At 44.7% G+C, this 115,343-nt stretch carries 99 protein-coding genes and 1 riboswitch (1 of these 100 running past the window's edge); of the genes, 51 read left to right on the top strand and 48 right to left on the bottom strand.

The genetic code is table 11. The features are described from left to right. From LZG73_RS18630 to LZG73_RS18620, 3 genes are all read right to left on the bottom strand, one after another. Nucleotides 1-675: the 5' portion of a Gfo/Idh/MocA family protein gene (locus tag LZG73_RS18630; protein ID WP_233853385.1), read on the bottom strand. Its footprint begins 633 nt before the window's first position; the window shows 675 of its 1,308 coding nt (coding positions 1-675); its start codon is at nucleotides 673-675; its stop codon lies off the left edge, out of view. A gap of 127 nt (nucleotides 676-802) precedes the next feature. Beyond that, nucleotides 803-2,125, bottom strand: a complete 1,323-nt coding sequence (locus LZG73_RS18625) for an Nramp family divalent metal transporter (protein ID WP_233853384.1) — start codon at nucleotides 2,123-2,125, stop codon at nucleotides 803-805. Between the two features lie 77 nt (nucleotides 2,126-2,202). Next, nucleotides 2,203-3,663 (bottom strand): TonB-dependent receptor, encoded by a 1,461-nt coding sequence (locus LZG73_RS18620; protein ID WP_233853382.1) that lies wholly within the window; start codon nucleotides 3,661-3,663, stop codon nucleotides 2,203-2,205. Between the two features lie 93 nt (nucleotides 3,664-3,756). Between LZG73_RS18620 and LZG73_RS18615 the strand changes: the two genes are divergently transcribed. Next, the gene (locus LZG73_RS18615; protein ID WP_233853381.1) at nucleotides 3,757-4,152 is read left to right on the top strand and encodes a gamma-glutamylcyclotransferase; all 396 of its coding nucleotides are present in this window, start codon (nucleotides 3,757-3,759) and stop codon (nucleotides 4,150-4,152) included. Here the strand turns inward: LZG73_RS18615 and LZG73_RS18610 are convergent. After that, nucleotides 4,149-4,916, bottom strand: a complete 768-nt coding sequence (locus tag LZG73_RS18610; RefSeq protein ID WP_233853380.1) for a type III pantothenate kinase — start codon at nucleotides 4,914-4,916, stop codon at nucleotides 4,149-4,151. The genes LZG73_RS18615 and LZG73_RS18610 overlap by 4 nt on opposite strands. Nucleotides 4,917-5,088: 172 nt before the next feature. On the opposite strand from LZG73_RS18610, the gene LZG73_RS18605 reads away from it, so the two are divergent. Next, on the top strand, nucleotides 5,089-8,286 hold the full coding sequence (locus LZG73_RS18605; RefSeq protein ID WP_233853379.1) for a glycoside hydrolase family 2 TIM barrel-domain containing protein: 3,198 nt from the start codon (nucleotides 5,089-5,091) through the stop codon (nucleotides 8,284-8,286). Nucleotides 8,287-8,335: 49 nt separating this feature from the next. On the opposite strand, the gene LZG73_RS18600 is transcribed toward LZG73_RS18605, so the two are convergent. From LZG73_RS18600 to LZG73_RS18580, 5 genes are read right to left on the bottom strand one after another with little or no spacing between them, the layout of a single operon-like run. Then, a complete protein-coding gene (locus LZG73_RS18600; protein WP_233853377.1) occupies nucleotides 8,336-8,896 on the bottom strand; it encodes a YceI family protein in 561 nt (186 codons plus the stop codon). Nucleotides 8,897-8,907: 11 nt separating this feature from the next. Further along, on the bottom strand, nucleotides 8,908-9,795 hold the full coding sequence (locus LZG73_RS18595) for a DUF5777 family beta-barrel protein (RefSeq protein ID WP_233853376.1): 888 nt from the start codon (nucleotides 9,793-9,795) through the stop codon (nucleotides 8,908-8,910). Between the two features lie 15 nt (nucleotides 9,796-9,810). Next, nucleotides 9,811-10,314: a ubiquinol-cytochrome c reductase iron-sulfur subunit gene (locus tag LZG73_RS18590; protein WP_233853375.1), complete on the bottom strand. Its 504-nt coding sequence runs from the start codon at nucleotides 10,312-10,314 to the stop codon at nucleotides 9,811-9,813. A gap of 39 nt (nucleotides 10,315-10,353) precedes the next feature. Continuing rightward, a complete protein-coding gene (locus tag LZG73_RS18585) occupies nucleotides 10,354-11,772 on the bottom strand; it encodes a hypothetical protein (RefSeq protein WP_233853374.1) in 1,419 nt (472 codons plus the stop codon). Next, a complete protein-coding gene (locus LZG73_RS18580; protein ID WP_233853373.1) occupies nucleotides 11,753-12,322 on the bottom strand; it encodes an RNA polymerase sigma factor in 570 nt (189 codons plus the stop codon). Before LZG73_RS18580 ends, LZG73_RS18585 begins: the two co-directional genes overlap by 20 nt. Before the next feature lie 226 nt (nucleotides 12,323-12,548). On the opposite strand from LZG73_RS18580, the gene LZG73_RS18575 reads away from it, so the two are divergent. The 7 genes from LZG73_RS18575 (at nucleotide 12,549) to LZG73_RS18545 (ending at nucleotide 23,605) form a co-directional block, all read left to right on the top strand. After that, nucleotides 12,549-13,631 carry an acyltransferase gene (locus tag LZG73_RS18575; RefSeq protein WP_233853372.1) on the top strand — a complete coding sequence of 361 codons (1,083 nt, stop codon included), beginning with the start codon at nucleotides 12,549-12,551 and terminating at the stop codon, nucleotides 13,629-13,631. Between the two features lie 93 nt (nucleotides 13,632-13,724). Further along, complete coding sequence (locus LZG73_RS18570; protein ID WP_233853370.1) at nucleotides 13,725-15,536, top strand: ABC transporter ATP-binding protein; 1,812 nt, start codon at nucleotides 13,725-13,727, stop codon at nucleotides 15,534-15,536. Then, nucleotides 15,536-17,344 carry a MutS-related protein gene (locus tag LZG73_RS18565; RefSeq protein ID WP_233853368.1) on the top strand — a complete coding sequence of 603 codons (1,809 nt, stop codon included), beginning with the start codon at nucleotides 15,536-15,538 and terminating at the stop codon, nucleotides 17,342-17,344. The genes LZG73_RS18570 and LZG73_RS18565 overlap by 1 nt, the downstream gene beginning before the upstream one ends. Nucleotides 17,345-17,472: 128 nt before the next feature. Next, nucleotides 17,473-18,789: an RIP metalloprotease RseP gene (rseP, locus tag LZG73_RS18560; protein WP_233853366.1), complete on the top strand. Its 1,317-nt coding sequence runs from the start codon at nucleotides 17,473-17,475 to the stop codon at nucleotides 18,787-18,789. Between the two features lie 7 nt (nucleotides 18,790-18,796). Beyond that, nucleotides 18,797-19,309, top strand: coding sequence for a DUF6702 family protein (locus LZG73_RS18555; protein WP_233853363.1), 513 nt, complete (start codon nucleotides 18,797-18,799; stop codon nucleotides 19,307-19,309). A 170-nt stretch (nucleotides 19,310-19,479) separates the two neighbouring features. Next, on the top strand, nucleotides 19,480-21,957 hold the full coding sequence (lon, locus tag LZG73_RS18550) for an endopeptidase La (protein ID WP_233853361.1): 2,478 nt from the start codon (nucleotides 19,480-19,482) through the stop codon (nucleotides 21,955-21,957). Between the two features lie 118 nt (nucleotides 21,958-22,075). Beyond that, nucleotides 22,076-23,605 (top strand): tagaturonate reductase, encoded by a 1,530-nt coding sequence (locus LZG73_RS18545; RefSeq protein WP_233853360.1) that lies wholly within the window; start codon nucleotides 22,076-22,078, stop codon nucleotides 23,603-23,605. On the opposite strand, the gene LZG73_RS18540 is transcribed toward LZG73_RS18545, so the two are convergent. Beyond that, nucleotides 23,598-24,317 carry a DUF3784 domain-containing protein gene (locus LZG73_RS18540; protein ID WP_233853359.1) on the bottom strand — a complete coding sequence of 240 codons (720 nt, stop codon included), beginning with the start codon at nucleotides 24,315-24,317 and terminating at the stop codon, nucleotides 23,598-23,600. The two genes, LZG73_RS18545 and LZG73_RS18540, sit on opposite strands and share 8 nt — an antisense overlap. A gap of 117 nt (nucleotides 24,318-24,434) precedes the next feature. On the opposite strand from LZG73_RS18540, the gene LZG73_RS18535 reads away from it, so the two are divergent. After that, nucleotides 24,435-25,586 (top strand): DUF748 domain-containing protein, encoded by a 1,152-nt coding sequence (locus LZG73_RS18535; RefSeq protein ID WP_233853358.1) that lies wholly within the window; start codon nucleotides 24,435-24,437, stop codon nucleotides 25,584-25,586. A 32-nt stretch (nucleotides 25,587-25,618) separates the two neighbouring features. Here LZG73_RS18535 and LZG73_RS18530 read toward each other — a convergent pair whose 3' ends face one another. Genes LZG73_RS18530 through LZG73_RS18510 form a run of 5 tightly spaced genes read right to left on the bottom strand, consistent with a single transcriptional unit; the run spans nucleotide 25,619 to nucleotide 30,591 of the window. Beyond that, nucleotides 25,619-26,284, bottom strand: a complete 666-nt coding sequence (locus LZG73_RS18530; RefSeq protein WP_233853357.1) for a bifunctional 4-hydroxy-2-oxoglutarate aldolase/2-dehydro-3-deoxy-phosphogluconate aldolase — start codon at nucleotides 26,282-26,284, stop codon at nucleotides 25,619-25,621. A 52-nt stretch (nucleotides 26,285-26,336) separates the two neighbouring features. Next, a complete protein-coding gene (locus LZG73_RS18525) occupies nucleotides 26,337-27,332 on the bottom strand; it encodes a sugar kinase (protein ID WP_233853355.1) in 996 nt (331 codons plus the stop codon). Nucleotides 27,333-27,346: 14 nt separating this feature from the next. Continuing rightward, complete coding sequence (gene uxaC / locus LZG73_RS18520; RefSeq protein ID WP_233853353.1) at nucleotides 27,347-28,771, bottom strand: glucuronate isomerase; 1,425 nt, start codon at nucleotides 28,769-28,771, stop codon at nucleotides 27,347-27,349. Then, nucleotides 28,768-29,970 (bottom strand): mannonate dehydratase, encoded by a 1,203-nt coding sequence (gene uxuA / locus LZG73_RS18515; protein ID WP_233853352.1) that lies wholly within the window; start codon nucleotides 29,968-29,970, stop codon nucleotides 28,768-28,770. Before uxuA ends, uxaC begins: the two co-directional genes overlap by 4 nt. Nucleotides 29,971-29,979: 9 nt before the next feature. Further along, the gene (locus LZG73_RS18510; RefSeq protein ID WP_233853349.1) at nucleotides 29,980-30,591 is read right to left on the bottom strand and encodes an RNA polymerase sigma-70 factor; all 612 of its coding nucleotides are present in this window, start codon (nucleotides 30,589-30,591) and stop codon (nucleotides 29,980-29,982) included. A gap of 277 nt (nucleotides 30,592-30,868) precedes the next feature. Here LZG73_RS18510 and LZG73_RS18505 point away from each other — a divergent pair, with 277 nt between their 5' ends. Further along, nucleotides 30,869-31,897, top strand: coding sequence for a LacI family DNA-binding transcriptional regulator (locus tag LZG73_RS18505; RefSeq protein ID WP_233853348.1), 1,029 nt, complete (start codon nucleotides 30,869-30,871; stop codon nucleotides 31,895-31,897). A 17-nt stretch (nucleotides 31,898-31,914) separates the two neighbouring features. On the opposite strand, the gene LZG73_RS18500 is transcribed toward LZG73_RS18505, so the two are convergent. Then, nucleotides 31,915-33,195 (bottom strand): DUF349 domain-containing protein, encoded by a 1,281-nt coding sequence (locus tag LZG73_RS18500; RefSeq protein ID WP_233853346.1) that lies wholly within the window; start codon nucleotides 33,193-33,195, stop codon nucleotides 31,915-31,917. A gap of 69 nt (nucleotides 33,196-33,264) precedes the next feature. Between LZG73_RS18500 and ettA the strand changes: the two genes are divergently transcribed. The 5 genes from ettA to LZG73_RS18475 are packed head-to-tail and all read left to right on the top strand — an operon-like array spanning nucleotide 33,265 to nucleotide 39,788. Further along, nucleotides 33,265-34,932, top strand: a complete 1,668-nt coding sequence (gene ettA, locus LZG73_RS18495; RefSeq protein ID WP_233853345.1) for an energy-dependent translational throttle protein EttA — start codon at nucleotides 33,265-33,267, stop codon at nucleotides 34,930-34,932. 23 nt (nucleotides 34,933-34,955) lie between these two features. Continuing rightward, nucleotides 34,956-36,338, top strand: coding sequence for a UDP-N-acetylmuramate--L-alanine ligase (gene murC / locus LZG73_RS18490; RefSeq protein WP_233853343.1), 1,383 nt, complete (start codon nucleotides 34,956-34,958; stop codon nucleotides 36,336-36,338). Nucleotides 36,339-36,379: 41 nt separating this feature from the next. Then, nucleotides 36,380-36,976: a TIGR00730 family Rossman fold protein gene (locus LZG73_RS18485; protein WP_233853342.1), complete on the top strand. Its 597-nt coding sequence runs from the start codon at nucleotides 36,380-36,382 to the stop codon at nucleotides 36,974-36,976. A gap of 18 nt (nucleotides 36,977-36,994) precedes the next feature. After that, a complete protein-coding gene (locus LZG73_RS18480; RefSeq protein WP_233853341.1) occupies nucleotides 36,995-38,566 on the top strand; it encodes an OmpA family protein in 1,572 nt (523 codons plus the stop codon). Nucleotides 38,567-38,576: 10 nt separating this feature from the next. Continuing rightward, nucleotides 38,577-39,788, top strand: a complete 1,212-nt coding sequence (locus tag LZG73_RS18475) for a TCR/Tet family MFS transporter (protein WP_233853340.1) — start codon at nucleotides 38,577-38,579, stop codon at nucleotides 39,786-39,788. A gap of 3 nt (nucleotides 39,789-39,791) precedes the next feature. Here LZG73_RS18475 and LZG73_RS18470 read toward each other — a convergent pair whose 3' ends face one another. The 3 genes from LZG73_RS18470 to LZG73_RS18460 form a co-directional block, all read right to left on the bottom strand. After that, entirely contained in the window at nucleotides 39,792-40,403 is a 612-nt protein-coding gene (locus tag LZG73_RS18470; RefSeq protein ID WP_233853339.1) for a heme-copper oxidase subunit III, read from the bottom strand. Between the two features lie 82 nt (nucleotides 40,404-40,485). Further along, complete coding sequence (ispE, locus tag LZG73_RS18465; protein WP_233853337.1) at nucleotides 40,486-41,295, bottom strand: 4-(cytidine 5'-diphospho)-2-C-methyl-D-erythritol kinase; 810 nt, start codon at nucleotides 41,293-41,295, stop codon at nucleotides 40,486-40,488. A 9-nt stretch (nucleotides 41,296-41,304) separates the two neighbouring features. Continuing rightward, a complete protein-coding gene (locus LZG73_RS18460) occupies nucleotides 41,305-42,768 on the bottom strand; it encodes a M20/M25/M40 family metallo-hydrolase (RefSeq protein ID WP_233853336.1) in 1,464 nt (487 codons plus the stop codon). Between the two features lie 313 nt (nucleotides 42,769-43,081). Between LZG73_RS18460 and LZG73_RS18455 the strand changes: the two genes are divergently transcribed. Next, nucleotides 43,082-44,566, top strand: a complete 1,485-nt coding sequence (locus LZG73_RS18455; protein WP_233853335.1) for a xylulokinase — start codon at nucleotides 43,082-43,084, stop codon at nucleotides 44,564-44,566. 63 nt (nucleotides 44,567-44,629) lie between these two features. Here the strand turns inward: LZG73_RS18455 and LZG73_RS18450 are convergent, their stop codons facing one another. Further along, nucleotides 44,630-44,965, bottom strand: coding sequence for a single-stranded DNA-binding protein (locus LZG73_RS18450; protein ID WP_233853334.1), 336 nt, complete (start codon nucleotides 44,963-44,965; stop codon nucleotides 44,630-44,632). A gap of 247 nt (nucleotides 44,966-45,212) precedes the next feature. Here LZG73_RS18450 and LZG73_RS18445 point away from each other — a divergent pair, with 247 nt between their 5' ends. After that, the gene (locus tag LZG73_RS18445) at nucleotides 45,213-45,569 is read left to right on the top strand and encodes a hypothetical protein (protein ID WP_233853333.1); all 357 of its coding nucleotides are present in this window, start codon (nucleotides 45,213-45,215) and stop codon (nucleotides 45,567-45,569) included. 32 nt (nucleotides 45,570-45,601) lie between these two features. Then, nucleotides 45,602-46,477 (top strand): aldo/keto reductase family oxidoreductase, encoded by an 876-nt coding sequence (locus tag LZG73_RS18440; RefSeq protein ID WP_233853331.1) that lies wholly within the window; start codon nucleotides 45,602-45,604, stop codon nucleotides 46,475-46,477. Between the two features lie 17 nt (nucleotides 46,478-46,494). On the opposite strand, the gene LZG73_RS18435 is transcribed toward LZG73_RS18440, so the two are convergent. After that, nucleotides 46,495-47,424 carry an S-adenosyl-l-methionine hydroxide adenosyltransferase family protein gene (locus LZG73_RS18435; protein ID WP_233853330.1) on the bottom strand — a complete coding sequence of 310 codons (930 nt, stop codon included), beginning with the start codon at nucleotides 47,422-47,424 and terminating at the stop codon, nucleotides 46,495-46,497. Nucleotides 47,425-47,537: 113 nt separating this feature from the next. Between LZG73_RS18435 and LZG73_RS18430 the strand changes: the two genes are divergently transcribed. Beyond that, nucleotides 47,538-49,058, top strand: a complete 1,521-nt coding sequence (locus LZG73_RS18430) for a GH3 auxin-responsive promoter family protein (protein WP_233853329.1) — start codon at nucleotides 47,538-47,540, stop codon at nucleotides 49,056-49,058. Here the strand turns inward: LZG73_RS18430 and LZG73_RS18425 are convergent. Beyond that, a complete protein-coding gene (locus LZG73_RS18425; RefSeq protein ID WP_233853328.1) occupies nucleotides 49,053-49,652 on the bottom strand; it encodes a hypothetical protein in 600 nt (199 codons plus the stop codon). The genes LZG73_RS18430 and LZG73_RS18425 overlap by 6 nt on opposite strands. A 56-nt stretch (nucleotides 49,653-49,708) precedes the next feature. Next, on the bottom strand, nucleotides 49,709-50,290 hold the full coding sequence (locus LZG73_RS18420; RefSeq protein ID WP_233853327.1) for a hypothetical protein: 582 nt from the start codon (nucleotides 50,288-50,290) through the stop codon (nucleotides 49,709-49,711). 138 nt (nucleotides 50,291-50,428) lie between these two features. Here LZG73_RS18420 and prfA point away from each other — a divergent pair, with 138 nt between their 5' ends. Then, nucleotides 50,429-51,502, top strand: coding sequence for a peptide chain release factor 1 (gene prfA / locus LZG73_RS18415; RefSeq protein ID WP_233853325.1), 1,074 nt, complete (start codon nucleotides 50,429-50,431; stop codon nucleotides 51,500-51,502). A gap of 5 nt (nucleotides 51,503-51,507) precedes the next feature. On the opposite strand, the gene LZG73_RS18410 is transcribed toward prfA, so the two are convergent. Both LZG73_RS18410 and LZG73_RS18405 read right to left on the bottom strand, forming a co-directional pair. After that, nucleotides 51,508-52,065 carry a DUF255 domain-containing protein gene (locus LZG73_RS18410; RefSeq protein ID WP_233853324.1) on the bottom strand — a complete coding sequence of 186 codons (558 nt, stop codon included), beginning with the start codon at nucleotides 52,063-52,065 and terminating at the stop codon, nucleotides 51,508-51,510. Nucleotides 52,066-52,166: 101 nt separating this feature from the next. Further along, nucleotides 52,167-53,096: a DMT family transporter gene (locus LZG73_RS18405; protein WP_233853323.1), complete on the bottom strand. Its 930-nt coding sequence runs from the start codon at nucleotides 53,094-53,096 to the stop codon at nucleotides 52,167-52,169. Between the two features lie 71 nt (nucleotides 53,097-53,167). Further along, nucleotides 53,168-53,367: riboswitch (cobalamin riboswitch) on the top strand. Nucleotides 53,368-53,418: 51 nt separating this feature from the next. Here LZG73_RS18405 and LZG73_RS18400 point away from each other — a divergent pair. The 3 genes from LZG73_RS18400 (at nucleotide 53,419) to LZG73_RS18390 (ending at nucleotide 59,680) form a co-directional block, all read left to right on the top strand. Next, nucleotides 53,419-55,335: a TonB-dependent receptor domain-containing protein gene (locus LZG73_RS18400; RefSeq protein ID WP_233853322.1), complete on the top strand. Its 1,917-nt coding sequence runs from the start codon at nucleotides 53,419-53,421 to the stop codon at nucleotides 55,333-55,335. 64 nt (nucleotides 55,336-55,399) lie between these two features. Further along, nucleotides 55,400-56,482, top strand: coding sequence for a DUF5074 domain-containing protein (locus tag LZG73_RS18395; protein ID WP_233853321.1), 1,083 nt, complete (start codon nucleotides 55,400-55,402; stop codon nucleotides 56,480-56,482). Nucleotides 56,483-56,695: 213 nt separating this feature from the next. Next, nucleotides 56,696-59,680: a C25 family cysteine peptidase gene (locus LZG73_RS18390; RefSeq protein ID WP_233853320.1), complete on the top strand. Its 2,985-nt coding sequence runs from the start codon at nucleotides 56,696-56,698 to the stop codon at nucleotides 59,678-59,680. An 85-nt stretch (nucleotides 59,681-59,765) separates the two neighbouring features. Here the strand turns inward: LZG73_RS18390 and LZG73_RS18385 are convergent, their stop codons facing one another. The 4 genes from LZG73_RS18385 to LZG73_RS18370 all read right to left on the bottom strand — a co-directional run bounded on the left by LZG73_RS18385 (nucleotide 59,766) and on the right by LZG73_RS18370 (nucleotide 66,498). Further along, entirely contained in the window at nucleotides 59,766-60,506 is a 741-nt protein-coding gene (locus LZG73_RS18385) for a M48 family metallopeptidase (RefSeq protein ID WP_233853319.1), read from the bottom strand. Between the two features lie 68 nt (nucleotides 60,507-60,574). After that, nucleotides 60,575-61,912 carry a DEAD/DEAH box helicase gene (locus LZG73_RS18380; RefSeq protein ID WP_233853318.1) on the bottom strand — a complete coding sequence of 446 codons (1,338 nt, stop codon included), beginning with the start codon at nucleotides 61,910-61,912 and terminating at the stop codon, nucleotides 60,575-60,577. Between the two features lie 24 nt (nucleotides 61,913-61,936). Continuing rightward, nucleotides 61,937-64,588 (bottom strand): valine--tRNA ligase, encoded by a 2,652-nt coding sequence (locus tag LZG73_RS18375; protein WP_233853317.1) that lies wholly within the window; start codon nucleotides 64,586-64,588, stop codon nucleotides 61,937-61,939. Nucleotides 64,589-64,665: 77 nt separating this feature from the next. After that, entirely contained in the window at nucleotides 64,666-66,498 is a 1,833-nt protein-coding gene (locus LZG73_RS18370; RefSeq protein WP_233853315.1) for a sensor histidine kinase KdpD, read from the bottom strand. Between the two features lie 172 nt (nucleotides 66,499-66,670). Between LZG73_RS18370 and LZG73_RS18365 the strand changes: the two genes are divergently transcribed. From LZG73_RS18365 to LZG73_RS18290, 16 genes are all read left to right on the top strand, one after another. Further along, nucleotides 66,671-67,477 carry a T9SS C-terminal target domain-containing protein gene (locus tag LZG73_RS18365; RefSeq protein ID WP_233853314.1) on the top strand — a complete coding sequence of 269 codons (807 nt, stop codon included), beginning with the start codon at nucleotides 66,671-66,673 and terminating at the stop codon, nucleotides 67,475-67,477. Between the two features lie 155 nt (nucleotides 67,478-67,632). Beyond that, nucleotides 67,633-68,211 (top strand): adenylate kinase, encoded by a 579-nt coding sequence (locus tag LZG73_RS18360; protein ID WP_233853312.1) that lies wholly within the window; start codon nucleotides 67,633-67,635, stop codon nucleotides 68,209-68,211. 22 nt (nucleotides 68,212-68,233) lie between these two features. Next, on the top strand, nucleotides 68,234-69,241 hold the full coding sequence (gene obgE / locus LZG73_RS18355; RefSeq protein ID WP_233853311.1) for a GTPase ObgE: 1,008 nt from the start codon (nucleotides 68,234-68,236) through the stop codon (nucleotides 69,239-69,241). 73 nt (nucleotides 69,242-69,314) lie between these two features. Continuing rightward, nucleotides 69,315-72,476, top strand: coding sequence for a sialate O-acetylesterase (locus LZG73_RS18350; protein WP_233853308.1), 3,162 nt, complete (start codon nucleotides 69,315-69,317; stop codon nucleotides 72,474-72,476). Between the two features lie 154 nt (nucleotides 72,477-72,630). Next, nucleotides 72,631-74,775, top strand: a complete 2,145-nt coding sequence (locus LZG73_RS18345) for a sialate O-acetylesterase (protein WP_233853305.1) — start codon at nucleotides 72,631-72,633, stop codon at nucleotides 74,773-74,775. A gap of 197 nt (nucleotides 74,776-74,972) precedes the next feature. Then, nucleotides 74,973-75,347, top strand: a complete 375-nt coding sequence (locus LZG73_RS18340; protein WP_233853302.1) for an NADH-quinone oxidoreductase subunit A — start codon at nucleotides 74,973-74,975, stop codon at nucleotides 75,345-75,347. Nucleotides 75,348-75,375: 28 nt separating this feature from the next. Further along, nucleotides 75,376-75,918 carry an NADH-quinone oxidoreductase subunit B gene (locus LZG73_RS18335; protein WP_233853301.1) on the top strand — a complete coding sequence of 181 codons (543 nt, stop codon included), beginning with the start codon at nucleotides 75,376-75,378 and terminating at the stop codon, nucleotides 75,916-75,918. Nucleotides 75,919-75,924: 6 nt separating this feature from the next. Continuing rightward, the gene (locus LZG73_RS18330; RefSeq protein ID WP_233853300.1) at nucleotides 75,925-76,425 is read left to right on the top strand and encodes an NADH-quinone oxidoreductase subunit C; all 501 of its coding nucleotides are present in this window, start codon (nucleotides 75,925-75,927) and stop codon (nucleotides 76,423-76,425) included. Nucleotides 76,426-76,443: 18 nt separating this feature from the next. Continuing rightward, nucleotides 76,444-77,670: an NADH dehydrogenase (quinone) subunit D gene (gene nuoD, locus LZG73_RS18325; RefSeq protein ID WP_233853299.1), complete on the top strand. Its 1,227-nt coding sequence runs from the start codon at nucleotides 76,444-76,446 to the stop codon at nucleotides 77,668-77,670. A gap of 15 nt (nucleotides 77,671-77,685) precedes the next feature. Further along, on the top strand, nucleotides 77,686-78,183 hold the full coding sequence (gene nuoE, locus LZG73_RS18320; RefSeq protein ID WP_233853298.1) for an NADH-quinone oxidoreductase subunit NuoE: 498 nt from the start codon (nucleotides 77,686-77,688) through the stop codon (nucleotides 78,181-78,183). A 23-nt stretch (nucleotides 78,184-78,206) separates the two neighbouring features. Then, the gene (gene nuoF / locus LZG73_RS18315; RefSeq protein WP_233853296.1) at nucleotides 78,207-79,547 is read left to right on the top strand and encodes an NADH-quinone oxidoreductase subunit NuoF; all 1,341 of its coding nucleotides are present in this window, start codon (nucleotides 78,207-78,209) and stop codon (nucleotides 79,545-79,547) included. Then, nucleotides 79,547-81,064, top strand: a complete 1,518-nt coding sequence (locus LZG73_RS18310) for a glycosyltransferase family 39 protein (protein WP_233853295.1) — start codon at nucleotides 79,547-79,549, stop codon at nucleotides 81,062-81,064. The genes nuoF and LZG73_RS18310 overlap by 1 nt, the downstream gene beginning before the upstream one ends. A gap of 21 nt (nucleotides 81,065-81,085) precedes the next feature. After that, nucleotides 81,086-82,201, top strand: a complete 1,116-nt coding sequence (locus LZG73_RS18305) for a 2Fe-2S iron-sulfur cluster-binding protein (RefSeq protein ID WP_233853294.1) — start codon at nucleotides 81,086-81,088, stop codon at nucleotides 82,199-82,201. 43 nt (nucleotides 82,202-82,244) lie between these two features. Beyond that, nucleotides 82,245-83,324, top strand: coding sequence for an NADH-quinone oxidoreductase subunit NuoH (gene nuoH / locus LZG73_RS18300; protein WP_233853293.1), 1,080 nt, complete (start codon nucleotides 82,245-82,247; stop codon nucleotides 83,322-83,324). Nucleotides 83,325-83,337: 13 nt separating this feature from the next. Further along, the gene (locus LZG73_RS18295; RefSeq protein ID WP_233853292.1) at nucleotides 83,338-83,931 is read left to right on the top strand and encodes an NADH-quinone oxidoreductase subunit I; all 594 of its coding nucleotides are present in this window, start codon (nucleotides 83,338-83,340) and stop codon (nucleotides 83,929-83,931) included. A gap of 30 nt (nucleotides 83,932-83,961) precedes the next feature. Further along, the gene (locus tag LZG73_RS18290) at nucleotides 83,962-84,480 is read left to right on the top strand and encodes an NADH-quinone oxidoreductase subunit J (RefSeq protein WP_233853291.1); all 519 of its coding nucleotides are present in this window, start codon (nucleotides 83,962-83,964) and stop codon (nucleotides 84,478-84,480) included. Nucleotides 84,481-84,701: 221 nt separating this feature from the next. Here LZG73_RS18290 and gcvP read toward each other — a convergent pair whose 3' ends face one another. The 3 genes from gcvP to LZG73_RS18275 form a co-directional block, all read right to left on the bottom strand. Beyond that, nucleotides 84,702-87,596, bottom strand: coding sequence for an aminomethyl-transferring glycine dehydrogenase (gene gcvP, locus LZG73_RS18285; RefSeq protein WP_233853290.1), 2,895 nt, complete (start codon nucleotides 87,594-87,596; stop codon nucleotides 84,702-84,704). Nucleotides 87,597-87,726: 130 nt separating this feature from the next. Further along, on the bottom strand, nucleotides 87,727-87,933 hold the full coding sequence (locus tag LZG73_RS18280; protein WP_233853288.1) for a hypothetical protein: 207 nt from the start codon (nucleotides 87,931-87,933) through the stop codon (nucleotides 87,727-87,729). Nucleotides 87,934-88,025: 92 nt separating this feature from the next. Then, a complete protein-coding gene (locus LZG73_RS18275) occupies nucleotides 88,026-89,282 on the bottom strand; it encodes a metallophosphoesterase (RefSeq protein WP_233853287.1) in 1,257 nt (418 codons plus the stop codon). A 98-nt stretch (nucleotides 89,283-89,380) separates the two neighbouring features. On the opposite strand from LZG73_RS18275, the gene LZG73_RS18270 reads away from it, so the two are divergent. Next, nucleotides 89,381-89,602, top strand: coding sequence for a hypothetical protein (locus LZG73_RS18270; RefSeq protein WP_233853285.1), 222 nt, complete (start codon nucleotides 89,381-89,383; stop codon nucleotides 89,600-89,602). Nucleotides 89,603-89,614: 12 nt separating this feature from the next. On the opposite strand, the gene LZG73_RS18265 is transcribed toward LZG73_RS18270, so the two are convergent. Beyond that, on the bottom strand, nucleotides 89,615-90,163 hold the full coding sequence (locus tag LZG73_RS18265; RefSeq protein ID WP_409014345.1) for a YqgE/AlgH family protein: 549 nt from the start codon (nucleotides 90,161-90,163) through the stop codon (nucleotides 89,615-89,617). 162 nt (nucleotides 90,164-90,325) lie between these two features. Between LZG73_RS18265 and LZG73_RS18260 the strand changes: the two genes are divergently transcribed. Next, the gene (locus LZG73_RS18260; RefSeq protein WP_233853282.1) at nucleotides 90,326-90,844 is read left to right on the top strand and encodes a gamma carbonic anhydrase family protein; all 519 of its coding nucleotides are present in this window, start codon (nucleotides 90,326-90,328) and stop codon (nucleotides 90,842-90,844) included. A 1-nt stretch (nucleotide 90,845) separates the two neighbouring features. Here LZG73_RS18260 and LZG73_RS18255 read toward each other — a convergent pair whose 3' ends face one another. Then, a complete protein-coding gene (locus tag LZG73_RS18255) occupies nucleotides 90,846-91,475 on the bottom strand; it encodes a DedA family protein (protein ID WP_233853281.1) in 630 nt (209 codons plus the stop codon). Nucleotides 91,476-91,531: 56 nt separating this feature from the next. Beyond that, on the bottom strand, nucleotides 91,532-93,445 hold the full coding sequence (locus tag LZG73_RS18250; RefSeq protein WP_233853280.1) for an ABC-F family ATP-binding cassette domain-containing protein: 1,914 nt from the start codon (nucleotides 93,443-93,445) through the stop codon (nucleotides 91,532-91,534). 138 nt (nucleotides 93,446-93,583) lie between these two features. Here LZG73_RS18250 and LZG73_RS18245 point away from each other — a divergent pair, with 138 nt between their 5' ends. From LZG73_RS18245 to LZG73_RS18235, 3 genes are all read left to right on the top strand, one after another. Continuing rightward, on the top strand, nucleotides 93,584-94,570 hold the full coding sequence (locus LZG73_RS18245; protein WP_233853279.1) for a formylglycine-generating enzyme family protein: 987 nt from the start codon (nucleotides 93,584-93,586) through the stop codon (nucleotides 94,568-94,570). A gap of 30 nt (nucleotides 94,571-94,600) precedes the next feature. After that, nucleotides 94,601-95,944, top strand: coding sequence for a Gfo/Idh/MocA family protein (locus tag LZG73_RS18240; RefSeq protein WP_233853278.1), 1,344 nt, complete (start codon nucleotides 94,601-94,603; stop codon nucleotides 95,942-95,944). A gap of 125 nt (nucleotides 95,945-96,069) precedes the next feature. Further along, nucleotides 96,070-96,264, top strand: a complete 195-nt coding sequence (locus LZG73_RS18235) for a hypothetical protein (protein ID WP_233853277.1) — start codon at nucleotides 96,070-96,072, stop codon at nucleotides 96,262-96,264. On the opposite strand, the gene aroC is transcribed toward LZG73_RS18235, so the two are convergent. Both aroC and LZG73_RS18225 read right to left on the bottom strand, forming a co-directional pair. Continuing rightward, nucleotides 96,261-97,340: a chorismate synthase gene (aroC, locus tag LZG73_RS18230; protein ID WP_233853276.1), complete on the bottom strand. Its 1,080-nt coding sequence runs from the start codon at nucleotides 97,338-97,340 to the stop codon at nucleotides 96,261-96,263. The two genes, LZG73_RS18235 and aroC, sit on opposite strands and share 4 nt — an antisense overlap. A 6-nt stretch (nucleotides 97,341-97,346) precedes the next feature. Further along, the gene (locus tag LZG73_RS18225; protein ID WP_233853274.1) at nucleotides 97,347-98,750 is read right to left on the bottom strand and encodes a BatD family protein; all 1,404 of its coding nucleotides are present in this window, start codon (nucleotides 98,748-98,750) and stop codon (nucleotides 97,347-97,349) included. Nucleotides 98,751-98,854: 104 nt separating this feature from the next. Between LZG73_RS18225 and LZG73_RS18220 the strand changes: the two genes are divergently transcribed. Beyond that, nucleotides 98,855-99,061 carry a hypothetical protein gene (locus LZG73_RS18220; RefSeq protein ID WP_233853272.1) on the top strand — a complete coding sequence of 69 codons (207 nt, stop codon included), beginning with the start codon at nucleotides 98,855-98,857 and terminating at the stop codon, nucleotides 99,059-99,061. A 71-nt stretch (nucleotides 99,062-99,132) separates the two neighbouring features. Here the strand turns inward: LZG73_RS18220 and LZG73_RS18215 are convergent, their stop codons facing one another. The 6 genes from LZG73_RS18215 to LZG73_RS18190 form a co-directional block, all read right to left on the bottom strand. Continuing rightward, nucleotides 99,133-100,893, bottom strand: coding sequence for a tetratricopeptide repeat protein (locus tag LZG73_RS18215; protein ID WP_233853271.1), 1,761 nt, complete (start codon nucleotides 100,891-100,893; stop codon nucleotides 99,133-99,135). Between the two features lie 95 nt (nucleotides 100,894-100,988). Further along, the gene (locus LZG73_RS18210) at nucleotides 100,989-101,945 is read right to left on the bottom strand and encodes a substrate-binding domain-containing protein (protein WP_233853269.1); all 957 of its coding nucleotides are present in this window, start codon (nucleotides 101,943-101,945) and stop codon (nucleotides 100,989-100,991) included. Nucleotides 101,946-102,169: 224 nt separating this feature from the next. Beyond that, nucleotides 102,170-102,994, bottom strand: coding sequence for an energy transducer TonB (locus LZG73_RS18205; protein ID WP_233853268.1), 825 nt, complete (start codon nucleotides 102,992-102,994; stop codon nucleotides 102,170-102,172). A gap of 26 nt (nucleotides 102,995-103,020) precedes the next feature. Beyond that, entirely contained in the window at nucleotides 103,021-103,599 is a 579-nt protein-coding gene (locus LZG73_RS18200; RefSeq protein ID WP_233853267.1) for a biopolymer transporter ExbD, read from the bottom strand. 34 nt (nucleotides 103,600-103,633) lie between these two features. Then, nucleotides 103,634-104,248 (bottom strand): biopolymer transporter ExbD, encoded by a 615-nt coding sequence (locus LZG73_RS18195; RefSeq protein ID WP_233853266.1) that lies wholly within the window; start codon nucleotides 104,246-104,248, stop codon nucleotides 103,634-103,636. A 61-nt stretch (nucleotides 104,249-104,309) separates the two neighbouring features. Continuing rightward, nucleotides 104,310-105,149, bottom strand: a complete 840-nt coding sequence (locus LZG73_RS18190; RefSeq protein ID WP_233853265.1) for a MotA/TolQ/ExbB proton channel family protein — start codon at nucleotides 105,147-105,149, stop codon at nucleotides 104,310-104,312. Between the two features lie 618 nt (nucleotides 105,150-105,767). On the opposite strand from LZG73_RS18190, the gene gatC reads away from it, so the two are divergent. After that, a complete protein-coding gene (gene gatC, locus LZG73_RS18185) occupies nucleotides 105,768-106,055 on the top strand; it encodes an Asp-tRNA(Asn)/Glu-tRNA(Gln) amidotransferase subunit GatC (RefSeq protein ID WP_233853264.1) in 288 nt (95 codons plus the stop codon). A gap of 27 nt (nucleotides 106,056-106,082) precedes the next feature. On the opposite strand, the gene LZG73_RS18180 is transcribed toward gatC, so the two are convergent. The 3 genes from LZG73_RS18180 to ruvX are packed head-to-tail and all read right to left on the bottom strand — an operon-like array spanning nucleotide 106,083 to nucleotide 107,947. Continuing rightward, nucleotides 106,083-106,877 carry an amidohydrolase gene (locus tag LZG73_RS18180; RefSeq protein WP_233853263.1) on the bottom strand — a complete coding sequence of 265 codons (795 nt, stop codon included), beginning with the start codon at nucleotides 106,875-106,877 and terminating at the stop codon, nucleotides 106,083-106,085. Nucleotides 106,878-106,910: 33 nt separating this feature from the next. After that, on the bottom strand, nucleotides 106,911-107,495 hold the full coding sequence (def, locus tag LZG73_RS18175; RefSeq protein WP_233853261.1) for a peptide deformylase: 585 nt from the start codon (nucleotides 107,493-107,495) through the stop codon (nucleotides 106,911-106,913). A 38-nt stretch (nucleotides 107,496-107,533) separates the two neighbouring features. Then, nucleotides 107,534-107,947: a Holliday junction resolvase RuvX gene (ruvX, locus tag LZG73_RS18170; protein WP_233853259.1), complete on the bottom strand. Its 414-nt coding sequence runs from the start codon at nucleotides 107,945-107,947 to the stop codon at nucleotides 107,534-107,536. Nucleotides 107,948-108,065: 118 nt separating this feature from the next. Between ruvX and recJ the strand changes: the two genes are divergently transcribed. Together recJ and lptB are read left to right on the top strand one after the other, a co-directional pair. After that, complete coding sequence (gene recJ / locus LZG73_RS18165; RefSeq protein WP_233853257.1) at nucleotides 108,066-109,778, top strand: single-stranded-DNA-specific exonuclease RecJ; 1,713 nt, start codon at nucleotides 108,066-108,068, stop codon at nucleotides 109,776-109,778. 66 nt (nucleotides 109,779-109,844) lie between these two features. Further along, nucleotides 109,845-110,576 carry an LPS export ABC transporter ATP-binding protein gene (lptB, locus tag LZG73_RS18160; protein WP_233853254.1) on the top strand — a complete coding sequence of 244 codons (732 nt, stop codon included), beginning with the start codon at nucleotides 109,845-109,847 and terminating at the stop codon, nucleotides 110,574-110,576. Between the two features lie 356 nt (nucleotides 110,577-110,932). Here the strand turns inward: lptB and LZG73_RS18155 are convergent, their stop codons facing one another. Continuing rightward, complete coding sequence (locus LZG73_RS18155) at nucleotides 110,933-111,664, bottom strand: hypothetical protein (protein ID WP_233853250.1); 732 nt, start codon at nucleotides 111,662-111,664, stop codon at nucleotides 110,933-110,935. 66 nt (nucleotides 111,665-111,730) lie between these two features. Continuing rightward, complete coding sequence (recO, locus tag LZG73_RS18150; RefSeq protein WP_233853249.1) at nucleotides 111,731-112,426, bottom strand: DNA repair protein RecO; 696 nt, start codon at nucleotides 112,424-112,426, stop codon at nucleotides 111,731-111,733. A gap of 251 nt (nucleotides 112,427-112,677) precedes the next feature. Here recO and LZG73_RS18145 point away from each other — a divergent pair, with 251 nt between their 5' ends. Together LZG73_RS18145 and LZG73_RS18140 are read left to right on the top strand one after the other, a co-directional pair. Further along, nucleotides 112,678-114,570 (top strand): amidophosphoribosyltransferase, encoded by a 1,893-nt coding sequence (locus tag LZG73_RS18145; RefSeq protein ID WP_233853243.1) that lies wholly within the window; start codon nucleotides 112,678-112,680, stop codon nucleotides 114,568-114,570. Between the two features lie 144 nt (nucleotides 114,571-114,714). After that, nucleotides 114,715-115,215 (top strand): DUF6265 family protein, encoded by a 501-nt coding sequence (locus LZG73_RS18140; RefSeq protein ID WP_233853241.1) that lies wholly within the window; start codon nucleotides 114,715-114,717, stop codon nucleotides 115,213-115,215. The last annotated feature ends 128 nt before the right edge of the window (nucleotides 115,216-115,343 follow it).

Raw genomic sequence — 115,343 nt, 5'->3', positions numbered from 1 at the left:
TTTCATTTCGGCTGGGCCAGTCCAAAGGTCATAATTTAATCCCGCGGGAACAGGTTCGGTGCCTCTGTCGCCAATATCGGGACGCCATTTATACACTAAACCTCTTGCCATATAAACGTTTCCAATGAGCCCATCGCGCAAATGCTTTACTGCTTCCTGCAACGCTTCTGAACTTCGCAACTGAACGCCGTGCTGCACTACACGTTTGTATTTGTGCGCCGCTTCGACCAGTTTTCGACCTTCGCTTAGATTGTGCGATCCAGGTTTCTCGACATAAACGTCCTTTCCGGCCTGGCAGGCCCAAATGGCCGCCAAGGCATGCCAGTGATTTGGCGTGGCAATGCTGACGGCGTCAATGGTTTTATCTTCAAAAACCTTACGCAGATCATTTTCAGTCTTTACTTTTTTTCCGGTTTTCTCTTCAAATTCCTTCGCTCTCGTTTGGAGAACATTGTTATCAGGATCACAGAATGTTGCCAACTCCACATTGGCCAAATTGCTAAACCCTTTGATATGGTCTTTTCCACGCCCGTTCAGGCCCAGAACGGCAACTCTTACCCGATCATTTGCTCCGAAAGCATTAGCAGGAATAATGTAAGGAATGGAAAGGGCGACTGCCGCGCTGGCGGAATTTTTGATAAAGTCCCTGCGCGAAACTTCGTTTTCTTTATTCATATTGGGGAAATTTAGGATGTCAGCGAGATGGCGTAGCGCCTTATCAGTGAGACGATTATTTACATTTATTCCCTTAATCACTGATATAGAACAATACTATTATTTTACAATTTTGTACTATCATTAATCACATGAGCTGGATAACTCCGTATGCGCTGACAGTGAGAATGGAGGCGACACTGATCCAGAAGAAAATGTCATACGTTAAGGATGGTTTCAGTGAGGCAGGAAGCTCCTTATAACGGAAAACCAGCGCCACGTAAACGATAAGCAGCAATAAAACGGAAGTTGCAATCCCGCCTAACAGGACCATAGCCACCGGCGATTGAATAAACAAAAATAGAATGCACCACACCGCCGGCAATATCCAGGATAAGATCCCAATGCTTTTGCGTTGTGATTCTGCTGAGTCAAATTTCATCCAACCCAACTGTCCAAAAGCATCGCCCCAAACGCGCGCCCAGCTTGCAGTTGCTGTGAAAAGTGTTGAATAAAGCACAAAAAATGCCCCGACCAGAAACAAGTCTTTCGCCCAGAGGCCAAGCGTTTCAGTGAAAATGCGAGACAAGACTTCGATCATTTCATAACCTTCCGGCACACTGCCTCCGCCGTGTAAAACTGCCGCACCGAGCAAGTAAAACGCCGCAGTGACCACGGTGTAAACGACCATAGACAAAACCGCGTCCAGATACATTACATTAAACCAGCCTTTTGCCCGCTCTGCCCATTCCTTTGTTCCGTCATTTGGGCCCGTGTAAGCCGCGTAACCCTTTTCAATACACCAATAATTGTAATACATAATCTCATCGCCACCCACGCCAGTGATCCCGAATGCGCCGAATGCAATGGCAACCAGACTGCCCGGCAACGAAAATTGAAGTCCTTCCTTCACTTGTTCCCAATGGATTGCATATTGCGTGCCCTGCAACAAGAAAAGTGAAATCAGAATGACTGCCGTGAACAGAATGATCATCACCAAAGAACCCTTTTCAACCGGCCCGTAATGTCCGCGATAAACCAGGAATGAAGTGATTAACACGGACAAAATAGCCCAAACATTCACTGAAACAGATGGCCAAGCCATATTCAGGACAATGGCAACGCCGCCGACAATCCCGCCGACCTGCAATAGTTTCAACCCTTGCAAAGAAAGCCACAGCCAAATGCTCCAATGCGCTTTTCCCAATTTGCGGCCAGGCAATTGATTGAAGTTGTGCATCATGAACGTTCCGGTGTAAATGGCGTTCTTACCAAATTCCAGTTGCAGCGCCACTTTCACCAAACAGCTTACGATAATGACCCAGAAAGTAATAAAACCAGCTTTGGCACCAAGTGCTGTTGTGGCAATAAGTTCACCGGAGCCAACAATGGCAGCTGAAAGTATGAAGCCTGGGCCGAGATATTTGAGCCTTCCTGCGAAGGTGACGGGAGGAGAAAGAATCCTGGTCATTGCACTGCTTTCTTCTGAAAAGCAACGGAATGGCCAGGACTACTTTTAATGCTATTTATTTAAAAACAAATCCAATATTAAAGATTTCCGACTGCCTGATGGATCTGCTTCACCGTGTCTTGGTAATTGTCTTCCCCCGGCAAGCCAAAAAGTGACTTCTCTTTAATGATCTTGGCGACATTCTCAGGCACCAGTTTTTCCCAGCCCGGTTCACCTCTTTTGATTTTTTCAAGCACACTATCAGTCGTAATGTGCATGTGTTCTTTGTTGTAATTCACAATGTCCTCAATTTTATCATTGATGACCAAATATTGAAATAATGGCCTCAAATGATCCGGAACGACGAAATTGGCACAACTGTAAACCGATCCGTCAGGTTGCAAGGTTGGGTAAATGTAAAGCTTGACCTTTCTGCTAAACAGCGTTGCAAAGGATTCCAAAATCCCGCCAGGAAGGAACTCGTAATGTTTTTCTTCAAAAATTTCCTGCAAACTCGGGCTTCCCAGCAGCAATCCTGCTTTTAATTTGGTAAGTCGGGATAGATAAGCGACAAGGCGATAATATTCGTGGTGATTGGAGATCATTACCATGTGCCCCAGCGAACAAAGAATGTCCACGCGATCCAGAAAGTCCTTTTCATCAATGTCGCGGTCGCCGCTTTTGAGGTTATGCAATGTAAGCTCTGAAATGAGCACAACTTTCGATTCATCCACATCCTCTTCGTCCAAAAATTGCTTCTGACCATTGCTGATCAGGTCAATGTGGACATTTGTAATCGGCCTTAACCGACCGCGCATCATCAGAATGTGCTTTTTGTACAATGCTTCCGAAGGCTGTAACACACCGCCGTCGCTTCCAAACAATGCTGCATCGGTAAACCCGTTTTTCACAAGTCTTAAACTCATCAGACGGTTATCCACCTTTGAAAAATCCGGCCCGCTGAAGCGAACCATATCAATTTCAATGCGATCTGTCGTCAAGTCGTCCATGAGCGACAGCAACAGAATTTCGGGCGATTTATAATAGAAAAAACAGCCATACATGAGGTTAACCCCAATAATTCCTAGTGCCTGCTGCTGTAGAATGTTCTCATCATCGCGCATCCGCACGTGGATCACGACGTAATTCGTCGGGCCCATTGGCGTAAGCTGAAACTGCAATCCAATCCAGCCGTGTGACTCATTGGTTTTTTGAAAATTAAGCGCAACAACCGTGTTAGCAAACGCAAAAAACTGACTTACTTCTCCCCTTTTCTCCGAAAGCCGCTTTTCCACAAGATTATATTCCCGGTTAAGCATCTTCATCAGGCGGGATTCTACCACATATCTGCCGCCCTCTTCCGTTCCATATATTGCGTCGCTGAAAGTCATATCGTAAGCAGACATTGTCTTCGCCACTGTCCCCGATGCCCCGCCTGCCTTAAAAAAATAAGCAGCTGTTTCCTGACCTGCCCCAATTTCCGCGAAAGACCCATAAATCCGGTGATCCAGGTTGATCCTCAGCGCTTTTTGTTTTGTACCAAGATTCTTTTCGTACATAACTGTATATTAGTAAGATGAAAAGCTATATGTGTAAATATAAGAAAAATCCAGTTAGCAAGTCATTGCCCTAAACCGACCTCAACTAGTAAAATGGAAAAGTTCTATAATTTGTTCACATACGGAACCCTTATGCAAAATTTTGAGAATCCATTTGCAGAAAGGCTTCGAAGCAATTCCGTATTTGAAGGGAGAGGTTACTTCCCTGGTTTTCTGTATCTGATTTCGTGGTTTCCAGGCGCAATTTACGAACCCGCGACTGACTCAAAAGTGCATGGAGAAATTTACCGGCTGTCTTCCCTGGAAGCCCTTTTAGTAGAACTGGACGATTACGAGGATGTTTTTGAAGATGAAAAATCGAGCTTATATCTGCGGAAAACCATTAGCATTACCAGGGAAAACGATGACACAATTGACTGCTGGGTATATCTTTACAATCAGTCAGTTGCCAACTTGCCATTGATCGCGGATGGACATTTTAGGGGTTAAGCCGATAAACGCTCACCGATAATGCGCAGTCCGTCCAATGTGAGTCTCGGGTCTATTTCTACAAATTCTTCTTCGAGTGTTTCAATAATGGAAGAAAGTCCGCCTGTTGCAACGGCAATGCATTCTCCTCCCAGCTCATCTTTGATTCTTTGCAAAAGCGATTTCACAAGTCCCTCATAACCAAGCAAAATACCTGCTTGAATGGCTTCGGTTGTATTTTTTCCAATGGCTGTTTTCGGCAAAACGAGCGGGACTTCGGGTAATTGCGCTGTGTTGGCAAAAAGCGCTTTGACCGCTGTAAGCAAGCCAGGCACAATGGCCACGCCAAGGATTTTCCTGTCTTTTGAAACCGTTGTAAACGTCAATGCTGTGCCAAAATCCACGACAACACAATTTTGCTGATAACGCGTTATGACCGCCACCGCATTGGCAATCAAATCGGCCCCAATCTCGTGCGGATGGTCGATGGCGATGGAAAGCTCCGGGAAAATGTCTGGCCCAACAACGATGATGTCATCACCAAACATTGACCTCAGCATTCTCTGAATAACGGGCGTCATGGCAGGAACCACGCTGCTCAGCACAACCGTTTCCACATCGCCAAACCATAGTCCGGCTTCCAAAAAATGCAACCGCAGCCTGGACTCATAATGCGACTCATTTTCCTGAACAAGCGACCGCATGCGCCAGATATATTCCCAGTCGCCCGATTGAGAAAGTCCAAAAACTGTGTCCGTATTCCCGACATCAACGGCTAAAAGCATAACAAAAAGTTTACAATTGCTGGCAAATTAAAGGCATTATTCAATAAAACTTCATCCCTTTATTCATTTCAGCCCGTTTCTTTTTTTGATAATCTATAATTTTAGCAAAAAATATAGACTAACGCCTACTGGCCATTTTATTTAGATCAAAAAACCCTGTTATTATAAGTTTATGCACCACTTCTATCGTTATTGGTCTGGCTTACTGATTGCTTTTCTGTTCCTTAACACACTCACATTGTGCGCACAAGCCGTTCCGGAATGGCAGGACCCGCAGATTTTCAGCATTAACACCGAAAAACCTCGCGCCGATTTCCTTCCCTTTCCCGACGAAAAAAGCGCATTGTCATTAGATAAAAAAACGCCTTCCGTGCGCTCTCTAAACGGAACCTGGAAATTCAAATGGGCTTCTCACCCCTCCAAGGCAATCCCCAATTTCTTCGATCCGAACATGCAGGATGCCAATTGGGACAACATTCCCGTGCCGTCCAACTGGCAGGTTGTGGGTGCAAGAGAAGGTCGCAAATATGACAAACCGATTGTCCCCGACGTCAAATATCCATTCAAAGCAACGCCGCCAAAGATAACCGCCGACACCAATGCGGTCGGCATGTATCGGACCACATTCACGCTTTCCGATGATGTCAAAGACAAGGAAATATTCTTGCAATTCGCTGGCGTTCAGTCTGCTTGCTATGTGTGGCTCAATGGCGTTGCGCTTGGTTATCACGAAGATGGCATGACGCCTTTTGAATTTGACATTACCGAAGATGTGAAGCAGGGACTGAACCATTTGGCTGTACAAGTGATCAACTGGTCGGACGGAAGTTATTTGGAAGATCAGACTTACTGGCGTCTATCAGGGATTTTCAGGGACGTGAATTTGCTTGTCCGCCCGAAAGTTGTGCTTGCTGATTTTTCCGTAAGAACGATTCTGGATGCCAATTATGAGCAGGCAACACTGAAACTTGGCGCTTTCGTAAAAAATTACACAACCCAGGCCATTCACGCGCATCAGGTTTTATTCACATTATATGATGCCAATAAAGCCGTGGTCGTGACACCCGTGAGTCAAGTGGTGGGAACGCTTGATCCTGCGAAAGAAGGGTCGGTGCGTGTCGACATTCCAATTCCTAATCCCGTCAAATGGACCGCGGAAACGCCTTATTTGTACACATTATCCGTCCAATTAATGAATTCGGACGGAAAAGTAATTGAAGCAACGAGCCAGCCGGTTGGTTTTCGGGACGTTAAGATCAAAGGCGGACAATTATTGGTGAATGGCAAACCGATCACCATCAAAGGCGTTAACAGGCATGAATTTGATCCCGAAACGGGGCGGGTGATCAGTCGGGAATCCATGATCAGGGACATTAAATTGATGAAGCTGCACAACATTAATGCGGTCCGGACTGCACATTACCCGAATGCTTCCGACTGGTATGACCTCTGTGATAAATATGGTTTGTATGTCATTGATGAGGCCAACGTTGAAAGTCAGGAACTTTGGAACAAGAACAATGCCCTGGCCACCATGCCGCAGTGGCGGGCTGCTTTTTTGGCAAGAGGCAATGCAATGATCGAGCGGGACAAAAACCACCCTTCGATCATTATCTGGTCTTTGGGTAATGATTCAGGAACGGGGCAAAATCTAGCAGACATGGCCGATTACATTCGCCTCGCTGATCCAACGCGACCGATCGACAAGCACCCAATCAGGCAAGGCGGTTTTGGTTTAAATTGGATGGCCCCGGCTCTAATCCTCAAAAAGCCTGATGGGACGCAATATTGGGAGCATCCTGCCGACACTGCGCGTTTAGACAATGGATTGATCAATCCCGATGGCATTCCCCAGCCAGACTTGAATGAGGTTAAAAAAGTTTATCAATATGCCAAGTTCGAAACACCCGACACGTTGCGAGCGGGTGAGAAAATGATCAGCATTCAAAATAACTATGACTTTTTACCATTGAATATCTTTGATTTGGTTTGGACAATTCAGGAAAATGGTAAGATCATTGGCAAGCCTGCCGTCATCAGCAACCTCAATGCAGCCGCAAAGCAAAAGCAGCAGGTCACCATTCCGTTCGAACTTCCCGCCTCACAAAAACCGAACGCACAATATTTTCTAAACCTGAGCCTTCGCCTCAAAGAAGCGACGACCTGGGCGCCGAAAGGCCATGAGGTTGCGTGGCATCAGGTGGCGATCGTAAAGCCAGGGCAGCCTGTTCCCAATCTCAGTCTTTACAATGAAAAGCCGCTTCGGATTGCGCAGATAAGCTCGGGCCGCGTGGCGGTAAACGGGTCAGATTTTGCAGTGACTTTTGATAAAAATGAGGGCATGATTTCTTTTAAAAACAAAAAGGAAGAAATGCTGCAAGTGGGACCTTATGCCAACTTCTGGCGCGTCCCGACGAATAACGATGAAGGCGGCGGCGCGAAAAGCTTTGCCTCATTTTGGCGGGAAGCGGGACTCGACACATTGGAAGTTGCGGGTTCAGAAATCAAAACGCAACGACTGACTTCAACCGTTTACCGCGTGACCATTGCCAAAACGCTGAAAAGCAAGACCGGCGAAATGGCCGTCATCACGGAATACGTTGTTTACGCAACAGGTGATATTTACGTAAAAAACACATTTACGCCGACGGGCACATGGCCCGCATTGGCAAAGGTCGGCACACAGTTTCGGATGCCTGCCACTTTCAACAAAACGCAGTGGCATGGAAACGGCCCGCACGAAACTTATGTTGACCGAAAAACAAGCGGCAAAGTCGGCATTTATAGCGGCACCGTTGCCGAGCAGCATTTCGCTTACATTACACCACAGGAAAACGGAAATAAAACCAATGTCCGCTGGGCTTCGGTGACCAATCAGGAAGGAATCGGGTTACTCGCTATCAGTGACTCACTTTTCAACTTTAACGTACATGACTATACGGATAAGCAGCTTTCGGCCGCAAAGAAACGTGGCGCTACGCTTGCACGAGGCTCCGAAACAGTCGTGAACATTGACCTTGCGCAGATGGGATTGGGTGGTTATGACAGCTTGTCGCCGCGAATGCATGAGCCTTATTTACTTCCTGCCAAAACTTACAGCTATGCTTTTAGGTTAAGGCCGATTGACAACACGTCGAATATTGAGCAGATTGCAGCTTATAAGCTTCCATATTCAGGCCAGGAACCGGGTTCAAACGTTACGACGAGCGTTGTTAATGACATTGCGGCTGTTGCGGAAGAGGAATTGGCGGAAGAGGAAGTTGTTGAGCCAGTGAAGAAGGCAGTCAGAAAGCCTGCTGTTCGTAAAGCGCCTGTGAGGAAAAAAAGTGCTTCGAGAAAAAAATCCTCGCGGCGGAGAAGAAGAAGGTAAGACTTTCCAGGTTTTCAAACCTGGAAAGTCTCTTTTTAACTAATAAGCTCTATCTCGGAGCAAGCACATATTGCGCTTTGACGCTGATGACTTGCGCTATTTTCACGAAGACAACCTGTGGAACTTCAATTTTATGATCTGTAAGCGGCACTTCGAAATCGGAGTTGATCGTGATTTTGCCTCCCGCAATGTTCATTTTACCTTTTATTGTCCGCTCTTTCGTAACGCCGTGCACGGTAAACTTTCCGGTTGCTGACACGTCATATTCGCCATCCTTCGTGTAATCCGGCGGATTAGTGACTTTTCCGCTGAATGTTGCGGTCGGATATTTGCTGGATTCAATGTAGTTTTCGTTGAAATGTTCCTGCATTAGCTTATTTGGAAAAACAAACTCCCGCATGTTCATCCGAATCGCCAGCTCGCTGTTCGCCGTGTTCAGAATCGCCTGGCATTTCTTATTTTCAGCATTCACATTTTCCAATGGCGTCTCCGAAGAAAACTTGGTATTTCCGGCGGAAGTGGTAAACATTCCTTGCGCCATAAGCTTGCGAGAAGGCAATGCGGAACCGAGCAAGGTTACGAAAACCATGCATAATAGGTGCAATTTCATAGTTTTTTGAATCAGTTTGCTACTTTCTTATTCTTCTTGTCGAAGCTGAATGTGCGGGAAATGTTGAATCCGTAATGGATGTCACCCTTGCCCCATGTGCCGGTTGTTTCGCCGATAAATTGCTTTTCGATCATTCCCAGTGAGTTGGTAAAATGCAGCTGAAAAACGTGTCCTCCCGTTTCAATGTCGACGCCAAAGGACATGGAATCATAATAGGGCGCATTCACGGTGTTTTTCTCCCGCGCAGTGTAAAAATACTCACCGTTGAGCGATACACGTTTGGAAAGCTTGTATCGTCCGCCAATTCCCAATGCGAGCAGCACTTTTTCATCTCCTAACACTTCCGGTTTGTTACGGTGCAGGAATGTGGGCGACAACTGCAATGAAAGCCTTTCTCCAAACTTTCGGGCGACCAGCACTTGGGCCGTGTAATAAAGTTTGTCCTGAAATTCGAGCTCCTTATTGATCGTGGCAATCCCCATGCCGCCAAAAAGCGTCACGGACACCGGAATATTTTTTGCACCGGAGCTTTGTTTCAGCACTTTTAGTTTACCAAAAAAATCATAAACCTTTTGCGATGTGCTCCTCCCGACGCCAATCATGAAGTCGTCGGTCAAGCCATATTCAAAACCCATTCGCATTGTGGCCTGGTCGAGTCCAAAAAACTGGTAAGCCCCGGAATTCAGCCTGCCAAAGCGGTGCGAGATCCGAAAGTCGAGATGCTTCTTTTTCATCGTTTCAACCGAATGTCCGTTCACCACGCGCGTGGATTTAAAAGTCGCAGCAACAGGCACGGTTACCATGCTATCCTGCTTCGAAAGTTCGCTAAGCAGGTCGTCCTGGGCATAGAGAACCGTTGTTGAACAAGTCAACAAGAAAATTAGGCGGAGTAATTTCATTGTTTTTTGGGCAGATTAAGCCGTAACTGTTAATGTATTTCCATCAGTGGAGAGCGAAGTTTTGTAGGCTCTCAGCGCGCTGGTGGCTGGGCCCTTTTCAACTGCTCCGGAAAGTGCGAATTCTGATTGGTGAGTCGGGCATTGAATGTCATTTTGCGCTTTTCTGTAACCAACAGGGCTTCCCTCGTGTGTACAGGTTTTGGACAAAGCCACATATTGATTTGCAGTTGAAAAAGCAACCAATACATCGCCAAAAATGATCGACTCACCTGCTGTTTTCAGCTTTTTAGTTGCATCATTAGTAAGGTCAACGGTGAAATTGATTGCATTGCCCGTCGTGGTTCCGGTTACACCATTAGTGCTTCCGCCTCCTGGGTTTGGCTCGGGATCGTCATCGCTCGAACCGCAGGCAGTCATGGTTGTTCCGAGGCAATAGAAAGCCATGAGTGTGGAAGTGCTCAGTCCCAGGCTTCTCAAAAATTCGCCGCGCTTCATTTTGTCTGCTTTAACGTTCTCCATTTTGAATATAAATTAGTAGTTATAATTCAGTAAGCGGCATTATTTGAAGGCGGGTGTATAGCGCAACGATATCCACATTCCCACAGTCGTGAGGTTCACTTTTCCGTAACCGACTCCTTTCACCGGGATACGGATGTAAGGCTCGGCAACGAGGGATAATTTTTGAGTAATGCTGCGTTCATAGCCGACAGACGCATTGATGTGGCTCAGCAGAAACCAGCCTGTTTTGCCTTTCCATCCTTCTTTTTGGTAATGAACGTATTTGGCATAGTGATATTTATATTGCTCTTTCTGAGCATAATACGAAGAAACTCCGGCTCCTACGAACAGCTTGGATTGTTCTCTTTGCATTACATTAAAGCGCAATCCCAGCGGAATTTCCAGCATGGTGCATTGACCATCAACCGCGTACGGCGTGTTAATTTTCGTAACGTAATCGTACAATTTGTATTCGTTTGCATTGGCAGAATACTCCTTCACACTCCGCACCACACCAGTTTGCAGATAGATTCTAGGCGACAATCCATATTCAACCAATAACGAAAATGCTGCTCCCGGTCTGGTGAAATTTTTAAATCCAACGGTCGACAAATCTGGTGAATATCCTAACCGCACGGCCCATTTGGCATAATCCTCAACCGGTTTTTCAGGCTTCACTGATTCTGGTTCAACTTCCGGAGCATCATATGCGACAACCGGACTTTCAGGTTGGTTTTTCCAATTCAATGGCCTGCTGGAAAGCAACCCCGCTGAAATCAGCATTCGCGTCTCGGCCTCAGCTGTATGCTCTTTCTGCTGCAAACGTTGCTCTGAATTTTGCGCCAAAGTCTGCTCTGAAAAAGGCTTAACATCAGACGCGACAGCCGGTTGATCACGCACCTGGCCAGAATTATTGGAAAATGCCCCGTCGCCTCCCTCCTGCTTTGAGCGGTTAGGCTCTAAGTACACTCCGCCTGTCTTAGACTGGCTCCGGGGCAATATTTTCCTGCGTTGGTAATCGGTAATGTTGTTATTGCTAGAAACAGGGGAAGCCGCTGGCTCCTGGGCTTGCCCTTCTTCGCCAGAAACAGGGGGAGCCGCTGGCTTCTGCACTTTCTCCTCTTTGCTAGAGACAGGTGAAGTCGCTGGCTCCTGGACTTGCTCTTCTTTGCTAGAAACAGGGGGAGCCGCTGGCTCCTGCGATTGTAAGCCCTTTATTGCTGCTACGTTCTGCTTTGTTTTTTCATTTTGTGAAACAGTTCTTTTGGTCATATAATAAGCCGCAAAGCCGATCGGGATTAGCAGCGCTAGTGCACCCAACGACCACCATTTTCTTAACCATCCGCCCGCGGTCTTTCCGTCGTGCCGGTCGAGCCGCTTTTTTAAACTATTCCAATCCTCCGGATCAAATTGTGGATCAAGCTCTTCTGATGACTTTCTGAAGAGCTTATCCAGTTCGTCATCTGGTAACTCTATCATAATCGCCAATATTTATTTTGGATAACATTTCTCTTAATTTTTCTCTTGCACGCGACAAATTCGACTTTGACGCCCCTACCGAAATATTCAGCTGGTCTGCAATTTCTTCGTGTGTATAGCCGTCTATGACCGATAAACTAAAAACAAGCCGATAGGCGGGCGTTAACTTTTGAATCAACTCCAAAAGCTCCTCATGGGCGAGCTTGCTGATCACCGTTTCATCAACGGTTACATGATCCGCAACTTCCACATCGTCAAACACATCCCGGCGAACTTCCTGCCTGTAATGATCCAGTGCTGTGTTAATCATAATTCTACTCAACCAGGTTTTAAATGAACGGCTTGTATCAAAACTGTCTAGTTTTGTAAAAACCTTATAAAAGCCATCGTTGAGTATTTCTTTCGCCTCTTCCCTGCTGCGTGTATAGCGTAAACATATACTCATAGCATAGCCGTAAAACTGTTTATACAACAGCTCCTGACTGCGGCGGTTTTTCTGTAAACAGCCGTCGAGTAGTTCAATAAGAACTGCGGAGGTATACTCGGGCATGCTATTCGCTATTTTATCACTTATACGCCGGAATCAAATTCACGGTTGCTTACAAGTTTGCAAGTTTTTTAGAATTTTTTACAACCCATTGAAAATGTTACATTTAAGCGCTCCTGATAATGTGAAATTTTCCTCTGCCTGGAGCCACTGTGCATTTATTCTTGACAATCATTTAAATTGCGGACATTACGCAATGTGCTTTACCTGACGCGTCAGGAAATTGATTATGATCGAAGATTCACCCCGCCAAAATATTGCCAGCACCCGGTTTTTAGAACTGGACGCATTGCGCGGGCTCGCTGCAATCATGGTGGTTGTGTTCCACTTTACCATCAATTCCAACAGCACATTGCTCGGCTGGGAATTCCGGTTTGGTGTAACAGGTGTTGATATCTTCTTCATGATCAGCGGATTCGTCATTTTCATGACCATTTCAAGGGTTAGGCATTGGCCCGACTTCCTGGTTTCACGCTTTGCCCGATTGTATCCCGCTTTTTGGTGCTGCATGCTGCTGACGGCGCTTGTCATGTTCTATTTTGAGCCGCATTTGCTCAGCGTTTCAAGGCTTCTTGCCAATGTCACAATGGCGTCCATTTTTTTTGGTGAAGAATACATGGACCAGTCTTATTGGACGCTGCTGGTCGAGCTGGTATTTTACTTTTGGATTTTTATCCTGCTCATCACTAAGAATACCAAAAACATCGTCGCGGCAGGCCTTTTCCTTACATTAGCAATTCTTGCATTCCACACGTTTTCAGGTCATTATATCAAATTCTACGAGCTGGCAACCAGGAAAATCGAGTTATTGAATCACTTTCCGCTTTTTTTCTCGGGCATCCTTTTCTATTTGATCAGAGACGGCAAAAATGTTTTCAGAAACTCAGCATTGATCCTTTTCAGCCTTTTTGCTGCTTGTTATTTGCATTATTACGGAGGCCGGTCGCAATATCACGTGACGCCAATGGAACATTATGCTGTTCTGGCGTTTTATCACATTGTTTTTGCGCTTGCAATTTTTGGCAAACTCGCATTCCTCAACAAATCCGCATTGCTTTTTTTTGGCAAAATTTCCTATTGTCTTTATCTAATCCATCAATATGTCGGCATGCGGCTTTTAGCAATTTTGACGGACACCTTGCACTTAAACATTTATCCTGCGCTGCTCATAACCATTGCTTTTGTTGTCATCATTGCCTTTTTGGTCAATAAACTGATCGAAGCTCCCGCTAATAAGCTCATCCGCAATGCTTACAAAAAGCGGTCGGTGAAAGCGCAGAATTCTTCTTCCAAGGAAGTTGCAGTGCAATAGTTTCCCTATCTTACTTACTTTTGCAGCCTCACCGCGCATATTTGAATATTATTCTCAAAATATGTGTTACCATATGCACTATATCAAATTTTAATGGCCGACAGTGACACAAATCCCGAACAGACATCGCCTTTTGCGGTGAGAAAAATAAGCTGGCAGGGGCTTAAAACGACGCTTGATCTTCTAAAATATCTCCGGCCTTACCGGGTCAGCTTTTTCATAGGGCTCATATTTCTTGCACTTTCCACCGCCACATCGCTTGCATTTCCCAAATTAGTCGGGAGCATTATCGAGGTTATCGAAGGCAAATCGCCCTATACGATCAATCAGATCACCCTATTCCTGTTTCTCGTCTTGATTTGCCAGGCCGTGTTTTCCTATTTCAGGGTTTATCTTTTTACAAAAGTCAGCGAGCTGGCGATGACCAACATTCGGTCAGATGTTTTTACCAAAATCATCACATTGCCCATTTCATTTCTGGAACAACGCCGCGTGGGTGAGCTGACGAGCAGGATTACATCCGACGTTTCTCAGCTGCAAGGATTGCTTTCCTTCACATTAGCAGAGGTTTTCAGACAAGTTGCGACTTTGATCGTGGGTGTTTCCATACTTTTTTACACTTCATGGAAACTTACCCTTTTCATGCTGGCCACATTTCCCGTTCTGGTTATCGCTTCTGTATTTTTCGGTCGCCATCAACGCCGACTTTCTAAAAAAGTGCAGGATCAGCTCGCTGCGGCCAATGTGGTTGTGGAAGAGACTTTGCAGTCTGTTAATGTGGTCAAAGCATTCACCAATGAGCCGCTGGAAGTGAATCGTTATCAGGCGATATTGAAAAAAGTGGTGGACCTTTCACTTTATGCAGCAGCATTCCGCGGTGGTTTTGTTTCGTTTGTCATTTTCGCACTTTTTGGCGGGATCGTCGGCGTGATCTGGTATGGCGCGGGATTGGTTCAGGCGGGCGAATTTGGGCTTTCTGATCTTTTTACATTCATTCTTTACACGACATTTATTGGCGCTTCCATTAGCGGGATGGGCGATTTGTATGCGCAGATAAACCGCGTTATTGGCGCTTCGGAAAGGATTTTCGAAATATTGGAAGAAACTCCGGAGCTTGATCTTGAAACGGCCAGAAATGTTTCTGCCAGTCCAATCGAAGGAAATATCGTCTATCAGGACGTTCATTTTTCTTATCCTTCCCGCCCCGACCTCCCGGTGTTGAAGGGCATTTCATTTCAAATCCGTGCCGGTGAGAAAATCGCTTTGGTTGGTTATAGTGGAGCCGGTAAGTCGACGATTATCCAGTTGCTTATGCGCTTTTACGATCACCAGACGGGCAACATTCTCATTGACGGCAAACCGCTGACTGCATTCGGCTTAACGGAACTTCGGAAAAACATTGCTATTGTGCCGCAGGAAGTGATGCTTTTTGGCGGGACTATTTATGAAAACATTTCTTACGGCAGGCCGGATGCTTCGCGGGAAGATATTTACGACGCCGCAAAACGCGCCCACGCGCTGGAATTCATCGAAACTTTTCCAGAAAAATTCGAAACCGTCGTCGGCGAACGGGGCATCAAGCTCTCCGGAGGACAGCGCCAGCGCATTGCCATCGCCCGCGCAATTTTAAAAGATCCTAAGATTTTGATCCTGGACGAAGCAACGAGCTCATTGGATGCCGAATCAGAAAAACTGGTGCAGATTGCCCTGGATGAACTGATGAAAAACCGCACGACAATCGTCATAGCGCACCGTTTGGCAACAATCCGGAAGGTGGATATGATCTATGTAATCCGCGAGGGCCGCATTGCAGAATCGGGCACGCACCAGCAATTAACGGTTATGGACAATGGTTTGTACGCAAATCTGATCAAATTGCAGTTTGAAACCGCAGACAGCAATTGATGGAAAACAGCAGCATAACCCACAAATCCCCACAAGCATTTTTTGAATCCGAAAAAAACAAAGCTGGCATTGCAGAAGCCGATGCCTTGAAAAACTTCAATCAGCTGGCCATTGCGAGGTTGTTCGTTTTTTTCTCGATAATCTTCTTTCTATGGCTTTGGAATAACCAAAATCAGCCGCTTTGGGGATTAGTCGCATTCGGTTCGCTGTTTATTTTCTTGATTTCCATGCGTCGCCAGCAAGCGGCGCGCAAGTTGCGCGAGTTCCAGCGAAACCTGGGCATTATCAACACCGACGAGCTCAACAGACTGTCATTCCGCTTCACCAGATCAGATTCAGGATTGCAGTTTCAGGAAAAAGAACACGCATTTGGCAGCGATCTGGACATATTTGGCGATTATTCGCTTTACAAGCTCCTGAACCGGACGCGCACTGCGGAAGGAAGCCGACGACTTGCGAACTGGCTGAAAAACCACGCAGATGTCAAAGAAATCAAGCTTCGCCAGGAAGCGGCCGCCGAGTTTGGCAAGCATCCTGAATTGATACAGTCATTGGAAGCGACAGCATTGCTGCACGAACATGCTGCGGAGCATCTGGGTGATTTCAGGAGCTGGTCTACGGAATTCATGGATAAAAAACTGGCCTCGCTTTTGCCCTTTCGCTGGTTTAGTGTCATTACAGTCGTCGTTGCCATCCTTTATTTGGCGTCTGTTTTGCCAGCTTTCACCTTGTTATTGTGCATTGCAGTGAATGCCGTGCTGATCGCGCGGTTTAAGGCCTACGTTGAATCCGTTACCAACCGGACAGCCGAGTTAGGGAAAACATTGGTTTCCTATGGCGAAATTCTGGAAGTGGCGCAATCCTTTCCTTATCAGTCGCAATGGTGGCTCGATCGCAAAGTTCGCATTGCGGATTCTTCCAACGCGTTGAAGCAAGTTGGGACACTTTTTGCGAGACTGGATTATCGAAATAATATCTTTTTCTCACTCTTTGTAGGCATTCCAACGCTGTGGGACATTCATTGTCTTGCAGGACTGGAAAGCTGGAAACAAACTTATCACGACAAATTAGCGGATTGGCTGGAAGTCCTTGCGGATGCGGAAGCAATGAACAGCCTGGGCGGACACGCGTTTGCGAATCCTGCATACATTGCTCCTAATGTTGTTGATTCCCCTGAATTTCAAATAAATACAACTGAAATGGGCCATCCGCTCATTCCATTGGATCGCCGCATCAGTAACGATTTTCAAGTTTCCGGAACGGGTCATACGATATTGGTGACGGGCTCCAATATGTCGGGGAAAAGCACATTCTTGCGCACCATTGGGCTTAATTTTGTGCTTGCGCAAATGGGCGCTGTGGTGAGTGCCAAAAGCTTTGTATGTTCGCCAGTGCGCGTTTTCAGCAGCATGCGGACGCAAGATTCTCTCGAAGAAAGCACTTCGTCTTTTTATGCGGAGTTAAAAAGGTTGAAAAGACTGCTGCAATTGGCTGACGAAAATGACTCCGCACCTGTATTCTATTTATTGGATGAAATTTTAAAGGGAACGAATTCCTCCGACCGCCATCGCGGCGCCGAAGCATTGATCCGGCAATTACATTCAAAAAAGGCATCAGGACTGGTTTCCACGCATGATTTGGAGCTCGGAGAATGGGGCGCGACAGAAAATTATGTCCATAATTTCCATTTCAGGTCTGATGTTGAAAATGGGCAATTGCTGTTTGATTACAGGCTGCACAATGGCATTTGCAAAAGTTTCAATGCGTCGGAATTGATGCGTATGATGGGTATCGACATTGAGAAATAATGTTCTGCCGGGTTTTGCGTAACTTTACAGGGCACAATTACGTTTCTTAATTCTGATAGTGGATTAAGGATTTTAATAATTAGATTTAGTTCTTTAATTAATAACAAATAACGATCACTGAAACCTGAATGGAAGTATTAATAATGGCAGGACAGCTCATTCTGGGCTTATCAATCTTGGTAGGTTTGCACGAATGGGGGCATATGTTTGCTGCGAAAATGTTTGGGATGCGAGTTGAAAAATACTTCATTGGTTTTCCTCCGAAGATATTCAGCTTTCAAAAAGGAGAAACGGAATACGGCATTGGCGCCATCCCGCTGGGCGGTTTCGTCAAAATATCGGGCATGATTGACGAGTCTATGGATACGGAGGCAATGAATAAGGAGCCTCAACCTTACGAATTTCGTTCAAAACCAGCGTGGCAACGTTTAGTGGTAATGTTAGGAGGAATTATCGTCAATGTGATTGTCGGCATTTTCATTTTTATCGTAATTGCTTATAATCAGGGAGACAAATATCTTTCCAGCACGGAAGTTAACAAATACGGAATCGTAGCGGGAGATCTTGCCAAGGAAATCGGTCTGCAAACGGGCGATAAAATTGTAAGGGTCAATGGCAAGCCTTTCACCAATTTTGACGAGTTGGGAAGCTCGGAGGTTTTGTTGGGAAGCAACAGCTCTTACACGGTTAACCGCGCAGGTAAGGAAGTTGAGATCGATATTCCAAATAATTTTATTGAGAAATTGTCTGATCCTGAGGAGAAAAGAAGCTTTATTCGTCCATTGGAGCCATTCAAGATCGGAGAAGTTGTTGCAGCATCGCCCGCTCAGAAAGCAGGTTTGCAAACCGGCGACAAGGTTGTTTCGATCAATGGTCAGCCAGTTCAGTTTTTCCACGAATTGCAGGCTCAGCTGCAAAGTTTAAAAGGCAAGAAAGCGGCGATTGTAGTGCAGCGCGGAGCAGAGAACAAAACGCTCGACGCAACCGTGGATGAAGACGGAACATTGGGTTTTTATCCAGAAAGTCTGCTGAATTACACGGCCATTGAATATACATTGCCACAAGCCGTTGCGGTTGGGACAGGCGATGCGTTTAATGTTGTTTACAATAATATCAAAGGTTTTGGTAAAATATTCAGAGGCGAAGTTTCTGCTTCCAAGGCACTTAGCGGACCAATTGGCATTGCCCGTATGTTCGGCGGCGTTTGGGATTGGAGCCGTTTCTGGTATTTGACAGGCCTGCTTTCCATGGTGCTGGCATTCATGAATGCATTGCCCATTCCGGCATTGGACGGTGGCCACGCGGTGATTCTTTCTTATGAGATCATTTCAGGCCGCAAGCCTTCCGATAAGTTCCTTGAAAATGCTCAGAAAGTCGGCATGGTGCTTTTACTTGGCCTGATGGCTTTTGCGATATTTAATGATGTTTGGAAAGCTGTTTTTTAAAATATTTTTGAGTAAAAAGAAGGAAAGCAGAAAGGGCCTGGCGCTCTTTCCTTTCCTTCTTTTTTGCTTGTTGACCTTGTCGTCTTCCGTTCACGATTACCATGTGAGCGTTACGCAGATGCAATATAATCCTGCTATCAGGACATTCGAGGTAAGCATTCGCATGTTCACCGATGATTTGGAAAAAGGATTAACACAAGGAAATGACAAACAGCGCGTTGTGATAAAAAACGACGACAAAAATGATCCATTGGTCGAGCGATATGTTCTCAAATCGTTTGTGTTGATGGACAGTCAGAAAAAGCCGGTCGCGATCAAGTATGTGGGGAAAGAGCAAGAGGAGGATGCAACCTGGGTTTATCTTGAAATTCCATTTCAGGGCCCGCTGAATGGGTATAAATTACAAAACAGCACACTTATGGAAGTTTTTGATGATCAGGTTAATATGACGAACATCAAAAACGCGTCCGAAAAACGCACATTCCTGTTTAAAAAGGGACAAACTGTACATATTCTTTAACCGAAAAGCGGTTATCAAAAAGCCTGACAGAACCGTTGTTGGCATGGCTATTTTGATTAATGTTCCCTTTCTTTTGAAAGTCATTATTTATATATTGGGAAAAGATTATCTGTCAATTTGACAGAACGCCTATGAAATTTGAACCTTCTGACTTATATAGTCGGCTTCTCATGTCTGATTCAGATATGGATAGCCTTGAAATTGTCCCACTTGGTGGCCCTGACGGCTCCGACGAGCCTTTTGAACTCCCTGAAGAACTTGCGATACTGCCAATTAGGCAAACAGTGCTTTTCCCCGGAATGGTCATTCCCGTTACCGTAGTGCGCCAAAAAGCGATTCGTTTAGTAAAAAAAATATACAGGAATTCTGACATCAATCAACGCATACTCGGCGCAGTAACACAGGCCATTCCGAATAAGGAAGACCCTACTGCTGAGGACCTTTTCAATGTTGGAACAGTTGCTCAAATCCTGAAAATGATCACCTTACCAGATGGCAATGTGACCATAATTGTGCAGGGGAGACAGCGTTTCGAGATCAAAACCATTTTACACGAAGAACCATATCTGACTGCCCAGGTAAAAGCAATTGACGACTCATTTGTTGGCCCGACCAAGAAAGAATCGAAGGCACTTTTGCAGTCATTGCGTGACGGTGCACATAAGATCATGCGTCTGAATCCGGAGATTCCTCAGGAAGCGCGGATTGCACTGGATAATATTGAAAGCCCGATTTTCCTCATCCATTTCCTTTCTTCGAACATTAATGTAGAAGTTGCCGATAAGCAAAAGCTGCTGGAAGAGCGGAATGGCCACAAGCAAGCCACATTGCTGCTTCAATACATGATGCGGGAAATTGAAATGCTGGAATTGAAAAGGGAAATTCAGACCAAAGCAAGCTCTGACATTGACCAGCAACAGCGCGATTATTTTCTGAGACAACAAATAAAAGTCCTGCACGACGAGCTGGGAATGGACAGTCCGGAACGTGATCTGGATGAAATCCGCTTGAAAGCAAGTCAGAAAAAATGGTCGGATACGGTGCGTGGCCACTTTGAAAAAGAATTGACAAAATTACAACGCATTAACCCAATGGCGCCCGAATATCCGGTGACCATGAATTATCTGGAAATGCTCGTCGATTTGCCTTGGGGACAATATACAAAAGACAATTTTGATCTTGTCCGTGCGCAGAAAGTGCTTGATGCGGACCATTTTGGTTTGGAAAAAGTGAAAGAACGGATCATTGAATATCTGGCCGTTTTAAAGCTGAAAGGCAACTTGAAAGCACCGATTCTTTGTCTTTATGGGCCTCCCGGGGTCGGAAAGACATCATTGGGAAGATCCATTGCAAAAGCATTGAACCGCGAATACATTAGAATGGCGCTTGGAGGCGTGCACGATGAGGCGGAAATTCGCGGTCATAGAAAAACATACATTGGCGCAATGCCGGGAAAAATCATCCAGAACATTAAAAAAGCGGGTTATGCAAATCCTGTCTTTATTCTGGACGAGATTGACAAAGTAAGTTCCGATTATCGCGGCGATCCTTCTTCGGCATTGCTCGAAGTGCTTGATCCTGAGCAAAATTCCTCATTTACAGATAATTACCTGGAAGTTGAATACGATCTTTCCAAGGTTTTGTTTGTGGCAACAGCCAATGCACTGGACACCATTCACCCTGCATTGCGCGATCGGATGGAGATCATTGAAATGACTGGTTACACGATCGAAGAGAAATTGCAGATCGCAAAACGTTATCTGGTTCCGAAACAACGCAAAGATCACGGGCTGAAATCAACTGACATTAAAATTGATGATTCGGCGCTGACTAAGATCATTGAAGGTTATACGAGAGAATCCGGCGTTCGGAATCTGGAACAAAAAATCGGCTCGGTTGTCCGCAAAATCGCGAAATCCGTTGCGATGGAGCAGGAATATCCGAAAACCATCAAGCCGGAACAAATTGAAAAATATCTTGGCGCAGAGATTTTTGACAAAGATCTTTATCAGGACAATGATTTTGCTGGCGTTGTAACCGGCTTGGCGTGGACTTCTGTTGGTGGCGAAATTTTGTTCATTGAAACCAGTCTGAGCCGCGGAAAAGGAAACCTTACATTATCCGGCCAGCTGGGTGATGTCATGAAAGAATCTGCCGTTGCCGCATTGTCATATCTCAAAGCGAATGCCGACCGATTAGGCATTGATTACCGGATTTTCAATCATTATGATCTTCACGTGCACGTGCCTGCTGGCGCTGTGCCTAAGGACGGACCTTCTGCGGGGGTGACGATGGTCACTTCTATGGCCTCGATTTTCACGCAGCGCCGGGTGAAACCATTCATCGCAATGACAGGCGAGATCACATTAAGGGGTAAAGTTTTGCCTGTGGGCGGAGTGAAGGAAAAGATTCTGGCGGCGCGTCGCGCGGGTGTAAAGGAAATCATCCTTTGTGTGAAAAACCGCAAGGATGTAGAAGAAGTGCCTGCCAATTACATTAAGGATCTGTCGTTCCATTATGTGGATCAGATCGATGAAGTTCTAGAATATGCATTGCTTCCTGAAAAAGTGAAAAATGCGACCAAATTCATTTTCCCTGACGAGAAAAAAGAAAAAGAAGAAAGCGGATACGTGACTTTGGATGCTTAGGACCGTATTAAAAAAAATATACATTTGAAGTTCAAAAAGGCGCCCTCGGGTGCCTTTTTTGCATAAGGGTTTGTAATTCAAAATGACGTCCACATATCAACAACTTTCCATTCATAAGATGTCCTTATCACAGCTTTCCCCCGAACTATTGGATCAACGTCCCGATCTTCTGCCAAACCATACAAATCTGCTTGCGCTGCCTGAGAAGATCATTCAGTTCGGCACTGGTGTGCTGTTGCGGGGTTTGCCGGATTACTTTGTGAATAAAGCCAATCAGCAAGGGATTTTCAATGGACGGATTGTAGTGGTTAAATCCACAAACAGCGGCGGAACAGACGCTTTTGAGTCACAAAAGAATGTTTTTTCACACAGCATTCGCGGCATTGAAAACGGAAATCATGTCGATGAGCTGGTAATTAACACTGCAATCAGCCGGACCATTTCGGCGAATGTCAATTGGGCTGAAATTCTACAATGCGCCCATAATCCTGAATTGAAGATTGTCATTTCCAACACAACGGAAGTGGGCATACAACTCACAGAAGACGACATTTTTGCCAGCCCGCCCGCTTCCTATCCAGGAAAACTAACGGCTTATTTATACGAGCGTTTCAATGCATTCGGCGGAAGTGCCGATTCAGGAATGGTCATTATTCCTACTGAACTTATCGTAAACAGCGGTCAGAAACTGCGCGACATTGTTTTTGAACATGCAAAAAGGCATAATCTGGACGAAAAGTTTGTCCAATGGCTTGAAAAACACAACCATTTTTGCAGCTCGCTCGTGGACCGCATTGTGCCTGGCAAGCCTGATGCTGAAACAGTGTCACTGATTTCTGAAAAACAGGGTTATCGCGATGATTTGCTGATTGTTTCAGAAGTTTACAGACTTTGGGCCATTGAAGGAAGCGAGTATGTTCGCTCTGTGCTAACCTTTGCCCAGGCCGACCAGGGCGTGGTTATTGAGCCCGACATAGACCTTTACAGAGAATTAAAATTGCGGCTGCTCAACGGCACGCACACACTCGCATGCGGACTTTGCTTCCTGCACGGTCTGGACACGGTAAGCGAAAGCATGCAAAATCCCGAAACGGCTGCATTCATCGCCGATGTTATGCTGGAAGAACTCGCCCCGGCAATTCCCTATCCAGTCGATTTGGCGCGGGCTCAGGAATTTGGCAATCAGGTTTTGGACCGTTTCCGTAATCCCTTTATCCGGCATCAATTGATTTATATAACCGTCCAATACACGGCCAAAATGAAGCTGCGCAACATTCCTACGCTGCTTAACCATTATAAAAGTTCGGAACAAGCACCGGAACTGTTCGCAAAAGGCTTTGCTGCATTTTTAAAATTCATGAAACCCGTTGTGCACAACGACGGCAGTTATTTTGGCGACCGTGATGGACAATCCTACCCGATCCGCTGCGACTCAGCGCCTTACTTTGATGAAATATGGCAAACGGCTTCGTCGCCATTGGATTTGGCAGCCAAAGTTCTTGCTGACGTGACGCTTTGGGACACAGATTTAACGCTGCTCCCGGGCTTTTTGGACGCCGTGCAATCCCATATGGTCGATCGCGATGCATTGGATACAACATTGCGCATTGTTCCGGGCGCTGATGCGCCGAACATTGACATTAGTTAGCACTCCAATCTCTCAACTTGTCATACAGCGCTTGCGAGGCGACTGCATCTGAGCTGTAATAGATCTGATCCGTTTTTGTTGTGATAAACAAGAACGGATTTGTTTTTTTATTGACAAAAAGCTTCACCGACCGTCCGTCTTTCGTTACAAAAGCTCCCTTTGCAAAATCACCGGCCGCAAACCCGTTAGACTTGTAAGAAATGGGTGGAAGCGCCGGAACCAGTTCAACTTTCGAAATATCCGTTTTATTCAATTTCAGGCCGTATATGCCTTTGATTTCGAGTTCGTTGGCTGTCAATATCAGCTCGCTGTTTTGCAAGCTTGAATAAAGCTGCAAGCTCACGCCAGCTGTGATGACGATCAAAATTGCCATGATCACATAGGTCGCCGAGCGCTGACCAGTGGTTCCGCGATAAAATGTGCTGCCTTTTGCGACAAGAAAAACATAAGCAAGAATCGGATAAATAATGATGAAAGCTCCAGCCCAGTTGTTGTTGATCAGCTTCATAATGAAGAAACCGGCAAGTAATGTGGCTCCTAAAAAGATGTGGAATTTCCTAAAAAACCGGATATAGGAAGTGATATCCATCTTTGCGCGGTCAGCTTCGGACATGGTGTTGTAGCCCGACAAGATATATTTTGCATTACCGGGCGTGACCAGAAAACCAAGCGATGTAAAAACAACTGATAAAATGATGGCGGCCAACAACATAGCTTTTTGATTAAGGAGGTAAAATTTACTTTTTTCAAATTCAAGTAAGCACTGGCATTATTTTTTGACCCGTAGCTTATTGCAATAAATATTAATTTCCGAATACTTAATTAAAACGTGAAAAGATCTGTAAAAATACTGCTGGGCATTGTCATTATTTTAATCATTGCCCGACTGTTGCTCCCCTATTTTGTGGTGCGTTATGTGAACAAAGTGCTGGCCGATATGGATGGTTACACAGGACACATTGACGACGTGGACATTCACCTGATCCGCGGTGCGTATCAGATCGATGGCATGAACATCCGCAAGGTGAATGGCAAAATTAAGGAGCCATTTATCCTGATCCCAAAGATGGATTTGTCGGTGCAATGGGAGTCATTGATGAAAGGAAAGCTAGTCAGCGAAGTGGAATGCTATAATCCGGAGATCAACTTCGCATTTAGCAGCAGTGAGGAAGCAAGCCAGACGGGTGCCGAAACGGATTGGACAACCGTTATCAAGGACCTCCTTCCCATCGAAATAAACCGTTTCCAGGTCATTGACGGCAAAGTGGACCTCACGAGTGTTGTGACGCAACCAAAGACAGATCTTTCGTTAAAAAACTTCCAGCTCGAAATCGCGAATATCCGGAATGTCGAAGAACAAGGAAAAACCTTTCCTTCACCCGTAAAGGCAACCGGCGATCTGCCTGGTTTTGGGGGAACAATGCTGTTCACGGCCAACATGATGCTGTTGAAGCAAATTCCGGACTTTGATTACAATATGAGTCTGAAAGATCTTCAACTGGTGAAGCTAAACAGTCTCGCCCGCCAATATGGAGACATTGACTTTGAGAAGGGAACATTGAATGTTGTGAGCGAAATGAGGATGGTGGACGGGAAGCTGGAAGGCTATTTGAAGCCGTTGACCAAGGACATGAAGATCTTTAAAATGAAGGAAGAGAACCGCAAAGTGAGCCAATTCTTTCGGGAGCTGCTGGCCGAGGGCGGTGCTTTTGTTTTGGAAAATAAAAGAAAGGATCAGGTTGCAACACGCATTCCGTTGAAAGGAACGGTTGGCGAGATCTCCACAGATTTTTGGCCCATTCTCATCAATGTGCTTCGCAACGCATATGTGGAGGCTTTCAAAGCTGAATATGACTCATCGATGAGTGTCAAAGACACCATTAAGGAGGTGAGAAAGGAACGAAAAGAAAAGCGTAAAGAGCGGCGCGAAGAGCGAAAAGAAAAGCGAGAACGCAAGAAAGCGGAACGTAAAAAAGATTAGATTCCGCTTTTGAAATGTCTTGAATACTTAACTTAAATGGTTTCTCTGAACTTGGCAACCAGCGCAATGCTTTCCGCAACTTTCTGCTCGATCCAGGCATAATTCCCTTCGCCTATAATGTCTTTTGGAAAGAGATTTGAACCCAGACCAACAGCATAAGCGCCCGCGCCAAACCATTCGTTAATGCTTTCGGCCGTCGGCTGGACGCCGCCTGTGACCATGATTTTAACATTGGGCATCGGGCCGCGAATGGCACGGATGAACTTGGAACCAACAACATCGCCAGGGAATAATTTCACAACTTCGGCGCCTGCTTGCTGGGCATTGTATATTTCTGTAAGCGTCGAAACGCCGGGAATCCAAGGGATATTTGCTGCTTCACAGGCCTCTCCTACCGCGGGGTTCAGGCAAGGCGTCACTATGAAGTCTGCGCCAGCTTCAATGAACTTTTGCGCTGTTTCTGCATCGTAAATCGTTCCTATGCCCATGGAAAGTCCAGGCAGACTTTCTTTCGTGTAAGCAACAAGTTCAGTGAAAACGGTGAATGCATTGTCCCCGCGATTGGTGAACTCGAATGCACGCGCGCCGCCTCTGTAACTGGCGTTGATCACTTCTTTTGCGATTTCAATATCCCCGTGATAAAACAGCGGCAACACGCCGACCTTGTTCAAAAGTGTTAATGTCGTTTCCCTATCCATATTTTAGCTTTTTGTGGAACCAGCAATTTCCGAATTTGTGAGAATGACCTGATCAACGTTTGATCCTGCCCGAAGTTTCACCTTGCCTGATCGCCTCCACTTCCTGAATGGTCGAAATCAACGCGTCTCCTTCAATTGTATGTTTTAATGCAGAAGCCGCAACACCAAATTCCAGCGCTTTTTGCTGGTCATTGAAAGTAATCAATCCGTGAATCAGACCTGCAATGAATGCGTCTCCGCCTCCTACTCTGTCGATAATCGGGTTAATTTCTGTATCCGCTGTCTCCAAAAGTCCTGTTCCGTTCCACAGATAAGCCCTTAACAAGTTATGAGAAGCACTTATGGAAGTTCTTTTTGTGTCTACAATTGTTTTAACCTGAGGATATTCCTTCTGAAAGTTGACACAGGATTCAACAAAATCGTTTCCTTGAATGCCGAAAATCTCTGTTAAATTTTCGCTATTGGCGATAACAACATCCGTGCCCGCCGTGAGTTCAGGCAGGATTTCGGACGGCTTTTTGCCGTATTTCCACAAATTTGCTCTGTAAAAAATATCACCCGAAACGGTTAGTCCGTATTTTCTTGCTGTTTTGATCCCGTCCAAAAGTGCATCCGCTGCTCCTTGTGAAAGTGCGGGTGTTATGCCCGCCCAGTGAAACCATTTCGCGTCTTTAAGAATGCTGTCCCAATCAATTTCGGCAGGATTAATCTCCGCTAACGATGAATTTGCGCGATCATAAACGATCTGACTTCCCCGCAATGCAGCGCCGGTTTCTAAATAATAAACAGCCATTCGAGGGCCGCCGTAAATGATATGCGAAATGTCCACGCCATGAAATTGCAGATATTGAGCTGCTGCGCGACCGATCGGCGAATCGGGAAAGCGTGTTACGTGCGCGGTGTGGTGTCCCCAGTAAGCGAGGGCTGTCGAAACATTGGCTTCGCCGCCTGCATAGGTTACATTGAATTGACGTGCTTGTTCGAAACGGGAAAAACCAGGAGTAGAAAGTCGCATGAGGACTTCTCCAAAAGAAACTATTTGAGCCATATCCGTAAACCTAGCTAAAATCCGAAATAATTGCTTGCATTTCGGTAAGAAATGTCCTCCACAAGCTTCCCTAGCCATGGAATGTCATTCGGCAGCTCACCGTTTTCGACATCATTTCCAATCAAATTACAGAGGATTCTCCGGAAATATTCGTGACGCGGATAAGACAGGAAACTTCGTGAATCGGTGAGCATGCCGACAAACCGGCTCAGCAAACCCATATTGGACAATGCATTCATCTGACGCTCCATTCCGTCTTTCTGGTCCAAATACCACCAGCCGGAGCCGAACTGCATTTTACCCGCAATGGTGCCATCATTGTAATTGCCCGTCATTGTGGCCAGCACTTCGTTATCAGCAGGATTGAGATTATAAAGGATCGTTTTCGCAAGCTGATTTGTCGAATCCAACTTATTGAAAAACCTGGACATTGAAGTCGCCTGACTGTAATCGCCGATTGAATCCCAGCCTGTGTCCGGGCCAAGTTCACGGAGCATGCGCGAATTGTTGTTACGCAATGCGCCTAAGTGAAACTGCTGCGTCCAGGATTTGGCATGATCCATTTTAGCCGTTTCAAAAAGCACCATGGATTTGAATGCTTCACGTTGCGCAGCGCTTGGAAGCCCGCCATTACGTGCCGTTGTGAATGCTTGCTTTGCCGCTTCCTCGTCGAATGAAGCATAAATATGCTCCAAGCCATGATCCGAAAGCCTGCCGCCCATAGATGCAAAAAAATCGTGGCGGTTCTGCAATGCGGCGATCAGGCTGTCATAAGAATTGATCTCACCCAGGCCCGAAGTTTCACCCAATTTGGCAAGATATTGATTGAATTCCTCGGGCGAATCGATCAGCAACATGGCTTTATCCGGCCGGAAAGTTGGCAGCACTTTAATATCAAATCCACCATTTTTAATAGCTTGGTGATTGGCGAGTGAATCTGTCGGGTCGTCCGTTGTGCATATGACCTTCACATTCATTTTTGTCAAAAGATTTTTAACGGAAAAGTCCCGGTGTTTCAGTTTAGCTGAACATTCTTCGTAAATCTCTTTTGCAGAATCTTTATTTAACAAAATATCAATGTCAAAATAACGCAGCAATTCAAGGTGTGTCCAATGATACAATGGATTCCGCATCGTGTAAGGAACGGTTACAGCCCACTGCTCAAACTTCTCCCAGTCGCTGGCATCGCCTGTGCAAAAACGCTCATTAATCCCGTTTGCGCGCATTGCCCGCCATTTGTAATGATCGCCATAAAGCCAGATCTGCGTAATGTTTTCAAACTGCTTATCCCCAGCAATCTGATCGGGCGGAAGGTGGCAATGGTAATCAATGATCGGCATGTGCTTCGCATGATCATGATAAAGGATGCGGGCAGTTTCCGAACGCAGCAGAAAATCGTCGGATATGAATGTTTTTTGTGCAGTAGCGATTGTTGTCATTTTGTAACAAGGTTGTTTTCCCTTTCAATTGCATATTCCAATCCGCGCAGTTCGGCAAGTCCGCGCAAGCGGCCAATGGCGGTGTAACCCGGATTTGTTCTCTTCGTCCCGGAAAGATCGTCAAGCATCCGGTGGCCGTGATCCGGGCGGAATGGCATTCTCAGATCCGTTCTTCCCGCTTCAATTCTGCGTTTTTGCTCTGTTAGCAATGCTTTCATCACGCTGAACATGTCCACGTCGCCATCCAAATGGTCTGCTTCGTAAAAGCTTCCGTCGTGTTCTCTTTTGGTTGCGCGTAAGTGGATGAAATGGATGCGGTCACCCAGCCTGTCCACCATACCGCTCAGGTCATTGTCGGGCCTCACGCCATATGAGCCCGTGCAAAAACAAATTCCATTCGCTTCATTCTCAAATGCTTCCAGTAACAACATGGCATCATTCTCCGTGCTGACCACTCTCGGCAATCCCAAAATCGGATAAGGCGGATCATCGGGGTGGATAGCCAGCCGAATTCCTGCCTCAGCCGCCACAGGCGCAATGGCCTGAATGAACTGATATAAATGCGTTCTTAATTCCAGGTCGCCCACGTGCGCGTAGGCGCTCAAAGCAGTTCTGAATTCTTCAATGGTGAAGCTTTCTTCTGAGCCTGGCAAGCCTGCTATAATGTTCCTGACGAGCTTGTTAACCTCCGTTTCTGCTGCATTATCCAGCCAGTTTTTGGCTTTTTGCTTTTGCTCGTCTGTGTATATTTCCTGCGCTTCCGGTCTTTTCAAGAGATAAAGATCAAAAGCGGCAAATTGTGTCGCATCAAATCGCAAACCGGTCGAACCATCCTTCATGGGCGCGTCCAGATCCGTCCTGGTCCAGTCGAGAATGGGCATGAAGTTGTAGCACACCGTGTCAATGCCGCATGCAGCCAGGTTGACCAATGTTTGCTGATAATTTTTAATGTATCGTGCAAAATCCCCGGTCCGCGTCTTGATCGCTTCATGCACGGGAACGCTTTCCACCACCGACCAAGTCAGGCCAGCTTCTTCAATCATTTCCTTTCTTGCTTTTATTTCTGCAATTTCCCAAACCTCACCATTGCGGATGTGGTGCAATGCAGTTACAATGCCTGTTGCTCCGGCCTGGCGGATGTCTTGTAACGAAACGGGATCATTGGGGCCAAACCAGCGCCATGTTTGTTCTAATGCCATTGTTAATAATTATGCTACTAATCTATGCTCCGGAACGCGTTCCCTAAGCACTTTTAATGCTCTGCTCATCTGCGTTTCCACGGTTTTTACTGAAATTTCAAGTTTTTCGGCAATATCGCGATAACGCAGGCCTTCTTCCCGGCTCAGCCGAAATATCAGCTGACATTGACGAGGCAACGCCTGAATGCAACCTTCTACGTGTTCAAAAAACTCATTAAACGACAATTCCTCAACGGGTGAAAAATGATCGGCATGCGTCAGATTCCACTGCACAGAATCCAGCGATTCACGCTCATTTTGCCGGTGAATCCTGAGCTTGAGATAATCCAATGCCTGGTTGCGCACTGCCCTGTAAATGTAAGCCTGAAAAGAAGTATGCACCTCAATCTGCTCCCTATTTTTCCAAAGTTTTACAAAGACATCAGAAACCACTTCCTCAGCAATCTCCCGGGTCACCACCACACGCATGGCATAATTGCAAAGTGCCCTGTAATGGTGCGTAAACAAATCGCGAAAAGCATGGTAATCTCCCGTTGCCACCACTCTGCCAAACAAACTTTCCAAAGCACTTTTCTGCGAAGGGACGGGCGGCAATGTGTTGGTAAATGATTTTGCTTCCATTATTGAACTTGGTTAATTATAGAAAATTTCCAGGATTAGTAGTGGTGTAAAGCGTATTTGCACCGTCAACAATGAACCTAGTTTAAACATTGATTCGTTGATACACAAAAATTAATCTTGAAATAGATCAATAAATTTACGCAACCGTTCCCGGAACCGTTCCCGTTTTCGTTATTTTTCCCGGAACTCGGCGCATCCTTTGTAATTTGTGCAACAAACAGACATTAAGGCTTTCTTCATATAATTCACTGCGATTGTATTATTCCCACATATTCGGATGAAAAAGATTTCAATTACAATCAAAGAGATAGCGAGACAGCTGAATGTTTCAAAATCTACGGTTTCCCGCGCGTTGCGCGACAGCAGCGAAATCAGTGAGGAGACTAAAAATAAGGTGATAGAATTGGCGGAAAAACTCAATTATTATCCCAATCCGATCGCGATCAGTTTGCTAAAAAACCGCACCCAAACCATTGGCGTGATTGTGCCCGACATTGCAAACCGATTTTATTCATCGGCCATCGGCGGCGTTGAGGACATTGCTTACAGTCGCGGTTATCATACGATGATTTACCAAAGCCACGAGTTGCTGGAAAGAGAGCGCTCTGCTTCCCGGCACATTGCTTCACGTCGCGTGGACGGGCTTGTTGTGGCTATTTCCAGTCAGTCGGAAAACATTGACCATTTCGTTTCATTGCAGGAACAAGGCATTCCGGTGGTGTTTTTTGACCGGGTCAGTGATGCCATGCAGACGCATAAAGTGCGTGTGGATGATTACAAAGGCGCTTTTGAAGCAACAGAACATTTAATAAAAAGAGGTTGCAAACGCATTGCGCACATTGCTGGTCCAAAGCCGGTTTCGATAACGCGCTTTCGCCTGGAAGGTTATAAAGATGCTTTACGGAAATACGACATTGATTTCAAAGAAGAATGGGTCCTGCACAGCGAAATCACGCAGGCAGGCGGAACGGAACGGACTTACCAGCTTATGGCCTTGCGCGAGCGGCCTGACGCAATCTTTGGTGCAAGCGACCGCATTACGATGGGAATTCACTGGGCATTGCGGCAATTGGGTTACCGGATGCCGGATGATGTTGCCGTTGTAGGTTTTTGCGACCTCGCAATGTCATCCTTGCTCGATCCGCCCGTGAGTTCAGTAACGCAGCCATCTTTTGAAATGGGCCAGCAAGCCACTTCGCTTTTATTGGATCTTATTGAAAGCAAAAATACCCCGGCCGCATATGAGACCAGGGTATTGCCTTCGAATCTTGTTATTAATAAATCTTCAATGCGGGTTACGCGCTAATGATTAACCTGCGAGCGTCACCCCGTAATGGTTTTCAATTTCCTTTCAAATTCTGAAAGGATTTTCTCCTTCATCTGCACTTTACGCTTTTGAATGTTAATGCGTCCTGCTGCCTGCTTGTCTTGTTCCGGATCGCCTGTTGCAGTCCGGTCGAATTCAAGAATGGCAAATTCTAGATCGCTTTTTTCACGTTTGGCAAGCCATTCCAGCTCACGGTATTTTGTTCTAAGCTGCTCCTCAGGACTTTTCATTTCAAAGGCCGGATATTTGCGACTGATTACGCGAGCGAGATAACTAAGCTCGAATATTTTATCACAAACCATTCTGAAACGCTCTGCAAGTTCCTTATCCGCCATTTTGAAAGGAATTTTGATTTCCTTCCATTTGCTCAAAAGCACTTTCGCTTCTTGTGACGCTTCGATAATGTCTGGCGCACGAAGCAATGTTTCAGCTTGTTGCAGCAATTTCTGCTGTTCTACGATCCTTGGGTCAACGCGCACTTTTGGTTCAATGCCTTTGGCCAAATTGTATTTGTCGTAAAACAATTTCAAAAAGTGCCTGTAAGCCTTGTTAACCTTGAAAAAGCGCTTAGGCGGCACTTCTCCAATGTTATTCCACGCATTGCGCACGTCTCTCGCCTTCTGGTAAGCATCGTCCAGATCACGCGAGTAACTTAGCGTTTTCGTGATCTTGATCAGCTTCTCATATTCCTCGATACGGAACTGGTTGATTTTATTTTGTTCGTCGAAATAATCCCTGCGGCGTTGGAAGAAGTCGTCCAGAATTTGCTGAAAAGTCGTTTCAACTTCTTCCTGATATTCCTTCTCCACCGGCCCTGTACGAATCCATTTGGCTTTGATTTCCTGAATTTGATCCGTTGCGGTGGTGTAATCTTCAATAGCCGCCGCAACTTTCACATCTTCGATCAATGCCCTTTTGATTTCCAGGTTTTTAAGCTGGTTAACCTCGATCAAACCTTTCAGATATTCCTCTTTTTCTTCCAGTCTCTGCAGCAACGGAACAAAGTCCCCAAGTGCATCAAAACCTTTAAGCTTACGTTGAAGCTGGATCAGCTTGGTAAGATAAGATCCTTTGTTAAGTGCCTCATCTATTTCTTGTTCCAACTGCTCCACCTTGTTCAGGACGATGTTAAAACGATTTTTAAAATAGTCAATCGCTTCTTGCTCAGTCCGCTTTACTTCTCCAATTTGCCGGTCGGGGAATTCCAAATACCCCTTTAAAAATACTTTGCTGTCTTTAACGTAGCCGTATTCATCATTCAATGTGGCATTTTCCATTCTTTCAATTTTTTATCTGCTAAGTGTAGGGATAATAACGATATTTGTTACGCACAAATTAAACAAAAAATGAGTAACGAAACCATAATTTTCTCAATGTCGGGGGTTAACAAAATCATTCCTCCAAACCGGCATATCATTAAAAACATCTATTTATCCTTTTTTTATGGTGCTAAAATCGGGGTTTTAGGTTTAAACGGATCAGGTAAGTCAACGCTTTTACGCGTTATAGCAGGAATTGATAAGGACATTCAGGGAGACGTGGTTTTCTCTCCCGGATATTCGGTGGGAATGCTTGAACAAGAACCAAAACTAGATCCTGCCAAGACTGTAAGAGAGGTTGTAGAAGAAGGCGTTCAGGAGATCGTCGACCTTTTGAATGAATTTGAAAAAATAAATGAAGCATTCGGAGAAGAGGATGCAGATTTCGATAAACTCCTTGAACGTCAGGGAGAAGTGCAGGAAAAACTGGATGCAACAGACGCCTGGAATTTAGATAATCGTCTGGAAGTGGCCATGGACGCATTGCGCTGTCCGCCTTCGGATGCATTGGTTTCAACACTTTCCGGTGGTGAAAAACGCCGGGTTGCATTATGCCGCTTGCTGCTTCGTCAGCCTGATGTTTTGCTTTTGGATGAGCCTACTAACCACTTGGATGCAGAGTCAGTTTTATGGCTGGAAGAGCATTTAAGACAATATAAAGGAACGGTCATTGCCGTAACCCATGATCGTTACTTCCTGGATAACGTGGCTGGCTGGATTCTGGAACTTGACCGCGGCGAAGGCATTCCATGGAAAGGAAATTATACTTCCTGGCTTGAACAAAAACAGGAACGTTTGAAAAAAGAAGAGAAAACGGAGTCAAAACGCCAGAAAACATTGCAGCGCGAGCTCGAATGGGTGCGCATGGGAGCCAAAGGTCGTCAGGCAAAATCCAAGGCTCGCTTGGGCGCTTACGAGCGCTTATTAGGCGAAGAGGGCCGCGAGAAAGAGGAAAAGTTGGAGATCTTCATTCCAGCGGGCCCACGTCTTGGAAACAAGGTGATTGAAGCGCATAATGTTTCGATGGGCTTTGGTGACAGACTTTTATATGAAAACTTAAACTTCGCTTTGCCCCCAAATGGCATTGTAGGAATAATTGGACCGAATGGTGCGGGTAAAACAACACTTTTCAAATTAATAACCGGTCAATTGAAACCGCTTGCAGGACATTTTGATGTCGGCGACACGGTGGAACTGGCTTATGTGGATCAGGAACATGATAATCTGGATCCTGTTAAAACTGTTTATCAAAGCATAGCAGACGGAAATGACTGGATCATGATCGCAGGCAAACAATCCAACGCAAGAGCTTATGTAAGCCGCTTCAACTTTGGCGGCGGTGATCAGGAAAAGAAGGTTGGTAACCTGTCGGGTGGAGAAAGAAACCGGGTTCATTTGGCAATGACATTAAAAGAAGGCGGCAACTTGCTTTTGCTCGATGAGCCAACCAATGACTTGGACATCAATACATTACGTGCATTAGAGGAAGGTTTAGAAAACTTTGCGGGTTGCGCAGTAATCATCTCCCACGACCGGTGGTTCCTGGACCGCGTTGCCACGCACATTCTTGCTTTTGAAGGTGATTCTCAGGTTTATTGGTTTGAAGGAAATTTCTCTGAATACGAGGAAAACCGGAAAAAGCGAATGGGCTCAGATCTGACGCCAAAGCGCATTAAATACAAAAAGTTGGCTTAATCAGAAACAGTTAAACATTATCAATGAGTCAGATTTCATCTTTGGATAAAATACATTTCATATCAATTGGTGGCAGCGTAATGCACAATCTTGCAATTGCACTTCATTTGAAAGGATTCCTTGTAACCGGCTCCGACGATGAAATTTACGAACCATCAGCAACCCGCCTCGCAAAATACGACTTGCTTCCCGCTGTAACAGGCTGGTTTCCAGAAAAAATCACGGCTGATCTGTCGGCCGTGATTTTAGGCATGCACGCCCGTCAGGACAATCCCGAACTGGCAAAAGCAAAGGAATTGGGCATTAAGGTCTATTCTTATCCTGAATATATTTTTGAACAAAGTCAGAGCAAACAGCGCGTTGTAATCGCCGGAAGTCATGGAAAAACCACAATTACTTCCATGATTTTGCACGTTCTGAATTATAATAAGCGTGTTTTCAATTATCTGGTGGGCGCGCAGATCGAAGGGTTTGATAACATGGTGAAATTGTCAGAAAACGCGCCATTGATTGTCATTGAAGGCGATGAATATTTCACTTCGCCGTTGGATCTGACGCCAAAATTCATGCATTATCAACCGCACATTGCATTGATCAGCGGCATCGCTTGGGACCATTTCAATGTGTTTCCAACCTGGGAATCTTATGTAAAGCAGTTTGAATTGCTGGCTGATTCATTGCCAAAAGCGGGCGCGATTATCTTCGATGAAACGGATGATATGCTCGATGTGATTGGTCAAAAAGAGCGTCCGGACGTTGTAAGCACGCCTTATCACGCGCATCCTTACAAAATCGAAGACGGCAAGACGATCCTCACAACGCCGGATGGCAAGGAAGTTCCGGTCTTGGTTTTTGGAAATCATAATATGAAAAATATCAGCGGTGCTTATGCCGTTTGCGAACGTTTGGGCATCACCGATGATCAGTTTTATGAGGCCATTCAAAGCTTCAAGGGAGCTTCAAAAAGATTGGAATTATTGGGCAAAAACGACACGGTGAACATTTACCGTGATTTCGCGCATGCTCCGTCCAAAGTGGAAGCCACAACTGCCGCTTTGAAAGAACAATTTCCTGAACGCACATTGGTTGCCTGCGCAGAACTGCACACATTCAGCAGCCTTAACAAAACCTTTTTAGGTCAATATCGGCGGAAGTTGAAAGCTGCGGATGTGGCTGTTGTTTATTACAACCCGTTGACTGTGGAGCACAAGCGCCTCGAACCGATTTCGGAAGAAGACATTCGCACCGCATTCAAGCGCGACGACCTGAAAGTTTTTACAGATTCGGCTCAAATGGTTCAATTTCTCAAATCACAAACCTGGGAGAATGCCAATTTGCTACTCATGAGTTCGGGCACTTTTGGTGATCTGGATTTGAAAGCGCTTTCAGCCGAACTACTTGATTAACAAACTCATACATTGACACTATAATTTTTCAGTTTGAATTTATGCAATCAATTGTAGTATACTGCGGCTCTAATCCCGGCAAAAAACCAGTTTATGCTGAAACGGCCTATGCATTGGGCGCCGAATTGGCAAAACGAGGCATCCGCCTGATTTACGGCGGAGGCAATATGGGCTTAATGGGTCGCGTGGCTGACGGGGCCATGGAAAACAATGGTTCGGCAACCGGCATCATTCCCAACTTTCTTGCCAAACTCGAAGTTGCGCATAAAACGCTTACCGAACTGCATTTCACAGAAACCATGCATGAGCGAAAAGCCAAAATGGTTTCCATGACCGATGGCGTTATTGCACTTCCGGGCGGATACGGCACATTCGATGAGCTGTTTGAAATCCTGACGTGGGCGCAACTGAAAATTTTCAATGGTCCGGTCGGTCTGCTGAATGTGAATGGATTTTACGATTTGCTGCTCTTGCAATTGGACAAAATGGTGGAGGAAGGATTTTTGCGCCCGGACACGCGGAGGCTTTTGATCGTTGCGGACAATGCGGTCGGTCTTTTGGATAAAATGGAAGCGTCTCGCGTTGAAAACACAGAAAATAAGCCATTGGATAAGTCGTTATATGTAGATAACAACTAGTCACCCTTCCAAACAACGATGCGCACTACATTACTGGCAATTGTATTCTTTTCTGTGTCTTTTTGCGTCCATGCGCAATTGGAAAACCTTGGAAAAACGGTTAACACGGAATACAACGAGATTAACCCCATTATCGCTCCTGACGGCAAGACAATTTATTTCTCCCGCGTAAGCCATCCGCAAAATGCGCATGGTGCCAAAGGCAGTCAGGATATTTGGTTTTCTGAGTTAAAAAACGACAAATGGTCCCTGGCGCGTCGCCTTCCTCCGCCATTGAACAAAGAAGATTATAACAGCCTTTACAGCATTACGCCGGATGGCAACACGCTGCTGATCAAGGGATCATACAAAAATGGCATTTACGAAACGCGCGGTTTTTCCACAAGTAAAAAAACAGCTCGCGGCTGGTCGGCACCCAATAAGCTCGACATTCCCGGTTATGCCAAGATCAGCAAAGGACAGTTTGACTGCGGATATCTTTCAACGGATGGCAAAACGCTTGTAATGTCATTCAGTGAAAAGAAAAACAGCAAGGTGGATGACATTTATGTGAGTTTTAAGGCAAAAGATGGCTCCTGGTCCAAGCCGATGAACATTGGTCCGGAAATTAATTCCGATGAATTCACCGAAACAACGCCGTTCCTGGCTCCTGATGGCGTGACGCTTTATTTTTCCAGTGATCGGAAAGGCGGCCAGGGCAGCAATGACATTTATTACAGCAAGCGCATTGACAAAACCTGGAAACGGTGGAGCCGGCCTGTAAATCTTGGCCCTGCCATCAATTCTGATGGTTACGATGCTTATTACACAATTTCTGCATTGGGCGATTATTCCTACATGGTCTCGTTTAAGGGCACAGAGGGCAAAGGCGATGTGGTGCGTTTCAATTTGAAGCCTAAGGAAGTGCCGGGAGACACAGCCGAGGCACCAATTGCGAATGCGCCTGTTGCAGATCCCGTTGTCATGATTAGCGGAAAAGTGATTGATTCAAAAACTGGAAAACCTGTCGAAGCAACGATCATTTATGAGAACCTGGCTGACGGTGAAGAAGTAGGCACAGCCACAACAAACCCGACAACCGGAGAATACAAGATTATTTTGCCTTACGGTCACAAATACAGCATGCGGGCGGTTGCGCCTGACTTTATTGCCGAAGGCGAAAATGTGGATCTTACGGACTCGACTGCAAACAAGGGTTTCAAAGAAATCACCAACAAGTCCCTGAAACTGATCCCGATCGAAGAAGGCCAGATTGTGCGGCTTAACAACATTTTCTTTGCAACAGGAAAGTCAACATTAAGCAATGAATCGTTCCCGGAGCTGGATCGCATTGCTCTTTCAATGACTGAAAACAAGACGCTAGCCATTGAGCTCGGCGGACATACGGACAACACCGGCAGCGCCGAATTCAACATTAAATTATCCCAGGACCGCGCAGATTCGGTTCGGGAATATCTGATTGGAAAGGGAATTGAGCCGGACCGCGTGGGGAGTAAGGGTTATGGCGAAACTGTGCCGGTGGCCAAAAACGACACCCCGGAAGGTCAGCAACTTAACCGGCGCGTGGAATTCAAAATCTTAAAGAAATAACCACTTCCTGATGACCGCCAAACGTTCTCCCGCACTTGGATTCATATTCGTCACACTGCTTATTGATGTAATCGGGCTGGGCATAATTATCCCGGTTATGCCAAAGCTCATCAGCGAACTCACGGGCGACAGCATTAGTGATGCCTCGCGTGACGGCGGGTGGCTTCTGTTTGCTTACGCCTCTATGCAGTTCCTGTGTGCACCCATCATTGGCGGCCTTAGCGATCAATTTGGCCGACGGCCGGTTCTTTTGGCCTCTCTTTTTGGGTTCGGCATTGATTACATTTTTCTTGCTTTCGCACCAACATTGGGCTGGTTGTATGTAGGGCGCATCATTGCAGGGATTTTAGGCGCAAGTTTTACAACGGGAGCCGCATATATTGCCGACATCAGCACACCTGAGAAACGCGCGCAAAATTTTGGCTTGCTTGGAGCCGCTTTCGGTTTAGGATTTATCATTGGACCCGTTTTGGGAGGATTATTAGGTCAATATGGAGCAAGAGTTCCATTTATGGCAGCCGCTGCATTTTCTTTGCTCAATTGTCTTTATGGATATTTTATTCTGCCTGAGTCACTTGCACCTGAAAACCGGAGAAAATTCGAATGGGCCCGGGCCAATCCGAATGGCTCGCTGAAAAACCTAAAACGTTACCCGGTCATTTACGGGCTGATTATTTCTTTGGGTTTGCTTTACATTGCATTGCACGCGGTGCAAAGTAACTGGTCGTTTTATGTGATTGAAAAATTCAATTGGGATGAGGCGCATATCGGTTACTCGCTAGGCGCTGTGGGCATATTGAGTGCGTTTGTTCAGGGATATTTGATCAGACTCATTTTGCCCAAATTAGGCCAGAAACGAAGTGTTTACATTGGTTTGCTGATGTATGGGGTTGGATTTGTGCTATATGCATTTGCCACAGAAGGCTGGATGATGTATGCTTTTATGGTGCCTTACATTTTAGGAAGCATTGCCGGCCCGGCGTTGCAAGGGATCATTTCCACGCAGGTGCAGCCTAACGAACAGGGCGAAATTCAGGGTGCTTTGACGAGCTTGCAAAGCCTCACATCCATTATCGGACCGCCGTTGATGACTAACTTGTTTTCTGCTTTTACACAACCATCTGCAAAGATCTATCTGCCAGGAGCGCCCATGATTATGGCGGCGGTTCTGACGATTATAAGCACTTTCCTTGCCAGGAGAAGCTTAAAACGTAATTTCTGAAAGTTAGTAAAGGATAATCAGGAAGAGAAAAACGACAAGCCAAAGTGCGCCTGTGAAATGCCAATATCTGGTCAGCAATTTGACACGCAATCTGTTCGGTGCGTTGACGCTGTAAACAAACGAGTCGATGTAACTCCGGTTTTTGATGGCTTTTTGAAAAAGAATGGCCAGATAAATAACTCCTCCAACAATGTGGATCAAATGCAGCCCGGTAAGCAGATAAATTAATCCCCCAGAAGTCGTGACGCGTTCGAAAACGCCTGCATTGTGCATTTCTGCCCAGCCTCCGATTTGAAGCAAAATAAAAGTCAAACCTAATAGAAGCGTGGCGCCTAGAAATACGCGATAATGTAGGAAACGCTCGCTTGTAAAGGCAAGGTTGGCTTCATGCAAAGTAATGCTGCTGAATAAAATGACAAGTGTGCTAAGCCAGAACATGTCGGGAAGCACAATCATGTGACTTGTTTCGCGGTGCATCCGCACCAAAAAGATGATGAAAATGGAAGTAAAGAGCAACGAACTGCCAATGACACCCAGCCAAAGCATAAAACCCAGAGGTTCGCGCCGCTTGGTGAAAGGATTTTCCGTCGATTTGGTTGTTTGTTTTGGACTCATTTACCGTTTCCTTTCCGAATGCTTAAAGCAAGAGGTGAATATAGCGACAATTTGCTGCCGGCTAACCACTTAAAAATAATATTTAATTCAAGAGACCTTGCCAAACATTGAAATCAGAATATTGCCTTCTCAAATCTGTTTCCTTGTCAAAGATCCCAAATAATGTTGATCCCGAACCGCTCATTGCGGCATACTCCGCACCTTGCTGATATAACGCTGTTTTGACCTTTTCCAAAAGAGGATATTTTACAAAAAGCGTTGCTTCAAAATCATTTTTAACGTTGTTTTTCCAAGTTTCAATGGGTTGTTTTAGAACATTACGCAAATCTTCTTCACTTCGCTTCGGCACCACACCCGAATAAGCCTCGACTGTTGAAATATGTATGCCAGGATTAACCAACACAATCCACTTTCCTTTCAGTTCCAGGTTGATAGGTTCAAACACATCCCCTTTCTCATAACAGAACGCTGGCTCGTTGCGAATAAAAAAAGCGCAATCACTTCCCAATCTACGTGCGTATTCCAGCTGTTTTTCAAAAGAAATTTTCAGGTCAAACAGCTGGTTCAATCCCTTAATGGCAAAGGCTGCATCAGACGTGCCGCCGCCAAGTCCCGCACCGATGGGAATGCCTTTCAACAAATGCATTTTAACCGGTGGCAAATCATGGTCCGCCGCGATCATGTGATATGCTTTCGTACATAAGTTGTCCGCGTCATTCCCCGGAATTTCTATGCCATCGGATTGGAATGAGAACGCTTCGTCGAGTGTAATTTCAAGTGCGTCCTTCCAGCCCACCGGGTAAAAACACGATTCAATGTTGTGATATCCGTCCGGCCGCTTTTCGGTAATGTTCAGGCCGATGTTAATTTTTGCGTTTGGAAATACGAGCATCACAAAATTTTATTGTTCCCACCGCCATTCCTGTCCGATCACTAGCTCTTCCTTCAACCCTTGTGAAATGAGGAAGTCACGCGTTTTCGTATCAGAAAGTTTTGACACGGCTATTTTTTCAGCATTTGCAAGCGCATATAAATACATGGACGCAATCCGAACTGTGTTTTCGAACTGATCTTTATTGACCAGACTGAAATCGTCACAATCCGCATGGTAACATTGCAGAACATTCGGATCCAAATGACCGGACAAACCTGCAATCGGAACGCCTTCCAGCATAAATGGCTGATGATCACTATGCAAACCGGCCCGGTTGGTTGACTCGTTCTTAAAACTTTGATCTACATTATGGATCGCGCTTCCTACTCCCGCAAAAAACTCGCTCATTTCCTCCCTCCCAAAAGCATTCACACCCTTCGGATCGTTGGTCATGTCAAGATTCATCATGTAACTGATCTTGTCAATGTTCCCCGATTTTTTCATTTCACTCACAAAGTGCTTGGAACCGAGTAAACCTTGTTCTTCACCCATAAAAAGCACAAACTGAATTGTACGCTCGGGCTTGATTTTCAATGCCTTAAATGCTCTTGCAACATCCATCACTGCAAATGAACCGATTCCGTTGTCTATCGCACCGGTCGCCAGATCCCACGAGTCAAGGTGACCGCCAATGATCACTTTTTCGTCAGATTTTCCTTTTAAGGTTGCGATCACATTCCTTGCTTTGATGGGCTTGGAAATGTTATGCATATCGATGTGCGCTTCGAGCGGGCCTTCTTCTTTCAGCCATTTGCGGAGTTCCAATCCACTGTCATTGCTGATGCAAACGGCAGGAATGGCAATGATTGCGCCAGTAACAGAAGCTGTTCCTGTCAGCAGGATTTTGCCGGGAGCGCCATTAACCATGATCACGCCGGTTGCTCCGTATTTGATTGCTAATGCTGTTTTTTCGGATCTGTGCAGGTTTTTCTTGCCCGGTGATCCCACGAGGTTGATGTTTGCCAAGGCAATTTTGCCTTTGACTTTGTCCTTAATCATTTCGAAATCTTCTTCCAGGCCATTGCCCACATCCACGATCTCTCCTTGCAGATTGGATTCCACCGGGGAATGTGCCAAAGAGACCACAGGAACTTCCCTGAAATTATCGCTGCTTCCGGGGGCGATGGACAATGTCACCGTGTCACGCATCCATGCCTCAACCTCAAAAGGCTGAAAAGCAACATCTGTAAATCCGTAACTTTTTAGGAGTTGGAATGCATATTCTTCTGCCTTTTCACCATTGACGCTGCCCGTCAGGCGGTGACCAATGCTTTTCGTTGCATCTCCGAGCGTTTGATACGCTTTGCTATTTTTTCTTATTTCAATATCGAGTCGGGAGAAGGGCTTTTCCCATTTTTTATCGATTGGGCGAAATCCGGCGAACAATACAACAAGGCCACCAACAAAAACAACTTGTACAATTTTTTTCATAAAACCCATTAAAGGATGCTGCGTTTTCTTAAAATTACACCTCGAAATTTATTATCAGATCATTCGGGTCGCGCATGAGTAACACAAATTCGACGACAAATAGATTCCAAACTTCAATATCTTCCTTAAAATAGTGAATTTTCCCGAACTAAATTTCTTTTTAAATTATCCAACTTAAAAGTAATTCGACGGAAATAAATTTCATAAGTGTAATGTTTACACTTAAACGGATGTTTTTCCTTTTTTAAATGACATTTTTTGTACTTTCCAGCTTGTCTTTGATATTACCGTAATCTTAATCTTCTTAAAAACAATGTATTTCCTTGGATTCGATTTAGGCAGTTCGTCCGTTAAAGCATGTTTAATTCACGCAGACTCAGGCGAAGTTGCTGCCTCTGCTTTTTATCCTGAACGGGAAATGACCATTGCTGCACCCAAGCCGGGCTATGCCGAGCAGCAACCGGAATTATGGTGGCAAAATGCTTGTCTGGCTTCCAAGGCTGTGATTCAAAAAGCGGGCATATCGCCGGATGAGGTTGGTGCGATCGGCATATCATATCAAATGCATGGTTTGGTGGTGGTGGACAAGGACATGAATGTGCTTCGCCCTTCGATTATCTGGTGCGACAGCCGCGCCGTGGAAGTGGGAAATAAGGCCATGGAAGCGTTGGGCGAAGAATATGTCCTGCCGCATTTGCTTAACTCTCCCGGCAATTTCACTGCTTCGAAGTTGGGCTGGGTCAAAGAAAACGAGCCTGATGTGTATGCTAAGGTTCATAAGTTCATGCTTCCTGGTGATTATCTCGCTGCACGCATGACGGGCGAAGTGGTTACAACGCCATCCGGCTTATCCGAAGGGATTTTCTGGGATTTCGTGAACGGTCGCCCGGCGGATTTCCTTTTCGACTATTTCGGTTTTAGTCCTGATATTTTACCGGATGTTTTACCCACATTCTCGGAACAAGGACAAGTTACTGCATCAGCAGCGGAAGCTTTGGGCTTGCGCGCTGGAATTCCGGTAACTTATCGCGCTGGCGATCAGCCTAATAATGCTTTTTCACTCAATGTCCTCGAACCTGGCGAAGTTGCTGCAACAGCCGGAACTTCCGGAGTTGTTTACGGCGTAAGTGATCAGGTTAAATTTGATGCAAAATCGCGTGTGAACACATTCTTACACGTTAATCCCATTTCCCAGGCTTCGCGTTATGGCGTTTTGCTGTGCGTGAACGGCACCGGCAGCCTTAACGGATGGCTAAGAAACTCGTTATTCCAAGGCAATGTGTCTTATCCGGAAATGAACCAGCTGGCCTCGCAGGCACCCGTTGGCGCAGACGGGCTTTTTTGCCTTCCTTTTGGCAACGGAGCGGAACGCATGCTTGAAAATCAGGACCCGGGCAGCACATTTAAAGGTTTGCAATTCAGCCGTCATGGCTTAAATCATTACACGCGCGCCGCACAAGAAGGAATTGTGTTTGCATTGTATTACGGAATGGAAATCATGGAAACCGTTGGCGTTTCTCTCAAAAACATCCGCGCGGGCGAGGCTAATATGTTCCTAAGCCCTGTTTTTCGCGAAACGTTTGCCAATATATCCGGCGCAACTGTTGAACTCTACAACACAGATGGAGCACAAGGCGCTGCGCGAGCAGCTGGATTTGGTCTTGGTTACTACAAAAACCGGTCAGAAGCATTCACAGGTCTTACCGCTTTGCGCACCATTGAGCCAGACACAGCCTTGCTTGAAACAACCAAAGAGGCATACGGCAAGTGGAAAAACGCTTTGAAAAATAGTTTATAAAAGTGCTTTCGGTCTTAATAATCAATAGAAACGATTATTAAGACCGGTCACTTTAATCGCCGCTTATGCATTGGCTTGTTGTGTTTTGGCGACTTCCTCCACCTTGAAAGCCACAATTTCTGCAACTTTTACATTCTGATTTTCTTTATTTACATATTGACGATAACTGAGCTTGCCTTCAACGGAAACCAGTTTTCCTTTTTCCAACAAAGCTTCGCACCGCTCGGCCAATGCTCCCCAGGCAATGATCGCATGCCAGTCCGTTGACTTTACTTCTTCTTTATTTCTGTTGATATAAGACTCATTGGTTGCGAGTGAGAAAGTCACCGCCCTTCCGTTTTCAAATTCTCTTACAACAATTTCCCGCCCCACATTTCCGATTAGTTTTACTGAGTTCATAATGGACATCTTTAAAAATGAATGTTAATTTCAAAATCGACCTCTCTGAATCGACAATGCAAATGTGTGGTTTTGAGGAAAAATGATTCGGTTATTAACTACTTACAGTCAGGTAAAAACGTTTGTAGCCGCTTGCAAATGGCAAATTCGTGTTGTCATGCTGGCAATGGGATTTTTACTATATTGCAAGGCGAGATAACGTATACACACTCATCAGCTCCTGAAAGGGCTGATTAAACTTTGAACAATGACAAATTGCCTGGAATGCGGGAAACCTCTGATGGGACGGGTGGACAAGAAGTTCTGCTCGGATATGTGCCGGAACAGCTACAATAACCGGTTAAATTCAGATTCATATAATTTGATCAGGAACATGAATAACCAGCTTCGGAAGAATCGCCGAATCCTGGAAGAACTCTGTCCGGAAGATAAATCGAAGACGACGAAGAGCACATTGATAGGAAAAGGGTTCGATTTCAGTCTGATCACCAGCGTCCGCCCCACGCAAAAGGGAAGCATTTATCATTTTGTTTATGATTACGGCTATCTGGAACTGGAAAATGATTTTTATCTGATTGTAAAAGATAAACGATTGGATAAATAGATATTTTTGCACCAGCATTCAAAAAACCACCAATGAAAAAAGTTAGCCTAAGTGATTCTGGCCCCAAAGTATCCGAAGCAATATATGGTTTCTGGAGATGGACGGATGAAGGTTCTCAAACCACATCTCAAATCGAAAAAACCGTCAATCTATGCCTGGAATTGGGCATTAACACCTTTGACCATGCGGATGTTTACGGGAATACGGGCATTGAGGAACATTTTGGCAAGGTGATTCAAAACAAATCTTTTAAGAGAGAAGATATCGTTTTGTTTAGCAAATGTGGGATCAGAAAGTCCAGCAATCGAGAGCTGACCTATTACGACACGTCCAGAGATCACATTGTTAACAGCATTAATGAATCTTTAAAAAGGCTCAAAACAGATTATCTAGACATTTTTTTGCTGCATCAAAGCGATTTTCTTTCTGATCCGGAAGAAACTGCGACTGCACTTGCTGAGATTGTCAAGTCCGGAAAAACGAAACACATTGGCGTTGCGAACTTTACTGTTTTCCAGCATCAGTTGCTCGCTTCATATTTGAGAATTCCGATTGTGACCAATCACATTGAACTGAACCTAATGAACACGACGGCAATCGAGGACGGCCGGATTGATTTTATCAAACAAAATTTCAGCAAACCATTGGCCTGGGCGCCACTTGCGGGAGGAAAAATTTTGAATGGAACAGATGAAAAAGCGGTCCGTTTGAGAGCAAAATTGGAAGAGATCGGCAAAAAATATGATGCAAATATTGAGCAGACCGCCGTCGCTTGGTTGATGAAATTAGGCACACTGCCCATCATCGGGTCACTTTCTGAAACCAGGATCAGAAACGGCGCGAGCGCATCGGACATGAAACTAAATCATGAAGACTGGTATGACATTTACCAGGTCGTAAGCAAATAATTAGCGCGGGCATCGTTCTATTTGGTGAGAACGATGCTCCATTCATTTCCACTCTGCACTTTATATTTTTCCGAAAAGCTTCCCATATTAATGCCCAGCGAGAAATTCAGCAAGCTGTTGAAATAGCCGACATTCTCCCCTTCCTTCACATCTCCAAAAGTATTTACATACCGAACTTTTCCTTTGTAAACCTTCTGTTTCTCATTGTAAACCAGCACGGTAACGTCTTCACCAATTTTGATATTAAGTTTATTAAAAACTTCTTTACCAATATTCGTCCAAACATTGCCATACTGAATGTCCAAAATTGGAATTCCGCCTTTGACCTGACCATTCTCGAAAGTTGCCTTTTGATAAGGAATCGACACGACCCCCGCCGGCAGCTTTTTCCCAACTTGCTCGAATGATATCGCTTTCGCGGCTAAACGCGCGGCTGTGAACGCATACACGTCACGACCGTGGAATGTGTAGGATTCGTTTGAATCTTTTCGCCGGTTAATCGCCTCATCAATTTCCCGAACCTCCTGAATGCCAAGCTGCTCCGCCACGAGCGTAAGCGTGCCGTTGTCAGGTGTCACAAAGAAATGCCCCGACCTGGATTTCATCACGACGGATTGACGGTTTGTTCCCACGCCTGGGTCCACAACAGAAACGAAAACGGTTCCTGCGGGCCAGTAAGGGGCAGTTTGCACCAAACGATAGGATGCTTCCCAAATGTTGTAAGCCGGAATTTCATGCGTGACATCATATAGTTTTAAATCGGGAGAAACGCCGGACGCGACACCTTTCATTGCCGAAACCGCTCCGTCCTTTAACCCAAAATCGGATTGAAAAACCAGAATATTGTTTTGCCCAAATAACGCGGCATGCTTCCCGGAAAACAGCAATAATGCGATGATGAGATAAGCGGGCAGTAAACTTTGTTTTTTTATTTTGGTAAATTTCATCCTGTCAAAGTCGTTTTGATGAGATTCGAAAAATGCAAATTTATCAAGTGGCATGAGTTTTTAAAACGGACATTAACAATTAGATTTTTACATCCACAAAGCATTAACAACGAATGGCGGTTATTGGAGAGCTTATTAAGAAGGCGATTGATTTTACGGGTTTCATTATTTCAGATCCCGATCCTGTTAAAGCACAAAAAGAAGTTTTACAAAAATTGCTTGAAACTGCGAAACTGACTGCATTCGGCAAAGCTTATGGTTTCTCGGAAATCCTGGAAAGTGATGATATTATTGCAGCGTATCAAAGCAAAGTTCCGGCTCACGATTATGACAAAATGCATTCTGAATGGTGGCATTATTTGCTTGAAGGACATCAGAATGTGACCTGGCCAGGCGGACAGCAATATTTTGCGTTAAGCAGTGGAACCACCAGCAACAGCAAGTCCATTCCCGTCACCGACGACATGCTGGCTGCCATTCGCAAAGCTGGGATTTCAGAAATCACCAACATTAACGCGTTTAACCTGCCAGGTGATTTTTTTACCAAACAAATCTTAATGCTCGGAAGCAGCACTGCGCTGATCCAGAAAGACGACCATCAGGAAGGCGAGATTAGCGGAATCAGCGCCAGCAACTTGCCGACCTGGTTTGGCGGATTTTACAAGCCCGGAAAAGAAATCGCAGACATCGCTGACTGGGATGAACGCGTGAAAAGAATCGCCGAAGAAGCGCCGAAGTGGGACATTGGATGCATTTCGGGAATTCCGGCTTGGGTTGAACTCATGCTGAAAGAAATCATCAGCCATAATAATTTGAAAAACATTCATGAGATCTGGCCAAATTTAATGGTCTACACAACGGGTGGCGTGGCGTTCGAGCCTTATAAGAAAAGTCTGGAACAGCTGTTCGCTCATCCACTGATTTACATCGACACATATCTTGCTTCCGAAGGTTTTATAGCGATTCAAAAACGCCCTGACACGACGTCAATGGCCTTGTTTCCTGATAATGGCATTTTTTATGAGTTCGTCCCTTTTGATGGCGACCATGTGGATGAAGATGGATTGGTGAAGCCAGGCGCGAAAGTCTTTTCGCTCGCCGATGCGGAGGAAAATGTTGAATATGTGCTCCTGATTTCCACTGTCTCAGGCGCTTGGCGTTACATGATTGGTGACACCGTCACAATTACAGACAAGGCACGAGCTGAAATCAAAATCACTGGTCGCACGAAGCATTTCTTGAATGTGGTGGGCTCGCAACTTTCTGTTAATCAGATGAATATTGGCTTACGCGTGATTGAGCAGGAATATGATGTGGTAATCAAAGAATTCATTGTGGCGGCAGTTCACCGCGGTGATGATTACATCCACAAATGGTTTTTGAGTTGTGATAAATTCCCTGACAATGAGAAAGTTGCAGAGTCACTTGATAAAACACTTCGCGAAAACAATAAAAACTACAATGTTGCAAGAGGCCGCGCGCTGAAAGGCGTTGAGACGGTGTTGATTCCGGAGGAAATTTTCTATAAATGGAGTGAGGAAACCAAAAAGCTTGGCGGACAAGTGAAGATCCCGAGAGTTATGAAGGAAGAAGATTTCCTTGAATTCGCAGCTTTTGTTGACAAGAACTTATAGTGTTTTTTGCTGTCCGGCTTCAAGCTTACGGACTTGTTCCATAATATCGTCAGGCGAAAGATAAAGCCTGGCGATTTTATTTTTATACTTATCCGAAAGGCTCGCGTGGTTGAGGATAAAATGTTTTGTTTTGACAATGTAACTGCCCAAGCCGTGGTTCACTGCATACGTGTCCGCAGCGCGCTCCGCTTGCCGAATGTATGTGGACGAAAACAGATAGCCGATCCCAAACCGCATCATTTCCGTCACACTCCTGTTTTCATAATCCATGATGTGCCCGAGCTCATGCCCTATCCAGCCCACCATAATGTCCGCCGGGATTTGGTGAATGGGAATTGCGGAAGTCGTTAACCTGAAAAGCGCACTGATATTAATGTTATAACCCCGATTTGTCCCGAACATCGTGCTGATTTTGGGCTGCGCCTGCATGACAGATCGTTTGATATTTCGCTTAAATACAAAGTCAATACGCGTTTCCTTCAATTCCGGATAAAAAGACAAAGCCTTTAAAACCTCATTCTCAATAACTTTCGGGATTGTTTTATTGACCGCAAAGTCGCTAAGATCGGTGTCGGGGTTTGGAGGCGTTTTCATGGTGGAGTGTTTTAGAATTAATGAATATTCTTTCATAAAAAAGCATTCCCCGCAGCTCAATCCTTCAACTGCTTCGCGTCTAGCTTTCTGATGATGTCTTTTTTGTTAAAAAGCAATCTCCAGACGGCGAATGGGGTTTCGGTGTTGGTCATGCAGGATTTGCAGATCGGACTTTCGGGTGGGACGGGGGCATTGTAGACGAGCAACGTGTCACTTAACTGTTGCAGATTGTCACTTGCGGCGGCTTTGCTTTTAGCGCTATAAAGGTATGCAGCCAAAACCTCCCGCTCTTTCGCAGCAAGTTTTGGATTTTTCAAATCATCCACGCCCAGCAACTCCACTTTGAGACCGTATTCTTTTTCAAGCGCAGCAATCACCGGAATTTCTCCTAGATTTTCACAAACCTCTCCCGCTTTCTCTGGATGTTTTTCCAACTCCTTGGTCAAGGACTTTTCTGCGATTTGAGCGATCTTTTTGCCCCAGGCATCAGCAGAATAAATAAGCTGCGTATTGGTAACCCGTTTAATTTGCGACGCTTTGATTTCATTGGACAACGCCTTCGTATTCTCGACACGGTTTCCCATATCACATCCGGACATTATCCACACGAGCGCAGCGCAACACAACATTCTTTTCATTTCAATGCAGTTTATAATAATGCAACATTATCCAAAGGTTTGTAATTCACGAAGAGGCGCTCATCTCTAAAAATTTCATTTATCTAAAATGCGTATCTTTGTGCCCCCAATGCGTGGTGCCAAAGATATTCAATAAAGATGATCGATAAATTAGAAGCTATAAAAGAACGTTTCGAAGAGGTTTCGCAACAAATTATACAACCCGAAATCGTCTCGGATTCTACACGTTATTCCAAAATCAGTAAGGAATACAAGGATTTGGGCCGGATTGTGGAGCAGTATGAGCTTTTATTGAAAATACAAAAAGACATTGCCGGAACCAAGGAGCTGATTGCAACTGAAAAGGATGAGGAGCTGCGGGAAATGGCAAAAGAAGAACTGGACGACCTGACGCCCAAACTGGAGCAGCTCGAACAGGACATCAAAGAATTGCTAATCCCGAAAGATCCGAACGATAGCCGCAACATTATCCTCGAAGTGAGAGGCGGAACTGGCGGCGACGAAGCTGCAATTTTCGCAGGAGATATTTTCAGAATGTATCAGCGCTTCTTCGAAAAAATGGGCTGGCGCTCGTCTATTATGGACTTTACCGAAGGCACAAACGGCGGTTACAAAGAGATCGTTTGCAAGGTTGAAGGCGACGACGTTTACGGAAAAATGAAATTTGAGTCCGGCGTGCATCGTGTGCAACGTGTTCCGCAGACTGAATCCCAAGGACGAATCCATACATCCGCCGCATCAGTGGCGGTTTTGCCCGAAGCGGAAGAAGTGGACGTTCAGATTAATATGAATGACGTGCGCGTGGACACTTTTCAGTCGTCTGGTGCGGGTGGACAATCGGTTAACACAACTTATTCTGCGGTTCGTTTGACGCACATTCCCTCGGGATTGGTTGTAAGCTGCCAAGATGAGCGTTCGCAGCTCAAAAACAAGGATCGCGCACTGAGCGTTTTGCGTTCGCGGTTGTATGAAATTAAGCTGAAAGAACACAACGACGCCATTAGTTCGCAACGAAAATCAATGGTGGGAAGTGGCGACCGGTCCGACAAAATCCGGACATACAATTATCCCCAAAGCCGCATTACCGATCACCGCATTAGTTACACGGTTTACAATCTCCCCGCTGTTATGGAAGGCGACATCGGCGAATTCATCGAAAGATTGCGCATTGCAGAGAATGCAGAGCGCATGCAGGAAGGGGAGACGGTTTAAAGACTTTACTTAGCAGCAAACAAATCTTTGTAAGTCTTTGATTTATAAACATCAAAGGCTTCTTTTTTGTGGTAATCTTCGCCGATGAAGGTGATAACCTGATGGAATCCTTTGGGTTTCATGTATCCTGGCGAGGGCTGGATCATGTTGAATTTGTCGTCGAGAAAGACGGTTGTAGGATAACTGGGCTGGTTATTAGTTAGCGCCAAGGCAAGCTGGTGAATGCCGCGGCCGCCCTCCGATTGAAATTCGAACTTTTTGTCTCCCAATGTGATGGCTTTCTTCTGTTCGGCGTCGAGCTTTACGGCGTAATATTTGCGGTTTACATAGTCAACCACCGCCTTGTTTTTGAAAGTCTCGCGATCCATTACTTTACACCAGCCGCACCAATCGGTGTACACATCAATCATAATTTTGCGCGGTTCTTGCTGGATTTTGGCATATGCTTCCTCGATCGTCATCCACTGAATGCCTTCCGCGGGCAGCTTTTTATCCGATTTAAAACCGGTTGAAAAAGCGAACATAACCAATGCAATAACAAGAAACAATGCAGATCTTTTCATAGCTTTTTGACTGTTTTGATAAAACAGAATTATTACAAAAATAATTGTGCGCTTGAATTGACATTAGCAAGACAAACTTACGCATAAGAAAGGTCTGAAAATCACTTCACTTTGTCTGCAACAATGACCTTCTTTTTTGCAAAAGAAACCATAACTCCGCCTGCGACAATCAGTAACATTCCGGTCAGCATGGAGAACGAAGGGATGGCTTCTCCCATAAAAAAGCCGATTAAAACAGAAAAAAGAATGTTGGAATAGCCGATTGCCGCTACGCGACCAGCTTTATCATAAGTGAAAGATTGTGTGAGCATTCTCTGTCCCATCAAGGCCGTTAATCCAAGTGCCAGAAATCCCAGCCATTGATAAATGTTTGTAGGCCAGGTGAATGTTCCGATCAGAAAATCAAGATGTTCCATGGGAAAGTAAGTCCCGACGAGCATGGAAATTATCGGCATCACAATCCCACTTAACATGAAAGAAAGAATGATGGACCGCGTGTCATAAACCACTCCCAACTGCCTGATAGACAAGTAAGAAACCGCAGTTAACAATGCATTACCCAAGCCGAGCGCATTGTCTCGGAGCGAAATGGAAAGATCTGGCCGAAAAACAAATAATATGCCGGTGAACCCAACAAAAATCGCAGCCCATTCTCGGGAATTGAGTGTTTCACCAATGAGCAGCCAGGATAATAAGGCCAGGAAAATCGGATAAGTGTATTGATAAGTTGACGCTCTTCCTAAACCGAGTGTTTGAATGGCGTAAAAGAGCATATAAAGTGACAAGGTGCCCACCACGCCACGGAAGATAAGCAGCCCCAATTTTCCGCCTTGCTGATGGACGGGGCGACGCCAAATGCTGGTCAGGACAAAGACAACACCAACGATATTTCTGAAAAAAACCAACTGCACAATGTGGAAATCACGACCGAGCCATTTGGAAATAGCGGATGTAAGCGAGAAGAAAAAAGCCGCTCCCAGCATAAGATAAATGCCTTTTTGCGAAGGAGTTACGCCAAGTTTTTGAGTCAATGAAACCAACGATTGTCAATGTTTTGACCAAAGATAAACCATATCACACACAGTCGAAAGTCCATTCAAATGTCTACCTTTGCAACTTTGGCGCCATACGCTGTTTCAATGCAGCAATAAGGCTTAATAGGGAATTCCGTTCAATCGGAAGCTGTCCCCGCAACTGTAAGTCTGAATATTTTGACCCAATCCCCAGTGCCACTGTAATTTACGGGAAGGCCGCGGATCAAAAAGACAAGCCAGGAGACCTGCCAGAAATGATTCCACATGTTTGTTTTCGGAGGAAAAACAAAAGTGCAAATGCCATTTCATAGCAGTTCAGGTGATCATCGATCGACGATTTTTCATGGTTTTGACCATTGTGTCTTGTATTTTCTTTCCAAAAATACTTGTCGCACAGCAAGATAGCATCCGTCTGGATCTTGTTATCGTGAGAGGTTTTGTGCCGGAAAAATTCATGAGCGGTCTGAAAATCCAAAAGATCGATTCGGCAACATTGAACCAGTTTCGCTTTCAAAACATCAGCGACCTGCTTTCGCTAAATACACCCATCGCATTCAAAAACTACGGCCCTGGCCAGCTAAATACAGCTTCATTTCGCGGCACATCGGCAAATCATACGGCTGTTTTGTGGAATGGATTGAATATTAACTCGCCTATTTTGGGCCAAACGGATTTCTCGACGATCCCCGTTGCTGGATTCGATGAATTGTCCGTGCAATATGGCTCTGCTGCGAGCATTGTGGGTTCCGATGCGGTTGGCGGAAGCATTTTGCTGGGCAGTGTGCCAACGAAACAAACCTTGAATGTGATGTTTGGCAGGCAACAGGAGAGCTTCCATAACTACCAGACCCAATTCACAGCGCGCTATGCTTCTTCTTTGAGTGACAAATGGAATTTTTCAGGAAAAACGAGCGTCTACGATGGCCAGATGAACAACGACTTTCCTTATGCCGAACGGAAACAATACACAATGCTCCCTTCCAATTCTTTCCAGCGAGGCTTGGTGCAGGATTTGTTTTTCAACTCAAAGAATGATCATCAAATTTCCGCACACGTGTGGCTGACGCGCAACCGGCTCACGCTTACGCCCGATGACAAAGCCGGTCGAGAACTGACATTGACAGAAGCTTATCGCACGATGCTGCGCTATAATTACAAGCTTTTAACATTCCGGACTTCGTGGGTGAGAGACATAATAGATTATGCAAGAGGCGATTATAGTCAGCTGGACCACGCGGTTACAGATAAATTTTCCAATCGCGTTGAGCGGGATTTTGAGTTTAAGCATTTGCAGATCAAGGCAGGCGGTGAAATAACGCATTATCGGGCGCAGGTTGCAGGTTACGATGCCGGCTTGCTCACCGAAAACAGAGGAGACTTGTTCTTACTCAGCCGATTACAGGCCACGAGTCGTTTGGTTATTTCCGCCAATCTTCGTCAGGCTTTTGTAACAGGTTATAATCCGCCGTTTACACCTTCGTTGGGTGTCGAGTATTTTTTGATCCAAAAATCAGATCAATTTCTCAAATTAAAAGGCTCATATGGACGCAGTTATCGCGTTCCGACATTGAATGAGCGCTATTGGAAAGAAATGGGAAATCCTGACATTAGGCCTGAAAGTGGCTGGAATAAGGAAATTGGCCTGGAACAGTCTGCGGTTTTGACAAACAATCATTCGATTTCAGCTTCGTTGACTGCGTATCACAACCGCGTGAAGGACTGGACTTATTGGAATCCTTCAAAAGCATATCATGTCGAGAATTTGCAGCAAGTGTTAGCGCGGGGCGTTGAAGTGCAATCGGGATGGAAATATCAGATTGCTGCGTGGAAAGCCGGCGCCAATGTAAGTTATGCTTTGAGTAAAAGCTCGCAAGAAAAGGCCTACGACGCATATTCTGCTGATATTATCGGCAAGCAGCTTGTTTTTGTGCCCATCCATTCCGGCAATGTGAATGCATTTGTTCAATATAAAAATGCACGCTTAACCGGGCAAGTCCAGACGATCAGCAAGCGTTACAGCACGTTTGACAATTCACAATTTTTAGACGGTTACACGCTGTCCAATTTGCTGGCTGAGTATACTTTTGTTTCCTCAATAATAAAAATGCGGTTTCAGGGACAGATCAATAATCTTGCAAACACGTTTTATTTAAATGTGAGAAACAATGCAATGCCAGGCCGAAGCTTTGCACTGAGCTTGATCCTAAGTTATAATTCGCCTCCAACCGCTGAGTGAGGCTCTATTAATATGCTTCCAGGCGGTCCAGGAAGCCCAATTTTTACAATTAATAAAACAAAAAATGAAAAAACAGTTATCCAGATTAGCAGCATTTACAGCATTGTCCTTTTTCGCCTGGTCGTGTAATCAGAGTGACCCGGCGCCAAAAGGCGATTATATTCAGGGCGTTTTCGTAGTCAATGAAGGCAATTTCTCTCAAAATAACGGCGCAATCTCATTCTTCACGAGAGAGCAAACGACTGCGCAAACGGACATTTATGCTGCTGCAAACGGAACAGCATTGAAAGGTGGCGTGCAGGGATATGTTGCCGCTGGTGACATTGGAATCCTTCTTGTCGACAACTCTGCGGCGGGACTTGATAAAGTGGAAATTGTGAATAGCAACACATTCAAAACAACGGCATCCATCGGCACGCCTGACATTGAAAATCCAAGAGAAGTTGTGTTTGGGCCAAATAATAAAGCTTATGTTTCGTGCTGGGGAACCAATGCAGATTACAGTTACAAAACAGGTTATATCGCAGTTATTGACCTGATTAGCAATAAAGTAATCAAGAAAATCGACATTGCATCAGGACCTGAAAATCTGGTTTTCAACAATGGTAAATTGTTCGTAGGAACATATTCATTTGGCGGCGGAAAAACGCTGACAGTGATCAACACTTCCACAGATGCAGTCGACAAGTCGCTGACATTTACGAGTGTGCCAACGCCAATCGGCATTGACGCTAACGGAAAACTTTGGGTCAATGATGGCATTCAGGCGATCAAAATCAATCCAGACACTTACGTTTCAGAAGCTGCATTGACAATGGGTGCCGACGCGACCAAATCAGCCAGAAATTTTGCATTCAGCGCCGATCGCAAGACGATTTTCTTTGTGTTGTCTTACGATGATGCCAACTACGTTTCGCATGGAGAAACTTACAAATTCGGTGTTAATGATGCGCAAATCAATGTTACTACGCCATTTATCAAGCGTCTTTTCTCCGGTCTGGCAGTCGATCCGAGCCAGGGATTGCTCTACGCAGGTGTGACGCCTTCTTATGCGCAGGCGGGTTATGCGGTGCGTTATCGCGCGGATGGAACGCTTGTTGACTCGGTGAAAGTCAATGTGGCTCCGACGGGATTCTTCTTCAAATAATTCTAATTAAGATAATGAAAGCACTTGGCGATTCGTCAGGTGCTTTTTTGCGTTTGAGAGGGCCGTGAAAGTTAACATTTCAGAGGATTTTGATAAGAGTCCAATTGCCTTTAAATAATTGTCGCCTGGCGTTTATTCATCGCGAACGGTTTGACTAACCAATTGTCGCCTTATTTGTCAACAGTGTGATATTTCACCGATTTACAAATACACATGCGTTACAAAAACGGCCCTTTGATCACTTTGTTTCTCATCCTTGCCACATTGCTGACGCAAAATTCAGCGATGGCGCAATGGAATGCTCCCTATGCCAACAGCTGGATTGATTACAACAAGCCTTACGTAAAACTTGGGATTGCGAAAACAGGCCTGCACCGCGTTTCATTTGCTTCATTGCCTAAAAATTTCCCAAAAAATGCGCCGGAAAAACTGCAATTGTGGAGAAGAGGCAAGCAAGTTGCCATTATAAGCACAACCAATAATGAGGTCGTCTTTTATGCGGTAACCAATGATGGCGCCAGCGATTCGCTGTTATACAGGCCAATGAGTTCGCGCATCAATCCGTATTTCAGCATGTATTCTGACGAAGGTGCTTACTTACTGACCGTTGGCGACGCGCCGGGACTTAGGGCAAAGACGATTAGTCAACCCGTTGATAATAAGGCCCCTATTGTGCCGTTTCACAAGGAAATTGCTGTAACGCAGTTTTTGGAATCTTATTCGCTTAGCACAGTCAGTGCAATAAAGCCCGCCCTTATGAACAGTTTTTTTGAGGCGGGTGCCAGCAAATCTGGCCCAGGCATCAAAGCTGATTCAATGATTTTCAGGAGTTTTAAACTGGAGAATTTTGCAGGCAATGTTCAAAAGTCGAAGCTGAAATTGCTGATTCACGGCAGAAGCGAAACCGAGCGCAAAGTTGAAGTTTATGTTGGAAAAGACAAAGCGTCATTGCGCCTTGTCACTACAATTAAAAGTTCGGGCTTCGACAGCCCGGAATATACTTTCGAGCTCAAACCAGCGGATATCGACGCGGCCAATAGCGGGATATTAGCCTTAAAATCTGTCATCAAGGACCGTATTGAAAGATTTTCACTCACTTACTTTTCTATTGAATTTCCCCAGCTTATTAAATTAGACAACCAGATTGGCAAAACAATAAGGCTTGACCCTGTAAAAGAATTATGGAGCAGGATCGCCATACAGGATGCGTCAGCGAGTTTCATGATGCTGGATGTCACAAATACAGACGATCCTTTCGTTATTAAGGGCACGCCAGGAAATCTGATGATTCCTCGAAATGCACACACACAAATGCTGTTTGCTGCCAATAAGCACATTGAAGTTGAATCGCCGAACATTAAGGAAATCAAGTTCAAAGCTTTTGTCCCGAAAGAGGCAAATTACATCATCATCACAACGGATAGTCTGTATAATGGCGCATCCAAATTTGCGGAATATCGGTCGTCTCCTTCTGGCGGCAGTTTCAAGCCGCTGATAGCAAACATTAAAGACATTTACGATCAGTTCAATTACGGCGAGCCCAGCCCTGTGGCGATCAAGAAGTTCATGTCCTATATGCTTACGGAGGGCGGAAAAGACAAGTATCTTTTTCTGATCGGCAAATCGATCACCTATAATGAGAGAATGAAGCGTGAACTCCCTGATGAAGTGCCCTCCATAGGTTATCCCGCCTCCGATGCATTACTTGTGGAAGGTCTGGCAGGTGCACCGCTTAATATGCCAGCCATTCCGGTCGGGCGCCTGGCAGCGCTCACGAATCAAAACGTCCTGGATTATTTGCAAAAAGTAAAAGATTATGAAGGCAACCGGGCTGGTCAAACTGGCTGGGCTAAAAATGTCCTGCACCTAAACGGAGGGAAAACTGCATCCGAAATTACGCAGTTGCGCGAAAACCTTGAAGCATTGGAACCTATGGTAAGCAAAGGACTGGTTGAGGGAAAGGTGAAGCAATATGTCAAGCAGAAGGCAATGGCCGAAACGGAACCAGTTAACATCACAGCCGACATCAATGAAGGCGTTGGCTTACTCACCTATTTTGGTCACGGCTCAGCTGTGGTGACAGATCTGGATTTTGGTTATGCGACTGATGCGCCCCGGGCTTATAATAATCTTCACAAATATCCGGTCATGTATTTCAACGGCTGTGGCGTTGGGAATGTGTTTGCCGCGCGTTTTAACCCAAAGCCTAAAAATCCAAAAGGCAATGACCGAATCCCATTATCACTGGACTGGCTGCTTGCTCCAAATATGGGTGCCGTGGCAATCATCGCAAACTCGTTGGAAAGCATTGTGACCCCCGCAGCCAAATATCTTGAACGCTTCTATTATTACACATTTAAGGATCCGAAAACCGTAAGCCTCTCCATCGGAAAAATCCAGCTGGCAGTGGCGAACGATATCATTACAAACCATAATGATCCTTATGCCATTGGCAATGTGCGTCAATCCGTCTTACAAGGCGATCCGGCATTGCGGTTGGCTTTTGTTGATAAGCCGGAATCCACCGATCCAAATCCGGACAATGATCACATTGCGCCGCTTCTGACTGTTAAGTTTAATGAGCGATTGATCAGCCAGGACGAAGTCATTGGCCTTCATCCAGCAATCACTTTACATTTATCTGATGACAAACCGCTTTTACCAGACACGGCGCTGATAGACATTTTTGTCAAGCGATGCGGTGATGACAATTGTGATTTTGAACCGGTAAGCTTTGCGAAAAGCAGCATTACCGTCGATTCGCTGGGGAGTAAAGCGCTGTTATTTAGATATTTTACAGATCTCGGCTTGGGGACTTACGAAATTTTGGTCAATGCAAGAGATCAAAGTGGAAATGCAGTTGCCCAGCCTTACAGGATCCGGTTCAAAATATCGGAAGAAGCGCAATTGCCTAATGAACTTGTGGTGAGTCCGAATCCCGCATCTGATTATCTTCGGTTTGCGCTTAAATCACCCCAGCGATTTAATTTACATTCTGTCAAATTTATTATTTACAATCAGCATGGAGTTGTTATTGATGAAAAACACACTTCATTTCCGGTCTGGTCGCTGACCAACGAATGGTTCTGGTTTCCACCGAAAGGCATCACTGGAATTTACGCTTACAAAGTATTTCTGATCAATAATGCGAAGGAAACGTTTGACAATTTTACGGGGAAAGTGCTTTTAAGCAATTAGCGCTCTGCCGCTTCGTAAAGGAGAATATTACAAAGAAAAAAGTCTCCCACATACGCAGGAGACTTTCAAGTCGATTGATAATTTCTTATTTAAAAAACCCTAACGGATCAGGCTTTTTCGCTTTGAGTAATTCAACAAAATCTAGGTTCATTTGATTAAAGTCCAATGCGCGTCCTTTATGTAAATGTTCCCACGATTTGTCCAGATCATTCAAATTGTAATGCAACAGTGCCAAATTGTATTGCCCCAAAGCATAAGTCGAATCCAATGCAGTGGCGCGATTTAATAGTTCTGCAGCCTCATCAAGTTCCTCTTTTCGACTTGATATGGCGTATAATTTGAGATCAACCGTTGATAAATCCACCAGTAACGGCACATTTTCACCTTGCAGACTAATGCCACGGCTCAGCATGCGTTTTGCTTCCACCCAGTTTTCGCGCTGATATGAAATTACACCCAGGCCCCAATATGTTTCAACATTTTTATCATTCAGCAGATGAGCTAAATTGAAGCGGTAACAGGCTGTGTCCAAAGAACCCTCCTGCAAATATTCCCACGCACGCGCTGTGAAAAAGCTGCTTGCCTCGGTGCGACTTGTAAATGACTTATCGCATTCGCTTAAAAACCGGATTTCTTCATCTATTTGCTCAGAGGTTTTACTCAATTCCCCGAACAATGGCACAACTCGTCTTTCCTTTAAATCCAAAGGTTTTTTTTGGGCAAGATTCGTATCCGTGCTTGGCAATGCGCTCGCTAGATGCGTGTTTTGAGCAAAGCCAAATACTGGAAAAAGAATAGCAAGCCAAATAACAACAGATTCTTTCATAGCAACTTTAATAGAGAAACAGGTTTTCTATTGTCCAAGTTAAACGGATTTATTTACATTGTATTGCATTATCTGCGTTTACTTCTTCCCGAGGAACCGCGGCGATTTTGGCCTCCTTTTCCAGCAGATTTTTGCGCGGGGCGATACACATTTTTCTTCTCGTGAAATGCTCCCAGGAAGGTCGGGTCTTCTCTCCTTTTCTGGTTATCAATCTCCCGAAGCATGTCCTGGCGCTCAGAAACGGGTGTCGCCGCAATTTCAAGACCCTCAGGAAGTTCCAGACGAGGGATCTCCATCCTGATCATTTTCTCGATTTTACGAATGTGATATTCGTCTGCCAAGGTCATAAAAGTGATCGCCTGACCAATGCGATTTGCACGTCCCGTCCTGCCAATTCGGTGCACGTAATCTTCGTAAATCAAGGGCACGTCGAAGTTGATCACATGGCTCACTTCCGTAATATCAATGCCTCTCGCAACAACGTCCGTTGCCACCATCACACGCACGGAGCCTTCCTTGAATGCTTCCATTGCATTGGTCCGCGTATTTTGTCCTTTGTTAGCATGAATCACTTTCAGCTCATCTTCGCGGACCACGTTATCCAGCAAATTTTGATGCACCAGTCCGGCAACTTCGCGACTTCTGGTAAAAATCAGCACACGATTGAATGCTTCGCGGTCTTTTAACAAATGTGTCAAAAGATTAATTTTTGTGCGAAAGTTGGGCAGTTCATAAAGTGATTGCGACACCATTTCGGCCGTTGTGGCCTGTGGCGTCACCTCTATCCGCGTTGGAAATTCGAGAAATTCAAAGGATAGTCTTTCAACTTTATCAGAAAATGTGGCAGAAAAGAGCATATTCTGCCTTTTTGTAGGAATGATTTCAAGCAATTTGCGGATTTGCGGCATGAAACCCATGTCCATCATCTTATCGGCCTCATCCAGGATCATTACATTGAGGTGTTTTACAATGATTTCTTCCTGAAAATAAAGGTCCATAAACCTTCCCGGAGTGGCAACAATAATGTCAACGCCTTTCCTAAGTGCCTCAATCTGAGCCTTCGCGCCCACGCCGCCAAACAAAACAACCGTCCGAATGTCCGTGTATTTGCTTAGCTGCGCAATGGCTTCTGAAATTTGCATGGCCAATTCTCGGGTGGGGGCCATAATTAATGCCCGGGCATGCTCGCCCTGGGCATATTTGATCCGCATTAATAACGGTAATGTATAGGCGGCCGTTTTGCCCGTCCCTGTTTGGGCTATGCCCAGAATGTCCTGTCCTGATAGTGCGAGCGGGATGGCTTGTTCCTGAATCGGCGTCGGCTCGGTATATCCCGCTTCTTCAATGGCATTGAGTAATTGACGGTTAAGCTTGAATTGCTCAAAATTGTTTTGCGTAGTCTGCATGCCGCAAAGGTACGAAAACTCGCACTAACCCAACCTTGCAAGCGCTTCTTTCAGCGTTTCCAGCTTGGCTTCGGCATCGGCTTGCTTCTGGCGCTCTTTCTCAACAATGTCGCCTTTTGCATTCGCGACGAAGCGCTCATTCGACAGTTTTTTGATCACCGAATCCAGAAAGCCTTGCGTGTATTCCAATTCGCGTTGCAGGTTCTCCTTTTCAGTTTCAACATCCAGTTCATCGGCCAGATTTACAAAAAACTCATCTGATTTCACACGGAATGCAGTTCCTTCGCCTTCGTCGGTTACGTAAGCGATGTTTTCGACATTGGCCAATTTTTGGATCAAAGGCTCTAACGCGTTGTAACGAGCTTTGTCATCTGTGCGAATCGCGAGGGGAAGTGCGGTTTTGGGACTGATATTTTTCGCGTTTCTTAAATTTCTGATTGACGAAATGACTTCAAAAAGTACGTCAAAATCATTCAGCAAGGATTGATCAATGTCTTTTGCCTGCGGATAAGGTGCAATGCAAATGGAGTCGTTTGCTTTTCTTTCAATGATATTCTGCCAAATTTCCTCTGAAATGAAAGGCATGAATGGATGCAACAGACGCATTAAGCGGTCGAAGAACTCTAATGTGGCGTTGTAAGTATGCTTGTCAATAGGTTGTTCAAATCCCGGCTTGATCATTTCCAGATATTGCGCGCAAAAATCGTCCCAGATCAGTTTATAAACCGAGTTGAGGGCATCGGAAATGCGGAATTTTGAGAAATGATCCTGCACTTCCAGGATCGTTTGGTTGAGTTTACTTTCAAACCAATTGATCGCCAGTTCCGAGCCTTCGGGCTGTGCGAGACTTTCCAGGTTTTCGGAAACCTGGAAAGTCTTTACCAAGCGGAAAGCGTTCCAGATTTTATTTCCAAAATTCCTGCCTTGTTCAACCAATTTATCATCATAAGGAAGGTCATTTCCAGCCTGCGAGCTGAAAAGCATGCCCGTACGAATGCTGTCTGCGCCATATTGATTGATCAGGTCAATCGGATCAGGTGAGTTGCCAAGCGATTTGGACATTTTCCTTCCCTGCTTATCCCGTACAATTCCAGTCAGATAAACATTTTTAAAAGGATATTGACCTTTGTATTCATAACCCGCGATGATCATCCGCGCAACCCAGAAAAACAGAATTTCGGGTGCCGTAACCAGGTCATTTGTAGGATAATAGTAATTAATGTCCGCATTATCCGGCTCTTTGATCCCGTTGAAAACAGTGATTGGCCAAAGCCATGATGAAAACCACGTGTCGAGCACATCCGGGTCCTGCGTAATGTCCTCTTCGGTCAATGCAAAAAGCTGATAATCCATTTGTGCTTTCCGCAATGCTTCCCTTTTGGATTTGGCAATGATCATGGTGCCGTCTTTCAAATAGTAAGCCGGAATGCGGTGGCCCCACCAAAGTTGCCGACTAATGTTCCAGTCGCGCACATTCTCCATCCAGTGGCGATATGTGTTTTTGAATTTCGCAGGAATCAGCTGAACCGTGTCATTCATTACATTCTCGAATGCCGGCTTGCTGATTTTTTGCATCTTCAAAAACCATTGCTCCGAAAGCCGCGGCTCAATGACAGAATTGGTTCGCTCTGAATGGCCAACATTGGATCTATATTCTTCTGTTTTAACCAGATTTCCCGACTCTTCAAGCAGCTTAATGATCTTTTTCCGTGCAACAAACCGGTCTTCACCGATCAAAATCTGCGCTTTTTCATTCAATGTGCCGTCTTCATTTAGCAGATCAATGATGGGCAGATCGTGTCTCTTACCCAATTCATAATCATTTGTATCATGCGCGGGAGTGACTTTCAGACAGCCCGTTCCAAATTCCATTTCCACATATTCGTCCGCAATGATCGGAATGGCGCGGTTAATCAACGGAATTGAAACTTCCTTGCCAATCAAATGTTTGTAACGCTCATCATGTGGATTTACGCAAATGGCCACATCGGCCATGATCGTTTCCGGGCGTGTGGTGGCAATGATGATCGCTTCATCGGTAAGTGCCTCGCCGATTTCATCTACAAGCGGATATTTCAGGTAAACCAGTTTTTGATTCACCTCTTTCATGATCACTTCCTCGTCCGAAACCGTCGTGCGCGCCTGCGGGTCCCAGTTCACCATGCGGTGTCCGCGGTAAATATCACCTTTGTTATATAGGTCAATAAAAACGTCGATCACCGAATCATACAAATCCGGCTCCATTGTGAAACGGGTGCGATCCCAGTCGCAGGATGCGCCGAGCTTGCGTAATTGCTGCAAAATAATGCCGCCATATTTGTGCGTCCATTCCCAGCAATATTCCAAAAATTCATCCCGCGTGAGATCTCGCTTGTTGATCCCCCGCTCTTTGAGCATGGCAACAACTTTGGCTTCGGTTGCGATGGAGGCGTGGTCCGTTCCCGGCACCCAGCAAGCTTCCTTGCCTTCCATGCGTGCCTTCCGGATGAGAATATCCTGAATGGTGTTATTGAGCATATGCCCCATATGCAGCACGCCCGTGACATTTGGAGGAGGAATTACGATCGAGTAAGGCTCCTTATCGGGATTTGGTTTCGAACCGAAAAACTTGTTGTCGATCCAGTAGGAATACCATTTATCCTCTATTTCCTGGGGGGCATATGTTTTGGAAATCATTGTGTAGTCAGAAATTGCCGCAAAACGCAGCTGGTCATCTTAAAAAGACGGCAAGTTAGGCGTTGCGGATGAAATTTCTAAACTAATTGTTCGCCTTTGCTGATGGGCAGCCAGACTGTAAATGTGCTGCCTTCACCCGGTTTACTTTGCACCTGAACGGTTCCTTCGTGCGCTTCAACCATTTTTTTGACATAACTTAATCCTAAGCCAAAACCTTTCACGTCGTGCACATTGCCAGTGGGAATGCGATAGAATGTGTCAAAAATGCGGTGCTGCTGCTCGCGGTTCATGCCGATTCCTTGGTCCGAAATGGCAATGCTGATGCCGTTGTTCTCATTCCAGGTCCGAATTTTGATGTGCAGCTTTTCGGGAGAATATTTGATTGCGTTGTCAATGAGGTTGTTAAGGATATTGGAAATGTGGATTTCATCCCCTAAAACCACTTCATGCGTTGCCTCAAAATCCAGATCTACTTCTCCGTCCCGCTGTTCAATCTGAACACTCTGGCCATTCAAAGCTTTACCAATCAAATCATGAATGTCGGCTTCGCTGATCTTTAATTTCACATGACCTTTATCCAGAAGTGCCATTTGCAGAACCTTCTCGACATGCGTCCCTAAGCGCTTGTTTTCTTCGCGAATGATGCCCAGATAACGTTCAAGTCGGGAGCTATTTTCGAGTTGTGGAATTTTTGCTGAATTCTCCTGCGCCATTTCTGCTGCGAGTGCAATGGTTGAAATGGGCGTTTTGAATTCGTGGGTCATGTTATTGATAAAATCATTTTTAATGTCGGAAAGCTTTTTCTGACGCAAGATCGTGGTTACGGCCATGTAAAAGCAAGCCATAATGACAATGATCAGAATGCCAGAGCCACCAAACATTACGCCCATATTGCTCAGGATATATTTCTGCTGATCCGGAAAAAACACATACAAGGAATTGGGCGCATTCACAGTCTCGCTTGGGAATAAAGAGGCTTTGTAAGACTTCTCTTCCCATTCCCTCGGCCGTAAACTCACTGTTGAAAAAATGACACTGTTGTCATAACGACCTCTTACGGCAAACTCATAAGGCAATGAAATCCCGTTTTCAACAAGTTCTTTTTTCAATAATGTATCCAGCAAAAACCTGTTAACACGCTGCTCAATAGGCCTTTTTGTATAAATCAAATCCTTCATCACTTCCTTTAAAAGTGCAGCGCGGTCTGGCTCGGGATCACTGAACACTGCGCGATTCTTTTTGCCATTCCTTAATGTGTTCGGGAGGGCAACTTCACGGTTAGCAACGGCTCCTCTTGCTGCGGAATCGCCATAAGAATGCGTTGTTCCGGTTTTGTATTTTTTACTTTCGGCCTCATTAATCCCTCTGAATGCATTCCCAAGGCGCTTTTCGTCTTCGAGTCTGCGGCGCATAAACTCGTCAATGCCGGCTGCGCCATATTGCTGCGCCTGGAAAAATTCCTCCATAATCTGCTGCTGATGCTCCGCCATAACCCGGAAATTGGGGCTTAAAACATCCGTCGGAACCGCTTCTGTAATGATCTGATAATGAATTTCCTCACCATTTGGTCCAATTGCGATTTCCATGCGGGGCTGGATTCTGGGTGCAGCTTCACGGACCGGTTTCGATTTTTGTACATTGGTCCGCTTCATGGGCATGTTCCGCAACTGCGTTATGCGGTTGAGCTTGCTTTTCTGCTGTTCCGTTTCAATGCGCCTTTGCAGCAAATGCATCATTTCCTGCTTTTCCAGGCGATGCACCACTTCCTGCACCGACTCAGAGACCTTCTGATTGAACTGCTCGTTGCGGATCGCAATGGCTTCACGGATCCAATACCATTGAAATCCAATCAAACCAATGAGTGCAATGCACATGAGGCCAACAATTATCTGAATTTTCCGCTTTGTCATAAATTTCGTTTCACCGGTGCAACCTCTTCATTAAATTCACCGACATTCTTCCTGATAACAAATTTAACGCATGGGATTGGGGCTATCTTGTTTTTAACAAAATTTAACACCGGTCAGAAATCGCTTCTTATAATTTTGTAAATCATTCATACACATAACCTAATCCATTAAAATGACGGCGAATCTATTTCAAAAATTGGTGTTGTCAGCGGCATTGCTGACCGGCGTGTTCATCAGCCCCGCGCAGGCTCAAAAGGAAAAGTCAGAAAAAACGCAACCTGATCAAAAGGCGAGCATCCGCATAAAAGTGACGGAGGAGAAGGACGGCAATGTGGAAAACAAGGAGCGCAGTTATCGAATAGGCAAGCTGACAGACAAGCAGCGTGAAGAATTTGTCGACAAAGTGCTTGATTCAATGGGTGTTGACAAAAAGAAAAACCAAACCGTGTCAGTTACAATCGACGATGGCGACGATTCGGATATCATTTCCAAAAAACGCCAGAAAGTGATCATTGACCATCGCGACGACCGGGAGCCGCTTGCCTATCATTGGAAAGGCGATATTTCAAATGATTTTGAGTTCAACACCGAGAATTTTCGCAAGCACATGAAGACTTTCGAAAACGAGTGGAAGCCGAAAACGAAAACATTCATGCGCGATATGGAGAATTTCGGGAATGAGATGGGTGAAATTTGGAACAAAGAAGTTACTAAGCCTGCAAGCATCCGCTCGCTGAATGCTTACACCAATAACCCGGACAATGGCGTTCTGAATCTGCGTTTCAATGTTCCGCAAAAGGGCGATGTGTCGGTGGTTGTAACCGATACAAAGGGAAAGGAAATTGGAAAAAGGGACATTAAGGACTTCGAAGGAGAGTTTGTAGGGCAAATCGAGTTGAGGAAAAATACAAAAGGGACCGTTTTTGTAACCGTTGTGCAGAACGAAGACGGGGCGGTCAAAAGAGTCGTAATTCCCTGATTTGTTCTAAAAATTTTACCCCGTCCTCCTGATTATAAGCAATCAGGAGGATTTTTTATTGTAAAAATACTACTAACAATTAGGCTGGCATTTATTTAGAATTGTAAATTTGCTGAAAACTCCGATCACCGCGACATCAATTTTTATTGCAACATATGCTGAATCTTATACTGTTTGGCCCTCCGGGTGCAGGTAAAGGCACTCAAAGTGAAAAAATCATTGCTAAGTACAAACTAATACACCTTTCGACGGGAGACCTGTTGCGTAACGAAATTCAAGCCGGATCTGAACTGGGCCTGAAAGCTAAAACATTGATGGATCAAGGGATTCTGGTTCCGGATGAAGTCGTGATTGGCATGATTGACAATAAGTTAAAGGAGCATAAGGACGCAGCCGGATTTATTTTTGATGGATTTCCGCGGACTGTAAAGCAATCTGAGGCACTTGACCAGCTTTTGGCGAGCTATGACGAAAGTATTTCCGTAATGATTGCGCTCGTTGTAGACGATAATGAACTGCTGGCACGTTTGCTAAACCGTGGAAAGACTTCCGGACGTCCGGACGACCAAAATGAATCGCTGATCAGCAAAAGGATTCAGGAATATAACAGCAAAACCAAACCAGTTGCCGATTACTATCAAGCCCAGGGCAAATTCGTTGCCATTGACGGGATCGGTGAAATAGATTTTATTTTTGAAGAAATCAATCAGGCGATTTCTAAGGTTACCGTTTAATAACTCACCGTTCACTATACACATGGCTTCTTCCAATTTTATTGATTACGTAAAAATTAATGTACGCTCCGGCTCTGGCGGCGCGGGATCTCTGCATTTCCGACGTGAAAAGCACGTTGAAAAGGGCGGACCTGACGGCGGCGATGGTGGTCGCGGCGGTCACGTAATCCTCAAAGGGAATTCGCAATTGTGGACACTCCTTCACCTAAAATACACCAAGCACGTGAAGGCGTTCGACGGTAAAGGCGGAGAAGGCGGGAGGCGTTCGGGTTCTATTGGAAAAGATATTATCCTGGAAGTTCCGCTTGGCACCATTGCCAAGAATGCAGAAACGGGCGAACAATTGTTCGAAATCACAGAAGATGGCCAGGAAGTAATTCTATTGCAAGGTGGTCGCGGCGGAATGGGCAACGACCATTTTAAATCGGCAACCAACCAAACGCCGCAACACGCTCAGACAGGAGAAGCAGGCCTGGAAGCTTGGGTGATTCTGGAACTAAAAGTGCTCGCTGATGTAGGATTAGTTGGATTTCCAAATGCGGGGAAATCTACATTACTTTCTGTTGTTTCAGCCGCCCGGCCCGAAATTGCGGATTATCCTTTCACCACGCTCGTGCCTAACCTCGGCGTGGTTTCTTACAGAGATTACAAATCATTTGTCATGGCAGATATTCCCGGAATCATCGAGGGAGCATCGCAAGGAAAAGGTTTGGGTTTGCGTTTTTTGCGTCATATAGAACGTAATTCCATTTTACTTTTCATGGTGCCTGCTGATAGCGAAGACATTCATGCTGAGTACGAAACACTCCTCCAAGAACTCAGAATTTATAATCCCTCTCTTTTAGACAAAAATCGCATTCTCGCGATTTCCAAAATTGACCTTCTCTCGGACGAAGAGCGGGCCGATCTTCAAAAAAATCTCCCTGCCAACATACCAAGCATTTTAATTTCAGCAATTACCCAAGAAGGAATTGAACAATTGAAAGATCAGGTATGGAGCGCGATCAATTTCCCGTTATCCGTAAAATAATATTTTCTTGAAAAAGCAACCATTTGATGCATCTTGTGTGTCAAAGTAGTTACAATAATGAATTTAAGGCTCTATGAAACACTATCTACCATTCTTCTTTTGGGTAGGATTAAGCTTTCTCTCGTTCACCTCCTCTGCACAAATCAGCATCGACTTTCCAACCGATCGTGCAGTATTTCAACGTGATAAAGGCAATCATGCAACGCTATACATCTCCGGTACTTACACAAAAGTTATCTCAAAAATCGAGGTTAAATTGGAGCCGATCAATGGACCAGGCAGGGCTGAATTTGCAACTATTGAAAATCCACAAGGCGGTTTTTATTCAGCAACATTAAATCCGGAGGGCGGATGGTATAGGCTGGAAGTTCGTGCATTTTTGGGTGATCAAATGATTGGTTCTTACCGAGTGGATCACGTGGGCGTAGGCGAAGTCTTTATGATCGCAGGCCAATCCAATGGTGAGGGATTTTCAAATTTTGGAGCCCAAGGTGCGCAAGACGACCGTGTTAGCGTAATCAATCAGCAATTCAAACAGCCTTTTCCAGAAGAACTTCCACGGAATCCAACATTCAGTCATTTGGACGGAGAAACCAATATTGCACCACGCGGCTCTTCTGCTTGGAGTTGGGGAAGGCTTGGAGATCAGCTGGTTAGCCGACTTAACGTGCCGGTTTTATTTTACAATGTTGCCTGGACGGGATCTGCGGTAAGAACGTGGAAAGAGAGCATCAATGGTGTGGGCAAGTCCGTGTATGCCAATGTTAATTTTGAACCTTATGGAATGCCTTATGGCAACTTGCGAAATGTAGTTCAACGTTTGACTCCCATCACAGGATTGCGGGCGGTTCTCTGGCAGCAAGGTGAATCTGATAATTTCAAAGGCACGGATGCAGATTCTTACTTCAATGATTTAAAAACAGTTATCGAAACCAGCAGAAACGAATCTGGGAAAAATATTTCATGGGTCGTTTCACTTACATCTTATGACAACCTTCGCGGGGCAAATTCCCGCGTTACGGAAGGTCAGCAAAGGGTTATCAACAATGTTCCCAATGTATTTCAAGGTCCAAACACTGATCTGATTCAAATTCCAAGAACCGATGGTGAAGGCGTCCATTTCAAGGATGACGGTTTGAGACAAGTGGGTGATGCCTGGGCGCAACAATTGAACGATAACTTTTTTGCAAATTCAGATCCATATCAGGGAACGTCGCCTTTGAGAATTAAAGCCAATTGTGCAGGAAATGGAAACCTTAACCTGACTGCTGAGGGCATTGGGGTTTCACAATTTAGTTGGAGCAATGGCCAAAACGCCAACAGTACGCAAGTTGGCAACGGCACTTATCGAGTGAGTGCACGCGATGGTCAGGGAAATTACATTTTCTCGCCGGAAATCAGGGTCAATGAAAACATTCAGCCTAACAAGCCATCTATCACATTAGAGGGAAGCAATCCGGTCTGTTTGGGAAATACAGCAACCTTAGTATCAAGCACTTCCGAAAATGTGCGCTGGAATAATGGTTCAACGGGCGACCGTTTGCAAATTACGGCCGGCGGAGAATATTTTGTAACTACAAAAAATGTGTATGGCTGCGAAGCATCGTCTGACAAAGTCACCATGACGGTTTCCACTGCACCCTTGCCTCCAACACCAAAGATCTCCGCTTCAGGCATTCTCGAATTTTGTGACGGAGGTGAAGTAAGCCTTACTTCTGACTCCAAGTTGAAGAATGTGTGGTCTAACGGTGGCAATACGGAAACAATTGTTGTGAAAACCTCGGGCGAATATCGCGTAAAGGCGCTTGACGCGGTTGGTTGCTATTCTCCTGACTCAGAGCCTGTTAATGTAAAAGTTAATTCATTGCCACAAAAACCTGTAATTGCATTAAGCGGTAACACAACATTTTGTGAGGGAGAAAATATCACCATGACTTCCAATTACGACAGCGGAAATATATGGAGCACGGCTGCCACAACAAAAGCAATCACGATTGATGCGACCGGCAATTTCTCGCTCAAACAGCGTGACGCAAACGGCTGCGAATCAACATCAGACGTAGTTGCGGTAAAAGTCAATACGCTGCCTGCAACACCAGCAATCACAGCACTTCGCCCTACAACTTTCTGCCTTCGTGATTATACGACATTAAGAAGCAGCGAGGCTTACTCATATTTGTGGAGTAACGGCGAAACCGGCAGAGACATTGAAATCAGAAATTCTGGTGATTTTACAATTTCAGCGCGCGACGCCAATGGCTGCGTTTCCCCAGCTTCTCCTGTGGTTAAAGTGGTGGCCAATGTATTGCCCCCAACACCGACTATTACTGCAAATGGCCCCGTTGCTTTCTGCGCTGACCTGAGTGTTAGCCTTCAATCTACGCCTGGCGCAGGGTTTTTATGGAGCAATGGCGCTTCCACACAAACATTAAGAGTCACAACTGCTGGTGTATTCTCCGTTCAGACTATCAATGAGTTTCAATGCTACTCAGATCCTAGTAATCAGATTACAACGCAAACACTTGCACTTCCGCCAGCGCCTACAGTATCCGCATTGAGTGATACAACTTTCTGTGATGGCGATTTTGTGGTGCTGAAAGCGACAAAAGGAAACACATTCTTCTGGAACACGACGAGCGAAGGTGACACCATTCAAGTTTACAAATCAGGAGTTTACGCCGCCCGCGTTAGGGACGAAATCGGCTGCTATTCTCCATATTCAAGGAACATTGCTGTTGATGTGAAGGCAACACCTTCTCGCCCGACAATTCGTCAGATCGGAACGTATACGCTGATCGCGGAGAACAATCTCAACTCCGGCGATCACGTTTGGAAGTTCAATGGAATGGACCTGACAGAGAATACAGCCACGCTGAAAGCCATCCGATCGGGGACTTATCTTGTCAACAACACAGTTGTATACAGCCCGACATTGACGTGCTTTTCCGACTTCTCCGATCCGTTTAACTTCTTCGCCGACACGAACAATCCGGGTTTCGTTACGTATCCAAATCCCGTTGTAGACGGCAACATCACTGTTGAAACATTACAAAATGTAAACAATGCCGACGTCCAGATCATTGACAGCCACGGCAAAATTCACAGAAGCTTCAAGGTAAAGAAATTTGATAGCCAGCAATTCTTTAATATTCAGGGATTATCAAGTGGTATCTACATAATTCGGATCGTTTCAGTGTCATTTACTGCTACACAAAAGCTCATTGTCGTTCAATAAACGATGATAGCTTTCTTGTTGTAATCAAAAAAACGGAATAGTGATATTTTAGCAAAAATATTCATTTACATTTGTGACCGTTTTGTAGCAGCATGCATCGACCATCCAACTCTGTCTAGATATACAAATTTTTACCCTGTTCAAGAATTCCCAAATGCGTTATAGAATTATTTTTCCGGTAGTGGCAAAGGCATTGCTGTTGATATGCCTGATATCCTCAACAGCTTTTTCGCAGATAAGAATTACATCTCCTACTTTTCAGGCTGTATATCAAAGAAATATTACCGGTCAAAGAGAAATTACTGTTTCGGGAACATTTTCCGTTCCGATGGACAAAGTTGAAGCGCGTGCAGTGCCGGTTGTTCAGGGACAGGGCGTAGAAACTCCATGGAAAACTTTGCAGGACGCTCCGAAGGGCGGTGTATTCGCCGGAGAAATCACATTAATTGGGGGCTGGTATTCCATTGAAGTCCGCGGACTTTCCGACGGAAAAGTGGTTGGAAGAGATATTCTTTCAAGGTTGGGCGTAGGAGAGGTTTTTATCATTGCAGGCCAATCCAATGCGCAGGGTTTAAGAGCTTATCCAGGCCCGTCTGCTCAGGATGACCGGGTTATGTATATTTCAAATTACAACAACGACGATCGAGACCTTCTGACTGATCCCGTTCCACCAGCTTTCGCGAAAATTTCACAAGATCTTGGCATTATGTCTCCAAGAGGCCAATCAGCATGGTGCTGGGGCGTTTTGGGTGATCTTTTGACTGCAAAACTGAATGTGCCCGTTTTATTCATTAACACCGCTTGGGAAGGGACTTCCATTGAAAACTGGGCAAGCAGCGCAAAAGGCTTGCCTACAAAAAACAAATACGGTGGCTTCGTTTACCCTCCGGAAATGCCATATGCCAACCTTAGAATTGCTGCCAGAAACTATGGCAACCAATATGGTGTGAGGGCGGTTTTGTGGATGCAGGGCGAAACGGACGCATTATTTAAAACACCGGCTGCGTCTTATCGTGAGAATCTCCAATTTGTCATGAACAGATTAGGAACTGAAACGGGCGACAAACGCATTACCTGGGTTATTGCAAGAACTTCCCGGACTTCTGCTGGTTTCAACATCTCATCGAGCATTAATCCAGAAATTATCGCTGCGCAAAATGCAGTTTTAGATACGCAGTTTAATCCAACTTATCCGGGCCCAGAAACAGATCCATTGGTTCCCAACCGGGGAGATGGAACACACTTTGTAGGCCGCGATCCGGAAGGCACCAGAGAAGCACTGACTATTTTGGCCAATGCCTGGAATGAAAGTCTTGATGCAAGGTTCTTTTCAACTGTTACGCCAACCAATCCGGCGCCAATTCCGGACATAGCCGCAGCATGTGTTACAGAAAACAATGCTGTATCAATATCGCTGCCGACAGGTTTTGCATCTTATTTATGGAGCAATGGTTCGACGGACAACACCATTCGGGTTTCAGAACCGGGAACTTACCGTGCAACAGTGAAGGACAATGCAGGCAATTCAATCCTGACATCTGTGGTTGTGCTTGATAATGCAGCAAAACCCGCACAGCCAACGATTCAGCAAGAAGGTGAACAGCAAACCTGTTTTGATTCATCATTCCAATTTTCAGTTGCTGGCGGAAGCGACATTTACAGCTGGTATAAACAAGGATCAAATACAGCCATAGCAACAGGCGCTTCTGCTCTGATCGCTGAAAGTGGCGATTATTACGTAAGAGGCAGCAACATTTTTGGTTGCGTTTCTGAAAACTCAGCCGCTTCTTCGCTTCTGGTGAGACCTCAAATTTCAAAGCCTGTCATCGAGCCATCCGGTCCGTTCAGTATCACTGCTTCAATTGCGGAAACTGGCTTGAATGAACAATTCTTATGGCGCAGACCAGACACGGAATCTGATACGACGGCCCGCCTTATCAAAATCTTGAAATCAGGTCAATACTCAACCAGAGCGCAGGTTGTTTACACGCTCGGCGATGATCTTTTGACTTGTTATTCTGACACGGCTTCACGTGAATTCAAGACCAATGAACAAAATGAAGTGGTTATTTACCCCAATCCAAGTCAGGGCAATTTCATTTACATTGAGTCAAGAGAAAACATTAGGGATGCTTATATAACGCTTTTTGACATTTATGGAAGGGTTATCGAAACAAGCACTCCAAAACTGCTGGACAGCCGCATTGAAATCGACGTAAGAAATTTCCCGACCGGAAAATACATTCTCCGCGTAACCGGTGAGGGGCAAAGTCTTACCAAGCAGATTGTAATCAGATAAACACTTATTCATCGCTATTTTTATAAATAAGCCCCGGCCATCCGGGGCTTATTTAGTATCATACTAATTAGGCAAAAGATAAAGTCAAGAATTTGATTGATAAATTTGCATAGGCTAATTTTGAGAAAATAGAAAGACGCGACCACCTGCAACAAATCCGCGCGCATTTCGTAGATTGTAATTGAATAAATAACGCAATGAATAATACATATCTTCCTTCTGATTACCTGCCGATCCTCGTTCAATTCATACTTGCGGCCGGATTTATCGGTGGCACAATGATCGTTACCCACTTAATCGGACCTAGCCGCAAAAGCAAGTTGAAAGATGATCCGTTTGAATGTGGAATTGAATCTGTCGGTGATGCGAGGACTCCCATTTCTGTAAAATATTTTCTTGTTGCCATTCTATTCGTCCTTTTTGACGTCGAGGTGATATTTATGTATCCTTGGGCAGTTAATTTCAAGGGGTTAGGAATGTTTGGGTTTGTAGAAATGTTATTATTCATGGCGCTGCTGCTTTCCGGATTTTACTACGTGATCCGCAAAGGAGTTCTAAACTGGGAAGAGTAATCAACAAACTTGAAAAGACAGAAAAATTATGAAAGAAGTAACGATAGTGGAGGCTCCGCAAGGACACAGCGGATCTGGTTTTTTTGCAACTTCATTTGATGAAGCCATCGGTTTGGCCCGGAGTTATTCGCTTTGGCCACTTCCTTTCGCCACCTCTTGCTGTGGAATTGAATTCATGGCAACAATGGGCTCACATTACGATATATCTCGTTTTGGATCTGAAAGGCCTAGTTTTTCGCCCCGCCAGGCAGATTTGCTGATGGTGATGGGCACTATCGCCAAGAAAATGGCGCCCGTTGTAAAGCAGGTTTATTTACAAATGTCTGAGCCTCGTTGGGTAATGGCCGTTGGCGCATGTGCAACAAGCGGCGGGATTTTTGACACTTACAGCGTTTTGCAGGGAATTGACCGGATCATTCCCGTTGACGTTTATGTGCCTGGCTGTCCTCCCCGCCCTGAGCAAATCATTGATGGCCTTATGCACATTCAGCATTTGGCACAAAATGAAAAGCTTCGTCGCAGAAACACAGACGAATATTCTGAATTATTAGCATCATATAATATTCAATAATCCCCTATGCTAAGTAACCAGGAGGTAGCCGAAGCGCTTTTGGAAAAATTTGGTGATCAAGTATTTGACTTTGACGAGCCTTACGGACTGCTGACGCTTTCGACCTCTCGTGAGGAAATTATACCGATTTTAGATTTTTTGCACAATCATAAAAACTATCAATTCATCTTTTTAACGGATATAACAGGCATTCATTATCCTGATAATCCTGGGAAAGAGTTTATGGTTGTTTATCACATGCACAGTTTCGTGCACAATTTCCGTGTCAGGATTAAAGTGAGCTTGGCCGAGGCCGATATACACATTCCCACCGCGACGGGCTTGTTTGCATGCGCAAACTGGATGGAGCGTGAAACTTACGATTTTTTTGGAATCATGTTTGACGGCCATCCTAACTTGAAACGAATCCTCAACATTGATGAAATGGATTATTTCCCGATGCGCAGAGAATTCCCAATGGAAGATGCGACGCGGGAGGACAAAACCGACGCCCTTTTTGGCCGATGACCCTATACTGAGTGAAATATGGCAGATATTGAATTGTTACCACATAACGTTCCCGCCAATGCCGATTTACCGGAGCTGGTCGAGGAACTTACAACGCTTAACCTAGGTCCTACACACCCTGCCACACACGGAATTTTCCAAAACATCCTCAAAATGGATGGCGAAAAGATCATTTCGGGCGAGCAGACCATTGGATATATTCACCGTGCTTTTGAAAAAATCGCTGAAAGAAGGCCTTTTTATCAAATCACAACCCTTACCGACCGCATGAACTATTGCTCCTCCCCGATCAACAATCTGGGATGGCATATGACGGTTGAAAAGCTGCTTAGCGTTGAGGTTCCAAAACGAGCGCAATACATTCGCGTGATCATGATGGAGCTTGCACGCATTACAGATCACTTGATTTGTAACAGCATTTTGGGTGTGGATACGGGTGCATTTACAGGCTTTTTGTATGTAATGCAAAAGCGTGAAGAGGTTTATGAAATTTACGAAGAAGTTTGTGGAGCGCGCCTGACGACCAATATGGGACGTGTGGGCGGCATGGAAAGAGATCTTTCTTCAACTGCAGTCCGTAAGATCAAAGAGTTTATAAAATCTTTTCCCCCGGTTTTGCGCGAGTTGGAAAAGTTGCTGAACCGGAACAGGATCTTTATGGATCGGACAATTAATGTCGGCCCGATCTCTCTGGAAAGAGCATTGTCATACGGATTTACAGGCCCGAACTTGCGTGCAGCTGGTCTTGATTATGACGTAAGGGTGATGAATCCTTATTCGTCCTACGAGGATTTTGAGTTTGACATCCCGGTTGGTCAAAACGGCGATACTTACGACCGCTACATGGTCCGCAATGAGGAAATGTGGCAGAGTTTGAAAATCGTTGAGCAGGCAATCAATAATCTTCCCGAAGGTCCCTACTACGCTGATGCTCCTGAATATTATTTACCTCCAAAAAAAGAGGTTTACAGAAGCATGGAAGCACTTATTTACCATTTCAAGATTGTAATGGGTGAAATAGATGCGCCAATCGGCGAGGTTTATAATGCCGTTGAAGGCGGGAATGGTGAACTAGGATTTTACCTGATCAGTGACGGAGGGCGGACACCATATAGGCTGCATTTCCGGAGGCCAAGCTTTATTTATTATCAGGCTTATCCGGAAATGTGCAAAGGAAGCACCCTATCCGATGCCATCCTGACAATGAGTAGCTTAAACGTAATTGCAGGTGAGCTGGACGCCTAAAAAAATATTCAAGAAATGACTGAATCGCCAAATCTGGTTGCATTTACACCGGAAAGACAGGAAAAAGTAAAAGAAATCATAGCGCGTTATCCAGAGGGCCGTCAAAAATCGGCTCTGCTGCCAGTTTTACACGTTGCGCAAGAACAATGGGGCTGGTTGAGCAGCGAAGTAATGGATCACGTGGCAGCTCTTTTGAGCATTGAACCCGTTGAGGTTTATGAAGTTGCGACTTTTTACACCATGTATCACCTAGATCCTGTCGGTAAGCATGTGATAGAATATTGCCGCACTGGCCCTTGCTGCTTAATGGGCGGGGAGGACGTATATGGGTATTTGAAACAAAAATTGGGAATTGAGGCCGGACAAACTACAACAGACGGACTTTTTACATTGAAAGAAGTGGAATGTCTTGCGGCTTGCGGCTGGGGGCCGGTTTTCCAGATTCGTGAGAAATATCATATGAACCTTACGAATCAAAAGGTTGATGAAATTATTGAAGAGTTGAGTAAATAGCGTAAGCTGAAATAGATCCTCAAATGGCTAGAAAAATCTTAACGGAGCATATCAATACACCGGGAATCGAAACTTTTGAAGTTTATCGTCAAAAGGGAGGATACACCGCCGTTGAAAAAGCAATCAAAACCATGACTCCGGAAGAAGTTGTGGAAGAAGCGAAGAAATCAGGAGTGCGTGGAAGAGGTGGAGCAGGATTTCCAATGGGCATGAAATGGGGCTTTTTGGCAAAACCAGAAGGCGTTCCCCGTTATCTTGTTTGTAATGCGGACGAATCAGAGCCAGGAACATTCAAGGATCACCACTTGATGAAATGCATTCCGCATTTACTCATCGAAGGAATGATCATTTCCAGTTTTGCATTGGGTGCGAACAAGTCATTCATATATGTTCGTGGCGAGTTGATGTATGTGATCCGTATATTGGAAAAAGCCATTGAAGAAGCAAAAGCACAAGGTTTTCTTGGTAAAAACATTCTGGGCAGCGGTTACGACTTGGAACTGATCGTTCAGCCGGGTGGTGGCGCATACATTTGCGGCGAAGAAACTGCTCTTTTGGAATCATTGGAAGGCAAAAGAGGCAATCCAAGAAACAAGCCGCCATTTCCCGCAGTTAAGGGTTTATACCAAAGCCCGACTGTTGTTAACAATGTGGAATCGATCTCCAACATGCCTTGGATCATTAATAATGGCGGAGATGCATATGCGACAATTGGCATAGGACGCAGCACTGGAACGAAGCTGATTTCTGCTTCGGGGCACATTAACAAACCTGGTGTTTATGAAATCGAGCTCGGCGTAAGCGTTGAGGAATTTCTTAACTCGGACGAATATTGCGGCGGCGTTAGAACTGGCCATCATTTGAAAGCATTGGTTGCCGGAGGTTCATCTGTGCCCATTTTGCCGGCAAATTTGATTACGAAAACGGCCAATGGTGAAGATCGCTTAATGAGCTATGAATCATTGTCAGACGGAGGATTTGCAACCGGAACAATGTTAGGCTCAGGCGGATTTATTGTTTTTGATGAAACTGCCTGCATCGTTCGCAACACATGGAATTTCTCTCGTTTTTATCACCACGAGTCGTGTGGACAGTGCAGTCCGTGCCGCGAAGGAACAGGCTGGATGGAGAAAGTGCTTCATCGCATTGAACACGGTCATGGAAGCATGCATGACATTGATTTGCTGGTTGATATTTCCAAAAAAATAGAAGGTAACACCATTTGTCCGTTGGGAGATGCTGCCGCCTGGCCTGTTGCCAGCGCAATCCGGCATTTCCGTGATGAGTTCGTGTGGCACATTACACATCCGCACGAAGCATCGCAGCCCGGCGCCGTATATCAGGGTGAAATGGCCTTAGCATAATGGGAGTGAACAAATTGCTGATTTGGCTCAAAGACAAGTCTTTTTTAATTGCCTTGATTTTTGGCCTGATCAGTTCATTAGTCCTTCTTATTGTCAAATTTCAAGCGTCCATTAGTTATCACCCGGATATTTCGGGAAGCGAAGGCAGTGTAATAGTGCCCATTCAGCTTCTGGTATCGGGAAATCCGATTTATCTAGACCCCGAGAGTGCGCCATTCAGGCTTTCGCAATATGCGCCGCTTTACTCCACTATAATTGCTACGTTTTGCAAAATTGTGGGCTGGTCGGCCATTGAAGTGCACAAAATTTACCTTGCTAGCCGGCTTTGGTCAAACATTTTCACACTGGCCACCGCATGCTTCATCGGTGCGTTTCTCTATCGCGTGACGAAGAAACCGATAACCGCGGCTCTTGCTGGATTATTTGTTTTTCATGTTTTAAGTTTCTGGCTATTGACCACTTCAAGGCCGGATAGTCTCCTCATCCTGTTGACATCTCTATTTGTTTTTTCTGCCTACAATGCATTAAAGGATGACGGGAAACAATTGTGGTGGTTCGTAGCGATTTTCATTGCGGTGTCTGCATTTTTTGTCAAACAAAGCGGTGCGATTTTGTCCATCTCTGCGGGCGCATTCTGGATTTTGAACAAGCAATGGAAAACGCTTTTGACGCTTACATTCTTTGGCATCGCTGTGTTCGGATTCTATTTGCTGATCCTGCCTGTGAACACCATTGAACTTTTTTTTACCAACATCGTTGGAGGCGTGGCCAATTCTGCGAGCTGGGACTGGTTTTATGATTGGACCTTGCAGCATTGGCTTTTGCAATTTGCACCTTTGATCCTGGTTAATGTTATTGTCAGCGCTTATATTATTTATTACAGGACGTCCCCGTTTTATCTTTTTTTGACGTTATGCTGTTTCCTGTTTTTTCTGTTCGCGACATCAACCGCATTCAAAATTGGAGCAGGCGTTGGTTACTATCAGGATTATCTGCTTCTGGCGGTTGTGCAGATCTCACTTTTTGTGACTGATTCTGCCAATGCGCGGCGTTTTGATAATGTTTTTTTAAAGGCTGCTGTTCCGCTATATCTGGTCATTGCCTTTTTACATTGTTCGCTTTTTGTATTCATGAAATACAGGCCGGTGATTAATTCAAACTTTGAGGCGCAATATATCGAAGAACGCAAGGTGTCGGAATATTTATACGGTGAGAAAAATTTGAAACCGAATGAGTGGGTTTATATTTGCGGCGGCAATAATCTGGAAGGTTATTTTTTAAATCAATTTCTGGTTCACAATGCATTAATTCCTTTTTCAGACCTTGTTTATCTGGCGAATTTGAACGGGACCTTTCGCTTTGATAAATTTAAAAGCATGGTTAGGAGAAAGGAGATTAAATATGTAATTTCATTAAAAGGGAGCGTGCCTGTTAACATCCTCAATGTTGATTTTGCAAACACTTTAAAATACAGCTCAACAGTTGGCTCGTTTGATATTTACGAAGCTGACAAATAGCATAATGATATAATTTTTGGCATGGAAGAGACCAAACCTCAGTTAATAAAAATTACATTCGACGGCATTGAAGTCGAGGTGGAACCAGGAACAACCATTATGCAGGCTGCACGCAAAATCGCAGAAGCGGACGAAAGTCAGGCTGCGCTTGTGCCTCCGGCCATGTGTTATTACAAACCGCTGCCTACTTCGGGCGGAAAATGCAGGGCTTGCCTGGTGCGCGTGGCGCAAGGGTCGGCCAAAGATCCGCGTCCGATGCCAAAGCTCGTTCCATCTTGCATAACACAAGTTCAGGAAGGAATGGTTGTTGAAAACACAACAAATCCAGCTGTTTTGGACACGCGCAAGAGCATTGTCGAGTTTCTCCTGATCAATCACCCGCTCGATTGCCCAATCTGCGATCAGGCCGGTGAATGTCATTTGCAGGATTTCGCATTTGAGCACGGATCTGTTAAAACACGTTACGAAGAAGACAGACGGACTTTTGATAAAATCGACATTGGTCCTTTTGTGCAATTGCACATGACGCGCTGCATTCTTTGTTATCGCTGCGTTTACACTGCCGATCAAATCACAAATAAGAGATTACATGGCGTAATGAACCGCGGCGATGCTTCGGAAATAAGCACTTACATTGAGAAAGCGATTGATAATGACTTCTCAGGAAATGTGATCGATGTTTGCCCTGTGGGAGCGCTAACGGATAAAACATATCGTTTTAAAAACCGAGTTTGGTTCACCAAACCCGAAGATGCGCACCGGGATTGCGATAAATGTTGCGGCAAAACCACGCTTTGGTATCGCGGCGATGAGGTGATCCGCGTTACAGCACGCAAAAACACCTGGGGAGAAGTGAATGATTTCATTTGCAACACTTGCCGTTTTGAAAAAAAGAAAACCAGTGACTGGGTGCTTGAAGGTCCTACCAAAGTGAAACGCAGCTCTGTGATTTCGGCCAATAAATACCGCGCTGATCTGGTTAAAAAACCTGATTTCGCTTTGAAACTGGCTGAAACGCAATATAAACGAATTGACGATACACGTCCATTTATTACCGACGAGGAAACAATTCGTCACCAGAGCATCGAAAACAATGACAAAGCAAATCACCGCTCATTGCTAGCAAAAAATAATTAATTAATCGGCTGAAATCGGCCAAAGCTGTAATCTCGATTATCAAATGGATTTAACGGAGTTTCTCATTAAGACCGCAACGATTTTCGTTGTTTTCGTGCTAACCCTCGTCATTGCGATGTATTCAACCTGGGGTGAACGCAAAGTTGCGGGCTTCATTCAAGACAGGATGGGGCCTAACAGAGCGGGACCGGGCGGTTTATTGCAACCACTCGCAGATGCTGGAAAAATGTTTTTTAAAGAAGATTTCATTCCTGCTTTGGCAAACAAATGGCTTTTCATCGCCGGGCCAAGCTTGGCAATGCTTACAGCACTTTTGGCGAGCGCAGTTATCCCTTTTGGAAGCACTTTCCGCATCAATGGTCACGAAGTTGCGTTGCAGGGTGTCGAATCTAACATTGGAATTCTGTATGTTTTTGGTGTCGTTGCCTTGGGTGTTTACGGAATTATGGTTGGAGGCTGGGCTTCCAATAACAAATTTTCGCTTCTAGGCGCGATTCGTGCAGCTTCTCAGAACATTAGTTACGAAGTCGCAATGGGACTTTCGCTGATTGCGATTTTAATGATGAGCAGCTCGCTTTCGTTGGGTGAAATCGTGGCGCAGCAACATGGCGGAAACTGGAATATTTTTTACCAGCCATTGGGCTTCATCATCTTTATCACATGCTCATTTGCTGAATGTAACCGCGTTCCCTTCGACCTTCCCGAGTGCGAAACGGAGCTCGTAGGCGGTTATCACACCGAGTATGGAAGTATGAAACTGGGCTTCTATCTGTTCGCAGAATACATTAACATGTTCATTTCCTCGGCCATTATTTCTGTCCTGTATTTTGGCGGATACAATTATCCTGGAATGGATTGGGTTTATACACAATTAACACAGGCTTTCGGAACGGAAACAGGACACAATGCTGCTACATTGATTGGAACAGCCGTATTTTTCGGCAAAGCATTGTTCTTTATCTTCTTTTATATGTGGGTGCGCTGGACAATTCCAAGGTTCCGTTATGACCAGTTAATGAACCTGGGCTGGAAGAAACTAATCCCACTTGCTATTTTTAATATCATAATCACAGGTGCAGCCGTGCTTTTCTTGAAGCCGATGATCACCGCGTGGTTAAATTAATAAACACATTGCCATGCAACTGACAAATCGCTCAAAGCAAGTAAGCAATAAAGAAATGACGTTCATGGAACGCGCCTACTTGCCTGCAATTGCAACAGGATTAGCGATCACCATCAAACACTTTTTTGCCAAAAAAGTAACCATTGAATATCCGGAAGTTAAGCGATATTTAGGCCCGGTTTTCCGGGGAAGGCACATTTTGAAAAGGGATGAGGATGGCCGCGAGCGCTGCACGGCATGCGGATTATGCGCTGTTGCTTGTCCGGCAGAAGCCATTCAAATCGTCGCGGCTGAGCGCGAAAAAGGAGAAGAAAAATTGTATCGCGAAGAAAAATATGCGGCTGTATATGAAGTGAATATGCTGCGCTGCATCTTTTGCGGACTTTGTGAAGAATCTTGTCCAAAGCAAGCCGTTTATCTGCGTCACGACGAATTCGTTCCTGTGTTTGCAGAGCGTGATCAGGTGATTTGGGGAAAAGATCGTTTGGTTGAAGATATGAACAACAGATATACGCGCGAGGCCTGGACGAAAGAAGAGGCGCGTGCATTGGATCTCAAAAGAGCCAATGGCGAAGCGACCAATGTTGTTCCAAGAGCCATTCCCTGAACGTAATCGAGCATATCAGCTAATTATACTATGAATTCTGCCGTTTCATTTTTTTACTTCCTTTCATTTCTGACCGTTTTAAGCGCGGTAATGGTTGTCGTTTCCCGTAACCCGATCCACAGCGTTCTTTATCTGATCCTGACATTCTTTACGCTTTCGGGTCATTATATTCTTTTGAATGCACAGTTTCTTGCGGCGGTTAACATTATCGTTTACGCCGGCGCAATCATGGTGCTCTTTTTGTTTGTGATTATGTTCCTGAACATGAAACAGGACAATGAGGAATCGAAAACTAATCTAACCAAAGTTGCGGCCACGATTGTTGGTGGAACTTTGTTTGTGATCCTATTCGGTGCTTACCGCAAAAGTGTCATTCCTGAACTGGATCCACAACAATTCGATTCACAAATCGGGATGATCGAGAATCTGGGGCACTTACTTTTCCGCGATTATCTGCTTCCCTTCGAGCTTGTTTCCATTCTGCTTTTGGTTGCCATGGTTGGAGCTGTGATGTTGGGTAAAAGAGAAATTGGAGAAAGACATTTTTAAGAATTTCAAATACATTTAAGACATAAAAAAGGGAAATACTCAATCGAGCATTTCCCTTTTTCTTTTCATTCCTCGGGCTGAAGCCCGAGGCAAAAATATCTGTTGCCGCTCTGCGGCTTACTAGCAAAATGCCAGCCGGGTCACCGGCGACCGATATCTTCATCCGGGATTTTAATCCCGGAACAAAGCTAGGAACAAAGCTAGCAAGGTCATCGCTTCTCTTAACTAGCTTCAACTTCTGTGTAAGCTTCAACCGGAATGCATGAGCAGATCAGGTTTCTATCTCCATATGCGCTGTCGACACGGCTAACGCTCGGCCAGAACTTGTTAAAACGCAAGTGAGGCAATGGGAAGGCAGCTTTTTCACGGCTGTATGAACGGTTCCAATTATCACTCAACAAGATTCTCGAAGTGTGAGGCGCATTCTTCAATACGTTATCAATGCGATCAGCAGTGCCATCCTGAATTTCGCGAATTTCGTTTCTAATGGCGATCATTGTGTCACAAAAACGGTCCAGCTCAGCTTTGGATTCTGATTCCGTTGGCTCTATCATCAAAGTGCCCGCAACCGGGAAAGACAATGTTGGCGCGTGGAATCCATAGTCCATCAATCGTTTTGCAAGATCCTCGGCTTCCACGCCCACTGATTTAAATGAGCGGCAATCAAGGATCATTTCATGCGCACAACGGCCATTGGTTCCTGTGTAAAGCACATCATAATGCCCGCTTAGGCGCTCTTTGATGTAATTGGCATTCAGAATTGCATATTTGGTTGCATTGGTAAGTCCTTGCTCGCCCATCATCGCAATGTACGCGTATGAGATTGTCAGGATGCTTGCGCTTCCATAAGGTGCGGCAGAAACTGCTCCGGCTTCACCAGCTGGCAAATGCTCAGGCTGCGTACTGAAATTCACGTGGCTCGGCAGGAATGGCATTAGATGCTCCGCAACGCCGATTGGCCCCACTCCTGGTCCGCCGCCGCCATGCGGAATGCAGAATGTTTTGTGCAAATTCAGGTGGCAAACATCTGCGCCGATCGTTGCAGGACTCGTAAGTCCAACTTGCGCATTCATGTTCGCACCATCCATATAAACTTGTCCGCCAAATGAATGGATCATTGAACAAATTTCAATGATGCTTTCCTCATACACGCCGTGCGTTGATGGATAAGTGACCATTAAGCAGGATAACTCATCTTTATATTGCTCTGCTTTGGCCTGCAAATCAGCAACGTCAATGTTTCCTCTTTCGTCACATTTGGTAACAACCACTTTCATGCCCGCCATCACAGCAGAAGCTGGGTTGGTTCCGTGTGCAGAAGATGGAATCAGTGCAACATTGCGGTGCGCTTCACCACGGCTTTCGTGATAAGCACGAATGGCCATCAGACCGGCATATTCGCCTTGCGCGCCCGAATTAGGCTGAAACGACATGGCTGCAAAACCAGTAATTTCGCATAACCAAATGTTCAGTTCACTCACCAGCTGCGCATAACCTCCTACTTGATTTGTTGGTGCAAAAGGGTGAATAGCGCCAAATTCCGGCCATGTCAAAGGAATCATTTCCGCTGTTGCATTCAACTTCATGGTGCAGCTGCCTAAGGAAATCATTGAATGAACGAGCGACAAATCTTTATTTTCAAGCGATTTCAAATAACGGAGCATTTCGTGCTCTGTGTGATGTGTATTGAAAATCGGATGGGTCAAATATTCAGATGTTCTGGCAAGATTTGCTGGCAATTCAGTTTCCATTTCTTCATCAATCACCATTTCACCTTGAAAACCGGAGACTTCCGCGAACACATTCAAGAGTGAAATAACATCGTCAAACGTTTTTGCCTCATCAAATGAAACAGAAACACTTTCCTCACCATTGTATTTTAGGTTGATTCCCCACTTTACAGCAGTTTCTCTCAACTTCCTGGTCAATGGCGTTTTAATGGTTACGGTGTCAAAAAACTGCTCTGTAACCACTTCATAATGGAATTGCTTGATCGTGTCTACAAAAAGACGAGTTAATCCATGAACACGCGCGGCAATGGTTTTCAAACCTTCCGGCCCGTGGTAAACACAATATGCTCCTGCAATCACAGCTAAAAGCACTTGCGCTGTACAAATGTTCGAAGTCGCTTTTTCACGGCGAATGTGCTGTTCCCGCGTCTGCAAGGCCATCCGCAAGGCGCGATTCCCTTCTGAATCTACGGAAACGCCAATGATCCTTCCTGGAATGTGTCTTTTAAAAGACTCTTTCGTTGCAAAATATGCTGCGTGAGGCCCGCCATAACCCATTGGAACGCCAAAACGCTGCGAAGAACCTACTACTACATCAGCGCCCATTTCACCAGGCGATTTTAGCAATGTAAGTGCCAACAAATCGGCAGCAACGGCGACCGAAATGCCTTGCTCATGCGCAGATGCAATAAAATCTGTGTAATCAATCACCTCACCATTCGACGCCGGATATTGAACCAGCACTCCGTAAAGGTTTTCATTTGTCAAATCCACCGTGGCATGATTACCAACAATGACATCAATGCCGATTGGCTTGGCCCTTGTGTGGATCAGATCGATTGTTTGCGGATGACAAAGTTCTGAAACAAAGAATGTGTCAGCCTTTTTTCTGGAAGCAGCACGCTGACTGTGCAGCATTGTAACCGCTTCCGCCGCTGCCGTTGCTTCATCAAGCAATGACGCATTGGCAATTTCCATCCCCGTCAAATCAGTGATCACGGTTTGAAAATTAAGCAGCATTTCAAGCCTGCCTTGTGCAATTTCAGCTTGGTAAGGCGTGTAAGCCGTATACCAGGCCGGATTTTCCAGTATATTCCGAAGAATTACATTTGGCGTGATCGTATCGTAATAGCCAGTTCCAATGTATGATTTCAGAATGGCGTTTTTGCTCGCAATTTTTTTAATTCCCTGCAAAAACTCCTGCTCCGACTTTGGTCTTGGCAAGTTGAGTGGCTTCTGCAATCTGATTGCTGGCGGAAGTGTCTGATCGATCAATTCATCCAGCGACGCAGCTCCTATTGTCCTCAACATTTCCTGCAATTCCTGCGCGTCTTTACCGTGGTGACGGTTTTCAAATTTATCCTGATTCCGAAGATTAATTTTCATTCAACTTGGGCTGACAACGTCAATATTAAGTGGTTTTTAAAATACAAAAGTAAGCAAATCCAGCCAAATCTCTCAGAGAATGATGGGTCTGCTTACTCTTGAATATGTGCAAATGTTAGCAAATAGAATGTCAGTGATTGGGACAGCCGCAATCCGTTTTCCGCTTGAATATTCCGAGGAACTTCTTGGATTTTGGCTTCTTATAACCTTTAAACTTTTTCTTTTTAGCAAAAAGCTCGGTCTTCGCATTGGCTGGTTTGGCGCTAACTGTGTTTACACCGGAAATGCCGCAGATCAATGCCATTACCAGAAATAAGGAAGCAAATTTTGTCATCATCTTAATTTTTTGGATTCAAAGACCTTTCATACTCAACGCATTTGGCCGGCTTATCCGTATAACCGATCTTATCGAATTACAAGTTCCCTGTCTCAGCCTTTGACCAGTTCTATAATGGTGATTTCTGGCAAAATTCCCACACGCCCTGGATATCCAAGATAACCAAAACCCCTGTTAACATACAAATGCTGGTCGTTTTCTTTGTACAACCCTGCCCATTGCTTGTATCTGTATTGGACCGGGCTCCATTTTATTTTTCCAATCTCCACCCCGAATTGCATCCCATGCGTGTGTCCCGCCAAGGCGAGATCAATGTCTTTAAAATTGGGTAAAACCTGTGCTTCCCAATGGCTTGGATCATGCGAAAGCAATATTTTGACAGGAAACTGGTCCGTGTGCTGGTAAGCCTTTTCCATGTTGCCATATTTAGCAAAATTGCCTGCCCCCCAGTTTTGAATGCCGATCAAACCAATTTCTTCGCCATCCACGCGGATTGCACGGTTTTCATCCAGCATTAAGTTCCAGCCTAATTGCTTATGCGCACGTTTCAAATCCGCCAGGTTATTGATCTTGGCATCAACGCTCGGCCATTGAAAATAATCACCATAATCATGATTTCCCAACACCGAATGCACGCCAAGCGGCGCTTTTACTTTGTCAAAAATATTGATGTAGTCCTTCACCTCCATTGCGCGATCATTGACCAGATCGCCTGTAAAAAAAGCAATGTCCGGCTTTTCTTTCATCAACATTTCAATGCCGCCTTTCACAGCAGTTTTGTTAAAAAAGCTCCCTGAATGAATGTCCGAAAGTTGCGCAATTTTAATTCCGTCGAATGCTTTGGGAAGGTTTTTAAGCGGAATGCGCACGCGTCTGATGCGATAATCGTGCGCACCAGAAATAATTCCGTATGCAAATGTGCCCATCAAGCCAGCTCCGGCAACCATTGCGGTGGTTGCAATAAACTGTGAACGTGGAATCGTTGATTCGCCTGTTTCGGGTGAAACCTGCGCGGCTGACGGGACGAAAAAACTGATTATCCATTGCAGAAAACGACGAATATCATCCAAAAACAACAGGAACACGGCCAGCACTTTGGACAAATAAGGAATAGCAATAAAAGCAATGATGAATGTGCGCGTTGTGCTTTTTACAGAATCGGGCGGCAGCAATTGCATGATAATGTAAGCGCCCAGCGTCAGAATGGTAAGTCCCCAGTAAACGCCGCCGATCCAGCGCTGTGTTCCTGGCATTAAATTCCGGATTGCAAATCGCAACCCCTGCCAAACATACCAATCAATTGCAACGAGTATAAATGTGAGAAATATAAAAAAGAAGGTCCTATTCATTTCAAATTATAATGATTCATATTGCTCGTTAACATTCGCCAGGATTTTCTCGTTCGGTCACATTTTGTAATTTTGATGCCGTTTAAATAATATAAGTTATGCCGAATTTTGATTTCAAACGTTTTCACATTCGCTCGATGAACGCAGGTTCGGACGAGGAAAGGGCGCTGATCAACCAGGAGCTGAAAGATTTGTATGCTTCGCTGGGTGAGGAAGATAAGAAGATTTTCAATGAAGAATTGCAGCATTTTCTTACCAAAGAAGTGAGCCGCATCAAGTCGGACTACGAATCCATCAACGGGCTCGATCGTCCTAACTAGACCATTTAGCGACTAATTAAGCCTCGGATCGATTGGATAATGTGCAATGGAACGATATTCGCCGCCCATGTTGCGCAATATTTCTCGCCAGAAATTTTCAGGAGGTGTGGTGAAAAGGAAATCTGAATTTGTGCTTGTAACAATCCATGAATCCTGCTTTAATTCTTCGTCGAGCTGCCCGCCGCTCCAACCGGAATAGCCGATAAAAAAACGAATGTCGTCCGGATGGAAAGTGCTTAGATTAAGAAGCATTTTAACGCTTTCGAAGTCGCCTCCCCAGAAAACATTTTTCATAATTTCGGTCCCACCTGCGATAAGATCCGGCCGTCTGTGGATGAAATGCAATGTATTTTTTTCAACAGGCCCGCCCAAATGCAGTGTAATGTCCTGGTAAATCGTTTCTTCCAGCACGTCGCCCAAAAACAATTCCGTTGTCTGGTTCAGCACGAAGCCGAAACTTCCCTGCTCATTGTGTTCGCACACCAGGATTACGCCACGTTCAAAATTGGGATCTCCCAAAAATGGTTTGGCAATTAAGAGGCTTCCTTTTGTAATATTCATGGCTAACGGCATAGTGGGCATGACTGAAAAATCAAAAACGAAATATATTTAATTTTTGGTAAGAAATTCGACGTATTAATTAAAAGCAAGCATTCCTTTTAACTATTTTCGGCCAAAGCAAAAATCGTGCTCGGGTTTTACTCAAAACACAATAACAGGAATATGGCACTTATCAAATCTGTTCGCGGACTTACACCGGCTTTTGGCAAAGATTGCTGGTTTGCGGAAAACGCAACCATCGTCGGGGATGTGATCATGGGCGGCCATTGCACGGTGTGGTTCAATGCGGTGATTCGCGGGGATGTGAACAGCATTCGCATTGGTGACTTTTCCAATGTGCAGGACGGCGCGGTGATCCATTGCAGTTATCAGCGATTTGCAACCACCATTGGCAGTTACGTTTCTGTGGCGCACAATGCCATCGTGCATGGCTGCACCATTGAAGACCATGTTTTGATTGGCATGGGAGCCATCGTTATGGACGGAGCAGTGATTGGACAAGGTTCGATTGTGGCAGCGGGCGCCATTGTCACGCAGGGAACAAAAGTGCCGCCAGGAACCATTTACGCAGGAAATCCGGCAAAATATTTAAAAGATGTGTCGCCTGAGCTGAATGTTATCATCGACCGGACTGCCAATAATTACATCACTTACTCGGGCTGGTTTAAGGAAGACGAATAGTTTAGCTTATTTCCTTTCGCGCACTCAAATATCCCTTAATGACGGTGAATGTCGTGATTGCAAGGAAGAAAAGGATAATGTACTGCACGTAATCGACGATCCAGGGAAAGCGCGCGCCAAACAGAAAGCCGCCACCCGTAAGCACGCCGATCCAAACTGCTCCGCCAACCACATTATTGATCATGAATGCGGGAAAAGTCATTTTTACCAATCCTGCAAGAATGGGGGCAAATGTGCGGACAACAGGCAGGAAGCGGCTAATAATCAATGTTCTGCTTCCATATTTTTCAAAATATTTCCGCGTAGTTTCAATGTGTTTTTTCTTGAAAAAGAAAGAATCCGGCCTGTTTTCAAACATTCCACCAAAATATTTTCCAAAAATATAACCGACCAGTGAGCCTAAAACCGCCGCTGTAAACATGCAAATCAGCAATATGCCAATCGGCACATTCAAAATCCCTGTTCCGCAAAAGACGCCAGCGAGGAAAACCAGATAATCGCCGGGAAGGAAAAAGGCAAAGAATAGTCCGTTTTCGGCAAAAATGATAAATGTGATAACCAGCAAGCCTCCGGTACGAATCAATTCTTCGGAATTAAGAATGTATTGGAAAAATTCGGTTACTGAATTCATAATTTTGTTTTAAACGGACCACTAAGCAAGGCAAAATTTATAAGTAAGCCAAATGTTCAGGCGTTTTCGGACAGTTCGAGCCACCGCATTTCTTTATCGGCCTGGCCATCTGTTATTTCCTCAATTCGCTTAGACCATTGTGCCAATTCTGCATGTGATCCTCCAACATTCAACTTCGCAACTAACGACTCTTTTTCCTGTTCCAATTTCGCGATATCAGCCTCCAACGTTTCCATTTCCTTTTGCTCTTTGAAGCTCAGCTTGCGCTTTGGCGCCGTCACCATGGGAGTTACAGCCGCGGGAGTTGCTGTCTCCTTAACAGGCTGAATAACGTGGGTTGTATTGCTTTTCCCTGCATTAGCATTGCTTCCAGAAGTCTTTTTCTCCGCTTCCTGCTCATCCTGATAATCACGCAACTCAGTGTAATTTCCTGGGAAATCGCTGATTTTACCCTCGCCTTCAAACACAAAAATATGCTGTACAAGTCTGTCAAGGAAATATCTATCGTGGGAAACGATCACCAGACAGCCCGGGAAGTTTAAGAGAAATTCCTCTAAAACATTCAAACTTGCAATGTCCAGATCATTGGTTGGCTCATCGAGAATGAGGAAGTTAGGCTGTTTGATCAATATCAAAAGCAATTGCAATCTCCGCTTTTCGCCTCCGCTAAGCTTTGAAATAAAATCATATTGTTTAGAAGGTGAGAAAAGGAATGCTTGGAGTAAATGTCCAACCGTAACCGTTTCACCTGTGCCCAGTTGCACCACTTCTGCAACGTCTTTTACAATGTCGATAACGCGCTGGTTTTCGTTAAAAACGAGGTCAGTTTGTTTGTAATAACCAAACTGCACCGTTTCTCCCTTCACGATTTGGCCTTTGTCCGGCATCAGCTCGCCCGTAATCATGTTCAGCAGCGTGGATTTCCCCATCCCGTTTTGCCCTACAATGCCGATGCGGTCGCCTTTTCTGAATGTATATTCGAAGTTTTTGATCAATTGTCTTTCACCAAAACCTTTGCTTACATTTTCGAGCTCAATAATCTTGCTTCCAAGTCGCGAAGTCCGCACATTCAGTTCCATTTGCGTATCAAACTTCTTCTGACTGGCCTTTTCTTTCAATTCCTCAAATGCATCGACGCGATATTTGGCTTTTGTTCCGCGTGCTTTGGGCTGACGGCGAATCCAGTCGAGCTCTTTGCGCATGAGGTTTCGTGCCTTATCGATGCCGGCTGCTTCCATTTCTTCTCTCTCGGCCTTTTTTTCCAAAAAGTAAGTGTAATTGCCTTTATATGGATATGCCGAACCATGATCCAGTTCCAGCATTTGATTACAAACCGTGTCCAGGAAATATCTATCGTGGGTTACGACCAAAAGCGTGGTGTTCGATGTGTTCAAATAGTTTTCCAACCATTCCACCGTATCCAAATCCAAATGGTTGGTTGGCTCATCGAGAATCAGCAGATCGGGATCTTCCAATAAAACCTTCGCCATCGCAACCCGCTTCCGCTGACCTCCCGACAATGTTCCGAAAAGATTCTCTGTGTTGTGAATGCCCAGGCGGCCAAGAATTTCCTTTGTCCTGTATTCAAAATCCCAGGCATTAAACTTGTCCATATCCTCCATCACTTCCGAAAGCTCGTCGTGATTATCCGTTTCAATGGCGTGCTCGTAACGCTTAACAACCTGTGCAATCGGATTATTGGAAGAAAAAATCACGTCCAGAACAGTAAGTTTTTCATCGAAAGCCGGACTTTGATCCAGATATCCGACGCGAATGTCTTTACGAATGCTTACTTCACCTTCGTCTGCCGGGATTTTCCCTGTCAGAATATTAAGAAAAGTCGTTTTACCGGTTCCGTTGGTACCGATTAGCGCAACTTTATCTCCCCTGCTGATGCCAAAACTGATGTTTTTAAAAAGCCACTGATCGCCGAATGACTTTGCTATATTTTCTGCTGAAAGGTAATTCATGTTCTTAAGTAAAATTCAATTAGTACAAAGGTAGGACAGATCGCAGACATCAAAGAAAAAATTCGTTTTGAAAGGGTAAATACCATAATATTGCCCTTTATATTTAGTTATATGGTTCCATAGAACACGTTTTAAATCATGTCCAAGCAATTTTTATTCCTATTCTCAACGGTTTTCATTTGTTTTAACGCAGTAGCACAAGACAGCAATTTTAAAAATTATACACAGCAGATTGGAGGCAGCCCGCAGGTTTATGAAATGGTGGCAATTCCGGGTGGTGAGTTTTTAATGGGAAGCCCAGCTTCCGAAAAAGGCCGCAGGGCAGACGAAGGTCCTCAGCACAAAGTTAAGATCGAGCCCTTCTGGATGGGCAAAACCGAGGTCATTTGGGACATTTACGATCTTTATGCATTTAAAAACATGGAAAAGGAAATGGCCGCACGCCATCCCGATCCAGACAAAAGTGTTCAAAAAACTGATGCCAGCACACGCCCGAGCCCACCTTATGTAGATATGTCATTCGGAATGGGAAGAGCGGGTTACCCGGCGATTAACATGACACAATATGCGGCCATTCATTTTTGCAAATGGCTGTATGAAAAAACAGGCATTTTTTACCGGTTACCAACAGAAGCAGAATGGGAATATGCTTGCCGCGCAGGATCAACGACCGCCTATTCCTTCGGAGCTGACGAAGCTAAACTGGACGAGTACGCTTGGCACCGCAAAAACAGCGATGCGGCTTACAAGAAAATAGGGTTGAAAAAACCAAATGCATTTGGATTGCATGATATGCACGGAAATGTAATGGAATGGACTTTGGATCAATACATTCCGGATTATTATGCCAAACAGCCTGCCGGAGAAAAATATGCGCCTGTAACGGAGCTTTATCCAACGGCTGTTCGCGGAGGTTCATGGGATGACGAGCCTGCGGATTTGCGCAGCGCGGCCCGCACGCCTTCGAAACCTGAATGGAAAGTGCTGGATCCGCAACTTCCTAAAAGTGAATGGTGGATGACCAGCGCTTCTTTTGTAGGTTTTAGAGTAGTAAGGCCGGTTAAACAGCCTTCTGCTGAGGAGATTAAAGCTTATTACAGTCCGAAATTGATTGAAGATTATTGATATCATATTAAACTCTTAACGTAAATAGTAATGGAACAAAATAGACGTGATTTTCTAAAAGCATCGGGCTTGTTTGCTGGCGGTGCAATGCTGAATCCTGCTCGCGGATATGGCTTTAACAGCTCTGTGGATGAGACAATCAGAGTCGCTTTGATTGGTTGCGGAGGAAGGGGAACAGGGGCTGCGGCACAGGCACTGAGCACGACTCAGAATGTGCAGATCGTTGCGATGGCGGATGCTTTTAAAGACCGTCTGGATGAGTCATATAAAAACCTAACTGCCAAAAAATACAAGAATGCGGCAGGCACGGTGGTTGATACAAAATTGAAAGTGGATGTACCTGAGGACCGCAAGTTCGTAGGGTTTGATGCTTTCAAAAAAGCCATTGCTTTAAAGGATGTGGATGTTGTGATTTTGGCGACCCCTCCTGGTTTCCGTCCTTCGCATTTTGAAGAAGCGGTGAAAAATAACAAGCACATTTTTATGGAAAAACCGGTTGCAACCGATGCGCCTGGAATCCGTAAAGTGTTGGAAGTTGCTGAGGAAGCGAAGAAAAAGAAATTGAATGTGGTTGTTGGTTTGCAACGCCATTATCAGGCAAATTATCTTGCTGCGATCAAGAGAATCCATGACGGCGCCATTGGTGATATCGTGGGCGGACAGGTTTACTGGGTTGGAAGCAGCCCTTGGATGAAGGAGCGCCAGCCAAACCAAACTGAAATGGAATACCAAATGAGAAACTGGTATTATTTCAACTGGCTTTGCGGTGACCACATTTCGGAGCAGCACGTGCACAACATTGACGTAGCTAACTGGGTTAAAAAAGGTTATCCTGTTTCAATTCAGGGAACAGGCGGTCGTGAAGTGCGGACCGGCAAGGCTTACGGTGAAATTTTCGATCACCATACATTGGATCTTGTATACGCAGATGGAACTGTTATTTCAAGCCAATGCCGTCAGTTTGAAGGCACCTGGAACAAGGTTGATGAAGCATTTGTAGGAACAAAAGGCCGCATTGACAGCTTTGATGGCAAGAAAACGATTTTGAAGGATTATAAAGGCGGCGTGATTTATCAGCACGACGATAAAGGTGATAAAAACCCTTATCAAGTTGAGCATGATGAGCTATTTGCTGCGATTGCAAAAGGTGAATACAAATTTGCTGATGCAGAAAATGGAGCGAAAAGCACGATGACTTCGATTATGGGTCGTATGGCGACTTACTCAGGAAAGCTGATCAAATGGGACGAAGCGTTCAATTCAGATATCAATTTGTTCCCGGACAAACTGGCTTGGGATGCTTCGCCGAAAATTCTTCCAGGCCCAGACGGACTTTACCCGGTTGCGGTTCCAGGAAAAACGCAGGTTATTTAATTTGATAGATATTAAAAAAGGGCTCTTAGGAGCCCTTTTTTATTTGTAACTATTGAGAGATTCTTTAAATTGAGTTAACAAATGCATTTAATCGGCATTTGAATGTGGAACCAACGATCTATTAGGTGAAACTAAGCCTTAGAAACGCTGCGCTTATTTTGCTAATCGGCATGCTCATGGTGCTGGTTGGTGTTTCCCTCAAGCTGAATCAACCCAAAGTTGGCAATCCGATCATTTTAACCGGACTTGCAATTGAATTTCTGGGCACGATATGGCTGGTTCTCAGCCTCAACCAGCGTCGCAAGCGGAACAAGATCTAAACTTTGCTCGACCGGTTACGAAGGTAAAAATCCGCTAATACCAATGCAGCCATTGCTTCGACAATCGGAACGGCGCGTGGCACTACGCAAGGATCATGGCGTCCTTTTCCCTGCACAACAGCAATGTCACCATGCTGGTCAATGCTCTCCTGGTCTTGCATGATGGTGGCAACCGGTTTGAATGCAACCCGGAAATAAATGTCTTCCCCGTTGGAAATTCCACCCTGAATTCCGCCCGAATGATTGGTGCGTGTGTGCACTTTATTTTCCTCGTCAATAAAGAAAGCGTCATTATGCTGCGATCCTAGTAAGGTTACGCCTTCAAAGCCGCTGCCGTATTCAAATCCTTTGACCGCATTGATGCTTAACATCGCTTTTCCCAGCTCCGCATGCAACTTGTCGAACACCGGCTCACCCCAGCCAACGGGAACGCCTGTAACAACGCAATTGACCACACCGCCTACAGAATCACCTTGCTTCCGAACCGAATCAATGTAATCAAACATTCTCTCAGCCATTTCAGGATCCGGACACCGGACCGCATTGGTTTCTGTTAATGTTAGATCAAGTTCCTGATAAGTTTTTTCGAGCTTCAATATTCCTACTTGTGACACGTAGGATTGAATATTGACGCCTAGGTCCGCCAATAGTAATTTGGCAAGCGCACCTGCTGCCACACGGGCCGCAGTTTCGCGCGCAGAACTTCTCCCTCCGCCACGATAATCACGCACGCCGTATTTTACCTGGTAAGTGTAATCGGCGTGAGAAGGCCGGAATTGGGCCGCGATATGCGAATAATCCTTGCTTCGCTGGTCTTCATTTCTGATGATCAATGCAATGGGCGTGCCTGTTGTTTTTCCTTCAAAAACACCAGAAAGCACTTCAAACTCATCTGCTTCTTTGCGTTGCGTCGTTATCCGTGATTGACCTGGCTTGCGCCTTGTAAGCTCACTTTGAATGAAATCAGAATCAAAATTAACGCCTGCCGGGCAGCCTTCAATGATTACGCCAATGCCGGCTCCATGTGATTCGCCAAATGTGGCAATTTTAAATATCTTCCCGTATGTACTTCCCATTCACTTTTACTTTCTAAATACCCAGATCATCGTGACCAGCAAAAGGATCACGACGGCATTGGTGGTGTCTTTTAATATTTTTTTATAATCAATTGTCTCTTTACTGCTATCCAGACTTTCGAGGTTGTCGTACAAGCCAGCAGAGCCGCTCAATGACAAGTTTGCCAGTTTGTAATCTTCACCCTTCACTGTAAGCATTTTTGTGGACCGCAATGTGTCATATTTTAATTTATTGGAATCAAAATAAACCCATTGAAAATAGCGGCCTAATGGAAACTGGCCATCTTTTCTTGGCACAACAAAGTAATCGAAAGTTTTCTCCCCGGTCACGCTGTGGTAACTCCTCTTAATGATTTGGCTTCCCTCTGGCGGGTAAATATCAAAGGTTGAATTACTCTGGATGGATGGGTCTGGAATGGCCGCAATGTTGCCTACGCCTTCCACTTTAAACATATAACGAACACTTTCACCAGGATAAACAAGCTCGCTGGACAGCGTTTCCTTTAAGTTATATTGACCAACAGCAACTTGATCTCTTAACGGATGATCGGGAAGCTGCTTAACCAAAATCTTCACAGACTTGGACTTGAAAGGCTTGATCACTTTTTTTTCAACATTAACCGCCTTGCTATTATCAATAACAAGCATTTGCAATGCAACGGATGGCAGCAGAATATCCTCAGTTGTAATCGGGAATAACCTGGCCTGGTACATATTATATTCTGTGTAACGACGGCCCTTAATCGTGACTTTGCGCTTGATGATTTCCTCCAAACCAACATTCTCTTCCCAGCAGTTAGTTGGGCGCAACTTCTTCAAAAGGGCCTGCAATTGATCATTGAATCGATAGAACTCCATCTGAACGGGCGCATTTTCGGCGATATAGAGTGAAATGCGCAATGCGAAGCCTTCTCTTATATAAACACTCTTTTTGTCCGTCTGAACTGATAAAAAGATGCCTTCGCTCGTATCTTCTAATTCTGCATCGAAAGCCGGATTGGCCGGCTTTGAAATGCCCGCTTCTGATGAAATGGCTTGTGAGAAAACAACCATCGTTTCCTCCGACTTTAACTTAACACCATTAACAGAAATCGCAAAATCAGGGATGAGATAATTTCCCGCTTTGGAAGCAAAATATTCTTGGGTAATGGTTTGAATAACGACCTTCTTTCCATCCACTGTGTTAATCGCACTTGTCGCGGATTTGCTGCGCTTTTCAAGACCTTTTATCTCGGGGAAAATAACGGCAGGCCGCGTCTCCGCATCCCGCAGCACAACAGAAATCAGAAAAGGCTGGTCGACAGTTAAGTTTTTCGACCCTAACTCAATTGTAGAGGCACTGTTTATTGTCTGGGCACAAATTGTACCAGAAAAACACAAAATAATATTTAATAACGCATATAATTTCATTAATTATTTTCGTTAACTTTATTAAGAATTGCCGTTTTTCGATGCTTACACGGAGTCTTAATAAAAATTATTTACGTCCCTAAACCACAAAACTACATAATACTATGGCCTCCATGCTCGAATACATAAAAATTATTCTGCAAAAAGTGAGCTTCGACCGCAGATTGTTCGAAAAGGAACTTCGAAAAGCAATCCGCATGTTGATGCCTGCTGAGGTAAAACGTTTAAGACAGTGGTGTTACGATAATTACGGAACGATACATTTACCAGTTCTCAATACTTGCTTCGCGCGACTGTCTTCATTGAATTAGTTTTTGTGAAATTTATAACGAAAGAAGCCGCTTGGATATCCAAGCGGCTTCTTTCGTTATTGCATTCCCAATTATTTTTTCTTCGGAGTCGAAGCTGTTTTTGGTTTTGCGCCAGCCTTAGCACCGGTTGCAGGCTGTGTCTCCGCTGTCGGAGCAGCAGCTAGTCCTAGCGCTTCTTTTGCCGAAGCATTGTCTGGATCAACTTTCAAAAGCTTTTCCCAATATTCCTTCGCTTTTGCTTCATCTTTTAATGTAGTCTGAGCATGGAACGCCAGGTAACCATAGGCAAGCTTCAAGTAAGACTTGTATTTGCTTGGATCTGGATCCTTTTCTGCAAGCTCAGTCAACTTTAAGTAATATGGCTGAGAAATTCCTTTATCAACGTTTTCCTGTCTGTCGTAAGCGTTGTAAAGTGTACTCGCTCTCCAGTAATAGCCGTATGGCCATTCAGGAAGTTTCTGAGTTACCGTTGCAAATATTGAATCTGCTTTCAGGAACAATGCGCGTCTTTCGCCAGAAATCTTAGCACTATCCGCATAGTTGGAATCAGCAGCACTTGGCAGCACTTTGGCAGTAGCCATCTGGAAATTTGCTAAGCCTGCATAATAATAATCATTTGCACTAGCCTTAGCTGTATCCATTGCAAGCCCTTTCTCATAAGTGGCAGCAGCATTCGGGAAGTCCTTCGCTGCATAATATAAAGCAGCAACCTCTTTATAAGTTGTAGCTGCCTCAGCCTTGCTTGTATCCATGTCTGCACCTTTCAAAATGTAGGCAACACCTGTTGAATCATAGCCTTTACCATCCGTTACTTTCTGGTTGTAAGCGCGTCCAAGATATTTATAGTCATCGCCGATCACTTTATCCGGAGCAACTTTGATAAATTCGGTCAAATTCTGGATCGCTTCGTCAGGCTTGTTAGTCTTGAAGTTAGACCAGCCATACATACGCAATGTGATTGGGTTGTTGATCTTGCCTTTGATCTCTTCAAGCAATTGCAATGATTTCGCATAATCATCAGCTGTGAAAGCGAACTGTGCCGCACGCAATTTCATTTCAGGGTCAGTTGTTCCACTTTTCTGAATGTACAAATCGAAGTTTTCAGCTGCTTGCTTGTATTTCTGAGCAAAGAAGTACAACTCTGCAAGATCCTTGTAAGCTGGTGCGAAGTTAGGATCAGCTTCAATCGCCTTTTTATAGTTTTCAAGCGCTAGGTTGTAGTTCTTACCACGCAGGTAAATCGAACCGATCGCATTGTGAGCAGTTGCGTAATTAGGTTTGGCAGTCAATGCATATTCGTATGCTGTAACCGCAGCACCACCTTCATTACGAAGCATCAGCGCGTCACCTTTTGCAAGATATGCATCTGCAAGGTTTTTGTCCCTTTTGATGGCAAGGTCTAGCAACCTAATCGCTTCTGCCGGATCATTTTGTTTTTCGAACAAAGTATATGCTTCACCGATTCTAAAAAGCACTTCGGCATCTTTGCCTTTTTTCTTTTCAGCAGTGTCAAACAATTCCTTTGCTTTTGGACGCTCGCCTTTTGCTAGCGCCACAGTTCCAAGACCAACTTGGTTCAAATATGATTTCTCGTCAAGCTGAACTCCTTTTTCAAAAGCTTTTTGAGCTTCGTCTAGCTGATTGGTTTTTATATAGTAATAACCAAGATAATATTGATTATCAGCAGAAGGCGTTGTTTCTGCGAGTTTTTTGAATAAGTCGCCGGCTTCATTGTAACGTTCTCCGTGTATCAATGCCAAGCCATCCTGCGTCGTTTGTGCATGTAAATTAACAAACGCCAATAAACCAATTACCAGTGCTACTAATTTCATTCTCATGTTTCTGTTCATTTTTTACCCGGTTAAAATAATGATAAAAAATTTGGCTTTCCAATAACAAGTCCCAAATCTTAAATGTATTACACTTATTAAAAATTCTTACCCGTCGTTATTTCGAGCTCTCTCGGGTAAGGCACGGTTGGCAACAAGCCCATTTTTTGAATTATCAGGCCACCCACATCCCGTGCAATATAGGTCATTAAACCGCCACCCAGACCAGAGTATCCCTCACGGCTGATGATATACAAATCTCTGTGAAGCGGGTATCTTTTAAATTCAAGTCCGCCTTGAAAAGGCTGTATATAACTGGACATCGAATCGGGATTTGCCTTCTGAGCGACGCCCATGACATGAATCCCCTTTGACAATTCTTCTGATGCCAATGAGTGACCGTCGCTGATCCAGCTTACACCAATAAAACCCAGGTGAAGTGGATTTGTCCGTATGTCTTTAATAACATTCTCATTGGAACCCGCTGAAATTATACGCAAACGTTGAATGCTGGTTATTCCAAATTTATTAAGGACGAAATTCAAGTTGCTGGCATTAGCATTATCAAACACCAAAGTAATCAAGCCACTTTGATTTCCACCCTTTAACTGGGACCAGTCAGTAATTTTTCCTTCCAGGATCGACTTAATTTCCGGAATTGTGATCAGACTATCTGAGTTGGTTTTACTTATGACCAATGCTAGTCCATCCGTCGCGATATGCTGAAACTTGTAAGATCCTTTCTGCTTTTTGATAATCTCTGTTTCTTTTTCATTTAACTGCCTCGTGGCGAAAATAACCCTCGCGCTGTCATTAAGCAGTTGTCGGATCGCCTCTTGTTCAGGCTTGTAATTCAACTTGAAATGCGTGTTCGGATAAATGCCTTCATATGCGTTGGTAAGCGCATTGACCAAGGGCTTAAACGATTCGTCGGAAGCAACTGTAATCGTTCCTTGCCTAGGATTATCCAAATCTCCATTAGAATCACCACAGCTTGTCAAGCTCAGAACCCCCAAACATGTGCCAAGCATTAAGCCGGCTGACCAAAATTTCATAGTTCCTCGCGGTGTCTTCTTTTTCTCCAAACCCTGTATCCTCTGTAAGCTCCGTACAAAATAAGTGTGCCAGCAAACGCATTTCTGGCCAGACTGCCAACAGGTAACAACCTAAAAGACAAGGAGGAGAGGACCAAAAAGACCCCTCCTCCAATGTATGTCAGAGCCATTACAACAGAGGTTAGATCACCGATCTTCTCATGCAATGGTTTTTCCCTCATGAGTTACTCCAGTTGGAAATTGATTGGCAAGTTGTACTTAACACGAACCGCACGTCCCGACTGCTTTCCTGGCTTCCACTTCGGCATTGCTTTCACAACACGGATAGCCTCTTCATCGCAACCAAAACCAAGTCCTTTCAATACCGCCACATCTTGAATACTTCCATCAACATTCACAACGAATGACATGAAAACCCTTCCTGAAACGTTAGCACGTGAAGCTGCACTTGGATACTTGATATTTTTACCTAAGTATTTGTACATCTCCGCGGTTCCACCTGGAAACTCTGGCTGCTGCTCAACAACGGTAAAAACCTTTTCTGGTTCTGGCGCTGCTTCTACAACCGTTCCTTTACTAGGCGCTGCAACTGCTTCCGGAGCAACGATGATCTCGTTCGCATTTGGATCTCCTTCGATCGTCTTGTCAGCAACAACAGCTTCTTTTATCTCTTCCACTGTTGGTGGTGGCACTTCCTCAGGAACTTCTTCGTCCTTTTTTACCTCAGGAGGCAAGAACTTCACCGTGTTCACCTTAGGTTGTTCAACCGGTGGTGGTGGTGGTGGTGGTGGTTCTGCCGGATCAATTGGCGGCGGTGGTATTTTCATTAAATCCACCTCAACCATTGCAACCTCTTCTTCCTCGCCAGCCGTCAGCTTGTTAATAATAGACGGTGTAAACATGGCCAGTACAAACAAAACTGCTCCGATTAAAGTAGCCTTCGTCACATCTGCACGATATCCTTGACGAAGAGAAAATGCACCGTACGCCTTGTTACGATCAGCAAACACTATATCATCCAGTGTAGCATTCGGGCCTATTTCTGCCATGGCGCTTTAAATTAGATTTGAATAAATTATTTAGCTACGATTTTGTCACCCAAGAGTTTCTTCTCCGAATCTGTCAGAGTCTCCACAAGTGCATATCTTTTTGATTTGGTAATTGCCATTTCGTCCAAAACGTCTACCATATTCTTGTAGGTTGACACGGGCGTTGGCTTGATTACCACAACAAAAGGATCGTTCCCTTTTTCATCTTTTGGATTTGCTGCGTTAATACGCTTCTGAGAGGCAAAAATTACGCTTCTTAAATCGAACCCATAACGAGTTGTCTTCATAGATGCTACTGCCTTATCATCATCTGCGGCAATTCCGTCAAGATAATAAACATCGTCATTTGCTCCCATAAACAAGGTAAGCACTTTCGACGCTTTAAGCGGTTCGGTTTTCTCTTGATCTTCTTCATCCGTTTTATCAGGCACAGCCAACGTCATTGATGTTGGTTTCGACATAGTTGTCGCAAGCATGAAAAACGTAATAAGCAAAAATCCTAAGTCAACCATTGGTGTCATGTCCACGCGAGTGGACATCTTCTTGGCCCGAACCTTACCGTCGCCCTTGCCATGCCCACCACCCGATTCTTCAATTGCTGCCATTGCTTTGTATTATTAAAATGTTCTTGTTACAAAACTAGTCGTTTGTGTAGCCAGCAGGCGCTTGTTCGCTACCTGTAATCAGGTTGAACTTGTTAATATTCTGCGACTGCAAGTTTGACAAAACATCCTTGAAAACTGGAAACTTAGAAAGGTTGTCGCCTTTCAATGCAATTCTCAATTGGCTGTTTGCTTTACGTGCAGCATAAACCCAGTCAGCAAGCTCGCTAGCTCCTGTTGAATCAACCGGAATACCAGGTTGCTTCACATTCGGCATTTGCTCTTTTGACATGTTCAACCAAGGTTTCAACTGGTTCAAAGGAAACCCAAAGCTCGATTGCAATGCAAATTTTGCCTTTTCATTTTCCGTAAACGTAATCCCTTTTGATTGACCAATGTTTTCAAGCATTGCTGCTCTCACTGGTTTCGCATCCACTCCGAAGAACACCTTGCCTGCCTTGTCAATACTAATGACCATAATGTCATCATCCGGAACTTTGATCTGCGAAATGGAAGACGGAGTTGTAATCTCCGCTTCATTCGACTTGAAAGTTGCCGTCATGATAAAGAACGTCAATAGTAAGAACGCTACGTCAGTCATCGCTGTCATATCCGTATGCGGCGCGTGCTTCTTAGGTCTTACCTTTCCCATAACAAATATATAAGTTTTTTGTATATTAACGTAACTTCCATATTAATAGTTCAAAAAACTATTAATAATGTGTAGCAAAGTTTGATTGAAGGCTTAAGCCGATTTCATCGATGCTATAAGTAAGGTCGTCAACACGGCTGTTCAGGTAAGCGTATGAGATTGTTGCGATTGCAGAAGTACCGATACCAAGTGCCGTATTAATAAGGGCCTCAGAAATACCTGTTGCAAGTGCAGCTGAGTCAGGAGAACCTGATGTACCCAAGGCCGCGAACGCTTTAATCATACCGATTACCGTTCCAAGAAGTGCAAGAAGTGTAGATGCACCCGCAAGTGTTGCGATAATGGTAAGGTTTTTCTGCAACATTGGCAATTCAAGCGTAGTTGCTTCTTCAATTTCTTTCTGAAGAGCAGCCAGTTTTTGTTCTTTGTCAAGTGCAGTTTCAGTAGTTAACTGCTTATATTTCAAAAGACCTGCTTTGATAACGTTACCAACAGATCCTTTTTGTCTGTCACATTCTCTAATTGCTTCTTCGATTTGGTTTTTGTCAAGAAGACCTCTCAACTTCACAACGAATGAATCGATGCTTCCAGATCCCTGAGCTTTGTTCAATGTGATCAGACGCTCGATTGTAAATGTTAAAACGATCAGGAAACAAGTCATCAAAATTGGTACGATAGGACCTCCTTTGTAAACGATTCCGTAGTAATCACCATCGATTGGGCCTTTTGCGTGATCGCCATCCTTAAAGTGCTCGGGAGCCCCTAACACGAAAATGTAAACAACTAATGCAATTGCAAATAATAGAGGGATTACCAATGCCGGGTTCAAACCGCCTTTGCCTTTTGTTGCTGCCGCAGCAGGCTTGGGAGCTGGTGCCGGACTTGTAGCTTTCTTTTCCATCAGACTTACTTTTAAAGGTTAAATTGAGATTTTGGTTGTGAATTAAATAAAACTTTTGGTTAAAACTGGATTTGGTAAAATAAAATTTTGGCCGGGTTTTAAATATCAGCCTTCTACAAAAGTATGAGTTTTCCTTTTAAAAAAAAGCAAGCATTTCGTCAGTTTTTTTCTCAAAATTTTTGACATAGCCTGCATAAATTGCATAATTTAAAGAATCACGGACATTTAATTTTCTTAATTATTCTCGTTTTAGTGCTGATTACGAATAGAATGCGTTTCAAAATCAAATCTATACATAATTGTACTCTTTACTACAATTTCAGTTAACATGTTTTTCAAAGGGCAGCATTGTATTTCAAAATATTTCAACAAACCATTAGAAAAGCAAATATTATTTTTCTCCTACTAGCGCTTAAAGTGCATTTTTAAAATTCGCATATCCTGCATTTTGTAACTGATAGCAAATTCTAATAAAACAACAGAATCAAGACATCACTTGCGTTGAAGAATCGCATGCCGTTGCCGAATAATTTCTTGCACCCTGAATCGAATTGCAAAATTTGGTAATTTTGGATTACCGTTTGAAGCTGTCCGTTAACTTAACAAATTCATAACACAATGAAAATTGATAAAGAGTCCCTTAAAAAGATCGCTAACCTGGCCCGTCTGGAGATTAAACCAGAGGAAGAAGCAGGCATTCTGGCGAGTATGGACTCCGTGTTGACCTGGATGGAACAACTGAACGAGGTTAATACTAACGACGTGGAGCCCCTCACACATATATTAGATGAGGTAAATAATTGGCGGGAAGATGTCGGCGTTAACAGCATGACCCGCGAAGAAGCACTTGCAAACGCTCCGTCAAAGAACGCATCCTACTTGATGGTGCCTAAGGTGATTGAGTAACATTTGGACACTTTGTCCCGGAGATCATCAAATCAGTTGAAATGCGTCTGCATCGGCTAGTGCCGGAAATGCATTGCGGTAGGAAACGAGTTCTCCCTTTCTGAATGTAACGACTTTCTCTGCCTCTGCCGATTGCAGCATATGCAGCGGCTCTCCCAAATAATCGAGCGCAACAGAATCTCCCTGATAGGTGAGACCATTCGGATCGACTCCTATCCGGTTGACACCCACCACATAACTCTGATTTTCAATCGCCCGGGCTTTGAGCAATGTGTTCCAGGCATGCGCCCTTTTCGCGGGCCAATTGGCTACATATATAAGTAGGTCGTAAGGATCAGCTGCAACATTGCGGCTCCACACGGGAAATCGTAGATCGTAACAAACCAACGGACAGATTTTCCAGCCTTTATAATCGATAATCAATTTCGCATTGCCGGGCGTGTAAGTCTGATCTTCTTTCCCAAAAGTGAAAAGATGTCGCTTATCATTATATAGATAGGACCCATCCGGCTGAACGCAAAGCAAACGATTGTAAAATTTACCTTCGTCTTTTACTGCAAAACTACCGATCAGCAAAGCCTGCGTCTGTGCGGCAATCTGTTTCATCCAGCGCGTTGTGGTAAAATTCAGCGGCTCGGCGACGGCAGTGTTCATGGTGAATCCGGAATTAAACATTTCCGGGAGCACAATAACATCTGCTTTTTCAGAAAGCATCGCAATTTTCTCTTCCAGCGACGCTAGATTTGCGGTGGTATCTTCCCAAAAAAGATCTGTCTGGATTAAAGCGACGGATAGAGTGTCATTTTGCAGCAATGCGCTCATTCAACAAGGAGATTAAACATTGAAACTTGACCCTTATCTCCTACCCGGAAAGCGCATTCTGTAATCGGAATCCACATTGCCCCTGGTAATGTCTGCCAGTTTCTTTTTGATGAACTGCTTTTTCAATGTTGGCAAATAATCCACAAAAAGTTTTCCTAGCAAGTGATCATATTCGTGTTGGATGATCCTGGCAGCCATTCCGGTGTATTCCTCTTCGTATTCATTCCAATCCGTGTCCCTGTAACGAATTTTTACGCGTTCGGGACGATAAACATCTCCACGAATGCCGGGAATGCTCAAACAACCTTCTTCAAATGCCCACTCCTTGCCTGTTTCTTCAAGGATTTCGGGATTGATAAATGTTTTCTTAAAATCGGCCAGTGACAGATCCGGCTCATCGTCGTCGTCATCATCTTTTTCACTAAACGGCGTTGCGTCCACAACAAACACGCGGATATTCATTCCAATCTGCGGAGCGGCCAGTCCAACGCCATTTGCGCCATGCATGGTTTCGAACATATCTTCCGAAAGCTTCTTAAGATCAAGCTGGTCTTTTTCAACAAATTGGGTTGGCTTTCTCAGTATCGGATCTCCGTAAGCTACGATGGGATAAATCATGTAATGCGACTTTATTCGTTTTTAATGTATTTCAAATTTTATCTCTTGCTCTCCATAAAAGATTGCAGGATAATGGTTGCGCTGATCTTGTCAATATTTCCTTTTTCCCGTCGGTCGCTTTTTTTGGAGCCCGCAGCGATCATTGATTGCAACGCCATGGAAGACGTAAATCGCTCATCGTGCGTATGCACAGGAATTTGGGGAAATGTCTTTTTCAGCAATTTAACAAAGGTCAAAACACGTGCTGCATTTTCACTTTCGGTGTTATCGAGCCGTTTGGGCATTCCGATAATGAATGTCTCCACTGCCTCACTTGTTGTGTATTTTTTCAAAAAATCAAGCAAGTCATGCGTTCGGACAGTTTCAAGCGCCGTAGCAATGATTTGCAGCGGATCTGTGACAGCTATCCCGCTGCGTTTAGCACCATAATCAATCGCCAAAAGACGCGGCATTTTCCTAATTAATGTTAATTGCTTGCAAAGATAAGACCTTTCAATTAGCTTTTCCTGATTGTGCGGCGTGATAATAGATTTTGGTCCGTGCATCACAGAATCCGATTATCTTTGTTTCATGATTGAAAAGCGCTGGATACACAACCCTGAATTTACCCCTGAACAACAACAAATTGTACACGAACTGGCAGAATCGCTTAAAGTAAGTCAGTCCCTGGCCACATTGTTGGTGCAACGTGGAATCCTTGATTTTGAACAATCCCGCAACTTTTTCCGCCCCGATCTTTCGCAGCTGCACGACCCTTTTTTAATGAAAGACATGCCTGCGGCAGTGGCAAGGATCAACGAGGCGATCAGCAATGGTGAGAAAATCCTTATTTACGGCGACTACGATGTGGATGGAACCACTTCCGTCGCACTCTTTTATGGATTTTTGAAAAAAGTTTATCCTAATCTCGATTATTATATCCCAGACCGCTACGAAGAAGGTTACGGCGTTTCATGGCAAAGTCTCGATTTTGCGCATGACAACGGTTTTACATTAATCATCACCTTGGATTGCGGCGTTAAGTCTGTTGATAAAGTGACTGCCGCCGCTGAACGCGGAATTGACTTTATTATATGTGATCACCACCGTCCTGGCTCAGAATTGCCGCCGGCCATTGCCGTGCTCGACCCAAAAAGAGAAGATTGCGCTTATCCGTATAAAGAGCTGACCGGTTGTGGCGTTGGTTTTAAACTGCTCCAAGCGTTCTGCATGGATCGGCAAATTGATCCGAAAGCATTATTTGACCATTTGGATTTGCTGGTTATCAGCATTGCTTCCGACATTGTTCCCATTACAGGTGAAAACCGCACCTTGGCTTATTTTGGATTGCAAAGACTAAATGCGGCTCCAAGATGCGGCGTAAAAGCATTGATTCAAATTGCTGGACTTAATGGCTTGCTCGATATAACCAATGTCGTTTTCGGACTCGGGCCCAGAATTAACGCTGCTGGCCGGATCAAGCATGCCAGGGAGGCGGTCAGGCTTTTGCTTTGTGAAGAGGATGACGTTGCTGCTGATTTTGCTCAGGAAATTAATAAACACAACAGCGACCGCAGGACATTTGACACAAGCATCACGGAACAGGCGCTTTTAATGATTGAAAACGACGACTGGTTTGCCAATGCGAAAAGCACCGTATTATATAAGGAAGACTGGCACAAAGGCGTGATCGGAATTGTGGCAAGTCGTTGCATTGAAAAATATCATCGGCCTACAATTATTCTCACACAATCGCATGGAAAAGCCGCCGGGTCAGCGCGGTCGGTTCCGGGTTTTGATGTGTATGAAGCGATTGAGGAATGTGCGGATCTTTTGGAACAATATGGCGGGCACACTTTTGCAGCCGGACTCACTTTGCCGCTCGATAATGTGGAAGCTTTTAAAACGCGCTTCAATGATATTGTAAGCAGCCGCATCCTGCCGGAACAACTTATTCCAATGATCAACATTGATATGCTGCTGGATCTGGAAGTGATCACGCCGAAGTTTTACAATATATTAAGACAAATGGGCCCTTTCGGTCCCGGAAACATGACGCCGACATTCGAATCGCGCAATGTCAGCTTAGCAGGCAGGCCAACGATTATGAAGGAAAAGCATTTGAAATTTGATGTGAAGCAGAATAACTCAAATGTATTTTCCGCGATTGGCTTTGGTATGGCGCACTTTTATCCTGATCTGGTTAACGGAAGGCCGTTCTCAATCGCCTATTGCCTGGAAGAGAATAACTTTCGGGATAAAAAAACGTTACAACTGTCTTTGAAGGATATTAAAATACTATAACACGAAGCTGGAGCTTCGCTAAACTTCGGCACGAAGCGCAGCTTCGCGCCAGCATATTCAAAAAAAATGATATTAAGAACCGAAAACCTTGTGAAAAAATACGGGGTTCGTCTTGTCAACAACAATGTAAGTTACCAGGTTGAACAAGGCGAAATTGTAGGTTTGCTTGGCCCTAATGGCGCAGGCAAAACGACCTCGTTTTACATGGCCGTAGGATTGGTGAAACCCAACAGCGGAAAAGTTTATCTGGACGATAAGGACATTACAAGCCTTCCCATGTACAAGCGCGCACGCCTGGGTCTGGGTTATCTTGCGCAGGAAGCATCGGTGTTCCGGTCACTAACGGTGGAAGAGAACATTCGCGCTGTGCTGGAAATGACCGACATGTCGCGTGCGGATCAGAAACTGAAAGTTGAGGAATTGCTGGAAGAGTTTCACTTAACGCACGTGCGCAAAAGCAAAGGAATGGTGCTTTCGGGAGGAGAACGACGCAGGACCGAAATTGCCCGTTCGCTCGCTGTGGATCCAAAATTCATTTTGCTCGACGAGCCATTCGCCGGAGTTGACCCGATTGCGGTGGAAGACATTCAAAGCATTGTGGCCAAATTGAAACACAAAAACATTGGCATCCTCATCACCGATCACAATGTAAATGAAACGCTTTCCATCACGGACCGCGCTTATCTTTTGTTTGAAGGAAAAATATTAAAGCAAGGAAGCGCAGAGGAATTGGCTGAGGATGAGGTCGTAAGGCGCGTTTACCTGGGTCAAAATTTCGAATTGAAACGCAAAATATAGCCCTTAGACATAGAAAAGGGAACGCTTCGCGGCATTCCCCTTCTTACAATTATTCACCATGAACTGTATTGGTTTCAGGAACGAAACCGCAGTTATTATTTTTTAGGACACTTTTTACAGTGCTTCCCTTTCTTTTTATATTTTTCGCAGCACTTCTTGAACACACATTCCGTGTTGTCATGCAAAGATTTCATCCAGGTCACATCTCCAACTGCACAATCAGCAGGATCCATCAATGTAAAAGCGCTCATTCGTTTGCTGTTATTCTGAAACAAATGTAAGCGCTATTTAGAATGATTCAAACAAATGGTAAAAATTATTTTGAACAAATCTAAATTATAACTTTTAGGAATTGCTTACTGGATCTTTTCCCAAATTTCATGAACGGGTTTTCCATCACTGCCTTTTCCACTATGATCCCAGCGCCCGCCTTCCATTTTGTGGTCGAATTTCACTGAGGAACCCACACGGTTATTGTCTTTTGAATAAAACTGGATGTTCTCTGTATATTTTCCGTTTTTCAGTGTATAAGTGCCGCCGCCGGTTGCATAAAAACCTTTAACTGCCGGATCGATTGCAAACCATTGGAACCTGGTCGCCGAAAGCAATTTCAGCGTTTTTCTTGTGCCTTCTTCATGGATTGCAGCCATTTCACCTTGCCCGCCGGCTTTTTGTGTAATGTGCCATGCGCCTGCCATAGGCGCGGAAGTTGCGTCATCAACACGCATCCACACCATTGCTTCTTCGTATTTTAATGTTAGAATATCATCTTTCACCGTAACCGTGAAAACAATTGGAACACCGATTTTGGCCGTGTCCGCAGAGTTAAATTCTGGAGTGTAAGTCATCTGGTCGCCACTCATGGTGAATGGTCCGCCTTCTGCCCTTTCAAAATATTTATTACCAATACTATAGGATGCAATTGCAAGATAATTGTCCGCAACGATCAATGTAGAAGCGCTGCCGGTGGGTTCCTGCGATTTCCAGGCACCCTTTGGAACCTGCGGCAGGCGTTCCTGCGGCAGGCGTTCCTGAGCAAATCCTAGTAAGGATACAAAAACAAGTGTGGCTGTCAGTAAATGTTTCATCGGTTGATTGAATTTTGATATGCAATATACGTTATCAAAATTATGCCACCAGTGCGCTCCAAGTGCTTATTTCAAAACCTCCCGCAAAACTTCCAGTGATTTGATTTCGCCCAAAGATTCCATATGGATTTTGTAAAAAAAGATCAGTTTTTCAAGAATCATGATGCGTCGGGAACGGTCCAGCGGAATGCTGATTCCATAATGGTGATTCAGTAATTCAATGGTCGCGTTACGCTCGGTTGCATCAGCCAAATGTGGAAAGTGATTGTGTTTCAGCTCATTTTCAAGATCTTCAACCGCCTCAATCCCGAACCCAAGAAATGACGCCAGCTGCATTAAGAACTGAATGTGGAAGTTTTCAAATGTGTTTTCGGCAAGATCAAGGAAGGTGACAGATTCCTCGATAAAATGAAAAAGCAGCGCATTACTTTCTTCCTCTTTTAATGTTTTACTCAACATTTCCGTAACAAAAAGCGCCAGGCTGGACTTTACGACATCATAAGGCAAGGTTTGGAAAGGCTGATAACATTTCATCTCCGAAATCCTGTGAATCGTGTCCTCCTTACTTTTATGATAAACAACCATATCCAGCAATGTAAGCGGCTGAAACAATGCAATCCGGTTAGTTCGCGATTTGCTACTCCGGACACCATTCACGATATAAGTCTGAATACCAAAGGCTTCCGTGTAAATCTTGGCGATAATGGAAGATTCTCGATAACGGATATAGCTTAAAGCAACGCCTCTGGTTTTATGTAACATAATAATTAGCTGGCCTTTTAATCAAAAATAGTTATCTTTCCATTAGTGAGCGCAGGCTGGTCTGTTATTATGATTTGATCAAAAAGCCTGCTTGTAAAATTCAAAGAAATTAGCAGTTTTTTAAGCCAAAGGATTTGTACCTTTGCAATGCATAACGAACTATTTTAGAAGACAAATTCGTTAGGTTAGTATTCAAGGAACACGATTTGCATCGCTGCAAACAAAAAGATTTCTAACGCATAACTCCTTATATGAGCGACGCCATTAAGCATGAGTGCGGCATAGCACTTATCCGTCTTAGAAAGCCTTATCAATATTACATCGACAAGTACGAGACACCGCTATACGCAGTCCACAAGCTTTCGGTAATGATGGAAAAACAGGTAAACCGGGGACAAGATGGAGCCGGAGTTGCTAATATCAAGATAGATGTCCCGCCCGGGAAACGATACATCAGCAGATACAGATCCGTAGAACCTCAGCCACTTACGGACATTTTTTCAAAAATTCACAAGAAATTTCGCAAGGGTTTAAAGAACCACAGAGACCGTGCCAGTGATGGCAAATGGTTGCAGGAAAATCTGGCTTTTACAGGCGAGGTTTGGCTGGGTCACTTGCGTTATGGGACACATGGTTCTAATGAAGTTGAGAACTGTCACCCAATGCTGCGCCAGAGTAACTGGAGAAGCCGCAACCTGGTGATGGCGGGGAATTTCAACATGACCAATGTGGACGAACTTTTTGGAAAACTTGTCTCGCTGGGACAGCATCCAAAAGAAAAAGTGGATACAGTAACGGTGATGGAGAAAATAGGACATTTCCTTGATGAAGAGAATCAAAGGGTGTTCGAACGCTTCAAAGGAATCTACGAAAATCCGACCCTTTCTGACGTTATCGAAGAAAACATTGACCTGCCACGCTTACTGTACAGGTCGTGCAGAGACTTTGATGGTGGTTATGCAATGTGTGGTTTGACGGGTTATGGCGCTTCATTCGTGATCCGCGATCCAGCTGGAATTCGTCCTGCGTTCTATTATGCAGATGATGAAGTTGTTGTCGTTGCATCTGAGAAACAAGCCATTAAGGCGGCTTTCAATGTTGATTATAATCAGATTCAGGAAATTACACCTGGCTCAGCTTTGATCGTTGACAAAAATGGTGAATACAATGAATTCCCGATTTTGCCTCAGCTAGAAAAACGCTCTTGCAGCTTTGAAAGAATTTATTTCTCTCGCGGAACTGATCCGGACATTTACAACGAGCGCAAGCAGCTAGGCAAGCTTTTGATCCCGCAAATATTAAAAGAGGTTAATTACGATCTTGAAAATACAATCTTCTCTTACATTCCGAACACGGCTGAAACAGCATTTTTGGGGATGATTGAAGGTTTGGAGGAATATTTGGCCAAGAAGCGTAAGCAGGCAATCATGGAAGGCATTTTGTTTGAAGCCGACCTTGAAAAAGTGCTTTCATTCAGGCCTCGAATTGAAAAGCTTGTTACCAAAGATGTGAAATCGCGGACGTTTATTACTGCCGATGCTTTGCGCGATGATATGGTTTCGAGCGTGTACGATACCACTTTTGAGGTTGTGCGTAAGAATGTGGATACGGTTGTCATTATTGACGATTCTATTGTGCGCGGAACGACGCTTGAAAAGAGCATTTTGACCATGCTTGACCGGTTAAGCCCTAAGAAAATCGTTGTTGCATCATCCGCTCCGCAAATCCGTTTTCCGGATTGCTACGGAATTGATATGTCCAGAATGAAGGATTTTGTTGCTTTTAGAGCTGTGCTAAAATTGCTTGAAGAGCGCGATCTGGAATATTTGCTGGAAGACACTTACATGCACAGCATGACTTCCATCGCGACAAAAAATCCATATCATACTAATTACGTAAAAGCGCTGTACGAGCCTTTCACGGATCAGGAGATTTCTGATAAGATTGCCGAGATCATTCGTCCGAAAGGGTTGAATGCGGAACTTTCCGTTGTTTTCCAGACCGTTGAGAACTTGCATAAGGCTTGTCCGCAACATTTGGGAGACTGGTATTTCACTGGAAATTATCCAACATTGGGAGGGAATAAAGTTGTAAATAAGGCATTCGCCAATTCTCACGAAGGAAAATTGGAAAGAGCTTATTAATTAAAAAATATAATGCTTCAAGAGCCGTCTCAGATTTTGGGACGGCTCTTTTTTGTAATTCAGCTTATTTTATGGAACTTGGCGACGCAGGGATCGCAATCCGCGGCACTGATTAAACCTAAATCCACGATCCATTTTACCAAAATGAAATTAGTAAAAAGCTTTCCTCTTTTTTTAGCACTCTTCTTGCTGACAACATTCGCAAAAGCGCAAACTGCATCCACTGGAACATTAAATGACCTGAGCTTTCTCGAGGGACATTGGCTTGGAACCTATAACGGCGGCCCGATCGAAGCGGGCTGGACAGGCCCTGCCGGGAACAACATTATGGGTTACATTCGGATGATCAAAGACGATAAACCGGCTCTGTATGAAGTTTTTGCATTCGAACAATCTGAAAAAGGCCCGATTGCCAGAGTAAAGCATTTCAAACCCGGACTGATTGCATTAGAAGAAAAAAACGTGTCTGACACTTACAACTTCATCGAAGCGAAGAAAAATCAGGCTTTATTTGAAAAAGACGATGTGTCGGTGCGGATCATTTATGAAAGACGCTCACAAAATCAGCTGGTGATTCAGCGCGGGAAAATGGAAGATAACAAATGGGTTTTTGCAGACCTTTTTATATTCAACCGCATTCCATAATTGGCCAAAGAAAGTTTAGCAAGAGCGATTCGGAAATGCACTGCCCCCAAAAAGTTAGACACTTCTTGGGGGCATTTTTATGGGCAAAAACAGAAAACACGGTGCAGCTTTCCGGCTTATGCTTGTCA

This window comes from Dyadobacter sp. CY326, from assembly GCF_021390515.1.
Lineage (GTDB): Bacteria > Bacteroidota > Bacteroidia > Cytophagales > Spirosomataceae > Dyadobacter.
This window is presented reverse-complemented; position numbering and strand designations above follow the sequence as displayed.

Bases quoted from the DNA above. Each gene is read 5' to 3' on its own strand.
- LZG73_RS18625 (WP_233853384.1), bottom strand. From the start codon at position 2,125: ATGACCAGGATTCTTTCTCCTCCCGTCACCTTCGCAGGAAGGCTCAAA.
- LZG73_RS18620 (WP_233853382.1), bottom strand. From the start codon at position 3,663: ATGTACGAAAAGAATCTTGGTACAAAACAAAAAGCGCTGAGGATCAAC.
- LZG73_RS18615 (WP_233853381.1), top strand. From the start codon at position 3,757: ATGGAAAAGTTCTATAATTTGTTCACATACGGAACCCTTATGCAAAAT.
- LZG73_RS18610 (WP_233853380.1), bottom strand. From the start codon at position 4,916: ATGCTTTTAGCCGTTGATGTCGGGAATACGGACACAGTTTTTGGACTT.
- LZG73_RS18605 (WP_233853379.1), top strand. From the start codon at position 5,089: ATGCACCACTTCTATCGTTATTGGTCTGGCTTACTGATTGCTTTTCTG.
- LZG73_RS18600 (WP_233853377.1), bottom strand. From the start codon at position 8,896: ATGAAATTGCACCTATTATGCATGGTTTTCGTAACCTTGCTCGGTTCC.
- LZG73_RS18595 (WP_233853376.1), bottom strand. From the start codon at position 9,795: ATGAAATTACTCCGCCTAATTTTCTTGTTGACTTGTTCAACAACGGTT.
- LZG73_RS18590 (WP_233853375.1), bottom strand. From the start codon at position 10,314: ATGGAGAACGTTAAAGCAGACAAAATGAAGCGCGGCGAATTTTTGAGA.
- LZG73_RS18585 (WP_233853374.1), bottom strand. From the start codon at position 11,772: ATGATAGAGTTACCAGATGACGAACTGGATAAGCTCTTCAGAAAGTCA.
- LZG73_RS18580 (WP_233853373.1), bottom strand. From the start codon at position 12,322: ATGCCCGAGTATACCTCCGCAGTTCTTATTGAACTACTCGACGGCTGT.
- LZG73_RS18575 (WP_233853372.1), top strand. From the start codon at position 12,549: ATGATCGAAGATTCACCCCGCCAAAATATTGCCAGCACCCGGTTTTTA.
- LZG73_RS18570 (WP_233853370.1), top strand. From the start codon at position 13,725: ATGGCCGACAGTGACACAAATCCCGAACAGACATCGCCTTTTGCGGTG.
- LZG73_RS18565 (WP_233853368.1), top strand. From the start codon at position 15,536: ATGGAAAACAGCAGCATAACCCACAAATCCCCACAAGCATTTTTTGAA.
- rseP (WP_233853366.1), top strand. From the start codon at position 17,473: ATGGAAGTATTAATAATGGCAGGACAGCTCATTCTGGGCTTATCAATC.
- lon (WP_233853361.1), top strand. From the start codon at position 19,480: ATGTCTGATTCAGATATGGATAGCCTTGAAATTGTCCCACTTGGTGGC.
- LZG73_RS18545 (WP_233853360.1), top strand. From the start codon at position 22,076: ATGTCCTTATCACAGCTTTCCCCCGAACTATTGGATCAACGTCCCGAT.
- LZG73_RS18540 (WP_233853359.1), bottom strand. From the start codon at position 24,317: ATGTTGTTGGCCGCCATCATTTTATCAGTTGTTTTTACATCGCTTGGT.
- LZG73_RS18530 (WP_233853357.1), bottom strand. From the start codon at position 26,284: ATGGATAGGGAAACGACATTAACACTTTTGAACAAGGTCGGCGTGTTG.
- LZG73_RS18525 (WP_233853355.1), bottom strand. From the start codon at position 27,332: ATGGCTCAAATAGTTTCTTTTGGAGAAGTCCTCATGCGACTTTCTACT.
- uxaC (WP_233853353.1), bottom strand. From the start codon at position 28,771: ATGACAACAATCGCTACTGCACAAAAAACATTCATATCCGACGATTTT.
- uxuA (WP_233853352.1), bottom strand. From the start codon at position 29,970: ATGGCATTAGAACAAACATGGCGCTGGTTTGGCCCCAATGATCCCGTT.
- LZG73_RS18510 (WP_233853349.1), bottom strand. From the start codon at position 30,591: ATGGAAGCAAAATCATTTACCAACACATTGCCGCCCGTCCCTTCGCAG.
- LZG73_RS18505 (WP_233853348.1), top strand. From the start codon at position 30,869: ATGAAAAAGATTTCAATTACAATCAAAGAGATAGCGAGACAGCTGAAT.
- LZG73_RS18500 (WP_233853346.1), bottom strand. From the start codon at position 33,195: ATGGAAAATGCCACATTGAATGATGAATACGGCTACGTTAAAGACAGC.
- ettA (WP_233853345.1), top strand. From the start codon at position 33,265: ATGAGTAACGAAACCATAATTTTCTCAATGTCGGGGGTTAACAAAATC.
- murC (WP_233853343.1), top strand. From the start codon at position 34,956: ATGAGTCAGATTTCATCTTTGGATAAAATACATTTCATATCAATTGGT.
- LZG73_RS18485 (WP_233853342.1), top strand. From the start codon at position 36,380: ATGCAATCAATTGTAGTATACTGCGGCTCTAATCCCGGCAAAAAACCA.
- LZG73_RS18480 (WP_233853341.1), top strand. From the start codon at position 36,995: ATGCGCACTACATTACTGGCAATTGTATTCTTTTCTGTGTCTTTTTGC.
- LZG73_RS18475 (WP_233853340.1), top strand. From the start codon at position 38,577: ATGACCGCCAAACGTTCTCCCGCACTTGGATTCATATTCGTCACACTG.
- LZG73_RS18470 (WP_233853339.1), bottom strand. From the start codon at position 40,403: ATGAGTCCAAAACAAACAACCAAATCGACGGAAAATCCTTTCACCAAG.
- ispE (WP_233853337.1), bottom strand. From the start codon at position 41,295: ATGCTCGTATTTCCAAACGCAAAAATTAACATCGGCCTGAACATTACC.
- LZG73_RS18460 (WP_233853336.1), bottom strand. From the start codon at position 42,768: ATGAAAAAAATTGTACAAGTTGTTTTTGTTGGTGGCCTTGTTGTATTG.
- LZG73_RS18455 (WP_233853335.1), top strand. From the start codon at position 43,082: ATGTATTTCCTTGGATTCGATTTAGGCAGTTCGTCCGTTAAAGCATGT.
- LZG73_RS18450 (WP_233853334.1), bottom strand. From the start codon at position 44,965: ATGAACTCAGTAAAACTAATCGGAAATGTGGGGCGGGAAATTGTTGTA.
- LZG73_RS18445 (WP_233853333.1), top strand. From the start codon at position 45,213: ATGACAAATTGCCTGGAATGCGGGAAACCTCTGATGGGACGGGTGGAC.
- LZG73_RS18440 (WP_233853331.1), top strand. From the start codon at position 45,602: ATGAAAAAAGTTAGCCTAAGTGATTCTGGCCCCAAAGTATCCGAAGCA.
- LZG73_RS18435 (WP_233853330.1), bottom strand. From the start codon at position 47,424: ATGAAATTTACCAAAATAAAAAAACAAAGTTTACTGCCCGCTTATCTC.
- LZG73_RS18430 (WP_233853329.1), top strand. From the start codon at position 47,538: ATGGCGGTTATTGGAGAGCTTATTAAGAAGGCGATTGATTTTACGGGT.
- LZG73_RS18425 (WP_233853328.1), bottom strand. From the start codon at position 49,652: ATGAAAACGCCTCCAAACCCCGACACCGATCTTAGCGACTTTGCGGTC.
- LZG73_RS18420 (WP_233853327.1), bottom strand. From the start codon at position 50,290: ATGAAAAGAATGTTGTGTTGCGCTGCGCTCGTGTGGATAATGTCCGGA.
- prfA (WP_233853325.1), top strand. From the start codon at position 50,429: ATGATCGATAAATTAGAAGCTATAAAAGAACGTTTCGAAGAGGTTTCG.
- LZG73_RS18410 (WP_233853324.1), bottom strand. From the start codon at position 52,065: ATGAAAAGATCTGCATTGTTTCTTGTTATTGCATTGGTTATGTTCGCT.
- LZG73_RS18395 (WP_233853321.1), top strand. From the start codon at position 55,400: ATGAAAAAACAGTTATCCAGATTAGCAGCATTTACAGCATTGTCCTTT.
- LZG73_RS18390 (WP_233853320.1), top strand. From the start codon at position 56,696: ATGCGTTACAAAAACGGCCCTTTGATCACTTTGTTTCTCATCCTTGCC.
- LZG73_RS18385 (WP_233853319.1), bottom strand. From the start codon at position 60,506: ATGAAAGAATCTGTTGTTATTTGGCTTGCTATTCTTTTTCCAGTATTT.
- LZG73_RS18380 (WP_233853318.1), bottom strand. From the start codon at position 61,912: ATGCAGACTACGCAAAACAATTTTGAGCAATTCAAGCTTAACCGTCAA.
- LZG73_RS18375 (WP_233853317.1), bottom strand. From the start codon at position 64,588: ATGATTTCCAAAACATATGCCCCCCAGGAAATAGAGGATAAATGGTAT.
- LZG73_RS18370 (WP_233853315.1), bottom strand. From the start codon at position 66,498: ATGACAAAGCGGAAAATTCAGATAATTGTTGGCCTCATGTGCATTGCA.
- LZG73_RS18365 (WP_233853314.1), top strand. From the start codon at position 66,671: ATGACGGCGAATCTATTTCAAAAATTGGTGTTGTCAGCGGCATTGCTG.
- LZG73_RS18360 (WP_233853312.1), top strand. From the start codon at position 67,633: ATGCTGAATCTTATACTGTTTGGCCCTCCGGGTGCAGGTAAAGGCACT.
- obgE (WP_233853311.1), top strand. From the start codon at position 68,234: ATGGCTTCTTCCAATTTTATTGATTACGTAAAAATTAATGTACGCTCC.
- LZG73_RS18350 (WP_233853308.1), top strand. From the start codon at position 69,315: ATGAAACACTATCTACCATTCTTCTTTTGGGTAGGATTAAGCTTTCTC.
- LZG73_RS18345 (WP_233853305.1), top strand. From the start codon at position 72,631: ATGCGTTATAGAATTATTTTTCCGGTAGTGGCAAAGGCATTGCTGTTG.
- LZG73_RS18340 (WP_233853302.1), top strand. From the start codon at position 74,973: ATGAATAATACATATCTTCCTTCTGATTACCTGCCGATCCTCGTTCAA.
- LZG73_RS18335 (WP_233853301.1), top strand. From the start codon at position 75,376: ATGAAAGAAGTAACGATAGTGGAGGCTCCGCAAGGACACAGCGGATCT.
- LZG73_RS18330 (WP_233853300.1), top strand. From the start codon at position 75,925: ATGCTAAGTAACCAGGAGGTAGCCGAAGCGCTTTTGGAAAAATTTGGT.
- nuoD (WP_233853299.1), top strand. From the start codon at position 76,444: ATGGCAGATATTGAATTGTTACCACATAACGTTCCCGCCAATGCCGAT.
- nuoE (WP_233853298.1), top strand. From the start codon at position 77,686: ATGACTGAATCGCCAAATCTGGTTGCATTTACACCGGAAAGACAGGAA.
- nuoF (WP_233853296.1), top strand. From the start codon at position 78,207: ATGGCTAGAAAAATCTTAACGGAGCATATCAATACACCGGGAATCGAA.
- LZG73_RS18310 (WP_233853295.1), top strand. From the start codon at position 79,547: ATGGGAGTGAACAAATTGCTGATTTGGCTCAAAGACAAGTCTTTTTTA.
- LZG73_RS18305 (WP_233853294.1), top strand. From the start codon at position 81,086: ATGGAAGAGACCAAACCTCAGTTAATAAAAATTACATTCGACGGCATT.
- nuoH (WP_233853293.1), top strand. From the start codon at position 82,245: ATGGATTTAACGGAGTTTCTCATTAAGACCGCAACGATTTTCGTTGTT.
- LZG73_RS18295 (WP_233853292.1), top strand. From the start codon at position 83,338: ATGCAACTGACAAATCGCTCAAAGCAAGTAAGCAATAAAGAAATGACG.
- LZG73_RS18290 (WP_233853291.1), top strand. From the start codon at position 83,962: ATGAATTCTGCCGTTTCATTTTTTTACTTCCTTTCATTTCTGACCGTT.
- gcvP (WP_233853290.1), bottom strand. From the start codon at position 87,596: ATGAAAATTAATCTTCGGAATCAGGATAAATTTGAAAACCGTCACCAC.
- LZG73_RS18280 (WP_233853288.1), bottom strand. From the start codon at position 87,933: ATGATGACAAAATTTGCTTCCTTATTTCTGGTAATGGCATTGATCTGC.
- LZG73_RS18275 (WP_233853287.1), bottom strand. From the start codon at position 89,282: ATGAATAGGACCTTCTTTTTTATATTTCTCACATTTATACTCGTTGCA.
- LZG73_RS18270 (WP_233853285.1), top strand. From the start codon at position 89,381: ATGCCGAATTTTGATTTCAAACGTTTTCACATTCGCTCGATGAACGCA.
- LZG73_RS18265 (WP_409014345.1), bottom strand. From the start codon at position 90,163: ATGAATATTACAAAAGGAAGCCTCTTAATTGCCAAACCATTTTTGGGA.
- LZG73_RS18260 (WP_233853282.1), top strand. From the start codon at position 90,326: ATGGCACTTATCAAATCTGTTCGCGGACTTACACCGGCTTTTGGCAAA.
- LZG73_RS18255 (WP_233853281.1), bottom strand. From the start codon at position 91,475: ATGAATTCAGTAACCGAATTTTTCCAATACATTCTTAATTCCGAAGAA.
- LZG73_RS18250 (WP_233853280.1), bottom strand. From the start codon at position 93,445: ATGAATTACCTTTCAGCAGAAAATATAGCAAAGTCATTCGGCGATCAG.
- LZG73_RS18245 (WP_233853279.1), top strand. From the start codon at position 93,584: ATGTCCAAGCAATTTTTATTCCTATTCTCAACGGTTTTCATTTGTTTT.
- LZG73_RS18240 (WP_233853278.1), top strand. From the start codon at position 94,601: ATGGAACAAAATAGACGTGATTTTCTAAAAGCATCGGGCTTGTTTGCT.
- aroC (WP_233853276.1), bottom strand. From the start codon at position 97,340: ATGGGAAGTACATACGGGAAGATATTTAAAATTGCCACATTTGGCGAA.
- LZG73_RS18225 (WP_233853274.1), bottom strand. From the start codon at position 98,750: ATGAAATTATATGCGTTATTAAATATTATTTTGTGTTTTTCTGGTACA.
- LZG73_RS18220 (WP_233853272.1), top strand. From the start codon at position 98,855: ATGGCCTCCATGCTCGAATACATAAAAATTATTCTGCAAAAAGTGAGC.
- LZG73_RS18215 (WP_233853271.1), bottom strand. From the start codon at position 100,893: ATGAAATTAGTAGCACTGGTAATTGGTTTATTGGCGTTTGTTAATTTA.
- LZG73_RS18210 (WP_233853269.1), bottom strand. From the start codon at position 101,945: ATGAAATTTTGGTCAGCCGGCTTAATGCTTGGCACATGTTTGGGGGTT.
- LZG73_RS18205 (WP_233853268.1), bottom strand. From the start codon at position 102,994: ATGGCAGAAATAGGCCCGAATGCTACACTGGATGATATAGTGTTTGCT.
- LZG73_RS18200 (WP_233853267.1), bottom strand. From the start codon at position 103,599: ATGGCAGCAATTGAAGAATCGGGTGGTGGGCATGGCAAGGGCGACGGT.
- LZG73_RS18195 (WP_233853266.1), bottom strand. From the start codon at position 104,248: ATGGGAAAGGTAAGACCTAAGAAGCACGCGCCGCATACGGATATGACA.
- LZG73_RS18190 (WP_233853265.1), bottom strand. From the start codon at position 105,149: ATGGAAAAGAAAGCTACAAGTCCGGCACCAGCTCCCAAGCCTGCTGCG.
- gatC (WP_233853264.1), top strand. From the start codon at position 105,768: ATGAAAATTGATAAAGAGTCCCTTAAAAAGATCGCTAACCTGGCCCGT.
- LZG73_RS18180 (WP_233853263.1), bottom strand. From the start codon at position 106,877: ATGAGCGCATTGCTGCAAAATGACACTCTATCCGTCGCTTTAATCCAG.
- def (WP_233853261.1), bottom strand. From the start codon at position 107,495: ATGATTTATCCCATCGTAGCTTACGGAGATCCGATACTGAGAAAGCCA.
- ruvX (WP_233853259.1), bottom strand. From the start codon at position 107,947: ATGCCGCGTCTTTTGGCGATTGATTATGGTGCTAAACGCAGCGGGATA.
- recJ (WP_233853257.1), top strand. From the start codon at position 108,066: ATGATTGAAAAGCGCTGGATACACAACCCTGAATTTACCCCTGAACAA.
- lptB (WP_233853254.1), top strand. From the start codon at position 109,845: ATGATATTAAGAACCGAAAACCTTGTGAAAAAATACGGGGTTCGTCTT.
- LZG73_RS18155 (WP_233853250.1), bottom strand. From the start codon at position 111,664: ATGAAACATTTACTGACAGCCACACTTGTTTTTGTATCCTTACTAGGA.
- recO (WP_233853249.1), bottom strand. From the start codon at position 112,426: ATGTTACATAAAACCAGAGGCGTTGCTTTAAGCTATATCCGTTATCGA.
- LZG73_RS18145 (WP_233853243.1), top strand. From the start codon at position 112,678: ATGAGCGACGCCATTAAGCATGAGTGCGGCATAGCACTTATCCGTCTT.
- LZG73_RS18140 (WP_233853241.1), top strand. From the start codon at position 114,715: ATGAAATTAGTAAAAAGCTTTCCTCTTTTTTTAGCACTCTTCTTGCTG.